This window comes from Anaerobacillus sp. QJM3NY_17 (assembly GCF_056173665.1).
Genome location: NZ_CM149685.1, coordinates 1,554,228 through 1,668,718 on the forward strand (window position 1 = coordinate 1,554,228; position 114,491 = coordinate 1,668,718).

General features: G+C 40.0%; 119 protein-coding genes, 1 pseudogene, 1 riboswitch and 1 other annotated feature (2 of these 122 cut by a window edge). Of the genes and pseudogenes, 77 read left to right on the forward strand and 43 right to left on the reverse strand.

Features of this window, described 5'->3' with window-relative positions; translation table 11 throughout:
• The 6 genes from AC0VYV_RS08360 to AC0VYV_RS08385 form a co-directional block, all read left to right on the forward strand.
• On the forward strand, positions 1-72 hold the end of the coding sequence (locus tag AC0VYV_RS08360; protein ID WP_475367147.1) for an exonuclease SbcCD subunit D. Its footprint begins 1,089 nt before the window's first position; the window shows 72 of its 1,161 coding nt (coding positions 1,090-1,161); its start codon lies beyond the left edge, outside the window; the stop codon is at positions 70-72.
• A 14-nt stretch (positions 73-86) separates the two neighbouring features.
• Positions 87-3,437, forward strand: coding sequence for an SbcC/MukB-like Walker B domain-containing protein (locus AC0VYV_RS08365; protein WP_475374738.1), 3,351 nt, complete (start codon positions 87-89; stop codon positions 3,435-3,437).
• A gap of 122 nt (positions 3,438-3,559) precedes the next feature.
• Complete coding sequence (locus AC0VYV_RS08370) at positions 3,560-4,210, forward strand: hypothetical protein (protein ID WP_430242151.1); 651 nt, start codon at positions 3,560-3,562, stop codon at positions 4,208-4,210.
• Between the two features lie 23 nt (positions 4,211-4,233).
• Positions 4,234-5,382, forward strand: coding sequence for an efflux RND transporter periplasmic adaptor subunit (locus tag AC0VYV_RS08375; RefSeq protein WP_475374739.1), 1,149 nt, complete (start codon positions 4,234-4,236; stop codon positions 5,380-5,382).
• Positions 5,383-5,596: 214 nt separating this feature from the next.
• A complete protein-coding gene (locus AC0VYV_RS08380) occupies positions 5,597-6,469 on the forward strand; it encodes a fumarylacetoacetate hydrolase family protein (RefSeq protein ID WP_475374740.1) in 873 nt (290 codons plus the stop codon).
• Positions 6,470-6,538: 69 nt separating this feature from the next.
• Positions 6,539-7,963: an NAD-dependent succinate-semialdehyde dehydrogenase gene (locus tag AC0VYV_RS08385; RefSeq protein WP_475367151.1), complete on the forward strand. Its 1,425-nt coding sequence runs from the start codon at positions 6,539-6,541 to the stop codon at positions 7,961-7,963.
• Between the two features lie 46 nt (positions 7,964-8,009).
• Here AC0VYV_RS08385 and AC0VYV_RS08390 read toward each other — a convergent pair whose 3' ends face one another.
• The gene (locus AC0VYV_RS08390; RefSeq protein WP_430242143.1) at positions 8,010-9,206 is read right to left on the reverse strand and encodes an ornithine--oxo-acid transaminase; all 1,197 of its coding nucleotides are present in this window, start codon (positions 9,204-9,206) and stop codon (positions 8,010-8,012) included.
• Positions 9,207-9,378: 172 nt separating this feature from the next.
• Here AC0VYV_RS08390 and AC0VYV_RS08395 point away from each other — a divergent pair, with 172 nt between their 5' ends.
• The 5 genes from AC0VYV_RS08395 (at position 9,379) to asnB (ending at position 17,194) form a co-directional block, all read left to right on the forward strand.
• A complete protein-coding gene (locus AC0VYV_RS08395) occupies positions 9,379-9,729 on the forward strand; it encodes a DUF1516 family protein (protein WP_430242141.1) in 351 nt (116 codons plus the stop codon).
• Between the two features lie 190 nt (positions 9,730-9,919).
• On the forward strand, positions 9,920-12,781 hold the full coding sequence (locus tag AC0VYV_RS08400; protein ID WP_475368845.1) for an EAL domain-containing protein: 2,862 nt from the start codon (positions 9,920-9,922) through the stop codon (positions 12,779-12,781).
• Positions 12,782-12,904: 123 nt separating this feature from the next.
• Positions 12,905-14,236 carry an FAD-dependent oxidoreductase gene (locus AC0VYV_RS08405; RefSeq protein WP_475367153.1) on the forward strand — a complete coding sequence of 444 codons (1,332 nt, stop codon included), beginning with the start codon at positions 12,905-12,907 and terminating at the stop codon, positions 14,234-14,236.
• A gap of 16 nt (positions 14,237-14,252) precedes the next feature.
• Positions 14,253-15,248: a class I SAM-dependent methyltransferase gene (locus tag AC0VYV_RS08410; RefSeq protein ID WP_475367154.1), complete on the forward strand. Its 996-nt coding sequence runs from the start codon at positions 14,253-14,255 to the stop codon at positions 15,246-15,248.
• A 104-nt stretch (positions 15,249-15,352) separates the two neighbouring features.
• Positions 15,353-17,194 (forward strand): asparagine synthase (glutamine-hydrolyzing), encoded by a 1,842-nt coding sequence (asnB, locus tag AC0VYV_RS08415; protein ID WP_475368846.1) that lies wholly within the window; start codon positions 15,353-15,355, stop codon positions 17,192-17,194.
• 419 nt (positions 17,195-17,613) lie between these two features.
• Here asnB and AC0VYV_RS08420 read toward each other — a convergent pair whose 3' ends face one another.
• From AC0VYV_RS08420 to AC0VYV_RS08430, 3 genes are all read right to left on the reverse strand, one after another.
• The gene (locus tag AC0VYV_RS08420) at positions 17,614-19,014 is read right to left on the reverse strand and encodes an ammonium transporter (protein ID WP_475374741.1); all 1,401 of its coding nucleotides are present in this window, start codon (positions 19,012-19,014) and stop codon (positions 17,614-17,616) included.
• Positions 19,015-19,036: 22 nt separating this feature from the next.
• Positions 19,037-19,378 (reverse strand): P-II family nitrogen regulator, encoded by a 342-nt coding sequence (locus AC0VYV_RS08425; RefSeq protein WP_194221146.1) that lies wholly within the window; start codon positions 19,376-19,378, stop codon positions 19,037-19,039.
• A gap of 243 nt (positions 19,379-19,621) precedes the next feature.
• Positions 19,622-21,355, reverse strand: coding sequence for an alpha-glycosidase (locus tag AC0VYV_RS08430; RefSeq protein ID WP_475374742.1), 1,734 nt, complete (start codon positions 21,353-21,355; stop codon positions 19,622-19,624).
• A gap of 295 nt (positions 21,356-21,650) precedes the next feature.
• Between AC0VYV_RS08430 and AC0VYV_RS08435 the strand changes: the two genes are divergently transcribed.
• From AC0VYV_RS08435 to AC0VYV_RS08455, 5 genes are all read left to right on the forward strand, one after another.
• The gene (locus AC0VYV_RS08435; RefSeq protein WP_475367158.1) at positions 21,651-22,934 is read left to right on the forward strand and encodes an extracellular solute-binding protein; all 1,284 of its coding nucleotides are present in this window, start codon (positions 21,651-21,653) and stop codon (positions 22,932-22,934) included.
• Positions 22,935-23,029: 95 nt separating this feature from the next.
• The gene (locus AC0VYV_RS08440; protein ID WP_194222272.1) at positions 23,030-24,313 is read left to right on the forward strand and encodes a carbohydrate ABC transporter permease; all 1,284 of its coding nucleotides are present in this window, start codon (positions 23,030-23,032) and stop codon (positions 24,311-24,313) included.
• Between the two features lies 1 nt (position 24,314).
• Positions 24,315-25,157 carry a sugar ABC transporter permease gene (locus tag AC0VYV_RS08445; RefSeq protein WP_226612558.1) on the forward strand — a complete coding sequence of 281 codons (843 nt, stop codon included), beginning with the start codon at positions 24,315-24,317 and terminating at the stop codon, positions 25,155-25,157.
• 228 nt (positions 25,158-25,385) lie between these two features.
• On the forward strand, positions 25,386-26,426 hold the full coding sequence (locus AC0VYV_RS08450) for a LacI family DNA-binding transcriptional regulator (RefSeq protein ID WP_475374743.1): 1,041 nt from the start codon (positions 25,386-25,388) through the stop codon (positions 26,424-26,426).
• Positions 26,427-26,593: 167 nt separating this feature from the next.
• Positions 26,594-27,124 (forward strand): BclA C-terminal domain-containing protein, encoded by a 531-nt coding sequence (locus AC0VYV_RS08455; RefSeq protein ID WP_475373646.1) that lies wholly within the window; start codon positions 26,594-26,596, stop codon positions 27,122-27,124.
• Positions 27,125-27,278: 154 nt separating this feature from the next.
• On the opposite strand, the gene AC0VYV_RS08460 is transcribed toward AC0VYV_RS08455, so the two are convergent.
• The 3 genes and pseudogenes from AC0VYV_RS08460 to AC0VYV_RS08470 all read right to left on the reverse strand — a co-directional run bounded on the left by AC0VYV_RS08460 (position 27,279) and on the right by AC0VYV_RS08470 (position 29,730).
• Positions 27,279-28,031 (reverse strand): DUF11 domain-containing protein, encoded by a 753-nt coding sequence (locus AC0VYV_RS08460; RefSeq protein WP_475374883.1) that lies wholly within the window; start codon positions 28,029-28,031, stop codon positions 27,279-27,281.
• 210 nt (positions 28,032-28,241) lie between these two features.
• Positions 28,242-28,697, reverse strand: a pseudogene (locus tag AC0VYV_RS08465) (hypothetical protein); the annotation flags it as partial.
• 163 nt (positions 28,698-28,860) lie between these two features.
• On the reverse strand, positions 28,861-29,730 hold the full coding sequence (locus AC0VYV_RS08470; RefSeq protein ID WP_475374744.1) for an SDR family oxidoreductase: 870 nt from the start codon (positions 29,728-29,730) through the stop codon (positions 28,861-28,863).
• A gap of 143 nt (positions 29,731-29,873) precedes the next feature.
• Here AC0VYV_RS08470 and AC0VYV_RS08475 point away from each other — a divergent pair, with 143 nt between their 5' ends.
• The 5 genes from AC0VYV_RS08475 (at position 29,874) to AC0VYV_RS08495 (ending at position 34,850) form a co-directional block, all read left to right on the forward strand.
• A complete protein-coding gene (locus tag AC0VYV_RS08475) occupies positions 29,874-31,037 on the forward strand; it encodes a histidine kinase N-terminal domain-containing protein (protein WP_430246617.1) in 1,164 nt (387 codons plus the stop codon).
• A gap of 39 nt (positions 31,038-31,076) precedes the next feature.
• Positions 31,077-31,179: riboswitch (TPP riboswitch) on the forward strand.
• A 168-nt stretch (positions 31,180-31,347) separates the two neighbouring features.
• A complete protein-coding gene (gene tenA, locus AC0VYV_RS08480; RefSeq protein WP_283152375.1) occupies positions 31,348-32,040 on the forward strand; it encodes a thiaminase II in 693 nt (230 codons plus the stop codon).
• Positions 32,037-32,615, forward strand: coding sequence for an ECF transporter S component (locus AC0VYV_RS08485; protein ID WP_194221156.1), 579 nt, complete (start codon positions 32,037-32,039; stop codon positions 32,613-32,615). The genes tenA and AC0VYV_RS08485 overlap by 4 nt, the downstream gene beginning before the upstream one ends.
• Before the next feature lie 11 nt (positions 32,616-32,626).
• Complete coding sequence (locus tag AC0VYV_RS08490; RefSeq protein WP_475373647.1) at positions 32,627-34,078, forward strand: ABC transporter ATP-binding protein; 1,452 nt, start codon at positions 32,627-32,629, stop codon at positions 34,076-34,078.
• Positions 34,056-34,850 (forward strand): energy-coupling factor transporter transmembrane component T family protein, encoded by a 795-nt coding sequence (locus AC0VYV_RS08495; protein ID WP_475373648.1) that lies wholly within the window; start codon positions 34,056-34,058, stop codon positions 34,848-34,850. Before AC0VYV_RS08490 ends, AC0VYV_RS08495 begins: the two co-directional genes overlap by 23 nt.
• A gap of 41 nt (positions 34,851-34,891) precedes the next feature.
• On the opposite strand, the gene AC0VYV_RS08500 is transcribed toward AC0VYV_RS08495, so the two are convergent.
• Both AC0VYV_RS08500 and AC0VYV_RS08505 read right to left on the reverse strand, forming a co-directional pair.
• On the reverse strand, positions 34,892-35,023 hold the full coding sequence (locus AC0VYV_RS08500; RefSeq protein WP_226612574.1) for a DUF3941 domain-containing protein: 132 nt from the start codon (positions 35,021-35,023) through the stop codon (positions 34,892-34,894).
• An 80-nt stretch (positions 35,024-35,103) separates the two neighbouring features.
• Entirely contained in the window at positions 35,104-35,958 is an 855-nt protein-coding gene (locus AC0VYV_RS08505; protein ID WP_430246622.1) for a DegV family protein, read from the reverse strand.
• A gap of 281 nt (positions 35,959-36,239) precedes the next feature.
• Between AC0VYV_RS08505 and AC0VYV_RS08510 the strand changes: the two genes are divergently transcribed.
• Entirely contained in the window at positions 36,240-37,088 is an 849-nt protein-coding gene (locus AC0VYV_RS08510; protein ID WP_194221161.1) for a YitT family protein, read from the forward strand.
• A 386-nt stretch (positions 37,089-37,474) separates the two neighbouring features.
• Here AC0VYV_RS08510 and AC0VYV_RS08515 read toward each other — a convergent pair whose 3' ends face one another.
• A complete protein-coding gene (locus tag AC0VYV_RS08515) occupies positions 37,475-37,735 on the reverse strand; it encodes a NifU N-terminal domain-containing protein (protein WP_430246623.1) in 261 nt (86 codons plus the stop codon).
• A 67-nt stretch (positions 37,736-37,802) separates the two neighbouring features.
• A complete protein-coding gene (locus AC0VYV_RS08520; RefSeq protein ID WP_475368850.1) occupies positions 37,803-38,261 on the reverse strand; it encodes an N-acetyltransferase family protein in 459 nt (152 codons plus the stop codon).
• 150 nt (positions 38,262-38,411) lie between these two features.
• On the opposite strand from AC0VYV_RS08520, the gene AC0VYV_RS08525 reads away from it, so the two are divergent.
• Entirely contained in the window at positions 38,412-39,071 is a 660-nt protein-coding gene (locus AC0VYV_RS08525; protein ID WP_475368851.1) for a Dph6-related ATP pyrophosphatase, read from the forward strand.
• Between the two features lie 27 nt (positions 39,072-39,098).
• Complete coding sequence (locus tag AC0VYV_RS08530) at positions 39,099-39,680, forward strand: SGNH/GDSL hydrolase family protein (RefSeq protein ID WP_194221165.1); 582 nt, start codon at positions 39,099-39,101, stop codon at positions 39,678-39,680.
• A 78-nt stretch (positions 39,681-39,758) separates the two neighbouring features.
• On the opposite strand, the gene AC0VYV_RS08535 is transcribed toward AC0VYV_RS08530, so the two are convergent.
• The 3 genes from AC0VYV_RS08535 to AC0VYV_RS08545 all read right to left on the reverse strand — a co-directional run bounded on the left by AC0VYV_RS08535 (position 39,759) and on the right by AC0VYV_RS08545 (position 41,051).
• Positions 39,759-39,974: a DUF3813 domain-containing protein gene (locus AC0VYV_RS08535; protein WP_194221166.1), complete on the reverse strand. Its 216-nt coding sequence runs from the start codon at positions 39,972-39,974 to the stop codon at positions 39,759-39,761.
• A gap of 2 nt (positions 39,975-39,976) precedes the next feature.
• Positions 39,977-40,120, reverse strand: a complete 144-nt coding sequence (locus AC0VYV_RS08540; protein WP_194221167.1) for a hypothetical protein — start codon at positions 40,118-40,120, stop codon at positions 39,977-39,979.
• 91 nt (positions 40,121-40,211) lie between these two features.
• Positions 40,212-41,051: a Cof-type HAD-IIB family hydrolase gene (locus AC0VYV_RS08545; protein ID WP_475367169.1), complete on the reverse strand. Its 840-nt coding sequence runs from the start codon at positions 41,049-41,051 to the stop codon at positions 40,212-40,214.
• Positions 41,052-41,233: 182 nt separating this feature from the next.
• Between AC0VYV_RS08545 and AC0VYV_RS08550 the strand changes: the two genes are divergently transcribed.
• From AC0VYV_RS08550 to AC0VYV_RS08560, 3 genes are all read left to right on the forward strand, one after another.
• Positions 41,234-41,551: a hypothetical protein gene (locus AC0VYV_RS08550; protein ID WP_475374745.1), complete on the forward strand. Its 318-nt coding sequence runs from the start codon at positions 41,234-41,236 to the stop codon at positions 41,549-41,551.
• A gap of 129 nt (positions 41,552-41,680) precedes the next feature.
• Positions 41,681-42,448 (forward strand): prolyl oligopeptidase family serine peptidase, encoded by a 768-nt coding sequence (locus AC0VYV_RS08555; protein ID WP_475374746.1) that lies wholly within the window; start codon positions 41,681-41,683, stop codon positions 42,446-42,448.
• 81 nt (positions 42,449-42,529) lie between these two features.
• The gene (locus tag AC0VYV_RS08560; RefSeq protein WP_194221171.1) at positions 42,530-42,850 is read left to right on the forward strand and encodes a metal-sulfur cluster assembly factor; all 321 of its coding nucleotides are present in this window, start codon (positions 42,530-42,532) and stop codon (positions 42,848-42,850) included.
• Between the two features lie 94 nt (positions 42,851-42,944).
• On the opposite strand, the gene AC0VYV_RS08565 is transcribed toward AC0VYV_RS08560, so the two are convergent.
• Positions 42,945-44,618: a LysM peptidoglycan-binding domain-containing protein gene (locus AC0VYV_RS08565; protein WP_475367171.1), complete on the reverse strand. Its 1,674-nt coding sequence runs from the start codon at positions 44,616-44,618 to the stop codon at positions 42,945-42,947.
• A 136-nt stretch (positions 44,619-44,754) separates the two neighbouring features.
• Here AC0VYV_RS08565 and AC0VYV_RS08570 point away from each other — a divergent pair, with 136 nt between their 5' ends.
• From AC0VYV_RS08570 to moaD, 4 genes are read left to right on the forward strand one after another with little or no spacing between them, the layout of a single operon-like run.
• Complete coding sequence (locus AC0VYV_RS08570) at positions 44,755-46,011, forward strand: molybdopterin molybdotransferase MoeA (RefSeq protein WP_475369052.1); 1,257 nt, start codon at positions 44,755-44,757, stop codon at positions 46,009-46,011.
• Positions 46,011-46,511: a molybdopterin-guanine dinucleotide biosynthesis protein B gene (gene mobB, locus AC0VYV_RS08575; RefSeq protein WP_475374747.1), complete on the forward strand. Its 501-nt coding sequence runs from the start codon at positions 46,011-46,013 to the stop codon at positions 46,509-46,511. The genes AC0VYV_RS08570 and mobB overlap by 1 nt, the downstream gene beginning before the upstream one ends.
• A gap of 2 nt (positions 46,512-46,513) precedes the next feature.
• Positions 46,514-46,954, forward strand: coding sequence for a molybdenum cofactor biosynthesis protein MoaE (locus tag AC0VYV_RS08580; RefSeq protein WP_430246926.1), 441 nt, complete (start codon positions 46,514-46,516; stop codon positions 46,952-46,954).
• Positions 46,955-46,971: 17 nt separating this feature from the next.
• The gene (gene moaD, locus AC0VYV_RS08585) at positions 46,972-47,205 is read left to right on the forward strand and encodes a molybdopterin converting factor subunit 1 (RefSeq protein WP_475373651.1); all 234 of its coding nucleotides are present in this window, start codon (positions 46,972-46,974) and stop codon (positions 47,203-47,205) included.
• 758 nt (positions 47,206-47,963) lie between these two features.
• Here moaD and AC0VYV_RS08590 read toward each other — a convergent pair.
• Positions 47,964-48,653 (reverse strand): Crp/Fnr family transcriptional regulator, encoded by a 690-nt coding sequence (locus AC0VYV_RS08590; RefSeq protein WP_475374748.1) that lies wholly within the window; start codon positions 48,651-48,653, stop codon positions 47,964-47,966.
• 121 nt (positions 48,654-48,774) lie between these two features.
• Positions 48,775-49,569 carry an undecaprenyl-diphosphate phosphatase gene (locus AC0VYV_RS08595; RefSeq protein WP_430242131.1) on the reverse strand — a complete coding sequence of 265 codons (795 nt, stop codon included), beginning with the start codon at positions 49,567-49,569 and terminating at the stop codon, positions 48,775-48,777.
• Between the two features lie 172 nt (positions 49,570-49,741).
• Here AC0VYV_RS08595 and AC0VYV_RS08600 point away from each other — a divergent pair, with 172 nt between their 5' ends.
• Positions 49,742-49,930: a YjzC family protein gene (locus AC0VYV_RS08600; protein ID WP_194221177.1), complete on the forward strand. Its 189-nt coding sequence runs from the start codon at positions 49,742-49,744 to the stop codon at positions 49,928-49,930.
• Between the two features lie 59 nt (positions 49,931-49,989).
• On the opposite strand, the gene AC0VYV_RS08605 is transcribed toward AC0VYV_RS08600, so the two are convergent.
• Positions 49,990-50,169 (reverse strand): YjzD family protein, encoded by a 180-nt coding sequence (locus AC0VYV_RS08605; protein ID WP_430242129.1) that lies wholly within the window; start codon positions 50,167-50,169, stop codon positions 49,990-49,992.
• Between the two features lie 75 nt (positions 50,170-50,244).
• A complete protein-coding gene (locus tag AC0VYV_RS08610; protein ID WP_430242127.1) occupies positions 50,245-50,706 on the reverse strand; it encodes a TspO/MBR family protein in 462 nt (153 codons plus the stop codon).
• Between the two features lie 212 nt (positions 50,707-50,918).
• On the opposite strand from AC0VYV_RS08610, the gene AC0VYV_RS08615 reads away from it, so the two are divergent.
• On the forward strand, positions 50,919-51,641 hold the full coding sequence (locus AC0VYV_RS08615) for a hypothetical protein (RefSeq protein WP_430242124.1): 723 nt from the start codon (positions 50,919-50,921) through the stop codon (positions 51,639-51,641).
• Between the two features lies 1 nt (position 51,642).
• Here AC0VYV_RS08615 and AC0VYV_RS08620 read toward each other — a convergent pair whose 3' ends face one another.
• Positions 51,643-52,833, reverse strand: a complete 1,191-nt coding sequence (locus tag AC0VYV_RS08620) for an NAD(P)/FAD-dependent oxidoreductase (RefSeq protein ID WP_475368856.1) — start codon at positions 52,831-52,833, stop codon at positions 51,643-51,645.
• Between the two features lie 109 nt (positions 52,834-52,942).
• Between AC0VYV_RS08620 and AC0VYV_RS08625 the strand changes: the two genes are divergently transcribed.
• From AC0VYV_RS08625 to AC0VYV_RS08640, 4 genes are read left to right on the forward strand one after another with little or no spacing between them, the layout of a single operon-like run.
• Entirely contained in the window at positions 52,943-53,860 is a 918-nt protein-coding gene (locus tag AC0VYV_RS08625; protein ID WP_475374749.1) for an NAD-dependent epimerase/dehydratase family protein, read from the forward strand.
• A 16-nt stretch (positions 53,861-53,876) separates the two neighbouring features.
• The gene (locus AC0VYV_RS08630; protein WP_194221183.1) at positions 53,877-54,431 is read left to right on the forward strand and encodes a DinB family protein; all 555 of its coding nucleotides are present in this window, start codon (positions 53,877-53,879) and stop codon (positions 54,429-54,431) included.
• A gap of 44 nt (positions 54,432-54,475) precedes the next feature.
• Positions 54,476-54,652, forward strand: coding sequence for a ComZ family protein (locus AC0VYV_RS08635; protein ID WP_194221184.1), 177 nt, complete (start codon positions 54,476-54,478; stop codon positions 54,650-54,652).
• A 12-nt stretch (positions 54,653-54,664) separates the two neighbouring features.
• Positions 54,665-54,808 carry a hypothetical protein gene (locus tag AC0VYV_RS08640; RefSeq protein ID WP_159782169.1) on the forward strand — a complete coding sequence of 48 codons (144 nt, stop codon included), beginning with the start codon at positions 54,665-54,667 and terminating at the stop codon, positions 54,806-54,808.
• Positions 54,809-54,839: 31 nt separating this feature from the next.
• Here AC0VYV_RS08640 and AC0VYV_RS08645 read toward each other — a convergent pair whose 3' ends face one another.
• Positions 54,840-55,202, reverse strand: a complete 363-nt coding sequence (locus AC0VYV_RS08645) for a YppG family protein (protein ID WP_194221185.1) — start codon at positions 55,200-55,202, stop codon at positions 54,840-54,842.
• A 178-nt stretch (positions 55,203-55,380) separates the two neighbouring features.
• Between AC0VYV_RS08645 and AC0VYV_RS08650 the strand changes: the two genes are divergently transcribed.
• The 3 genes from AC0VYV_RS08650 to AC0VYV_RS08660 all read left to right on the forward strand — a co-directional run bounded on the left by AC0VYV_RS08650 (position 55,381) and on the right by AC0VYV_RS08660 (position 58,721).
• Complete coding sequence (locus tag AC0VYV_RS08650; protein WP_283152355.1) at positions 55,381-56,319, forward strand: beta-ketoacyl-ACP synthase III; 939 nt, start codon at positions 55,381-55,383, stop codon at positions 56,317-56,319.
• A gap of 31 nt (positions 56,320-56,350) precedes the next feature.
• The gene (gene fabF / locus AC0VYV_RS08655) at positions 56,351-57,589 is read left to right on the forward strand and encodes a beta-ketoacyl-ACP synthase II (protein ID WP_226612602.1); all 1,239 of its coding nucleotides are present in this window, start codon (positions 56,351-56,353) and stop codon (positions 57,587-57,589) included.
• 385 nt (positions 57,590-57,974) lie between these two features.
• Positions 57,975-58,721 carry a YjbA family protein gene (locus AC0VYV_RS08660; protein WP_194221188.1) on the forward strand — a complete coding sequence of 249 codons (747 nt, stop codon included), beginning with the start codon at positions 57,975-57,977 and terminating at the stop codon, positions 58,719-58,721.
• 95 nt (positions 58,722-58,816) lie between these two features.
• Here the strand turns inward: AC0VYV_RS08660 and trpS are convergent, their stop codons facing one another.
• Entirely contained in the window at positions 58,817-59,806 is a 990-nt protein-coding gene (gene trpS, locus AC0VYV_RS08665; protein ID WP_430242113.1) for a tryptophan--tRNA ligase, read from the reverse strand.
• A gap of 60 nt (positions 59,807-59,866) precedes the next feature.
• Positions 59,867-60,093, reverse strand: a binding site (T-box leader).
• 53 nt (positions 60,094-60,146) lie between these two features.
• On the reverse strand, positions 60,147-60,518 hold the full coding sequence (locus AC0VYV_RS08670) for a DUF3899 domain-containing protein (RefSeq protein ID WP_475368860.1): 372 nt from the start codon (positions 60,516-60,518) through the stop codon (positions 60,147-60,149).
• A 462-nt stretch (positions 60,519-60,980) separates the two neighbouring features.
• On the opposite strand from AC0VYV_RS08670, the gene AC0VYV_RS08675 reads away from it, so the two are divergent.
• The 6 genes from AC0VYV_RS08675 to AC0VYV_RS08700 all read left to right on the forward strand — a co-directional run bounded on the left by AC0VYV_RS08675 (position 60,981) and on the right by AC0VYV_RS08700 (position 67,511).
• Complete coding sequence (locus AC0VYV_RS08675) at positions 60,981-62,666, forward strand: peptide ABC transporter substrate-binding protein (protein ID WP_475368861.1); 1,686 nt, start codon at positions 60,981-60,983, stop codon at positions 62,664-62,666.
• Positions 62,667-62,842: 176 nt separating this feature from the next.
• Entirely contained in the window at positions 62,843-63,772 is a 930-nt protein-coding gene (gene opp3b / locus AC0VYV_RS08680) for an oligopeptide ABC transporter permease (RefSeq protein ID WP_430242108.1), read from the forward strand.
• Positions 63,773-63,777: 5 nt separating this feature from the next.
• Positions 63,778-64,800: an oligopeptide ABC transporter permease gene (gene opp3C / locus AC0VYV_RS08685; RefSeq protein ID WP_226613129.1), complete on the forward strand. Its 1,023-nt coding sequence runs from the start codon at positions 63,778-63,780 to the stop codon at positions 64,798-64,800.
• Between the two features lie 11 nt (positions 64,801-64,811).
• Positions 64,812-65,882 (forward strand): ABC transporter ATP-binding protein, encoded by a 1,071-nt coding sequence (locus AC0VYV_RS08690; protein WP_194221193.1) that lies wholly within the window; start codon positions 64,812-64,814, stop codon positions 65,880-65,882.
• On the forward strand, positions 65,875-66,807 hold the full coding sequence (locus AC0VYV_RS08695; protein ID WP_475374750.1) for an ABC transporter ATP-binding protein: 933 nt from the start codon (positions 65,875-65,877) through the stop codon (positions 66,805-66,807). Before AC0VYV_RS08690 ends, AC0VYV_RS08695 begins: the two co-directional genes overlap by 8 nt.
• Before the next feature lie 305 nt (positions 66,808-67,112).
• Positions 67,113-67,511 (forward strand): hypothetical protein, encoded by a 399-nt coding sequence (locus AC0VYV_RS08700; RefSeq protein ID WP_475374751.1) that lies wholly within the window; start codon positions 67,113-67,115, stop codon positions 67,509-67,511.
• Here the strand turns inward: AC0VYV_RS08700 and AC0VYV_RS08705 are convergent.
• Positions 67,508-68,044 (reverse strand): HD domain-containing protein, encoded by a 537-nt coding sequence (locus tag AC0VYV_RS08705; protein WP_430242103.1) that lies wholly within the window; start codon positions 68,042-68,044, stop codon positions 67,508-67,510. The two genes, AC0VYV_RS08700 and AC0VYV_RS08705, sit on opposite strands and share 4 nt — an antisense overlap.
• A gap of 178 nt (positions 68,045-68,222) precedes the next feature.
• Between AC0VYV_RS08705 and AC0VYV_RS08710 the strand changes: the two genes are divergently transcribed.
• Positions 68,223-69,431, forward strand: coding sequence for a putative glycoside hydrolase (locus AC0VYV_RS08710; RefSeq protein ID WP_430242101.1), 1,209 nt, complete (start codon positions 68,223-68,225; stop codon positions 69,429-69,431).
• A gap of 83 nt (positions 69,432-69,514) precedes the next feature.
• Here the strand turns inward: AC0VYV_RS08710 and AC0VYV_RS08715 are convergent, their stop codons facing one another.
• Positions 69,515-69,694, reverse strand: coding sequence for a hypothetical protein (locus AC0VYV_RS08715; protein WP_226612615.1), 180 nt, complete (start codon positions 69,692-69,694; stop codon positions 69,515-69,517).
• A gap of 156 nt (positions 69,695-69,850) precedes the next feature.
• Here AC0VYV_RS08715 and AC0VYV_RS08720 point away from each other — a divergent pair, with 156 nt between their 5' ends.
• Both AC0VYV_RS08720 and AC0VYV_RS08725 read left to right on the forward strand, forming a co-directional pair.
• Positions 69,851-70,414 carry a GNAT family N-acetyltransferase gene (locus AC0VYV_RS08720; protein ID WP_194221199.1) on the forward strand — a complete coding sequence of 188 codons (564 nt, stop codon included), beginning with the start codon at positions 69,851-69,853 and terminating at the stop codon, positions 70,412-70,414.
• A gap of 33 nt (positions 70,415-70,447) precedes the next feature.
• The gene (locus AC0VYV_RS08725) at positions 70,448-70,576 is read left to right on the forward strand and encodes a hypothetical protein (protein WP_255462008.1); all 129 of its coding nucleotides are present in this window, start codon (positions 70,448-70,450) and stop codon (positions 70,574-70,576) included.
• 49 nt (positions 70,577-70,625) lie between these two features.
• Here the strand turns inward: AC0VYV_RS08725 and AC0VYV_RS08730 are convergent, their stop codons facing one another.
• Together AC0VYV_RS08730 and AC0VYV_RS08735 are read right to left on the reverse strand one after the other, a co-directional pair.
• A complete protein-coding gene (locus tag AC0VYV_RS08730; protein WP_475368863.1) occupies positions 70,626-73,691 on the reverse strand; it encodes an efflux RND transporter permease subunit in 3,066 nt (1,021 codons plus the stop codon).
• A gap of 11 nt (positions 73,692-73,702) precedes the next feature.
• Entirely contained in the window at positions 73,703-74,905 is a 1,203-nt protein-coding gene (locus AC0VYV_RS08735; RefSeq protein ID WP_475374752.1) for an efflux RND transporter periplasmic adaptor subunit, read from the reverse strand.
• 287 nt (positions 74,906-75,192) lie between these two features.
• Here AC0VYV_RS08735 and spxA point away from each other — a divergent pair, with 287 nt between their 5' ends.
• Positions 75,193-75,588: a transcriptional regulator SpxA gene (gene spxA, locus AC0VYV_RS08740; protein WP_098443134.1), complete on the forward strand. Its 396-nt coding sequence runs from the start codon at positions 75,193-75,195 to the stop codon at positions 75,586-75,588.
• Between the two features lie 112 nt (positions 75,589-75,700).
• Here spxA and AC0VYV_RS08745 read toward each other — a convergent pair whose 3' ends face one another.
• Positions 75,701-76,360, reverse strand: coding sequence for a TerC family protein (locus AC0VYV_RS08745; RefSeq protein ID WP_430242415.1), 660 nt, complete (start codon positions 76,358-76,360; stop codon positions 75,701-75,703).
• A gap of 287 nt (positions 76,361-76,647) precedes the next feature.
• Between AC0VYV_RS08745 and mecA the strand changes: the two genes are divergently transcribed.
• From mecA to pepF, 3 genes are all read left to right on the forward strand, one after another.
• Positions 76,648-77,331, forward strand: coding sequence for an adaptor protein MecA (gene mecA, locus AC0VYV_RS08750; RefSeq protein ID WP_194222276.1), 684 nt, complete (start codon positions 76,648-76,650; stop codon positions 77,329-77,331).
• Between the two features lie 176 nt (positions 77,332-77,507).
• Entirely contained in the window at positions 77,508-78,689 is a 1,182-nt protein-coding gene (locus AC0VYV_RS08755; RefSeq protein WP_475373656.1) for a competence protein CoiA, read from the forward strand.
• Positions 78,690-78,781: 92 nt separating this feature from the next.
• Entirely contained in the window at positions 78,782-80,605 is a 1,824-nt protein-coding gene (gene pepF / locus AC0VYV_RS08760) for an oligoendopeptidase F (RefSeq protein ID WP_475374753.1), read from the forward strand.
• Positions 80,606-80,659: 54 nt separating this feature from the next.
• Here pepF and AC0VYV_RS08765 read toward each other — a convergent pair whose 3' ends face one another.
• The 4 genes from AC0VYV_RS08765 to AC0VYV_RS08780 all read right to left on the reverse strand — a co-directional run bounded on the left by AC0VYV_RS08765 (position 80,660) and on the right by AC0VYV_RS08780 (position 82,977).
• Positions 80,660-80,839 carry a hypothetical protein gene (locus AC0VYV_RS08765; RefSeq protein WP_194221205.1) on the reverse strand — a complete coding sequence of 60 codons (180 nt, stop codon included), beginning with the start codon at positions 80,837-80,839 and terminating at the stop codon, positions 80,660-80,662.
• A gap of 133 nt (positions 80,840-80,972) precedes the next feature.
• Entirely contained in the window at positions 80,973-81,797 is an 825-nt protein-coding gene (locus tag AC0VYV_RS08770) for a ClpXP adapter SpxH family protein (RefSeq protein WP_475374884.1), read from the reverse strand.
• A 92-nt stretch (positions 81,798-81,889) separates the two neighbouring features.
• Positions 81,890-82,285, reverse strand: coding sequence for a globin domain-containing protein (locus AC0VYV_RS08775; protein WP_404682403.1), 396 nt, complete (start codon positions 82,283-82,285; stop codon positions 81,890-81,892).
• Between the two features lie 116 nt (positions 82,286-82,401).
• Positions 82,402-82,977 (reverse strand): CYTH domain-containing protein, encoded by a 576-nt coding sequence (locus AC0VYV_RS08780; protein ID WP_475374754.1) that lies wholly within the window; start codon positions 82,975-82,977, stop codon positions 82,402-82,404.
• Positions 82,978-83,090: 113 nt separating this feature from the next.
• Here AC0VYV_RS08780 and AC0VYV_RS08785 point away from each other — a divergent pair, with 113 nt between their 5' ends.
• From AC0VYV_RS08785 to AC0VYV_RS08800, 4 genes are all read left to right on the forward strand, one after another.
• Positions 83,091-83,498 carry a UPF0738 family protein gene (locus AC0VYV_RS08785; protein ID WP_475367190.1) on the forward strand — a complete coding sequence of 136 codons (408 nt, stop codon included), beginning with the start codon at positions 83,091-83,093 and terminating at the stop codon, positions 83,496-83,498.
• A 26-nt stretch (positions 83,499-83,524) separates the two neighbouring features.
• Positions 83,525-84,160 (forward strand): GTP diphosphokinase, encoded by a 636-nt coding sequence (yjbM, locus tag AC0VYV_RS08790; RefSeq protein WP_194221210.1) that lies wholly within the window; start codon positions 83,525-83,527, stop codon positions 84,158-84,160.
• A gap of 26 nt (positions 84,161-84,186) precedes the next feature.
• Positions 84,187-84,987 carry an NAD kinase gene (locus AC0VYV_RS08795; RefSeq protein ID WP_194222277.1) on the forward strand — a complete coding sequence of 267 codons (801 nt, stop codon included), beginning with the start codon at positions 84,187-84,189 and terminating at the stop codon, positions 84,985-84,987.
• 115 nt (positions 84,988-85,102) lie between these two features.
• Positions 85,103-85,978 (forward strand): RluA family pseudouridine synthase, encoded by an 876-nt coding sequence (locus AC0VYV_RS08800; protein ID WP_475367477.1) that lies wholly within the window; start codon positions 85,103-85,105, stop codon positions 85,976-85,978.
• On the opposite strand, the gene prpE is transcribed toward AC0VYV_RS08800, so the two are convergent.
• Both prpE and AC0VYV_RS08810 read right to left on the reverse strand, forming a co-directional pair.
• Positions 85,962-86,696, reverse strand: a complete 735-nt coding sequence (gene prpE / locus AC0VYV_RS08805; RefSeq protein ID WP_475367191.1) for a bis(5'-nucleosyl)-tetraphosphatase PrpE — start codon at positions 86,694-86,696, stop codon at positions 85,962-85,964. The two genes, AC0VYV_RS08800 and prpE, sit on opposite strands and share 17 nt — an antisense overlap.
• Before the next feature lie 96 nt (positions 86,697-86,792).
• A complete protein-coding gene (locus AC0VYV_RS08810) occupies positions 86,793-87,977 on the reverse strand; it encodes an FtsW/RodA/SpoVE family cell cycle protein (protein ID WP_283152336.1) in 1,185 nt (394 codons plus the stop codon).
• A 272-nt stretch (positions 87,978-88,249) separates the two neighbouring features.
• Here AC0VYV_RS08810 and mgtE point away from each other — a divergent pair, with 272 nt between their 5' ends.
• From mgtE to fabI, 4 genes are all read left to right on the forward strand, one after another.
• Complete coding sequence (mgtE, locus tag AC0VYV_RS08815) at positions 88,250-89,611, forward strand: magnesium transporter (protein WP_226612629.1); 1,362 nt, start codon at positions 88,250-88,252, stop codon at positions 89,609-89,611.
• A gap of 39 nt (positions 89,612-89,650) precedes the next feature.
• The gene (locus AC0VYV_RS08820; protein WP_194221214.1) at positions 89,651-91,498 is read left to right on the forward strand and encodes a monovalent cation:proton antiporter family protein; all 1,848 of its coding nucleotides are present in this window, start codon (positions 89,651-89,653) and stop codon (positions 91,496-91,498) included.
• A gap of 117 nt (positions 91,499-91,615) precedes the next feature.
• On the forward strand, positions 91,616-91,768 hold the full coding sequence (locus tag AC0VYV_RS08825; protein WP_283152335.1) for a hypothetical protein: 153 nt from the start codon (positions 91,616-91,618) through the stop codon (positions 91,766-91,768).
• Positions 91,769-91,858: 90 nt separating this feature from the next.
• Positions 91,859-92,635: an enoyl-ACP reductase FabI gene (gene fabI, locus AC0VYV_RS08830; protein WP_194221216.1), complete on the forward strand. Its 777-nt coding sequence runs from the start codon at positions 91,859-91,861 to the stop codon at positions 92,633-92,635.
• Positions 92,636-92,668: 33 nt separating this feature from the next.
• Here the strand turns inward: fabI and AC0VYV_RS08835 are convergent, their stop codons facing one another.
• Entirely contained in the window at positions 92,669-93,202 is a 534-nt protein-coding gene (locus tag AC0VYV_RS08835) for a hypothetical protein (RefSeq protein ID WP_430242082.1), read from the reverse strand.
• A 246-nt stretch (positions 93,203-93,448) separates the two neighbouring features.
• On the opposite strand from AC0VYV_RS08835, the gene AC0VYV_RS08840 reads away from it, so the two are divergent.
• Positions 93,449-93,670, forward strand: a complete 222-nt coding sequence (locus AC0VYV_RS08840) for a hypothetical protein (RefSeq protein WP_303534855.1) — start codon at positions 93,449-93,451, stop codon at positions 93,668-93,670.
• Positions 93,671-93,729: 59 nt separating this feature from the next.
• Positions 93,730-94,641 carry a glycosyltransferase gene (locus AC0VYV_RS08845; RefSeq protein WP_475367193.1) on the forward strand — a complete coding sequence of 304 codons (912 nt, stop codon included), beginning with the start codon at positions 93,730-93,732 and terminating at the stop codon, positions 94,639-94,641.
• 12 nt (positions 94,642-94,653) lie between these two features.
• On the opposite strand, the gene AC0VYV_RS08850 is transcribed toward AC0VYV_RS08845, so the two are convergent.
• Together AC0VYV_RS08850 and AC0VYV_RS08855 are read right to left on the reverse strand one after the other, a co-directional pair.
• On the reverse strand, positions 94,654-95,718 hold the full coding sequence (locus AC0VYV_RS08850) for a glycosyltransferase family 4 protein (protein WP_430242076.1): 1,065 nt from the start codon (positions 95,716-95,718) through the stop codon (positions 94,654-94,656).
• A gap of 90 nt (positions 95,719-95,808) precedes the next feature.
• A complete protein-coding gene (locus tag AC0VYV_RS08855) occupies positions 95,809-96,225 on the reverse strand; it encodes a hypothetical protein (protein ID WP_475374755.1) in 417 nt (138 codons plus the stop codon).
• A 193-nt stretch (positions 96,226-96,418) separates the two neighbouring features.
• Between AC0VYV_RS08855 and wecB the strand changes: the two genes are divergently transcribed.
• From wecB to AC0VYV_RS08885, 6 genes are read left to right on the forward strand one after another with little or no spacing between them, the layout of a single operon-like run.
• Positions 96,419-97,513: a non-hydrolyzing UDP-N-acetylglucosamine 2-epimerase gene (gene wecB / locus AC0VYV_RS08860; RefSeq protein ID WP_475367194.1), complete on the forward strand. Its 1,095-nt coding sequence runs from the start codon at positions 96,419-96,421 to the stop codon at positions 97,511-97,513.
• On the forward strand, positions 97,503-98,489 hold the full coding sequence (locus AC0VYV_RS08865; RefSeq protein ID WP_475367195.1) for a polysaccharide biosynthesis protein: 987 nt from the start codon (positions 97,503-97,505) through the stop codon (positions 98,487-98,489). The genes wecB and AC0VYV_RS08865 overlap by 11 nt, the downstream gene beginning before the upstream one ends.
• Positions 98,489-99,316 (forward strand): dTDP-4-dehydrorhamnose reductase family protein, encoded by an 828-nt coding sequence (locus tag AC0VYV_RS08870; RefSeq protein ID WP_475374756.1) that lies wholly within the window; start codon positions 98,489-98,491, stop codon positions 99,314-99,316. Before AC0VYV_RS08865 ends, AC0VYV_RS08870 begins: the two co-directional genes overlap by 1 nt.
• Positions 99,309-100,169: an NAD-dependent epimerase/dehydratase family protein gene (locus AC0VYV_RS08875; RefSeq protein WP_475367197.1), complete on the forward strand. Its 861-nt coding sequence runs from the start codon at positions 99,309-99,311 to the stop codon at positions 100,167-100,169. The genes AC0VYV_RS08870 and AC0VYV_RS08875 overlap by 8 nt, the downstream gene beginning before the upstream one ends.
• Positions 100,170-100,186: 17 nt before the next feature.
• The gene (locus tag AC0VYV_RS08880) at positions 100,187-100,903 is read left to right on the forward strand and encodes a glycosyltransferase family 2 protein (protein ID WP_475374757.1); all 717 of its coding nucleotides are present in this window, start codon (positions 100,187-100,189) and stop codon (positions 100,901-100,903) included.
• A 47-nt stretch (positions 100,904-100,950) separates the two neighbouring features.
• Positions 100,951-101,940: a glycosyltransferase family 4 protein gene (locus AC0VYV_RS08885; RefSeq protein ID WP_475374758.1), complete on the forward strand. Its 990-nt coding sequence runs from the start codon at positions 100,951-100,953 to the stop codon at positions 101,938-101,940.
• 9 nt (positions 101,941-101,949) lie between these two features.
• On the opposite strand, the gene AC0VYV_RS08890 is transcribed toward AC0VYV_RS08885, so the two are convergent.
• Both AC0VYV_RS08890 and AC0VYV_RS08895 read right to left on the reverse strand, forming a co-directional pair.
• Positions 101,950-102,081 carry a hypothetical protein gene (locus AC0VYV_RS08890; protein WP_430242061.1) on the reverse strand — a complete coding sequence of 44 codons (132 nt, stop codon included), beginning with the start codon at positions 102,079-102,081 and terminating at the stop codon, positions 101,950-101,952.
• Positions 102,082-102,155: 74 nt separating this feature from the next.
• Positions 102,156-102,950 (reverse strand): hypothetical protein, encoded by a 795-nt coding sequence (locus AC0VYV_RS08895; RefSeq protein ID WP_430242059.1) that lies wholly within the window; start codon positions 102,948-102,950, stop codon positions 102,156-102,158.
• Between the two features lie 129 nt (positions 102,951-103,079).
• Here AC0VYV_RS08895 and AC0VYV_RS08900 point away from each other — a divergent pair, with 129 nt between their 5' ends.
• The 8 genes from AC0VYV_RS08900 (at position 103,080) to AC0VYV_RS08935 (ending at position 112,436) form a co-directional block, all read left to right on the forward strand.
• Positions 103,080-104,255 (forward strand): BMQ_0737 family morphogenetic spore coat protein, encoded by a 1,176-nt coding sequence (locus AC0VYV_RS08900; RefSeq protein WP_475374759.1) that lies wholly within the window; start codon positions 103,080-103,082, stop codon positions 104,253-104,255.
• A gap of 102 nt (positions 104,256-104,357) precedes the next feature.
• A complete protein-coding gene (locus tag AC0VYV_RS08905) occupies positions 104,358-105,257 on the forward strand; it encodes a hypothetical protein (protein WP_475374760.1) in 900 nt (299 codons plus the stop codon).
• 80 nt (positions 105,258-105,337) lie between these two features.
• Positions 105,338-105,559: a hypothetical protein gene (locus AC0VYV_RS08910; RefSeq protein ID WP_475367199.1), complete on the forward strand. Its 222-nt coding sequence runs from the start codon at positions 105,338-105,340 to the stop codon at positions 105,557-105,559.
• Positions 105,560-105,840: 281 nt separating this feature from the next.
• Positions 105,841-106,191 carry a hypothetical protein gene (locus tag AC0VYV_RS08915; protein WP_430242053.1) on the forward strand — a complete coding sequence of 117 codons (351 nt, stop codon included), beginning with the start codon at positions 105,841-105,843 and terminating at the stop codon, positions 106,189-106,191.
• 67 nt (positions 106,192-106,258) lie between these two features.
• Positions 106,259-106,543: a hypothetical protein gene (locus AC0VYV_RS08920; RefSeq protein ID WP_475374761.1), complete on the forward strand. Its 285-nt coding sequence runs from the start codon at positions 106,259-106,261 to the stop codon at positions 106,541-106,543.
• 69 nt (positions 106,544-106,612) lie between these two features.
• Positions 106,613-108,415, forward strand: coding sequence for a hypothetical protein (locus AC0VYV_RS08925; RefSeq protein ID WP_475374762.1), 1,803 nt, complete (start codon positions 106,613-106,615; stop codon positions 108,413-108,415).
• Between the two features lie 27 nt (positions 108,416-108,442).
• A complete protein-coding gene (locus tag AC0VYV_RS08930; protein WP_475374763.1) occupies positions 108,443-109,648 on the forward strand; it encodes a hypothetical protein in 1,206 nt (401 codons plus the stop codon).
• Positions 109,649-109,826: 178 nt separating this feature from the next.
• Positions 109,827-112,436, forward strand: a complete 2,610-nt coding sequence (locus AC0VYV_RS08935; protein WP_475374764.1) for a glycosyltransferase — start codon at positions 109,827-109,829, stop codon at positions 112,434-112,436.
• A 128-nt stretch (positions 112,437-112,564) separates the two neighbouring features.
• On the opposite strand, the gene AC0VYV_RS08940 is transcribed toward AC0VYV_RS08935, so the two are convergent.
• The 4 genes from AC0VYV_RS08940 to AC0VYV_RS08955 all read right to left on the reverse strand — a co-directional run.
• Positions 112,565-113,248 carry a DUF421 domain-containing protein gene (locus AC0VYV_RS08940; protein ID WP_475367202.1) on the reverse strand — a complete coding sequence of 228 codons (684 nt, stop codon included), beginning with the start codon at positions 113,246-113,248 and terminating at the stop codon, positions 112,565-112,567.
• Positions 113,249-113,430: 182 nt separating this feature from the next.
• Positions 113,431-113,853, reverse strand: coding sequence for a GNAT family N-acetyltransferase (locus AC0VYV_RS08945; protein ID WP_475367203.1), 423 nt, complete (start codon positions 113,851-113,853; stop codon positions 113,431-113,433).
• Complete coding sequence (locus AC0VYV_RS08950) at positions 113,853-114,368, reverse strand: YjcG family protein (RefSeq protein ID WP_430242043.1); 516 nt, start codon at positions 114,366-114,368, stop codon at positions 113,853-113,855. The genes AC0VYV_RS08945 and AC0VYV_RS08950 overlap by 1 nt, the downstream gene beginning before the upstream one ends.
• A 108-nt stretch (positions 114,369-114,476) precedes the next feature.
• On the reverse strand, positions 114,477-114,491 hold the 3' portion of the coding sequence (locus AC0VYV_RS08955; RefSeq protein WP_475367204.1) for an alpha/beta hydrolase. It continues 708 nt past the right edge of the window; only the last 15 of its 723 coding nucleotides appear in the window; the start codon falls outside the window, past its right edge — the gene reads right to left on this strand; it ends in the stop codon at positions 114,477-114,479.

A 114,491-nucleotide genomic window follows, 5' to 3' on the forward strand; every position in this document is an offset into this window, starting at 1 on the left:
GATGGAGCTGAACCAGAAGAAGATCTTGTCCAGCTTTTTCTAGAGCTAACACAGTCAGATGATGAGGAGTAAGGGGGACTGAAGACATGAGACCGATACACCTGTCCGTTTCAGGACTACATAGTTTTCGAGAGAAACAAGAAATTGATTTTGAATCACTTTGTCAGGGAGGAATTTTTGGGATATTTGGTCCTACTGGCAGTGGGAAATCTTCTTTGCTTGATGCTATGACTCTTGCCCTTTATGGGAAAGTTGAACGAGCAACGAATAATACCCAGGGCATTATGAATCATGCAGAAGACACGTTGTATGTTTCGTTTACATTCGCCCTTGGAAACAAATTGCGCTATCGGGTGGAGCGAAGTTATAAACGTTCTGGAGATGTTTCCATTCGTTCGGCCAATTCAAGATTAATAGAACTTGGTGAAGAAAATACGGTTCTGGCGGATAAAGACCGTGATGTTTCACAGCAGATTCAAGAAATTCTAGGGCTTACGATTGATGATTTCACGCGTGCTGTTGTATTGCCGCAGGGTAAATTTGCAGAATTCCTTTCTTTAAAAGGCACTGAGAGAAGACAAATGTTACAACGTTTGTTCCAGCTTGAGAAATACGGTGATCAATTTAATCGTCGATTAAGAGCAAGAGTGGATGAGAAAAAATATAAGTTGAATGAAATTACGGCTGAACAAACGGGACTAGGTGAAGCTTCTAAAGAATCTCTTAAAGAGGCAAAGGAAGCTTTCTTTGAGGCTGAAAAAGCTGCTCAGAAAGCAAAGGACGATCTTCTTGCAGCTGAGAAACAAAAAGAAAATGTCACAGAGATTTGGAACCTTCAAAACCAGCTTGATGAACTTCGCAGTAGGAAAAAGGCGATAGCTGAACAAAGAGCTGAGATCGAAACGCTTGAAATAAAGATCAATGAAGCAAATGCGGCGGGGCAAATAAAGCCTTATTTAGATGCGGTTGAAGCAACAGAAAAAGAAGTACAAGAAGCAAAGAATCGTTATGAAGAAACAAAGCGCCGACTAGAAGAAGCTACAAAGCTGTATCAAGAAAGAAAGAGTGAGCATAAAAGCAAGCAACAAAATCGGCAAGAGCAGGAGCCTCTATTATTAAAAAAACTGAATGAATTTGAGCGTGGATTAGAGCTTGAAAAAGAAATATCTCAACTGAAAACTAAGCGTGCTGGTGTCGAAAATCAATCAGTCACGCTAGAAAAAGAGTCAAAGGTAAAAGCGGAAGAGACGAAAAAAGCACAAGAGGATTTAAAGAAAGCGCGCACGCTTCAATCTGACCTTAATAAAGATTTGACAAGTCGGCAGGTCGCCCCTGAAGAACGTAAGCGAATTCTAAGAGCTCAGAGCTTGAAGCAGGAGTTCCAATCTCTACAAAAGCAGCTAGATGAAGCACATCGTGAAGAAGAAAAACAAGTGAATGCTCAAAAGCAACTTCAGCCTCTATATGATGACGCGATGCAAAACTTGAAGGTGTTAAAGGAGAGTTATGCAGGTTATTATAACTTGGTTCTTTCAACATATCATGCCATATCATCTCATAAGCTTACGCTTGAGAATCACATCCGTAACGTTCAGGATGAAATCGATCAAACGAGTCAAAGACTTGAACAAAATCGCACACACGTCATTGCAATACGTCTTGCGAGAGAACTAGAAGAAGGGCAGGCATGCCCTGTTTGCGGTGCGAAAGAACACGTTCAGCTTGCAGAAGGTAATGATAACACACCTGATTTGAAGGAAGATCTAAAGGAAAAAGAACAAAGGCGTGAACGGTTAAAAGATCAACTTCAACATGCTAAACAGCTTCAATATCAGCTAGAGCAAACGTCTGACCTGATGTCAGATCATGACGAGCAACTAGTTAAGGCGCAAGATATAAGCGATGTCGATCGTAACCTTACAGAAGCTGCTGTTATAACAGAAATGAAATCGCTCGCTCAGGATGTTCGAGAAATAGAAGAAAAAGTTAAAAATGCTCGAAAGAATCTTCAGGAGCAGCAGTCAAAAGTGACCGAATATGCTTATCGTCTAGAACAAGTTCAGAAAGATCTAGAAGGTAGAAAAGAAAAGCGGATTAATTTAAGTAAAGAAACAGAAGAAATAACGAAAACCATTCAAGAGGAATTGTCTCTTTCTGTTCATGAGATTGAAGCAGAAATGAAAAAAATTGAAGAGATGGATAAAGAAGCAACCACCATAAGGGAGCGTCTCGAAAAAAGCGTTCCTTATATTGAGAAAAAAGAACAACATCTTTTAGAGCTTCAGGAACAGGTGCAACAACATACTGTGCGTAGAGCTGAATTAACAAGCTCATTACAACAGCTTAAAGAACAAATCAATAAGATGATAGCTGATCACATTAGTATCGTAGGTAACACAACAGCAGAAGAAGGTTACAAAGCAACGAATGAGCAATTACAAGTCCTTCGAAAAGAAGAAAAAACGGCACATGAGCGATTGCAGCTAGCGGAGGAAAGCTATCAGCAAAATGAACGACGTTCCGCTGCCGATCAAAATTACAATGACGATGCTCAGCTACGTTTGAAAAAATCACTTGAAACATATCAAGCAGTTCAAAAAGACTCTATTTTTGAGAACCGTATGCAGGTTAGAGATGCTGAAGTAGATAAAGAAGAGAAACAGAAATGGGAAGAGCAAGTACAAGCCTATCGAAAAGAACGAGATCAAACGGAGCATTCGATGGTAGAGCTTGAGAAGAAGCTTTCGGGGAGAGCAATCACTGAAGGAGAGTATCATGAAACGATTGAGAGAGCAGAAAGTGCAAAAGCTAATCGAGAGGAAGCCTTATCACATTATGCAGCATGCCGACATCATGTAGAAGATATAACAAAAAGGCATCAACGCTATAAGGAGCTTGAAGGGGACCGTCAGTCTTTGAGTGAGGAGCTTGAAAAGCTTAATAAGCTTCAAACCGTTTTCCGGGGAAATAGTTTTGTGGAATTTATTGCTTCTGAACAGCTAGAGCAAGTTAGTTTTGACGCGTCACAGAAGTTAGGCGATCTAACCTCTCAGCGATACGCTATTGAAGTAGACTCAGGAGGAGGATTTTTAATTCGGGACGATGCAAACGGAGGAGTAAAGCGACCAGTCTCAACATTATCCGGAGGAGAAACCTTCCTTACATCGCTTGCTCTTGCCCTTGCACTGTCAGGACAAATTCAATTGAGGGGTGCTCATCCGCTCCAGTTTTTCTTCCTTGATGAAGGATTTGGTACCCTAGATGAATCACTTCTAGATACCGTTATTACAGCACTTGAAAAGCTACAAAATGAGAGCTTATCTGTCGGTGTCATTAGTCACGTGCCAGAGCTTCGCGCAAGACTGCCTCGAAAAGTCATTGTGACCCCATCAGAACCATCGGGGCGTGGAAGTCGTATTGAAATGGAGACACTCTAGACATAGGAAACATATCCAAATGGGTATGTTTTCTTTTTTTTCTTGAAAGATACTGTCAAAATACGAGAGTTTATGTAAAAATATGAATAGTAGTTGAGGGAATTTACATAGGAGGAACATGGATGTCGCATTCTATGAGACTAGTTTTAGGAAGCTTTAAACCTTTTTCACACTTTCGTCCGCTTCAATCAGCCTACAGATTAAAAGGATCCTGGTGGCGCATATTCTTATTAACGATCGCAGCCTTTTTAGTAGTTGGAATAACATCGTTTATGAACATCAAATACGCTGGGGAGATGCCTGAATATGCTGGCATTGCAGCAGATGATCGATTGCTTTTCGTTCTAAGTGAAGTGATTACAGATGGTTTACTTGGACTCATCACGTTTGTTCTCCTTGTTTTAGGAGGAGCATTATTATATTGGCCATTCTTTCAGGAAGTTGGATTTAAAAGACTTGCTTACATACATAGCTATGTCGTGTTTATTTTGTTAATCGGTATGGTGCTTCAATTGCCGTTTATTCCATTTCTCCATGAGCCTTCACTCGTATCTCCTTACAGTTTAGGTGTCTACGTAGACTTGATAACAAATAGCCCATTCTGGCTTTATTTTAGCTACAGTCTTTCCATATTTTTAGCATGGGGAACTTTTGTTCAGTACGCTGCGCTTAAGCAAAGTACAACTCATGCGAAAAGATACGTTATCTTTTGGACAATCGGCTTAAATCTAGTCATCGTTGCAATCATCGCTTATATGAGAACGGCATTTTAATGAAAAAGTTGGAGGGTCCATCTGTGAATCGTAAGTCACTTTTGATTAGCATTAGTGTAACTCTTGTTGTCCTTCTTTTCATTACTGTTAACACATTGATTATCCAGAGTGTGATCGCAGGTGAGAAGAAGCTGGAGACGGTTACTGTAAAGGGGAAAACTTATCAAGAACTTGCTTCTTTCGAAGGAGTTCTTATTCCAGAATTAGAAGAGTCATATTATTATCAAGCCTCACGCGGTAACATAGCAGATGTGCTTGTAGGTGGAGGCGATCTTGTTTCAACTGGTACAGCCCTTTTTGAATATGAAGAAGAGATCACTGTGAATACTTCAGATTTAAAGGCGCAATTAAATAAAGCTGAAACAGCCGTTTCTGTGCTCGATGATCAGCTCAGCGACGTGACTATGCAGTCGTCACGTATTGATTCTAATGAAGATCTTGAGGATGAGCAGAAACTACAACTGCAACTAGATGTGGAAGAGCAAATGCGAGAAACAGAATATAAGAAAAGACTTGCTGAGCTTGATGTAAAAGAGTTAGAACGTCAAATTGCTGAGGCAGATACAGAACAAGTAGATCTTAAGGTGGAGTCGACACTGGACGGTACAGTTGAAGAAGTGAATCGTACTCCTGAAGACGGTGAGCCGGTTGTCAAGGTGTTATCTAATAAGATCACTGTTCAAGGTTCCGTCAATGAATTAGATTACCCAACTCTTGCTGTCGATCAGGAAGTGCTGATTCGGGCGAGTGCTTATCCTGGTCAACCAGTCACAGGAAGAGTGACAATCTTAGAGGATCGTCCATATGAGGTAGATGAAGAGACGGGACTGAGCTTGTATCATTTTAATGTCATGATTGATGAGGAAACAGAGATGAAGTCGGGTACACACGTAACCATTGATGTTCCTCTTCATCAAAATAAAAATGCTCCATCTGTCCCTGAGGAAAGCATTATAATAAAAGATTCTACTAGTTATGTTGTCGTGTTTGAAGAAGAACAACTTTACTTAAGAGAAGTAGAACAAGGACGAGAAGAAAATGGAAGAGTAGAAATCCTATCAGGTCTCGAAGTTAAGGAAAAAGTCTTAACTGAGCCAAGAGAGGCTTTTACTGAACTGCTTTCAGAGAAAAAGGAAAAAGAACAGAGTCAAGAAACAGAAAGCAAAGGATAAAACGAGAGGACCTGTAGAGATACAGGTCCTTTTTATTGTTAGAGAAATTCTTATTCGTTTAAAGTGTGATTATCGCAATATTCATGAAAATGAATAGTGTTTCATGTCATAATAGGAGTAATAAAGTAGAGGATGTTCCTCTTAAAATGTAACGAGCTTAAAGATAATTGAATGGCTTGCCTTATAGGGGACAAGAAAAGGAGAGAGTGTTGAGATGAAGTTTGTTTCTTTTAGAAACCACGGTGTGTGTTCTTTCGGTATATGGAAAGCAGATAATCGAATTGTTAATTTAAGCGCTTATTATCAAGATCAAGGAAACCACATCTCTGATTTACGATCATTTATTCAATCAGTAAATTTCGATTTAGCTGAACTGATGGAAGTACCGTCTCAGTATGAAGTAGATGTTGAAGATGTTCAGTTAGAAGCACCCATTCCGAGGCCATCTAAAAATGTGTTCTGTGTAGGGAAAAACTATCGCGATCATGCTATTGAAATGGGAAGTGAAAAGGATATACCAGCGCATCCTATGATTTTCACAAAAGCTCCAACGACAGTTAGCGCTCCAAATAGCGTCTTAGCATTTGAAAATGAGCTATGTAATGCACTCGACTATGAAGGTGAGCTGGCGGTTGTCATTGGCAAGCAGGGAAAAGGAATCAAAAGCGATGAGGCCATGAACTATGTTTTTGGATATACGATCATCAATGATATTACAGAGCGCGACATTCAAAAAAAGCATGGACAATTTTTTGTTGGGAAAAGCCTTGATGCATCATGTCCAATGGGGCCAGTTATTTTACATACATCTGCTGTACTAGATCCGCATCAACTGCCTATTAAGACAATGGTAAACGGAGAGCTAAGACAGAGCGGAAATACGTCTGACTTTATCTTCAATATTCCAGAGCTTATTCACGTTCTTTCTAAGGGGATGACGTTGGAGGCAGGAGACATTATTGCAACAGGAACTCCGGCAGGTGTAGGAAAAGGATTTAAGCCTCCCAAATTTCTTCGTGATGGTGATGTGGTCGAGATTCAAATTGAAGGAATTGGTACTTTACGTAATGAAATAAGAAAGAGATAACGTTCTCGTGTTTAATTCTTGCTAAAAAAAGGAATTGTTATCCAGTAAATCTACTAGGAGGGTAAGCGTATGGAAAAGTTTCATTACATTAATGGTGAATGGACAGGTCAGGATCTTGAAAAGCTTGAAGTGAACAACCCAGCAACTGGTGAACTCGTCGGTACTGTACCGGTTGGGGGGAAGTCGGAAACGAAGAAGGCAATTGACGCTGCGCATCAGGCTTTCCCCGCATGGTCAAGCCTCACCGCATATGAGCGGTCGTCATACTTAAAGAAACTCCATAGTTTGATGATGGAACACGAAGATGAACTAGCTGAGCTCATGACGCTTGAAATGGGAAAACCTCTTCACGAATCAAAAGGAGAAGTGGCTTATTCTGCCTCATTTGTGGAATGGTTTGCTGAAGAAGGAAAACGCGTTTATGGTCGTACCATCCCGCCTCATAAAGAAGAGCGAATGATGGAAGTTCGCAAACAGCCAGTAGGAGTTGTTGGTGCCATTACGCCATGGAATTTCCCGGCTGCCATGATCGCAAGAAAGCTTGCTCCTGCTCTTGCTGCAGGGTGTACCTTTGTTGTTAAGCCACCTTCTGCAACGCCACTAACAGCAGTGCGTTTAGTGGAACTTTGTGAAGAGGCAGGTATCCCTAAAGGTGTTGTAAATCTCGTCACTGGGAAATCATCAGAAGTTGCAGGCGAGCTAATGAGTAACCCACACGTTCGGAAAATAACGTTCACAGGTTCAACAGAAGTTGGTAAGAAACTAATGGAACAGGCTGCCGAAACAGTGAAAAACATTTCTCTTGAGCTTGGTGGACATGCACCAATTATCGTTCTTGATGATGCAGACATCGACAAAGCCGTTGACGGCGTCGTTGCTTCTAAGTTTAGAAATGGCGGTCAAACGTGCATATGCGGTAATCGTGTCTATGTACAAGAGAAGATTTATGATGAGTTCATTTCTAAATTCGCTGCTAAGACGAAAGAACTTAAGGTTGGAAATGGATTAGAAAAAGGGACTGACATTGGGCCGATGATTGACAAAGATGGCTATGATAAAGTAGAAAAGCACGTTCAAAATGCGCTTACTCAGGGAGCTGAATGCGTTGTTGGAGGAGAAGGATATGAAGAGAATGGATCCTACTTCTACCGTCCAACGGTTTTAAAGGATGTAACACCTGGCATGTTAATAATGAATGAAGAAACGTTTGGACCAGTTGCTCCAATCCAAAAGGTTAAAACAGATGATGAAGCGATTAAGTTTGCAAACCAAACGCCATTCGGGCTTGCTGCTTACGTATTTAGTGAAAGCGTTCGAAGAGGAAATCACGTCGTAAATGGTCTGGACTACGGGATTGTAGGCTGGAATGATGGTGTCCCTTCAGCTGCTCAGGCGCCGTTCGGTGGTATGAAGCAAAGTGGTATTGGTCGAGAAGGTGGCCACGAAGGACTTGAAGCTTATTTAGAAACAAAATACGTTTCGATCGGATTATAGAAAATAAGAAAGCCTCGCTATAGCTAGCGAGGCTTTCTTCGTTTCCTTATTGTACAGACAAAACATCTGTAATTTGTTCAATGGCCCAGTTTAAATCCTCTTCACTAATAATAAGAGGAGGCGCAAAACGAATCACCGTTTCGTGAGTCTCTTTACATAGTAATCCTTTTTCTTTCAGCTTCTCGCAATACGGACGAGCAGCTTCATGAAGCTCAACACCTATGAAAAGACCGCGACCACGAACTTCTTTAATCATTGGATTCTTGATTTCTTTTAATTTATTTTGAAAGTAGTTTCCTAGTTCAAGAGAGCGATCTGCAAGCTTCTCATCCTCAAGAACTTCTAAAGATGCCACCGAGACTGCACATGCTAGAGGGTTTCCTCCAAATGTTGAACCGTGAGATCCTGGGGTAAATACGCCAAGAACTTCTTCATTAGCGGCAACACAAGAGATCGGGAATACACCTCCACCTAGTGCTTTTCCAAGAATGTACATATCAGGCTCTACATTATCCCAATCGCAAGCAAATCGTTTACCAGAGCGGCAAAGCCCTGCTTGGATTTCATCAGCTACGAAAAGCACGCGCTGCTCCTTACAATACTCATAAGCCTCTTTAAGAAAACCTTCTGGAGGGATATTGATCCCAGCTTCACCTTGAATTGGCTCAAATAAAAAGCCTGCTGTATTTGGCGTAATGGCTTTTTTCAATGCATCAAGATCACCATAAGGAATGAGTTTAATGCCTGGAAGCATTGGTCCAAATCCTCTTTGGTATTCTTGTTCAGATGAGAGGGAGACAGCTGTCATTGTACGACCGTGAAAGTTACCCTCACAAGCAATGATTTCTGCTTTATCTTTCTCAACACCCTTCACTTCATAAGCCCAGCGGCGCATCGCTTTAACAGCTGTTTCAACTGCCTCTGCACCTGTGTTCATTGGAAGAATCATATCTTTGTTTGTAAATTCAGAAACTTTTCGATAAAAAGGTCCGAGTTGATCATTGTGAAATGCACGAGAAGTTAATGTGACACGATCTGCCTGGTCCTTTAGAGCTTGAATAATCTTAGGGTGTCTGTGCCCCTGGTTGACAGCTGAATAAGCACTTAGCATATCCATGTAACGATTTCCTTCGGGATCTTTCACCCAAACACCCTCTGCTTCTGCAATGACTATAGGCAGTGGATGATAATTGTGTGCGCCGTATTGCTCCGTCATTTGAATAATATCCTGTGTTTGTACCATGTTACGGTTCACTCCCATCTTTTAGTTGAAGCTTCTTTTATAGTATAACAATGAAATCGTTTACTTCCTATCATTTGAAAGAAATTGGGAGGAATGTTTCATTAACTTCTCTTATAACCTTTCATGATATGATAGAGAAGAATCTTTACATAGAAAGAGGGAGAGATCGTTTATGCTGCACGCCCATTATTCTGCTTGGGGATTAACTTTGATTCTTTTTCTTGTTAGCTATTTTTTAATGAGAGCTGGGAAAGGGAAATCGCTAGAAATGATCCATACGGTTCTTCGAATATTTTATATTCTCACTGTCATTTCAGGAATGTTTCTTGTAATAGGTTATGAGTTTTGGGGACCTTCTATTGTGAAAGGGGTCGTCGCCCTTTGGCTTATTTTCTCGATGGAAATGATACTAGTAAGAGGAAAAAAGGAGAAAAAAATTTGGCCGTTTTGGATTCAGTTTATGTTCGCTTTTCTTCTTGTCATCTTTTATGGGTATTCTATACTGCATCTTTATCAGCTATAAGTCCTAAAAATCACCTTTGATAAGGTGATTTTTTTGAATTAAACGTTTGGTTTATAGATGCCGATATAAGAAGTAGGGTAGATTGGCATATTTCTGGGATAAGTGTATTCGCGCTTTCTACTTTTTGATATCATATACATAAATATAAAAGTTTCGAATTAAAGGGATTAAAGGATGAGGTGTGTATAGCTTGAGGACATTTTCAGTCATGGTTTATCATGATCAAGATTTGCTGGAGTGCATTAATAATCAACCGGAACTGTTTCAGGCACATGCCGTACTCATTCAACTATTTTCTTTGTCAGGTGACAGCAAGCGGGCTAAAGCAGTCGCGCAACAAACATTGACATTCCTTCCTCACGCCGTTCTTATAGGGGCCACAGCAAGTGGCGCTTATTATCAAAAGGACTACGTGAAAGAAGGGATACTCGTTTCCTTTACGACTTTTCAACACGCCGAGATTAAGCTGTTTGATTTGGAAGAGAATGCTTCCACCCTTATGAATGAGAGGACTACACATGATGAACTTGTCATTCTTTTTAATAGTAATGTGGAAGATCGTACTTTGTTTGAAGATATGAAACCGAACCGATTGATCGGAGGTAGAGCCCATACTATTAATGAGGATTCCTTTGTGATCAAAGGTAATCAACTGCTAACGACAGGCGTCGCTGCAGCTAAAATTATCGGAAGTGAGCTTGAAGTTAAGATTTTCGAAGAAACGTTCTGGAAACCAGCCGGACGAACGTATGAGGTGACAAAAGCGCTCGGGACGCGTATTTTTGAAATTGAAGGCCTGACGCCAGTGCAGTTTTATGAGAAGTATTTAGGATATGATGTTGCGAATAAACTCCCGCAATCAGCAGCTCACGTCCCGTTACTTCAGCGGGATAATGGGAATGTGAAGCCGATTACCATTATGGAGAAACATCGAGATGGATCGGTTACGTCGAATCATGTACTAACAAAGGGGTCGAAGCTACAGTTCTCATATGGAGACGCCGCACAAATTCAAACGTCCTATGAGCGCATTGACCAAATGGCTAGTGATTCTTGGAGCCAAAGTCTATTTACTTATTCATCTGCTTCGCTTCGTGCTCTATTTTCAAACGGCATTATTACTTATTTAGAGAATCTTGAAAAGGGATGTGATCTCACATCTGTTTTCCTTGCAACGGAATATTATTCAGATAGCCAAGAAGTACAAATTGGAAATAACAGCATGGTTTTTGCGCATTTCAATGAAAAAAATGCTCGAATGAAAGCCAACGGGCATCAACCATTACACAATCAGGAGATGAAGGACTTGGATGGTTTAATGGCATTATCACATTTAATTAAAGCTTCAACAGAGGAATTAGAGACGTTAAATTTAAACTTACAGCAATCAGAACAGCGCTTTAAATCTCTGTTTGAACAAAATCCGAATCTTGTTTACTCTGTGGATGTATACGGTAAAATTACGAGCGTAAACCCTGCATTAAAATCATTGTTAGGTTACTCGTCTGAAGAAGTTATGAGTAAGCATTCTCTTCAGTTTGTTTCATCAGAGGATGCAGAAATGACTAGGAAGAAATTCTATCAAACGTTTCAGGGGGTAGCTCAAACATATGATGCTCACCTTGTACACAAGTCTGGAATGAGCGTTCTCTTTACAATTACCAATATCCCAATCATTGTTAATGGCGAAATTACCGGGGCGTATGGAATAGCCAAAAGCATCATGAATCAACGGAAAGCGGAGGAGAAAATCGCTCATCTCGCTTATTATGATGTGTTAACCGAGCTTCCTAATCGTTTGTTATTTGAGAACTTACTAAATGAATCAATTAAGAATCCCGATGAGAAGCTAGCTGTCATGTTCATTGATTTAGATCGGTTTAAATTGATTAATGATAGTTTGGGCCACCAAAGAGGGGATCAGATCCTCAAACAAGTGACAACTCGAATCAAGGAAGCTATAAAGGATGATGCTGTCCTTGCTAGATTTGGTGGTGATGAATTTACTGTTCTCTTACCTGGACTGAAGTGCGAAAAAGATGCCCTTATGCTTGCGAGACGCGTCATTGAACATTTGAAGCAGCCTATCGTCTTTGACGAGGTTGAGTACTTTATGACAGTAGGCATCGGTATCAGTCTTTTCCCTCATGATGGATTAGAACTTGATACTGTTATGAAAAATGCTTATATCGCATTAGATCGCGCCAAGCAACAAGGTGCTAATTATATTGAATTCTATACCGATGAAATGACCGATCAGGCTTTTGAGAGATTAGAGCTTGAAAGTTATTTGCGTCGAGCCCTTGAGAAAGAAGAACTGACTCTTTTCTATCAGCCACAAGTTAATCTAGATGAACAGAAAATTTATGCTTGTGAAGCGTTGATTAGGTGGAATCATCCGAAATTGGGACTAGTGTCTCCAGCGCAGTTTATACCGCTTGCAGAAGAAACGGGACTAATCGAAGAAATTGGTATTTGGGTATTGAACGAAGCATGCATGCAAACGAGCAAATGGCAAGAGCTTGGATATGATGACTTGTCGATTAGTGTGAACGTGTCTGGAAGACAGTTTCAAAGTGAGAAATTCGTTGATTCCGTTAGAGAAGCATTAGTGGCTTCTGGTCTCGATCCTCAATCTCTACACCTTGAAGTAACGGAGAGCACAACGCTCGTCAATACGGATTATAGTATTTCGATGCTAAATGAATTAAGAGAAATGGGTATTAAAGTGTCCATTGATGATTTTGGAACTGGTTATTCTTCGCTTAGTTATCTGAAGGATTTCCCATTAGATATTTTGAAAATCGATCAGTCCTTTATTCGAAACCTTCAGGAAAACAACGCAGATGCAGCGATTGTTAAAGCGGTCATTACGATGTGCGAAGGTTTGAATTTATCAATTGTTGCGGAAGGAATTGAGACGAAAGAACAGGGTGATATTATTAGAAGCTTCGGGTGTAACTTTGCGCAAGGATTTTTCTATAGTAAACCATTGAATAAGGATCGTTTCGAGAAACTGCTTCTATCAAAGCAATTTCCTTTGGCAACCTAACGAAGATCGACCCAATGTGGTCGATCTTTTTTATTTTGCAGAGCGTCCTGCCTCCAATGTGCTCCAGCTGTTTCAACCGATAGTTGGAAGGGAATAGGACCATAGCAAAGAGGTGATAAAGAGATGGATTACGACGTCATGATTATTGGAGGAGGCATATCGGGCCTCACACTTGCTGTCAAATTAGGACAAAGTAATGTGAAAACGCTATTAATTGAAAAAGATAAAAGAAGCGGGTTGATTTATAAAGGTGAACTTCTTCAGCCAAAAAGTCTTCAAGTCCTTGACCGAATTAATGTTTTAGATGTAGTAAAAGAAAATGGTTTTCACTTACCTTCGATTGAATTCCATGAGTATAACCAAAAAGACGATGGCACGATGGAGCACCTTAGTTCAAATGAATTTCGCTACGATGTGATTCCATCTCTCTATAATACATCGCTTATGATTCCACATGAGAGGCTAAAAGAGCTTCTTTTCGAAGAGGCTTCAAAATATGAATCTGTTGATTATATACAGCCTGCTAAATTTACGGGCTTTACTGAAGATGAGCCTGAGAATAAGAAAGCGATCATTCAAACTAAAGAAGGAGAACGTGAAATTCACGCAGGTTTTTATGTTGGTGCTGAAGGAAGAGCTTCTCCAACAAGAACAGCTATGGAAGTGGAGATGAAGAATACAAAATATAATCATCATTTCTTGACGGTATCGTTTCCCCGACCAGAGACACTAAATCAGTCAACTATCATCACAACTCAAAATAAATTTGTCGGATTATTCCCACTTCCGAACAATGAAGTAAGAAGTGTACTGTTGATTAAGCCGGGAGAGTTCAAATCGATGCGTGAAGAAGGATTAGAGTCCTTTTACCGTGCTTATTGTGAGCTAATGCCGGAGCTTGAGGGCTATGTTCATCAAATTGATACGTGGAAAAAGATTCAACTCATGATTCCTGTTAGGCACAATGTCTCCAATTACGTCAAAAATAATTTGATCTTAACAGGGGATGCCGCTCATAGCGTACATCCTATGGCAGGGGAAGGAATGAACCTGGCAATTCAAGATTCTGATGTATTGGGAGAACTTCTTTGCTGGATGTATAAAACGAATCAGACGGAATGGAAGCAGCTTAAGTGGTATGAGAAAGTGAGAAAACCGCGAGCGGAATATGTGTCTACGCTTAGTCATCAAGCTGCACTGCTCTACTCTTTTCCTTATCGTCCGTGGCAGAGACTTCGAATTAAAGGGGTCAATCAAACAGAGCATTCACCTCTTCTGCACTATAAACAGATGTTAAATACGTCGGGACTTGGCATTTGGAAGTTTAACCTGTTGGATCGATTGAAGCAAGCAGGAGTAATTCCAGCTGCAATAGGGAATGGGAAATTAAGTAAGCATCCAAATGAGAAAGTAATGTTCACGAAAGAGGATGATTATCCGTGGTATTGCAAATGAGACGGGAGGAAACGAGATGAAGGAAATAAAGAAAATCTGGCGTGCTAGAAAGTGGATGAAAAGCAATGAACCTTTTTTATACGCCTGGCATGCCCATGTAGGCTATGTACATGACTTATTTGATGAGTTCGAATTAGGAACAACCGTCTCTGCTGTTGCAACCAAACGAGACATGAATGAACTGCTATTAACAAGATGGGCTGAAGTGGGGGTGGCAATTGGTCACCTAAAAAAAGAGAAGGATGGAAAGGTTCGTTCTAAGAAACATATGGTTGAATCGATCTCAAAAAGCAGTGAGCACTCTGTTGGTATCTTACTAAAAGAAATGATGGAGTTACATATTCCGATCTTGCTGTCCTACCCTGATTTATTAAGCAAAGATCAACCCGCACGATATGAGGACGAAGACTATGGTGGAACGGTTGCAGCAACATCAAGCTTTATTGAACGTTTTGCTTTTCCGAAGATTTATCAAGCGATTAAGACGACGAATGCACAATCCGTTATTGATTTTGGGGCAGGTTACGCAGGGTATTTATCGCGTATTGGAGCAAAGCTAGAGGACATGAAGCTTGTTGGAATTGAAAAAAATCGATCCGTCTGTTTAGATGCAGAAGCTAATATCCATTTTCCGCTAAAATCACCGCTACACCTTTATCCTGATGATATGATGACATGGAAATGGGATGGTGCCCCCTTTGATATGGCGATGATGAATAATTTACTTTATTATTTTGCTCCAGAAGATCGATTGAAACTGTTCCAAAAGGCAAATGAGGTAACAGGTGAAGGTGGTCAGCTGATTATCATCACTCCTATGCATGAATCAAAACACGGGCAGGCTTTCTCGGCTGCGTTTAACAGCTTCATGAGTGCTCATGATAACCTTTATCCATTGCCAAGTCGTGATGAAATGGACGACTTAGCAACAAAAACAGGATTTAAGCTTAAACAAATAAAACCAGTTGTAAAAGAAGGCGCATGGTACTTTTTGCGTTTTCAGAAAGTGTGAGACCTATCAAAAGGTCTCTTTTTTCGTTCCCTGAAAGACATTTTGCACAAAAATTGGGCGTATGCATAATGTGAACAGAGAGGAATGAGAGGAGGGAGATCTTTTTGTGTGGGATAACAGGATGGGTGGATTGGAAGCAGAATCTGACAGGAGAAGAGAACGTTCTTAGGCGAATGGCGAATACGCTATCACGACGGGGGCCAGATGCTTCAAACAGCTGGGTTAGCTCGCATTGTGGATTTGGGCATACTCGTTTGATTGTCGTTGACCCAGCTGGTGGAAGTCAGCCAATGACTAGAACACACAGCGACAAGAAATATACGATTTGTTATAACGGTGAGCTATATAATACGGAGGATTTGCGTAAAGTTCTCCTTGCAAAGGGTTATACATTTCAATCTCATTCGGATACAGAAGTTCTTTTAACGTGCTATGTTGAATGGGGAGAGCAATGCGTTGATCATTTGAATGGTATTTTTGCCTTTGGCATTTGGGATGGAGAGAAATTATTCCTTGCAAGAGACCGCCTTGGTGTTAAGCCGTTATTCTATCGACAAAGTGGCAGCTCGCTTCAATTCGGCTCAGAACTTAAAGCCATTCTTGCTCATCCCGATGTGAAGACGGAGGTCGATCGAGCGGGGCTTCAAGAAATTTTTGGTTTAGGTCCTTCGAGAACACCAGGACATGGGGTTTTTCGAGGGATAAATGAACTGCGACCTGGATTTGCGATGAAGTTTGAGCAGAGTGGTCTTCGTAAATGGCGCTATTGGAATGTCAAAAGTAGTGAACATACTGATGATCTTGATACAACTGTAGGTAAAGTAGGGGACCTTTTAAAAGATTCCATTAAACGACAGCTTGTTGCCGATGTACCAGTTTGTACGTTTTTGTCTGGTGGAGTTGATTCAAGTGCCATTACGTCCGTTGCTCAAACGGCATTCCTTGATGACAATAAGGGCACATTACGGTCTTTTTCGGTTGATTATGTGGATAATGATAAATACTTCAAGAGTAGTGAATTTCAGCCAAATTCAGATGCTCCGTGGATCAAAAAAGTTTCAGCAGAGCTTGCAACTGATCATACGAACTGTGTGATTGATACACCTCAGCTTGTGCATCATTTAAAGGAAGCGATTGAATGTCGAGACCTGCCTGGTATGGCGGATGTAGACTCTTCATTATTGTGGTTTTCAAAGGAAATTAAGAAACATGCGACTGTTGCTCTTTCTGGTGAATGTGCAGATGAAATATTTGGTGGGTATCCATGGTTTCATAAGCCGGAGCTTTTAGATCAGGAGCAGTTTCCGTGGATGAGATCGACACTTGAAAGACAGGCGATGTTAAAAGAAGATGTTCGTAATAAATTGAAGCTAGAAGATTACGTCACGGAAAGATATCGTGAGTCAATTAAGGAAACGCCAGTACTTGATGGTGAGAGTGAGATTGAAGCAAAAAGAAGAGCTCTCTTTTACTTGAATTTAAATTGGTTTATGACAACACTTCTTGAACGAAAAGACCGTATGAGCATGGGAGCTAGTCTAGAAGTAAGGGTGCCATTTTCTGATCACCGCATTATCGAATATGTGTGGAATGTCCCGTGGGATATGAAAATGCTTGATGGTCGAGAGAAGGGACTTTTGCGAAAAGCGATGACAGGAACGCTTTCACATGATGTTCTTTATCGAAAAAAGAGTCCATATCCAAAAACCTATAATCCTGCTTATACGAAAGCCGTTTCTTCATGGCTTCAAGATACGCTCGATAACAAGCAGTCGCCGCTTCTTGAATTGATCGATAGAAAAGTTGTGCAAAATATCATAGATTCAGAAGGAAAGGCGTTTAAAGTACCCTGGTTCGGTCAGCTTATGGCAGGACCTCAATTGATTGCACACCTTGCTCAAATTAATTATTGGATGGAGCATCATAACGTAAATTTAGTCGACTAAAAAAAGGATCGAAGCTGATGGCTTCGATCCTTTTCTTTAAAAGATTGTATTATTGCTCGTTCCGACTTTAGTGGGCAGACACTCGGTCACTTCACCTTTTCATCCGAACACAAAGACCGTGTTCAAATGAAAAGGCTCCAGTGCCTGCCGTGTCTAACCGCCCACTTCCGCTTTTCGTGTCTAGCTGCAGTGGGCAGGGTCTCGATCGCTTCACCCCATAAAATGAACACAAAAACCGTGTTCTTTTTATGGGCCTCCAGCGCTTGTCGAGGCTAAGCGGGCGCTTCCGCTTTTCGTGATCTAGCTGCAGTGGGCAGACCCTCGGTCACTTCACCTTTTCATCCGAACACAAAGAGCGTGTTCAAATGAAAAGGCTCCAGTGCCTGCCGTGTCTAACCGCCCACTTCCGCTTTTCGTGTCTAAACGCTCCCTTCTGCTTTTCGTTTTTCAACTGGTGGCTGTTCGAGTCCGTTGAGGCGTTCGACTAGGCCGTGGCCGAATGGTGTTCCGGCAGAAGGGCTTTCATTGTTGTTGAGAAGGCCTCCTCTAAGCTCGTAAGCTGTTGAGCCGTGCTCTGCGAAATCAAGTCCCTGAATTTCTTCTTCACGAGAAACGCGAATGGAAGAGAAGCGAGTATAGATGAATAAGAAAATACCTACTGTGCCAATCGTCCACGCCATAACTGCAAGAATTCCGATTGCTTGAACGAGGATTAGGGATGCACCGCCTCCGTAGAATAAACCACCATCGATTGCGAAAAGTCCAACGGCTAGCGTGCCCCACGCCCCACACACTCCGTGAACAGCAATCGCTCCAACTGGGTCATCCAATTTTACGCGTCGGTCAATCAGTTGAACGGCTTCAATCAAGATAACTCCAGCGATAAGACCGATGAACATAGCGCCAATTGGAGATACGCTTGCTGTTCCAGCTGTAATTCCGACAAGTCCAGCTAATGCGCCGTTTAGAGTTAAAGAAGCATCAATTTGCTTATAGCGAATATAAGAATAAAGGGCACTTCCGATGACACCACTTGAAGCAGAAAGAAGTGTTGTCGCTACGATTGTAGGGATAAGTGCGTCGCTTGCTGACAGTGTACTACCTGCATTGAATCCAAACCAGCCGAACCAAAGAATGAATACCCCTAGTGCGCCAAGTGGAATGTTATGACCTTGAATAACGTTCACTTTTCCATTTGAGTATTTACCAAGACGTCCTCCAAGAAAGGCGACTGCTACTACCGCACCAAGTGCACCTGTCATATGAACAACCGTTGAGCCAGCGAAGTCAACAAACCCTAGTTCTGAAAGCCATCCGCCACCCCAAATCCAGTGACCAACAACAGGATAAACAAATCCAATCATCGCAACCGTTACAGCAATATAGCTAATTAATTTCATTCTCTCAGCTACTGCACCAGAAATGATTGTCGCACAAGTTGCCGCAAAGACGGCCTGGAAAACAAAGAAGCCGATGTTTTCAGATTGTCCTAGAAGAAGGAAACCATCACTACCAATAAAACCGCCTGCTGAAGAACCGAACATCAATCCGTAACCAATTATAAAGTAAAGCACTGCACCAATTGACATTGTTAGGAGATTCTTCATTAAAATATTTAAGGCGTTTTTAGAACGGGTAAATCCAGTTTCAACCATTGCAAATCCAGCGTGCATGAAGAATACTAGAAAAGCAGCAATCATAATCCATACGGTATCCATTGAAGCACTCAAGGCGGTTACAGCAGAGGTATCGCCTGCTGCGAAGACATGTCCTCCTGAGAGAAGAAAGAGAAGCGCGAACAAACCAGTGATTTTTTTCATAGCTTTTATCATCCTTTTTGATTTATTTAAATGCAGTTAGTCCGTGTTCACCAGATCGTATACGAATAACATCTTCGACAGGATAGACGAAGATTTTGCCGTCGCCAACTTCCCCGGTTGCACATATATCGCGAATATGCTTAACAACATGATCAAGCAGGTCATCATCAAAAACGAGCTCTACTTTAATTTTCGCCTGAAGCGAGACTTCAAAATGACTTCCTCTGAAAACGCCAGTTTGTTTTTTTTGTAATCCACATCCAGCTACTTCGGATACTGTCATGCCTGTGATACCTTCATCTCTTAACCGATCTCTTAGGTCCTGAAATGCCTCAGGACGAATAATGGCTTCTACTTTTTTCATGTAAGACCCTCCATGTCAGTTTTTCTAACATTGCCTTTTTTCTATATCCTAATATTATGCGGTGAAAACAAGAAATTCAAGGTTATTTTTTGAAAATTTAAAATAGTATGTCATATAATCTAACCTTAATAAATGTAAGTAATCAGAATATTCCAAGTGGGGTAAGTGTGGTTGCGCTTTCAGTTGATTTCGAATTCTGAGGCATAAAAAGAAGCTCCTGGATGATGACCAGGAGCTTCTTGCTTATGAAATGTCTAAAATAGTGAAGCCAAATGGTTCAAGATGAAGTAGGCTAGAGTCGTGCTGACTCCCTAAAAGAGTTTTTGCATTCAAATAATTGAGTGAGAGATCAGTAGTTATGGCCTTTTCTGAGTTGTTTAATAGAAAGAGGAGCGTTTCATTATTCGTCTGCCTCTTATATTGAATAAGCGTTTCATCTGTATACACCACTTCGAAAGTTCCATCGTTCCGAAACGCAGGGTGTTGATTACGTAGGGCGATCAGTTCTTTTAAAAACTGAAATAATTCAGTGTCCTGGTCTTTTTCATCCCAAATCATACATTCTCGACAACCAGGATCAGCGCCACCTTTCATCCCAATTTCGTCACCATAATAAATACAAGGTGTTCCTGGGAAAGAGAATTGAAGGATATACATGAGCTTCACGACCTCCTTTTTCCCGTTTGCTAGTGTGAGGAGTCGCGGTGTATCGTGACTTCCTAATAAATTAAAGGCGACTTCATTCACATTTGCAGGATAAGAGTGAAGGAGTGCGGTTAGGCGGTTCCCCATTGTTTCGGCAGAGATTTTTCCATTTGCATAATGATCAAGTAGGGCAGCAGTTAAAGGATAGTTCATTACAGCATCAAACTGATCGCCCTGTAACCACGGCATTGAGTCGTGCCAGATTTCACCAAGAATATAAAGCTCAGGCTTAACACGCTTTACCTCTTTTCTAAATTCACGCCAGAAGCGGTGATCAATTTCATTTGCAACATCAAGTCGCCACCCGTCAATATCAAATTCTTCTACCCAGTAGCGACCAACTTGTAGTAAATACTCTCTCACTTCTGGGTTTTCAGTATTGAGCTTAGGCATTGTCGCTTCAAAGGCGAAAGTATCATAGGAGGGAAGAGGTTTTGTTTCAATTGGATAGGACCTCACGTGAAACCAGTCTCGATAGCGTGATGCTTCTCCGTTTTTTAATAAGTCCTGAAACGGTTCGAAGTAATAACCGCTATGATTGAAAACAGCATCAAGCATAACTTTAATGCCTCTTTCATGACAGGCTTTGACGAGCTCTTTAAATGTTTCTTTATCGCCAAATTGTGGATCAATCTCCATGTAATCGATTGTGTCGTACTTATGATTTGAGGCCGCTTTAAAAATAGGTGTGAAGTAAATGCCGTTAATTCCAAGGTCTGTTAAGTGATCAAGATGATTTATTACCCCCTGGAAGTCTCCGCCGAAAAAGTTGTTACGCTCCGGAGGGTATTCTCCCCATGGAAGCGTACCTTTTGGATCTAAGGAAGTATCCCCGTTAGCAAATCGTTCGGGAAAGATCTGATACCATACTGTGTCTTTCACCCATTCAGGAGCTGTAAAGATATCAGCTTCATTTAGGAAAGGAAAACTATAATAGTCGTTGGTATCTGATGGCTGTTCCGTATAGAAGCCTTTTTCAGTATGATAATACGCTTCATTTTTATCTTCTAGAAAAAAGCCATATCTCAATCTACGATAAGGAGGTTGGATCGCTATACTCCAATAATCGAATAGAGAGTCAGAGCCAGTTACTTTCATTGTTTTAGAAGTGAACTGCCATTTGTTGTCTTTCCAATCATACGGATCTCCATAAATAAGGGAGATGGATGTCACATCATCTTTCTTTGTTCGAATCATCAGGTGTAGTGTTTTCTTATCATATGCGTAAGCATAGTTGTTCTTTGGGCGGTGATAAATGGCTTCTTTAAACATAAATAGATACCTCCATGTGCAATCGCTTGCATTTTAATAAAAGAAAACTCATTTCAAGCACTAATCGAAATGGAACGTTGCTTCTATATAAATGTAGAAGATCAAAGTACGATAGTCAAATGTAAAAAACAAGGAGAAATTCTGTTTCGAAAAAATTTTGAAAAAACTTTGTGCAAACGGTTGCGAAAATTTTATAGCCATGTATAATAAGTTATAGAAAGACAGTGCAATCGTTTTCACTGAGTTGTATGAAAGCGCTTGTACTCCTATCGTAAAATTAAGAGGGGGTTAACACATGAAACGCTTTTTCGCTTTGTTTCTTACACTAGTTCTTGCAATCGGCGTTCTTGCAGCATGCGGACCGCAAAACAATGAAAACGCTTCTAGTAACAACGGAGGCAGTGATTCTGAGGGAGAAGATGCAAATAAACCTGAGAAGCTAGTTGTTTGGGAAGATACAGATAAAGGGATTGCACTTGAACCGGCTATTGCTAGCTTCGAGGAAGAGTACGGCATTAAAGTTGAATTTAAAGAACTAGGTATGGCTGACGAAATTAGAGAGCAAATTCGTCTTGATGGTCCAGCAGGTACTGGTCCTGACGTTATTACACTTCCACATGATCAAATTGGACAAGCAGCGGTTGAAGGACTTATTTCCCCAATCGAAGTTGAACAGTCTGTGATTGATACATTTACAGAATCTTCTATTCAAGCTGAAAACTTTGACGGTAACCTTTATGGACTACCAAAAGCAACGGAAACACCAGTCTTCATTTACAACAAAGATCTAATGGAAAAAGCTCCGGAATCAATGGATGAAGTCTATGATTTCGCAAAAGACTTCACGAAAGACAAGCAGTATGGCTTCCTTGCGCTATGGGATAACTTCTATTTTGCAAACGCTGTCCTTTCAGGATATGGCGGCTACGTGTTTGATCGCACTGATGAGGGATTAAACCCAGATGACATCGGTCTTAATAATGATGGTGCTATTGAAGGAACGGAATATATTCAGAAATGGTATCAGGAAGATCTTTTCCCTAAAGGCCTAATTGGTGAAAACGGTGGATCTACAATGGATGGTCTATTTAATGAAGGGAAAGCAGCTTCCGTTATGAACGGACCATGGTCTTTCCAGGGTTATAAAGATGCTGGAATTGACATTGGTGTTTCGCCAATGCCTACACTTCCAAACGGAGAGAATTTCAAAACATTTATCGGTGTTAAAGGCTGGCACGTAAGTAATTTCTCTGAGAACAAAGAATGGGCTACGAAGCTCGTTGAATGGTTAACAAATGAGGAGAATGCAAAGATTCGTTACGAAAAAACAGCAGAAATTCCTCCTGTTAAATCACTAATTGAAGATCCAGTTATTGCTGATAATGAAGGTGCAAGTGCCGTAGCACTTCAATCTCAATATGGCGTTCCAATGCCTAACATTCCAGAAATGGCTGAAGTATGGGAGCCAGCAGCGTCTGCTCTACAATTAGTAGCAACAGATAAGCAAGAACCAAAAGCGGCCCTTGATGAGGCTACGAAAACAATTAAGTCTCAAATCGAGCAGAATCACAGCAACTAAAGTTTTGAAAATTTAAAGCGGTACTCCGGAAACGGGGTACTGCTTCTCACTTTAAAGCTAGAAAAGTGGGGAGAAGAAAGGGGATTGCCATCACGATGGAGGCAACTGAGCGTCAAACAAAGCATCGAAAAACAGCACTTGCTTTATCACTAATACCTGGATTCGGTCAGTTTTATAACAAGCAGATCCTCAAAGGACTTATGTTCTTCATCTTAACGGTTTCATTTGCCGTTGCTTTTGCTGACTTAATCAACATTGGATTATGGGGGATCGTTACCCTGGGGGAAAAGCTACCACGAGATCACTCCATCTTCTTGTTAACACAGGGAATTATCGCTGTCCTTGTTATCCTGATTGGATTGGTTATTTATTTCTTAAACCTAAGGGATGCATATTTGAATGGAAGAAATCGTGATCTAGGCATTCCCTTAAATTCTGTTAGAGAGCAATACCGTAATGTTTCTGAACAAGGGTTTCCTTACTTAATGCTATCACCAGGATTTTTCTTATTAATCTTTGTTGTTATTTTCCCGATATTGTTTGTTATTTTACTTTCGTTTACAAACTACGATCTCTACCATTCTCCACCAGCTAACTTAGTAGATTGGATTGGGATTCAAAACTATATTGATATATTTAAGCTAGACATCTGGCGCGATACTTTCATTGATGTATTCTCATGGACAATCGTATGGACATTTGTTGCAACAACAGGACAAATTGCCATTGGTATTTTTCTAGCCGTTTTGATGAACCAGAAAGACCTTAAATTTAAAGGCATCTTTAGAACAATCTTTATCTTGCCTTGGGCCGTACCAGCTTTCGTATCAATCCTTGTGTTTGCGGGGATGTTTAATGAGACGTTTGGTGCGATAAATAACGACATCTTAGCAGCGTTCGGTATCGATGCGATACCATGGCTTACAGAGCCATTTTGGACAAAAGTTGCTTTAATTCTTATACAGTTCTGGCTTGGATTCCCGTTTATTTTCGCTATGGTAACGGGTGTGCTTCAATCGATTCCAGATGAATTATATGAAGCTGCCACAGTAGATGGTGCGAATATCTGGCAGAAGTTTAGAGGAATCACGCTTCCAATGGTTCTTTTTGCAATCGCGCCAATTTTAATCACACAATATACATTTAACTTTAATAACTTTAACGTTATTTACCTGTTTAACGGTGGTGGTCCTGCCGTATCAGGTCAAACAGCAGGCTCTACTGACATTTTGATTTCGTGGATCTATAAGCTCACGTTTACGTCTGCGCAATATGGCAAAGCTGCTGCTATTACCATGATTCTATCAGCCATTGTTATAGGTGTAGCACTATGGCAGTTTAGAAGAACGAAATCATTCCAAGAAGAGGATATGATGTAATATGAGTCCAAAAATGCAGAATACCTTACGTTTAACACTGTCCTACATTGCCATCGCTATTGCTTGTGTCATCATCTTGTATCCAGTTCTATGGATTGTGGGGTCTTCCTTTAATCCCGGTGACAGTCTATCTGGATCATCCATTATCCCGAAGGATGCAACATTGGAGCATTACAAATCGTTATTTAATACGGCTGAAAGTGATTACTTGCTTTGGTATTGGAACACATTGAAGATTTGTATCATCACAATGATTCTAGCCGTAGCGATGATCTCCTGTATGGCTTATGCCTTCTCACGCTACCGTTTCGTCGGTCGTAAAAATGGATTAATGACTTTCTTAATTCTTCAAATGATCCCGAACTTTGCCGCACTTATTGCGATCTATGTATTAGCTTATACAACGGGTTTGTTAGATACGCACTTTGCGCTGATTCTCGTTTATACAGGTGGTTTACTGCCAATGAATACCTGGCTTGCTAAAGGATACTTTGATACAATTCCAAAAGAGCTTGATGAGTCAGCTCGAATCGATGGAGCGGGTCACTTTCGTATCTTCTGGCAAATCATATTACCACTTGCAAAACCGATTCTTGCTGTTGTAGCATTATTTAGTTTCATTACACCGTTTACGGATTTTATTCTTGCTCAAGTTATTCTTCGTAGTGAGGATAAATATACGTTAGCGGTTGGTCTTTACAAAATGATTTCTGATCAGTTCGGTAATGAGTTTACAACGTTCGCTGCAGGATCAGTATTGATTGCGATCCCAATTTCAATTTTATTCTTATCGCTGCAACGTTACTTTATATCTGGACTTACTGCTGGTGGAACGAAAGGATAGAGCAAGACGTGAGAAAGAAGAGGAAGAGGAGAGCTACTCTTGCAGCTTCTTTCTCTTTTTTTATCCTAATTCTTCGTTTAGAGAACTTTAATAGGTAGGATTGTTTCTCTATAGTAGATGTCATTTTCAATAGAAATCGTTTAAAATGAATCATTAGATAGTTAAGATAGATCAATTACTTATCATATGAAATGAACAAGCGAAAGCTTTGTATAGGAGGAAATCCCAATGGCAGTAACGATTAAAGATGTAGCGAAGCTTGCCAATGTTGCGCCATCGACGGTATCACGTGTGATCGCAAATAATCCACGAATTAGTGAGCAAACGAAACGTCGTGTAAGAGAGGCGATGGAAGAGCTTGGCTACCATCCTAACTATAATGCAAGAAGTCTAGCGAACCGGAGTACACAAACGATTGGCCTTGTCATGCCTAGTTCAGCAGATAAAGTATTACAGAACCCATTCTTTCCAGAGGTTCTTCGGGGGATTAGTACGAAGGCTCATGAAAAAGAATATACCTTATATATGTCCACTGGGGCAACAGAAGAAGAAATGCTAGAAGGCGTAATGGGGATGGTTCACGGGCGTAGAGTGGACGGTATAGTAATGCTTTATTCAAGAATCGACGATAAAATCATGACGTTTTTACAGGAACAAAATTTTCCGTTTACCGTTATTGGGAAGCCGCTAGTGAATCCAGATTCAATCACTCATGTCGATAATGATAACTATAGCGCGGCAAAAGATGTAACCGAGCATTTTATCGGCAAAGGTCATGAACGGATCGCATTTGTTGGAGGGAATTTAGATCTAGTCGTAACCGTGGAGCGGTTACACGGTTATGAAAAAGCCCTACAGGAAGCGGAAATCCCACTCCAAGACGATTATGTTGTTCATGTGGAGTTTCTAAAAGAAGGCGGACAGGAAGCGGTAATGGCATTATTTTCGTTAGAAAATCCTCCAACCGCGCTTGTTGTTGCAGATGATCTTATGGCCCTTGGTATCATGAGCAAGCTAGATGAGATGGGTCTTTCTGTTCCTGAAGATGTTTCCGTCATTAGTTTCAATAATGTGATGCTCGCTGAATATGCTAGTCCGCCGCTTACTTCTGTTGATATTAATATTTTTCAACTAGGTTATCAGGCTGTGAACTGTTTGCTAGAGAAAATTAGTGATCCTGAGTCAGGAAACAAACGTGTTTGTGTACCACACCAGGTTGTGGAGCGCTGGACAGTTAGGACAATTAACCAGAATGAGAGTATGAAATAGCCACGAAGGTGGCTATTTATTTTGGAGATTTTTTGAGAAGGGTGTTAAAAGGTTGAATTTAAGTAATGAAAAAATAAAACTTTGAACAAGCAGTCACTTGCCGTTCCAATTTACATTACTCCAACGTTTACTATTAGTAAGTGAATTTATTTAAATGGGGTGAGAATATGGGATGTTCAGGATGTGGTGGAAGTTATGCAGGAGGTGCATTTCCTAGACAAGGAGCACAGGGAATTCCAGGGCCTCCAGGTCCAGAAGGTCCAGAAGGCCCAGTAGGACCAGAGGGACCGTCAGTGACTTCAACGTCCGGATTTGCCGCTAATACTTCGAATGCTAATATAAATACCGATATTTTAGGGACGGATTTAAGTTTGCCGGATTCACAAAGTTTGCCACTAACGATAACTGTCGATGGCACTAATACTTTCTTTACAGTCCAAGAAGATGGAAGATATCGTCTTTCGTATCATATTAATCCAGAAGCTGCTTCTATCATTAATTCTAGAATAGTCGTAAATGGAGTGGAGTTACCACAAACTGTTATTTCTCCGACGGTAGCATCTACTAAATTTAGCGCAGAAGCCATAGTTTCTTTATTAGCTGGAGATGTTATTTCACTGCAACTATTTGGAGTGGCTACCTTAATTATACTAGATTCTGGCGTAGGGGCTTCTCTAACAATTATGAGAGTAGAATAATCGACTATATTTAATAAGAAACTTGCTAGATCATATTATTTTTGGCTCAATGCAATTGGTCATCACAGATCATAAATTAGCCCAAAGGCGGTCAATAGCTAATAGAAAAAGGATCGCGTGATTAGCACGGGATCCTTTTTAATATAGGATTAAATTAACATACAGTAGATATGGCCTGGTTACTAGTAGCGATTTTCCCACAGCTAAACTCGACTTCGGCTACATTAAGAACAAAACAGTTACACCGTTTCACAACAATCTGGAAGAAAATTGTAACGGTATCACCAACATCAATATCATCGAGGTCAATACCATATTGGGGATTACTACCCGGATATTGCACACCATCAATATACAAACTGTTCTCAATAAATTGGGTGCAAGCTGGAAGGTAATCAGTAAAGATTACGTTAATAGCGGGAACAACGCCATTATTTGTAATGGTGATCGTATACGAAAGCACGTCACGATAGGTGGAAAATGGCTTATCAACGGTTTTCACGATATCTAAAATGGCATCCCCCTCATCAATTTGAACGCCTAGTGCATTTGGCATATAAGCATCACCTGATGACGTGAAGCGGAAAACAGCCGTGGATTGGTTGTTCGGTAATAGGCCAGACCCACTGACGTTTGTAATATCCCATCCCTGTCTTCCAGCAACAATATTCGTTAATGTAAAAGGATCCTGGTTCCGGTTACCAAATGTACCACTCGTATCAAGATTTCCCGAATCATCATTAATTTGAGAGCCAAAAAAGTTTCCTACTGGGTTATTTGGTCCTGAGAGAAGGGTTAATGTACCTGCATCAGGCCCAAAAAGAGCTTGATCTCCTCCTATATTTGCGTCCCCTTCTTGAGCTGAGATGAGTAAACGGGCATCTACAGTACCTGAGGGAGGCGTCATAAACCCTGAAATCCCGATATCAATTGCAGGATTTAAAGGGTTAATAACAATCCCATCCGCACCGACAAATAAATTCAAAGATCGGTTTGGTAATGTACTATTCGCATAAACAACGGCGAGTGTCCATCCTGCATGGTTCGTATCAGCTGTGGAAGCTTGAAGAGGATCGACTAGTCCTGGTACCCCGCCTACGGTGTATGTACCAGCGCCAGCTGCTTGAACGATTGATGTAACATCATTGGAGCGCATGTAAAATCCTCGAGTATTTCCTCCGATGGTAAATGTTGGCTCATTACTAGTAGTTGGGTCGGGACTAATTGTGAAATCAGTCCCGCTTGGGTTCGTGAACGTAACAGAATTATCAATATCAGATGTAATGTCTTCGTTTACTGAAAGATAATTTCCTCCCCAGATTAATTCAGCATATAAAACGGAGCTTCCAGCTGGTAATACTAGATTAGCCTCTGAGTTATTTAAAGTATAATCCAGAGTGGTTCCTGGTGGAAAAGTTGGCACTTGAAGTGATGTATCGGTTGTAATAAATGCTCCGATACTTCCTTGAGTTCCAGCCTGGTTAGCATTTAGTAACTGACTTAATCCTAAAGTATTTCCTGTAAATGTCATGGCTCCACACGTTCGGGTGGAGTATCGATTGGTAAAAGCCATAATGACAACCCCTATTGAACATACGTGTTCAAATATAGTCTAAAATTGTATTCACTATACTATATGAATACAGTAAAAAGACGTATAAACTCTTGTCCAATTGAATCTTAAAAATCATTTTTTTATAGAGTGAATAATATAAAAAAACCTCCCAAAGGAGGTTTTAAGATGTTAAAAACTGTCCACCATTTATATGAATCGTTTGACCGGTCATATAAGAAGATCCATCAGAACCAAGAAGGACGTACGCCGCAGCTAATTCTTCTGGCTGACCCGGTCTTCCCATTGGTGTATTCGTTCCAAAGTTTTTCACTTTTTCTGCTGAGAAGGTGGAAGGGATAAGCGGTGTCCAAATAGGACCAGGTGCAACGCTGTTGACACGAATACCTTTTCCAACGAGCGACTTTGCGAGACTCCTTGTGAACGTTGTGATTGCACCTTTTGTACTAGAGTAATCGATCAGCTGATCATTGCCTTCATATGCGGTTACAGAGGATGTGTTAATGATTGCACTTCCTTTTTTAAGATGGGGAAGAGCGGCTTTCGTTAGGTGAAACATGGCAAAAACGTTGGTTCGGAATGTTTTTTCGAGCTGTTCTGCACTAATTTCTTCTATTCCCTGTTGGGGGTGCTGTTCTGCTGCATTATTAATTAAAATATCGAGCTGTCCGAAATGATCAATCACCTGTTTAATCACATCGTAAGCAAAGCTTTTACTCCCAATGTCTCCCGGCAACAATAAACATTCGCTTCCGATCTCTTCGATTTTTTGTTTCGTATGTTCCGCATCTTCATGTTCGTCAAGATAAACAATGGCGATTTTTGCTCCTTCTTTTGCATAAGCAATCGCAACGGCTTCGCCTATCCCACTATCTCCTCCAGTGATGAGTGCGACTTTATTCGTTAATTTTCCTGATCCTTTATAATCTTGGTCATCCATTATGGGCTTTGGATCCATTTCTTGCTGAGATCCTGGCTGATGATTTTGATGTTGTGCTGGTTGTCCATCCGTCTGTCTAAAATCTGGTCGCATGGGATAACTCCTTTCAAATTATATATGTAAGGAATTGCCAATCGGGAGAATTTCTAAACCTAAAGTCTGAGAATATAATGATGACATTTGCATTACATGATAAAATGAAACAAACCTATAATGTAGTTTGTGAGGCGAGAGGTATGAATTTTGATTTAAGAGAATCTGAATTTGAAGAACGGTTTGCGTCGTTTTTGGAACAAAGTCAGCCCGAAATTGTAGAAAAGTGGCTGCTTGGCGCAAAAATTTCTCAAGAGGATCCTTATTATGAAGAAATCATTAAGAATGGGAAACGAACGGTTGAACTTATCTCTCGTTATATTCGCCTTCAGGATGAAAGTTGGATTATGACATTAACTAAGAAAATTGCCAATGAGCGAATTGAAGCAAATGTTAATATTGGAGAGTTTATTGCGAATATTAATTTTGGGAGATCGGTTGTGATCTCTGTCTTAAACGAATCATCATTTGATAGAGACGAACTTTCGAAAGGTCTTCAAATCATTAATAATTACTTTAATGCCTATTCGTATCATTCAGTAACGGAATACACGAAGGTGAAAGATAATATCATTCATGATAAAAATAAGTTTATACAGGAAATGCATAGTGATCGTTTAACCATTCTTGGTCAGCTAGGTGCGAGCTTTGCTCATGAATTTCGCAATCCTCTTACCTCCATTAAAGGATTTTTGAAATTATTAGAAGATGATAGTGATGCTAATAACTCGATCGAGAAACACTATTTCGAAATCCTCAATAGCGAAATGAAAAGTCTAGAAGAGAAGGTAAGTCAATTTCTTTTCTTATCAAAAATGCGTGGGAGCGACGATCGTCCTCTATCATTAAATTTAAGTGGATTATTAAGATATACCATTGAAATTCTTTATCCAAGACTACTAGAATCAAATATAGAAGTGGAAACAGCCATTACTCCAGACATTCCACTGTTCGGTGTAGAAGAACAAATTAAACAAGTCATTCTTAATATTATGATTAACTCGATTGAAGAGTTAAATGAAAATAAAATCGATCATCGAAAAATTGAGCTGAGAGCAAAAGAAAACCATGGACGGATTACGATTGAAATCTCCAATAATGGCCGGCAAATTTCATCGCATCTTGTTGAAAGTATCTTTCAACCGTTCATTAGTACAAAAAAACTCGGAACAGGTCTTGGATTGTCTGTTTGCAAGCAAATTATTGAAAAGCACGAAGGTGTGATTTCAGTGCGATCAAATCCAGAACAAACAACTTTTGTAATTGAACTTCCAGTAATGGTTGACAAAGGTGTGAAAGAAGAGTAGCTTAATAGTTATCAAACTAACATTCAAAAAAGCTTTTTATATATCCACTAGGGGAGTCATTTATATGACTGAGACAGGATGTCCTGGACCCTTTGAACCTGATCTGGTTAGCGCCAGCGGAGGAAAGTGGAGACGGATGCCACCGCAGCCGCTCCATTTTTGGAGCGGCTTTTATACGTTTTGATTTCCTAAACGTGTAGAAGTAAGGAATGCTTACAAGTATTTCTAAATCTCCAAAAATGACGGAACAACGGCATTCAAGCTCCTTTCCTCTTCATCAGTTGGATGAAAAGCGGAGAGGAGTTTTTTTATGTCATTTACTGAACAGTTAAGAGAGGAAGCAGCACCAATTTTTGAAGCGATTTTTAACCATCCATTTGTGAGAGGAATTGCGGAGGGAAAGTTAGAGAAGGAACAGCTTGTTCACTATGTAAAGCAGGACTTTGAATATTTGAATACATTTGTTCGAATCTATGGCATTGCGCTATCAAAATGTGAAAACCGAGAAGAGATGGCACTTTTCACTGAACAAATATCATTTGTACTCCATAGTGAGGTTCATCCTCATAATAATTTGTGTCGAGCTGCAGGCGTCACTTATGAAGAGCTGCAAGGCTATCCCCTCGCCCCGACGGCACATCATTATACGAGGCATATGCTTGACGCTGCTCATTCAGGTACGCTCGGAGAAATCGTTGCAGCCCTTCTGCCATGCCCATGGACATACCTGGAGATTGGTCAGCGTTTAATGGAAGAGGTTAATCCTAAAGAAGATCATCCTTTTTATGATTGGATTACGTTTTACGGAGAGAAGTCAATGGAACCAGTGACGGATCAACTAAGAAAAATCCTCGATCAGTGGGCTGAGACGGCACCTGAAAGAGAATTAAAGCGAATCAAGGACTATTTCATTCTTAGCTGTCAGTTGGAATATGGTTTCTGGGAAATGGCTTATCAAGTAGAAGAGTGGCCTGTCTCCCTCCAAAAAGGTGAGCGAGTATGAAACGACTAAAGCTTTCGGACATTTTGATTACGATCGTGATTGCCCTTGTTTTTGGGATTATTTATAAACTGTGGGGACCGGTCTATAACATCTTTAAACCATTTGGTCTCCATATTGGTGATGTGATTTACGGGATGTGGTTTATTGCGGGTACAGTAGCAGTGCTTCTTCTTCGTAAGCCCGGTGTGGCACTACTTGCAGAAACGGCTGCAGCTTCTGGTGAATTTCTTGTTGGTTCTGAATATGGATTATCTGTTCTTCTATATGGAATTGTTCAAGGATTAGGAACGGAATTAATGTTTGCCTTATTTGGCTATAAACGATACACCGCATTTGTTGCGGCGCTTGGAGGGATTGCTGCTGCAGTAGGTTCCATTGTCATGGATGCTGCCTATGGGTATGTGATGGATCTTGCTCTATGGAATTTACTTCTTCTCATTGGTGCTAGGTTAATAGGTGGTTTTCTATTAGCTGGACTACTTGCTTATTTCCTTGTAGAGGCTCTAGAGAAAACGGGTGTTACTAGCTTAGTTAGACCAGCAAGTGATGAGGATTATAAGGCGTTAGATCAGTAAGGAGTGGTTATATGAAAGTAGGTGTATCAAACCTTCGTGTAAAATATGCGGGAGCGGACACACTGCTATTTAATCGGTTATCTCTTGAGATTGCAGAAGGGGAAAAGGTCTTATTTCTTGGTCCGAGCGGTTGTGGTAAATCAACTCTTCTTCAGATATTATCTGGTTTAATTCCAAATGCCGTTCCAGTGCCTATGAAGGCAGACGCCAAAAGTATACCAGCATCTTCAGGCGTTGTATTTCAAGATCCTGATTCTCAGTTTTGCATGCCATATGTGGATGAAGAGATGGCATTCGTATTGGAAAATCGTGCTGTCCCGCAACCTGAAATGGAAGGGTTAATTCGTCATTATCTTGAAAAGGTAGGTCTTTCCTTTAAGGATCCGCATATTGAGATTAGTTCACTTTCACAAGGGATGAAACAGCGACTAGCCATTGCCTCCATGCTTGCACTTGAGCCAGATGTAATCTTTTTGGATGAACCGACCGCGTTACTTGATCCTGCAGGTACCTCTGACGTATGGAAAACAATTAAACAACTTAATGCTACACAAACAATGATTATCGTTGAGCATAAGATTGATGAAGTAATTGATTTTGTTGATCGCATCGTCCTTTTTGATTCAGAGGGAAGGATTATTGCAGATGCTGACCCACAAAGTGTCTTCTCCTTTTATAAACATAAGATGAAGGAATATGGGATCTGGTATCCGGGCGTATGGGAAGAACATACAAATGAAAAAAAACTTCCTGCACCGTATGTTAAAGGGGAAGAAATTCTTGAGATTAAACAGTTAAAAGGGTATCGAGGCAAAATCCCAAAAATTGAAGTGCATAATGGATCAGCTCATGAAGGAGAATGGATTGTGGTTACCGGAAAGAATGGAGCAGGTAAAAGCTCCTTTCTTTTAAGTTTAATGAACGTGATGAAAACGACTGGGAAAAAGAGAGTAAAGAATCAGGAATTAAAATCGATCAAAGCTTCCCGTGAGCAGCTAGCTTTTGTTTTTCAAAATCCAGAATTTCAATTTGTCACGAATTCTGTCTATGATGAACTTGCTTATTCCCTTGAAATGATGGAAGACGCGGAAGTAGATCAAAAAGTAGGGCAGTGGCTTGAAGCATATGATCTTAAGCAAGTGCGAACTCTTCATCCGTACCAGCTTTCTACGGGTCAAAAAAGAAGGTTAAGCGTAGGAACGGCCATGTTTGGTACTCAACCGATCCTTTTGTTAGACGAACCAACATTTGGTCAGGATGCAAGTAATACGTTTAAGTTGCTAGCTTTATTTGAACAGTTAAGGTCAAAGGGAATGCTCATTATCATGGTGACGCATGATGAGAAGATTGTTCAAAATTATGGGACGAGAGAGTGGATCATTGAAGAGGGTAAGCTAACCGCTGATCGAGATCTTCTGAGAAGGGAAGAGAGGGAGCATCATGCAGTGGACTCTACAATATAAAGAAACATGGCTTCATCGTTTAAATCCTGCTTTAAAATTGGTGTTCATTTTAGCATTATTTATCCTTCTTTTGTTCGTTCACAATCCAAATTTGATTAGCAATGTAACAGTGGTTCCGCTCATTCTTGTCTTGTTTGCAACAGGACATCAGAAGAAAATACTAGCGATCTTAATGATTCCATTTTTGTTATTATTTTTCTCTAGTGCTTCTAGTATGATGTTCTTTGGTCAAGGGACAACAACTTGGTGGAAGTGGGGAATCGTTCATATTACAGAAGAGAGCTTCTTCCGAGGTCTTCACATCGGGTTTCGAGCTTTAAATTTCGCCTTGCTCGGACTTCTATTCGCTTTGACAACGAGGCCAGTATTTCTCTTCTATTCCCTCGTTCAACAGCTTAAAGTACCGCCTCGGTTTGCCTATAGCTTTATGGCGGCTGTTCGTATTCTTCCTGTTATGATGGAGGAATTCCAACAGTTAAGAGCCGCATTACTTATTAGAGGTATAAAAAAGAAAAAAGGGTTCGCTCGAATCATGCAGTCTGTGACACTTTATGCGGTGCCATTGCTTTCTCAAAGTATTCGTAGAGCTCATCGCATTGCAGTTGCCATGGAAGCGAAGCAGTTTAATAATAAGGAACGAACTTATTATTATAAACAGACCTTCTCTAGAGTTGATGCATATTTTATACTCTACATTATGGTAGGTTTTTCGGTTGCATTTTGGGTAGGCGCAACATTTCCTTACTTTAATATAACAGATGTTAGAAATTAAGAAACCGGCTGTTTAGCCGGTTTCTTTTCAATGCTTGATTTCTACAAGTGGTCAGTATCCTTAGAATACTGGTGTTTCCCGCCTTCACGGTTTTCTTCTTTTAACTTGTTTTTCAACATTCGTTTAGCATTATGATCAACTGCTTTTTTATTATTATCTTTTGTTGATGACACGTTATGTCCTCCCTTGGTGTCAGGATTTCCATGCACAATAATAGAGTACGCGATTACGCGACATCCTATGTAAAAGGAAGTTATTTATTTAAGAAAAACAAAGCAAGTGTTCCTGGTCCTGAGTGAGACCCAATCGTAGCGCCTACTTCATGAATGACAAAGTGCTCACTTCCATATGTCTCTTGAATCGCACTTTTTAATTTTTCAGCGCTTTCCAGGTCATCTCCATGTGAAATGCCGATTAATTGGGACTGAAGATTAACGCCGCGTTCCTGCATGATCTCAACCATACGCTTTGTGACTTTGTTTTTCCCACGAATTTTTTCAATCGGAACAAGTTTCCCGTCTTCAACGTGGAGCACTGGTTTGATTTTTAACATTCCACCAAAGAAGGCCGAGGCTTTGCTGACGCGACCGCCGCGCTGAAGGAACTCCAGGTCGTCTACTGTGAAAATGTGTTCCATGTGCGTTAAGTACTTGCTGTTTAAGCTTTCTAATATTCGCTCAAATCCTTCACCTTTTTCAGCAAGCTCAGCAGCGTGGATCGCCATGAGTCCGTAGCCGAGAGAAGCGGCTTTGGAATCAATGACCTCCATTTGTACGTCAGGGTATTCTTCCTGTACTTCATTTTTAATGATGGCAGCTGATTGGTATGTACCTGAAATACCAGATGATAGCGCAATATAAATAAAAGGCTGACCCATTTTAGCGTATTTCGCAAATGTCTCTCGTATCCGTGCTGGAGGAATTTGCGACGTTTTGGCCATTGTACCTTCTCGCAAGGTCTTGTATAACTCTTTTGCTTGGATCTCTTCACGATCATAATACTCCTGATCTCCGATAATGACCATTAGTGGCATGATGTCGATGTCGTGCTTTCGTACGAGATCCTCTGGCAAATCCGAGGCGCTATCTGTAATGATTTTAACTGTCATGGACGATCGTCCCTTCTTCATTTTTAAGTCGGTATGTAAATGAATGTTTGTTATAATCAAGTTTATCCCATTAGCAAAGAGGAAATCAATCCTATTGATGGGGTTGAATAGAAAACAGTTGACGTAGATTAGATAGTTTGATTAGATATACATGGCTTAGTAGATGTGGCTTTACCTAATCGTCACTTATAAAGATCGGATCCTGAAAGTGAATATTGTCAATTGGATCAGTCTCTACTTATATTCTGCAAACGAGTTAAATCTCTGTTTCAAAAAAGAAGGTGTTCTTATTGGAAGAAGTAAAAAAAATTATTGTGATTCTCTTAGGTGCGATCCTTGGTGCAGTTTCTCTGAACTTATTTCTTATCCCTGCCAATGTATATGCTAGTGGTTTTACTGGTATCGCACAGCTGATTTCTAGCGTACTAAGTGATTATACGCCAATTTCAATCTCAACGGGTATTTTACTTATGTTACTAAATATCCCTGTAGCTATACTGGGATGGAAGAAAGTGGGTAAGTCTTTTACATTGTATAGTATTATCAGTGTTGGAGCTACTACCTTTTTCCTTGAAATCATTCCAGTACAGGCTCTTTCAGAAGATATCCTGCTAAATGCAGTGTTTGGCGGAGTCATTGCAGCAATTGGTATCGGTTTTACATTAAAATGGGGGGCTTCCACCGGAGGAATGGACATCGTAGCCATGATTCTATCCCGCATGAAAGACCGTCCAATCGGTACGTATTTCTTCAGCATGAACGCGTTGATTATCCTCACTGCAGGGATGCTTTATGGCTGGGAAAAAGCTCTTTATACGCTCGTTACCTTATACGTATCATCTCGAGTAATCGACGTCATTCATACACGTCACGAAAAACTAACAGCAATGATCGTAACTTCCAAAGGAAATGAAATGCAAAAAGCTATTCATGACCGACTTGTTAGAGGAATCACAAAGCTCCCTGCAAAAGGTGCCTACAGAGGAGAAGACAAAGAAATGCTCATGATCGTCGTCACACGCTATGAACTATACGACCTCGAGCACATCATCCAAGACATCGACCCAACCGCCTTCACCAACATAGTCAACACCACAGGCATCTTCGGATTCTTTAGAACGGATGGTTAAGAAAAGCGGAAGTGAGCGTTTAGGGACGACAAGCGCTGGAGGCCCTTCATTTGAACACGGTTTTTGTGTTCGGATGAAGGGCTGAAGCGATCGAGTCCCTGCTCACTGCAGCTAGACAAGAAAAGCGGAGCGGGCCTGCCTAAATCCGCAGGATGTTGGAGCCCAAGAGATTGAGACGATCTTTGTCTCATTCGATTGGGCGAAACAGCCGAAGGATTTGGCCCGCGCAGCTAGACAAGAAAAGCGGAGACGAGCGTTTAGAAACGGAGATATTGGAGCTCTTGAACTAGAACACGCCCTTTGTGTTCCCCAGTAAATGATTGAAATATCTCCCTACTACTTAACAGCAAGAAAAAAAGTTCCTCGGATATCCGAGGAACTTTTTTCTATGCGTTATTAGAGATTGTTTCTTTTACTTCGGGAAGTAATGTATCCCAATCTGCCTCTGGCATCTTATTAATTGTAATAAAATCCTGGTATCCAAATACATTATCAACACCTTCTAATTTTAGAAGTGCAGCAGCCATTTGGTGATCGGGATTGTCATTCTTCTTGAAAGAATGGCTTGAAGTTCCTTCGAAAAGCTGTTGGTCTGCCGTGATTTTAATAGCATTTGGGTTTGGTGTACGATCTACGCGTAATTCCATTTTATAAACGCCTCCTTTCTCTACCATCTCTTAGTGTATCAGAAACAACTCTTGCAGCAAATAACCTTTAAGAAGAGAAGGTAAACCCGTATCTTTTTGAAATAATGTCATGGAAACCGAGAGAATTGTAAAGGTGTTTTGTAACAGCGTTATGAATTCCTGTCTCAAGTTCTATGCCCTTAATCCCTTCATTCTCAGCCCAATAAATCACATGAAGTAGTAATTTCCTACCAATACCTCTATTTCGTGCATCTGGATCAACAAATAATTCATTTAACCAAATATATGGACCACCACTAGAGAGGCTGACGCCGATATTAAAAAACGCGACCCCAAGGACTTCGTCATCAGACTCTGCGACAACGATTCGTGATGCTGTCTGTTCATCAAGAGCAAGCTTTACTCCTTTAACGAGTTTATCGTAGCTTCCATCTTGCTCAGAACGAGTAATTTGCTTCATTAATAACTTTGAAACCTTTTCAATCATGTCTTCATCTGTCTGGCTGGATAATTGATACACATTCATTACCGTTCCACCTCCGTCATACTGTTTCGACTTCAAACACTTCAATCCCTTTTTAAGGAGGTTTGAATAAAGTTTTTAATTAATTTCAAGATATTTGAAACATTCAGCCTTTTCTATTCGTCTATATAGAGTAAGAAAGGAGCTAATACATTGAATTTAATTTTTTCATGGAGCTCTGGGAAGGACAGCGCCATAGCTTTATTCGATTGTTTAAAGCAATCACATCTTCAAGTGAAAGGATTATGGACAACCATCAACGAAACAAATGGTGCCATTCCTTTTCATGGCGTACATACAGCGTTGCTTGAAAAGCAGGTAGCTGCTATTGGTCTGCCTCTAACGATAACCAATTTACCAGATAACTGTACGAATAAGCAATACGAGAAGCTTGTTAGCAATCAATATAAGGTGTTTAAAGAAGCAGAAATAGAAGGGGTCGTATTCGCTGATTTATTTCTAGATGATATTCGTCATTATCGGGAAACGCTTTTACAGGAATGCAAACTGAAGGGCATATACCCATTGTGGCAACATTCCACTCTACATACGGCAAAAAGATTCATCGCGACAGGTTTTAAAGCAGTGATTACAACAGTTGATCAGTCAAAAATATCTCCTGATTGGGTAGGGAAACCATTTGATGATAACTTTCTTCAATCCCTTCCAAATGACGTGGATCCGTGCGGTGAAAATGGAGAATTTCATACGTTTGTATGGAACGGCCCAATTTTTGAAAAAGAAGTGATAGTTGAAATTAAAGAGATAGTAGAGCAAGGCAATTTTCGAACAGCCATTTTGAAGAACTGGTAACAACGGAACGAAAGGGGGAGGAAAGATATGCCTGTACTTGTTTGTTTTGGCGACTGCCTGACAGCGAGGGAAGTAGATGATAAAGGGAACGAACGTCTTACATCAAGGATAAGAGGGGCTCTTGATGAATGGATCGTGATTAATGCAGGTTCAACCCCAACTTCTAGAGAAGGGGTATCGCGTTTTCAGTCTGATGTTCTCAGCTACAAACCGGATTATGTAACCATTTTCTTTGGAACGCAAGAAGCTTGTTTAGGACAAAGTTCAGATTTGAGTGAGTTTGAAAGAAATATTGAGTACATGGTTAATAATCTCCCTTCAGAACGGGTTATTCTTATTTCACCATCACCAGTGATGAATGAAGGAAATGTCTCAATGACGAATCAAAAAATAGAGGGTTATGCTGATCGAATTAAACATTTAGCAAATAAGCTTGGAACAAGACATATTGATCTCTGGCAATTGATTCGAGAAAATAAGAAAAGTAAAATGCTTTATGAAAAAGACGGTCTCCAGCTAAATGCAAAAGGATATAAGCTGATAACGAAAGAAGTACTGAATTCGCTTGGCAGGCGAACAAAATTTAAACCGGTCATAAAACTTTTTTAAATGTATAATAACGTTAGATGAATGCATTTCCACGAAGAAGAAACCCGTCGCACATGACGGGTTTCTTCTTCGTGGAAACTAAAAGGGTTTATTGGATGATTCATGGCTAAGTTCTTGTATAACTGCCTGGTAAGATGTGAGCTGTTCTTTTTCTGCGCTTGTAGATTGGTGAAAAGCTGCAGAAAGATTATTTTGGGCCACATCGATTTGGTTTTGCAACTCTGGATGACCTGCAGCCATTTGCTCCGCTTTTGCAACGGCTTCTCGAGCAAGCTGAAAATGACGATTACCCATCGTTATTCACCACCTGACAAATTTTCTTGTTGTTGTTTCTTACGTTGTTCATTGCTTAAGCTTGTCAGGTCGTGTTGGTCCATGTTTTGGACAACTCGATCCGCACCTTCTTTTACCATTCTCTTTGTTTTACTATTCTTTGCCATGATTAATCCCTCCCTTTCTTTTATAGGATGAGTTCATCGATCAGTAATTATTCGATCTTCATCCTGATTTCATTAAACAAAAAAAGACAGCTTAGGATAGCTGTCTTTTATCAGGTAGGATAATGTTTAGCCTTTCTTCAAGGAAGGAAGCAACACCATCTTCTTCATTAGTCATCGTGATTTCGTTAGATATATTTTTTAATTCAGTAATCGCATTGCCCATCGCCACGCCAGTTCCAGCATATTCGATCATTTCAAGATCGTTATCTTCATCCCCGAAGGCAATAATTCTTTCTTGAGGGACATTGAAATGCTCGGCTAACCGTTTAAGCCCTACTGATTTGTTTAATCCTGCTCGAACAATCTCAATAATGTTTAAAGGAGCAGCCCAAACGCGATGCTCGATCATCTCTGCGTGATGCTCTTTTAACATTGAGCGAAGATCAGCGAGCTGCTGTTCATGTGGATGAATGAGAAGAGATGTAGGATCATCTTTAAGGTTTTTGTGAATCTCACCTGTATAGATAGAGGATTCGTTCATAATCATATTTTGCATAATCAGCTCATCATGCTGATGCAAATAAACATCATCCAACACTTCGGCCATGATGTTTTTTACGTTAATTTCACTACAAGAAGAGACGATCGATCTAGCCGTATTTAATTCCATTGGTGAATGATACGTCCCGAAAGAGCGATCAAGAGGGTGATGAACAAAAGCTCCATTGAAATTAACAATTGGAGAATCAAGTGCCAATTCATTGTAATAGCGCACGCTTGCTCGATAAGGCCTTCCTGTTGCGATGGCAACATGGTGTCCCTGTCTTCTAGCTTCGGCAATAACGGATTTAGTGCGTTCAGAAATATTCTTTTCGCTGTTTAACAACGTGCCATCAAGATCAATTGCGATTAGATGCGGTTTAGTTGTCATAGAAGCTCCTTTGAAAAGTGTCATTTGGTGTTTACATACTAATTGTACATGGCATCCATATATGTGTCTATTTAGGAATATTAAAATTTTGACAAGAATGTTAAAAGGATATGATAGCCGTTTGAGGAATTGTTAAGAAGGGTACACTTTAACTATCATTCCATTGGAGGTGGCAGTCGATTATGACTAAGAAACAGACATTGCTAATATCAAGTATTGCGGCAGGGACAATCGGCATTTCATCCTATTTACTTAAGGATGAAGAGAAGAGAACGAAATTAAAATCAAAAGCTAACGGTTTTCGTAAGCAAGTGACTAAGAAGTTTAACGATACCTTACCAATTGAGAAGGCGGGTAATCCAACAACACCGGATCAGTCAGATGACAGTGGAGATAGCAAGATGGTGTATGAGGGATCACAGTTTCCAACTCAATACTACAATAAGCTTGAAAATATGAAATCAGTAGAAAAAAGTCACGAACAGCAAATCAAAAATTAACAAACGGAACATGCAAGCGACTGCTTGCATGTTTTTTATGTTTCCTAGGCTCTTCTTAAATTTCTCAATCAACTATATGAGTGGTACGATAGAGGAGAATAATGGTTGCTAAAGGAAAGGAGCAAGATGATGATAACAATTGTTAATGAATACATAGAGAATATACCTGTCTTACACATAGTGGACGCTAACCTTGCTGAAGATAAGTTGCCATTAGTTATGTTCCAACATGGATTTACTAGTGCAAAAGAACATAATCTTCACATCGCTTATCTTCTAGCAGGCGAAGGATATCGCGTTCTTCTGCCTGATGCTGTGCATCATGGTGAACGTGAAGACGACCTATCAGGGAAAAAGAGGCAATATGTGTTTTGGGAAATTGTGATACAAAGCTTAACCGAACTTGATCAACTAAGGCAGCATTTTGTGGATCGGAACCTCGTTCAAGAAGACCGAATCGGTATGTCTGGTACATCCATGGGCGGAATCCTTACATTTGGTGCCCTTACACAGTATCCGTGGATTAAAGCCGCCGTCTCTTTAATGGGCTCACCTTCTTATTTCAAATTAGCGAATGCACAAATACGTTATTTAAAGGAAGAAGGGTTTAGTCTCCCTATCTCTGAAGAAGAGATGATAATACAAATTGAAGGATTGCAGTCCTATGATCTTTCTCTTCAAGAAGATAAACTTGATGGTCGTCCACTAATGATGTGGCATAGTACAGTCGATAAAGTTGTTCCTTATACCCTTACCTACGATTTCTATAACCAGATTAAACCGCTCTATGAAGGGGCAGAAGACCGCCTGAAGTTTATTAAAGATGAGACTTCTGGCCATAAAGTTTCACGTGAAGCTGTCCTTGCTTTAGTGGATTGGTTTAAAACTCATTTATAGAATTAAGGCTTTTCGGTTTAAGTTAAACCTCAATTTGTTATAATGAAGGTTGGAAGTACATGTATGAAAGGAGAGAATGCTATGTCTGAACAAACAGATCAAGAAATGAGAGATAAATTATTTGAAGCTCTTGAGAATGTTATTGACCCTGAGCTTGGGATAGACATCGTGAATCTTGGCCTCGTATACGAAGCCGATCTAAATGATGAAGGTGTTGCACAAGTCGTTATGACATTAACAGCAATGGGTTGCCCATTAGCTGGTACAATTGTTAACGATGTAAAGCGCGCGCTATCTGACGTGGAAGAAGTGAACGATGCGGATGTTAACATCGTTTGGAACCCACCATGGTCAAAAGATAACATGTCACGCTATGCAAAAATTGCGTTAGGCATTAGATAATGAAAGTAGGAAAGGAAGAGGGGCTCCTCTTCCTTTTTTTAATTTTGGGTATGAGTAATCGCTAAAGTAAGCGAGGATGAGAGAATGACGTTTTCTATTCCGTTCGTTCCACAATGATCTTGTCATTAATCATATTCCAAATAGCAGGGTCTTCCATACCCAATCTCCATAGCGCTACGCCCTGGACACCAAGTTCATTAGCTAAGCGGATTTTTGCTTCAATGCTTTGTTCATTTTCAAACCAAACTTCGTGCTGATTTCCTTCTTCATCTTTATATCTGAAAAATGGCGTTTGACGCTCTTCGTCAAATTGAACTTCTGCATTGTGTTTCTTTTTCAATTTCATTGCCATGTCATAAGTGACATAAGTGCTTTTATCCGTATCAAGATTGAAATCAAACCCAAATACAGAGATAGCGGATACTAATTTCTCAGGGGGGATTCTCGTTTTAGCATAAGTCATTACTTTTTTCATCCACCCGGCCGTTACTGCAGGACCAGCTGGACTGCCAGGCCAGCCAAATTCGTTATAGAGCATCACGATAAATTGATCAACAGCTTTACCAATTTCAGCATAGTTAAATGGGTCTGAAAATGGATTCACTAATTCATCTGATGCTCTCGATGGAACGCTTGCTGAAAAGAAATATCCTTTCTTATGAAGCTCTTCCCCGATCGTCTGATAGAGAAGCGTCAGTTTATCCGCATCTTCGATATAAACATCCTCTATGTCGATGTCAACTCCATCAAAATTATACTTCTCAATTAATTTAACTAAGTTTAAAGCAAATCCGCGACGATTTTCTTCACTTGAAACGAGTGTTTGAACAACCTTTTTACTCGGTTCGGTATCGCCTTTTTTGTATAGCAGATTATGAACAACCGGCATAATTTTGATGTTTTGATCATGAGCCAGTTGAACGAGTTTCTCGATCTCTCTATCGCTAAACTTCCCAAACTTCTCAATCGTTGTTGGATTTGACTCGCTAATTCGAAACAGAAATAAAGCAAGTTGAGATAGGGCAGAACGGTTTGACACGAACGACTTATACGAAGAAGGAAGGGATGGACCTTCTTCAAGCGTATAGTATCCGATAATTCTTGATACTGGCAACTCATCACCATATGCATTAAAGGTAACGAGACTATCGGAGATCCATCCGTTCGTGCCATCATATAGCTGCACTTTGTACCAGTTACCTTGAATGCCTTCGACAGCGAGCTTAGCCCCCGTTCTCATCTGAGCAATGATGTTATACCCTTTACCAGGACCAGTTCTGACATTCGCCCGATCTGCCTTTACGACAACTTCTGTATATACTGGAATTTTAAGCGTTTGGCCAATGGAAAGGTCATCTGTCGTTAAGTCGTTTAATACTTTGATACTCTTCGGTGTTGTATTGTTGTTCACTGCAATTTGATAAAGGCTATCTCCAGCTTTTACTGTATAGTTGATTCGCATTGAGCGGTTTGCCGGAATATCAAGGTGCTGACCAACGTAGATGAGGTTAGATGGCAGTTGATTTAATTCTTTTACTTCTTCAACAGGAATTTGAAAGCGATCGGATATGCTTAACAATGTATCTCCGGGTTGAACTGTGTAAGATGGATAATCAGTTGCAGAAGGAATCCGTAGCATTTGACCTACATAGATAATATTTGAGTTCAGCTGATTGATTTGTTTGAGTTCATTGACAGATTGGTTATGAGAATCCGCAATTCTAAGCAGTGTATCGCCTGGCTTTACCCGATATTGATTTTGAGGCATGATCATCACTCCTTTCCATATAAGATGCATCACTAACAATCTATTCAGTGCAGTGTCTATTCATTCGAATTTTACTTCTAGAGTCTTGATCTTTGTTACAATGAAGAGGAAAATCATAACAGATGGAGATGAGATGATGGTAGAGAGAAGGAAGCCAATCACTGTAGAAGAAGCTGTTCAAAAAGTGATGAACCTCTCTTATGAAGGGGAAATCGAAACGGTTCCGCTAGAAGAAAGCGACGGACGTCATCTCGGTGTTGCTTTGAAAGCCGATCATGATGTTCCACCGTTTGATCGTTCCCCATATGATGGGTTCGCTATAAGAGCAGAAGATACATACGAAGCAGGAAGAGACAACCCAATTCAATTAAAAGTAATTGAAGAAATAGGAGCAGGAACGGTTGCATCAAAAGTTCCAGAAAGAAATGAAGCGATCCGGATTATGACAGGAGCAGCAATACCAGAAGGAACGAATGCTGTGATCATGCTTGAGCTTGTTCAAGAAGTGGAGGAGGATGGTCAGTCATTTATCCAGTTGAAACGAAAAGTAGCGAAAGGCGACAACCTTTCCTTACAAGGAGAAGATACAAAAGCAGGTACAGTATTGATTGAGAAAGGTTCACGGATTACACCTGGAGTGAAAGCGCTTCTTGCCACATTTGGCTATGCGAATGTGCCCGTTGCTCGTAAACCACAAGTTGGGATATACGCTACTGGTACAGAGCTATTGAACCCTGAAGAAGCTCTTCAACCAGGAAAAATTCGTAATAGCAACTCCCCAATGATTGAAGGTCAAGTTAAAGCCGCTGGAGGCGTACCGCTTTATTTTGGAAAGCTCGATGATGACTTTGAGACGTGTTTTACTTCTGTAAAAGAAGCGTTAAGTAAAGTCGATTTTCTCATTACAACAGGAGGCGTTTCTGTAGGGGATTATGATTATCTTCCTGCTATTTATGAAAAATTAGGGGCAACCGTCTTATTTAATAAAGTAGGCATGAGACCAGGAAGTGTAACGACTGTAGCAGAATGGAATGGTAAACTCTTGTTCGGTCTTTCTGGTAATCCTTCCGCTTGTTTTGTAGGATTTGAATTATTCGCAAGACCAATCATCAAGCGTGCCCTTTTCTCGGAATTCCCTTATCGTATGAGAAGTAAAGGAACGTTACTAACTGATTTTCCTAAACCGAATCCGTTTACCAGGTTTGTACGAAGTAAGACAGAGGAAAGGGAAGGGCGTATTTATGTGAAGCCAACGGGTCTTGATAAATCCGGAAGCGTGACGTCACTTGCTGAAGCCAATGCTTTCACGGTACTACCCGGTGGAACGCGAGGATTTAAAGCGGGTGATATCGTTGATCTCCTTCTTTTACGCGAGGAAGGATCTGAGTCCTAATGAGAATACCAATCTTACAAGTAATCGGTTATCAAAATAGCGGAAAAACGCTTTTTGCGGAGAAATTTATAGAAATGGCTACCTCAGCTGGTAAGAAGGTTGGCGTTATTAAGCATCACGGACATGGTGCTCCTGACGTCTGTGATCAGAATAAAGACACGGGGCGTCATCGCGAGGCTGGTGCTACAGTGACCGGAGTTAGCGGTGGCGGAATGGTATCCGTTCAAGTAACGCAAGAAAATGAGTGGAATCTTAATCAGTTAATACGATTATATGAAATGTTTGATGTTGACCTTATTCTTATAGAAGGCTATAAAGAGGAAAGCTATCCTAAGGTTGCTATTATAAGAGATGCTGAAGATCTTGATCTTTTAGAAAAAAGCCATATTATTGGAACAATTGTAAAAGAGCAGCTCGATGTGGTTGTGAAGAATAGCTATCAATATGATGAAATGGATCGTTGTATAAATGATGTATTGAAGGGTTTAAGGAGAGATTGAAAATGGAATATTACTTAATTACTTCTGAAGAAATAGATGTAAATAAGGTGATTAGTAGTGTAATCCGTCCTGAGGCTGGGGCGATCAACACGTTTATTGGAACAGTAAGAGAATTTACTGGTGAGAAGCAAACGGTCTCGCTACAGTATGAAGCTTATCCTTCTATGGCAGAAAAACAGTTGAAACGAATCGGTGTAGAAATTCGTGAGAAGTGGCCAACAGTCCAAACTTCTATTGTGCATCGAATCGGTAAATTAGCAATTAGTGACATTGCCGTTGTGATTGCTGTCGCTTCCCCACATCGCGCTGAAAGTTATGAAGCCAGTCGCTATGCGATTGAGCGTATAAAGGAAATCGTGCCAATTTGGAAAAAAGAGTACTGGACCGACGGGGAAGAGTGGATTGGTGATCAGCTTGAAAAGACCTCATACAAAAATAAATGACCAAAGGAGGAAAAGAAATGATTACTGTTCTTTTCTTTGCCAAACAGCAGGAGCAAATCGGGAAGGAAAAGCTAGAACGATCGGAATCACAGCTTGTTGTTTTTGAGCTGAAACAAATTCTGATGAACGATTATCCAGATCTTTCTCTTGATCATACGATGACGGCGATTAATGAAGAATACGCGGCAGAAGATCAGGTTGTAAACGATCAGGACGTTGTTGCGTTTATTCCTCCGGTTAGTGGAGGGTGAGTGAAGAACACCCGACTGGGTGTTTTTTTATTTTGAGATTTTATTGGTGAGAGGGGATGTGACAGCTGGGAAGGTGATGTTTTGGGCTTTTAGATGAACACAAAAAGCGTGTTCTAGTTCAAGAGCTCCAATATCTCCGTTTCTAAACGCTCGTCTCCGCTTTTCATGTCTAACTACGACTCGCAGAAACTGCGATATTTCACTCTTTCACCAGAACACAAAGGGCGTGTTCTAGTTCAAGAGCTCCAATATCTCCGTTTCTAAACGCTCGTCTCCGCTTTTCATGTCTAGCTGCGCGGGCCAAATCCTTCGGCTGTTTCGCCCAATCGAATGAGACAAAAAGCGTCTCAATCTCATGGGCTCCAACATCCTGCGGATTTAGGCAGGCCTGCTCCGCTTTTCATGTCTAGCTGCAGTGGGCAGGGTCTCGATCGCTTCACCCCATAAAATGAACACAAAAACCGTGTTCTTTTTATGGGCTTCCAGCGCTTGTCGACCCTAAACGCCCACTTCCGCTTTTCGTGTCTAGCTACGACTCGCAGAAACTGCGATATTTCACTCTTTCACCAGAACACAAAGGGCGTGTTCTAGTTCAAGAGCTCCAATATCTCCGTTTCTAAACGCTCGTCTCCGCTTTTCATGTCTAGCTGCAGCGCCCAGCCTCTCGATCGCTTCACCCCATAAAATGAACACAAAGAACGTGTTCTTTTTATGGGGCTCCAGCGCTTGTCGAGGCTAAACGGGCGCTTTCGCTTTTCTTATAACCTACATATCGTTATTGGGCAGTCTTCGCAGTGGATGGCGCAGCGGAGGAATTCTAGGTTGTGGATGGTGATTTTGCTGTGGGTGACGGAGACGATGTCGGCTTTTTTGAGTTCACTTAGGATGCGGTTGACGCTTTCTCTTGTTAGGCCGCAGAAGTTGCCTAGCTCCTGATTTGTGAGAGGGAGGTCGATGAGTATGTCATCTTTTTGTTGAACGCCATATGTATTGGATAGTCGAATGAGAGTGGAGTAGAGTGCTCCTTTTTTTCCGTGTAGGAGTAGATCTCGGAATTTTGATTGGTTTTTCCTGAAGTTTTCTCCCATGAATTTCATGAATTCTGTGGCGAGCAGGGCGTTTGTTGTTAGAGTCTTTTCAAGGTGAGCTTGTTTCACAAAGGTTGCTTGTACGTCATCTACAGCCCATGCGTTGGAGGAGAAGTTTAATTGGCCAGTGTAGAGCGCAAGTTCGCCAATAAGATCACCTGGTTGACAGATTTGTAGCGTTAATTCTCTACCTTCAGATGTGAGCTTATTTAAACGTACGTTTCCAGATCTTATAAGAAGAAGACGGTCCGCTTTCATTCCATCCATATAAAGGGGCTCGTCTTTTTGAAACGAAATGGATTCGCCTTCTTCAGCAATCCACTTTTTTAGTGGGTCTGATGTAATCGTAACTTCTTTCATTTTCATCCTCCTTTGATCATTTTTTTCTATTATCCCATGTAATCCTTTCTTATCACAACCAACATTTCCTTTTATCCGAAGGGAATTTGTTAGGGCAAATAAAAAAACCGGCGATAGCCGGTTAGAAAATAAGGACAAGTGCGCCCACGATAAAGCAATAGATAGAGAAATAAATTAAGTTTCCTCGCGCCATAATATTCATAAACCATTTCAATGAATAGTAAGAAGCTGTAAGAGATAGAAGGAAGGCGACGATATATGGTATAAGCATGTCACCAAATTGGAGATCCCCAATGCTAAGGATCATTGAACCTACGCTTACAGGTATGAATAATAGGAACGAAAACCTTAGAGCTGTTTCTTGTTTCATTCCAAGTCCCATGGCCGCTACGATTGTTGCACCAGAGCGACTAATACCAGGGATTAAAGCGACAGCTTGTGCCAAACCTACAATAAGGGCATCTTTGATACTAAGTCCAGCTTCGCCTTTGGAGCCACGAAGGTTACGAATGAGCCAAAGTGCGATACCTGTAATAATGAGAGTAGCTCCAACAACTTTAATGCCCTTCAGTTCTTCTCCAATAAAGTCATCGAACAAAATACCAAGAACAGCGGCAGGAATAGTTGCAACAACAAGATAGACGATAAACATAAATTCGCTTTTTGACTCTTCTTCCCGAGAGACAACGTATCGTATTCCATGAGAAGTGAGGCGAATAAGGTCATTGCGATAAATAAGAAGAACCGCAAGTAAGGAGGCAAAATTCATTAAGATTTCAAAACTAAGTCCTTCAATGTCTAAATTAAAAAATTTTTGCGCTATGACAAGGTGTCCACTTGATGAGATTGGAATGGGTTCAGTGAAGCCTTGAAGTAAACCAAGAAATGCATACTTAAGTAGTTCCAACAGTTCCATGAGTAATGTTCCTCCAGTAATGGTTACAAGATAAATTGACACATGTAACCATTAAACACCAGTCCTTCCATTTTTGTAAAGGGAATTTTGTATGTCAGGTTACATAAAACATTATTCGATGATGAATGCTGATAAAGGGGGCAAAAGTTGATGAGTGGAAGGAGGCAGTAATATGGGCGGAGAAAATCGTCAGTTTACACCTGGACAAAAAGCGCCGAACAATGGTGTATATATTGAAATCGGAGAGACAGGTGGTATGGTGAAAGATCCACAACAAATTGAACTTCGTGCAGGTGAAGCGTTCCCTGAATGTTCAAATCAAAATCGAAAGTGGTCAAGGGAACCGAAGCCTCATCATTAATAAGAATCGGGCATAGGTACAGGCAATAAAAAAACAAGCGCCGTAAATGGCGCTTGTTTCTATTGTTCGGCTGGATCGGAAATTAAACCTTCTCCAAGAAGCGTTGCCGCAACAGCTAGGATAACTCCAAATAGTGATGCGGGGCCAAACTCGTAATGACCACCTTGCATAGAAGCAAGTACGTAGAATATCATATTGCTAAGTAGAACTCCCCAGATAATTGCCCAAAGATAACGCAATAAATTCACCTCATTTGTAAACGTATTCTATCGATTATCATACCACAAAATATTTAAGTGCAACATCTATCAATTTTAATTCATGTAATAAAATAGCCATGATAAATAGGTAGCAAACGCCGTCCAAAGAAAATAAGGAAGTAATAGCCAACCTGCTAACTGATTTTGTCTACCTGCAAGAAAAATAAGAATCAATGAAGTGATTGCAATAAAGAGGGCGTCCATGAACGTTGCAAACAGAGCATGCTGATCAAATTGCAAATAACTAAATGCTTGATTCAGTATGTAGTTTATCCCGAGTAGTGAGAGGTACTCACTATTATGACGACCGAAGCTACGCTTTTGGTAGACAATGGCGGTTGATAAAGCGATTAACCCAAACAGAAATGCCCAAATGGTCCCTATAACGGAACCGTTTGGTGTCCAATCAGGTTTAGCAAGCGACGTATACCAATCAGCATCATAGGGGAATAGAAATCCAGAAATACTAAATAGAAGGTAAACAATAATAAATACGAGTACAGTTGTTTTTTTCATTTTTCTCACCACCTTCTTTCCCATACCCAATCATATCCAATTTCATGCAAGGACATATATAGAAACAATAGTGCATATCATGACTAAGGGCGCTTTCTAATGACGTGGGATGAAGAAGATATGAAATTCCCTCAAAATAGGCACTTCACCCTTTCTTCCATATGTAACTTGCATAGGTTATACAGAAAGTGATAAAAGGGCGAGGGGAGAGTATGTGTATTCGTAAACGAGCCTATCAATTAGACGGGGAGTGGACGATCGTTCTTGTCCCTGAACGGCCTAACGGGTTTGGCATATTTATTATAGGTGGCTTAACACATTTCGTTGATGCTGATACAAGTTTCTGGTTGCAGAATCATACGCGTGAAGGGATGATTGCCGATTTTCTAGAGGCTGGTTATACAGTCTATACAAGCAATCTATATGGAAGGCACTGGGGATCACCAAAAGCAGCGAAATTAACTGAACGAATTTATCATCTTGTTCACAAACAGGAAATTCTGAATCCGAGGATACATGTTGTTGCGGAAGGTATGGGAGTGTTAGCAGCAAATGCTTTTTTAAACAATCGTCATACCTTAGTTAGATCAGCGGCATTATTAAACCCTTGTTTTGATTTGAAGCGTCTTGTCAGACAAGAACAAGTGAACCGTCTTTTCTATAAACGGTTACTACGAGAGATGGCACAAGCTTATGAAATTGAGAATGACGAGGTTTTAACGAGAATTGACAACAAAGAAACGGAAGCGTGTCCTTGTCCGGTTAAGATTTGGCACCATTCCATGAAAAGTCCCTATTCGTTAGAACAAATTAGAGAATACGAGCGTCTTCAACAGGAGTTAGGATACTCCATTGACCTTGCTCTGTTGAGTGATAGTTATCAATTCCTTGGTAAGAAGATGATTCGTTTTTTTCAACAGCATGAGGAACTATGATTTACGATCGATTCAATCGTGTTATTTCCATGGCTGGGTGATGATCATACAAAATAAGATCTTTTAGTATTTCGGCACCAAGCATGCTATAAACCGTCCCGTTTCCACCATATCCTAACATGAAATAGACACCCTCGTACTTTGGGTGTTTTCCTATGTAAGGTAGCCCATCTTTTGTGGAACCAAATATGGCGCTCCATTCATATGCGATTGACGTTTGGATAGAAGGAAACATTTCATGCAGTTTAGCTAGCAATAGCTGTCCTTGTTGTTCGAGTTTTTCTTCTTTTTTGAGATTAGAATCAAGTCCACCAATGAGGATGCGATGATCAGCAGTCGTCCTTAAATAGTAATAAGGACGATCGGTTTCCCAGATAAGGGCTTGATTGTGCCAACCAGGAAACTTCGGTATGGGTTCAGTCGCAATGGTATAGGTGCGCTCGAGTAGTGCGCCTTTTGTTTTGGCAAACTCCTGCGTACCGTAACCCGTTGCGTAAATCACATGTTTTGCCCGAATTTCTCCTTTTTCAGTCTCGAAGATTAAATCATTTTTATTAAATTGATGAGAGAGGATCTCGGTATGCTCAAACACTCTTAATCCTAGTTCTCTGGCGCCACTTGTAAGGGCAAGTGCGAATTTATACGGATTTACTTCCGCTTCACCTTTCGTATAGATCCCTGCAGGAGCTGTGAAGGAGAAGAGACTTTCGATGGCGTGACGATCAATATAATCTGCTTCAAACCCATGATGTGTTAAAGCTTCGTATTCTTTCTTGAGTTTCTTTACATGATGATCGTTGCTTGCGAAATAAAGGCTTTCTGCTCGTTTAAATTCAGCTGATTCACTTAAAGAGCCTGCAACCTTTTCTAGTTCGTCTATTGCCTTTAAGCAAAGTTTATAAAAATAAACAGCCTTCTCTTTCCCGAATCGATCGATCAAATCTACAAGCATAGCATCATTAGAAAATTGAAGAAGGCCAGTATTCGCCGAAGTACTTCCAGAGCCGATCGTATCTTTTTCTATTAAAACAGTGTCAACATGATAGTCAGCAAGCGTCTTTGCCAGAATACTTCCCGACATACCACCGCCAATGATTAGGACATCACAGTTGATGGATGAAGTGAGTTCAGGAAATGTAGGGGGCTCTGCTACAGTTGTTGGCCAGAATAAATTTCCGTGGTGAAGCTGCATGAAAGTATCCTCCTTAAAGGGTTTGGTAACTTAAGTTAGACAAATGATATCCTTCTTAGAATGGTCAGATGGGATGAAAAGTATTCGATCTAAACAGAGGTGAAAACTAGTGAAGAAAGCATTTATAACAGGGGCATTGGGATTCATTGGCTTTCATTTAACAGAATTTCTACTAGGCAAAGGGATTGAAGTAGTAGCAATTGATAATAAATTAAATACCCTAAGAAATGCTGAATATGAAATGAAGGAAATGATGTTACTTCGAAACGCTAATTACAAACAAATCAACAGCTCTTTAAGTGAAGCTTCTCTTACCCAGATTTCCGAAGAATGTGACACGATTTTTCATCTTAGTCATCCAGGGTTTGAACATGTTCGCGGCTCTAAGATGATCGAGGAAGGATTACAGAACACAAGCAAGGTCTTACAAGCATCCAATGGAAAAGTACTCGTCTACTTATCGAGCACGGAAGTTTTCGGAACACGTTACGGACAAATTACAGAAAAAACACCTCTTCACCCTACAACAATGTCGGGCAAGTTAAACGCTAAAGATGAACAAGTTTTATTGAAGTCTGATCAACGAGATTGTGTTGTAAAAGTACTTCGAGCCCCGCTTGTTTATGGACCTTGGCAACCTACTCAGTATGTTTATCAACATTACTTTCTAACTAAAAAGCTACCGTCATCGTATGAAAATGAGGGGAAGAAATTTCATCATGATGCGGTTTATGTAAGAGATGTGTGTTGGGCTTTGTATCAAGCAGGATGTCGAATCGATCAATCAGAATCGTTCAATCTAACAAGTGGAAGAGAAGGAGAATGGCAAACCGGAGTCGAATGGTGTATAGAAGATCCAAAGGAAATGCGTTATCAGAGTAATTTGAAGTGCAGGGTTTCTAGCAAAGAATGTGCCAATAAGCTTGGGTTTAAGAATTTGACACCTATTGATGAAGGATTGCATCTGCAACGATTGCATACGGAGAAAATGATGGGGATTGATCCTTCGATTTATTTGACTGATTGAGAAGGGAAGATGATGAATGATCGAAAAGACGCTTGGTAATTATGATGTCCACGATTCCTCTCATGGGCTTCAAGCTTTAAAAGAAACGAGAGAAAAACTCCTTTCGATGGTAAGTGACATTGAATTTCAGGAACTTCACTATGGGTATTCAAGTTTTCCTACAGTTGGAGCTTATATACTACACATTGCACAAATTGAGCTTTGGTGGGTGAAAAATGCCCTTATGGGAGAAAGCGTGACAGAGGATGAAAAAGAGCGATATTACTTTCAAGAGGAGCAAGTGATCTCTGCTCCTGATGATAAAGATCTTTCCTGGTTTTTAGCTCGCCTTGCAGAGGCGCGCGACTTGATAAAATCTTATTTCAATCATCTATCTGATGTAGAGTATCGAAAACCAGGACCTGAAGTTACGATTAATGGAGAGGTGCACCGTTACTCTCCTGAATGGATCATAAGCCATTTAATCGACCATGAAGCTTACCATAGAGGACAGGCTGCGATGGTATTAAAGATGGTTTCTGGACAGCGGGAAGATTGGGAGCATTTCAATACACCGTATTTGTCGTTATAATAGAAGGGAGCCGTACTGGCGAAAGTAAATTAGGAGTGAATGAAATGGATCAAAACATGAAGTTTATGCAAATTGCAATGAAGTATTTACCTGAAGCGAAGCAGTCGCTTGGAGAACAAGAAATCGAATTAGATCTTGAAAAGATGCAGCCATTGCTTCAGCTCTTTCTTAAGGCTATGGAAGATGCTTATGAGCTCGGGAAGCAGGATGCACAGGAGTAAGGAGAGAGTACTATGGGCCGTAAAGCTTTCTGGATCTGGTTTGTCCCACTAGGTGGTTTGTTAATAGGAATATTGATTGGTAGTTTTAGCTTAATGGTCATATCCGGAATTTTACTATTTATAAGTGCAGGAAGCATGTTGTTTCTTTCTAAATGAATAGAAGAGACGTGGAAACACGTCTTTTCTATTATTTAACGAATAAATTTAGCAATGAGCCCATTTGCTTCACCATCGGCGTAATTTGTTGAACGGTATTCATCATTTTAGGAAAATCATACTGCCCATTTTGCTTTTTAAATTGATTCATAAATGGCTGTCCGCCCTGGTATCCTTGCTGAGGATAGTATGGATGATAGGCTTGCTGGTAGTAAGGGTGTGGATAGTAGGGCTGTGGCTGTTGGATAGGTTGCTGAATAGGCTGCTGATAATGCTGTGACTGATAGGGGTCATATGACTGATATGACGGATAAGGTGTGAAAGGCTGTTGCTGATAGTGATGATATCCAGGCTGTTGGTGAAAATAAGGCTGTTGTTGATTATACGGATACATCTATCTATCCCCCTTCGTTCAAGTTTACTTATGTTTAGTTTATGAATGTCACGCAAGAATGGTGAGTGCCACCAAGAAGCAGTTAGGTAGACAAACGCACACTTATGAATTAAAATTAGTACCAGCTACTAAAGATTGGTTTTAAGTTAGAAAATATCCTATAAAGGGGAAATTCATGATGAACGCTGGTTTAGTAGGTGTAGGACATTATGTACCTGAACGTGTATTAACCAACCAAGATTTAGAAAAAATGGTTGATACATCTGACGAATGGATCCGCACTAGAACAGGAATAGAAGAAAGAAGAATTGCAGACGATGATATGAATACATCTGATATGGCTTATTTAGCTTCAAAAAAGGCCCTTGAAGATGCTAATATAAAAGCGGAAGACTTGGATCTTATTCTAGTTGCCACAGTTACTCCGGATTATCCATTCCCATCAGTAGGCTGTTTGCTTCAAGATAAACTTGGTGCAACGAATGCAGCAGCGATGGATTTAAGTGCGGCTTGTGCTGGATTTATGTATGGCATGATTACAGCTGGTCAGTACATTAATAATGATACTTATAAAAACATCCTAGTAGTTGGTGTAGAGAAACTTTCGAAAATTACTGACTGGGAAGATCGCAACACAGCCGTGCTATTTGGAGATGGAGCAGGAGCAGCAGTAATTGCGCCAGTTACAGAAGGAAGAGGTATTCTCTCATTTGAACTAGGTTCAGATGGAGCTGGAGCTAAACATCTTTATCAAGAGCCAAATGGTTTTATGGCTATGAATGGTAGAGAAGTATTTAAGTTTGCCGTTAGACAAATGGGGCAATCAGCGATTAACGTAATCGATAAAGCTGGTTTAACGAAAGAAGATGTGGATTTCCTTATTCCTCACCAAGCAAATATCCGCATCATGGAAGCGTCAAGACAGAGACTTGAACTTCCGATTGAGAAAATGGCGACAACTGTTAAGAAATACGGTAATACGTCTTCATCCACGATTCCAATCGCACTTTCAGAGGCGATGGAGGAAGGCCGCGTTAAGGAAGACGATGTGGTTATTCTTGTTGGCTTTGGTGGCGGTTTAACATGGGGAGCAGTTGCCCTAAAATTAGGACGTTAATGAGTAGTAGAGAAAAAGGAGCGCTGGTAAAATGAAAAGAAGAGTAGTTATTACTGGGTTGGGAACTGTTTCTCCACTCGGAAATTCGGTAGATGAAACGTGGACAAATATAGTCAACGGTGTTTCTGGGATTAATCCACTAACACGATTAGATAAAGATCAATTTGCAGCAAAAGTATCAGGTGAAGCTCTAGAATTTGATCCTGAAAATTTCATGGATCGTAAAGATGTTCGGAAAATGGACCGTTTCACTCAATTTGCCGTTGCAGCTTCTCAAATGGCAGTTGAAGATGCTGGATTGAAAATTACTGATGAGAATGCTGAAAGAGTCGGTGTTTGGATCGGTTCTGGTATTGGTGGTATGGAAACTTATGAATCACAATTCCGCACATTTATGGACAAAGGCGCTCGTCGTGTAAGTCCATTCTTCGTGCCAATGATGATTCCTGATATGGCTTCTGGCCAGGTTTCGATCATGCTTGGTGCAAAAGGAATTAACTCATGTACAGTGACAGCATGTGCTTCAGGAACAAACTCCATTGGTGATTCTTTCAAGGTGATTCAGCGTGGAGATGCTGATGTTATGATTACTGGTGGTTCAGAAGCACCTATCACAAGCATGAGCGTAGCTGGATTTGGCTCAATGAAGGCTTTATCTACTAATCCAGATCCTGCATCAGCAAGTCGTCCATTTGATGCGAATCGTGATGGGTTTGTTATTGGTGAGGGTGCAGGTATCCTTGTCATTGAAAGTCTTGAATCTGCTGAAAAACGCGGCGCTAAAATTTATGGAGAAATTGTAGGGTACGGTTCAACAGGTGATGCATATCACGTTACGCAACCGGCTCCTGAAGGGGAAGGCGGCGCACGTGCAATGCAACAGGCAATCGATGATGCTGGCCTTACTCCTGCTGACATTGGGTACATCAATGCCCATGGGACAAGCACGGATTATAATGATAGGTATGAAACAGCAGGGATTAAGTCGGTCTTTGGAGAGCATGCTTATAAGCTTGCGGTTAGTTCAACAAAGTCAATGACTGGTCATTTGCTTGGCGCTGCAGGCGCGGTTGAAGGGATTTTCTGTGCGAAGGTGTTAGAAGAAGGAATTCTCCCACCTACAATCAATTATGAAACGGCTGATCCAAACTGTGATCTCGATTATGTACCAAACAAAGCACGTAAGGCTGAAGTGAATGCTGTCATGAACAATTCACTTGGTTTTGGTGGTCATAATGCGACATTGGTGTTTAAGAAATTTGTAAAGTAGATAGGTTGTAGCCCCCTGGGAGATTTCCCAGGGGGTTTTTGTGTTTAGGTGGAGGGGGCAGGGTCTTGGCCACTTCACCTTTTAATTCGTACACGAAGGGCGTGTTCTTTTGATAAGGGTCAAGTGCCTGTCGAGACTAAACGGGCGCTTTCGCTTTTCATAGATCCAGCTGCAGCCTCCAGACCCTCGGTCACTTCACCTTTTCATCCGAACACAAAGACCGTGTTCAAATGAAAAGGCTCCAGTGCCTGCCGGGTCTAAACGGAGGCTTCCGCTTTTCAGTGTTCTATTAATCTTTTCTTAATAATATACTTATCATGGAATAATTTGACTTGGTCCTGACTATACTGTTTTTACAAACAGTAGCGAAGTGAGGGGTAGCCAGATGTTGTATTTGCGAGATGTTTGGGTGAATTGGTTTGAAGGTGAAGAGAATGGGTACAATGTTTGCAATTTTCATGAATGGCGAAAAGATGATTTTATTGAGTTGCTGGATCAGGTGCCTGTTATTAAGGTGGAGTCACTCCTGTATCATTACATTGAAAATGATTTGACGGAGCTTCCGGAGAGTTTACTTAGTGATGTTTTTCAACAGAGCTATATACGTAAAAATAATGAACGATCACCTTTAGAGTATTGCTTCTTGGCTACGGACGGCAGAGGGGTTATTGTCATTGATACATTAGGGTATAAGATTCCGATTCGCAAAAGTCGAGTGATACCTAGACAAGAAAAAGCAGTTTATGAAATGGTGGCAGATGTTGAAGCTATCAGTTATCCATTTGAATCAGATCAACCTTTGAAAGAACATCATATTCTTTCTCCAGGACCAGACATTATGATGGGACTTACTAGAAAAGAAAGACAGTTGAAACAGCTTTTGTTTATGGCACTAGATCAACTGTATTCGAGTGGTAACTCGGCTGAAATACGCTATTGGTTCACAGAATGTCAGCCGAAACAGTATGTGCAAATCCAAAGTATGGAAATGGACGAGGCATGGGAAGGGCTATATAGAGAAGTGAAGGCAGGTTGGTCAGCTAAGCATGAGCAAATCTGTGAGCGAATCATCAAAGGGCAGCCGTATTTTGAAAAAATATGGGAACTTGAAAAAGGAACACACGTGAATTAACGAAAAGGCTTAGATCTATCGTCTCTCAATTAATGACTATTATTGATTTGGATAAAGCAAAAGGAAGGTTGCCCAGTGCAACCTTCCTTTTTTCTTTATCTTCTTTTTCTTTCAAGCCCCATAGCACGTTCTGCTTTTGTAAGCATTTTAGATGCTTTACGGTTCGCTTTCTCCGCCCCAAGATCAAGGATGTCATCTAGTTCAGAAGAAGAAACGAGATCATTATAGCGATCTTGAATAGGTTTTAACATCTCAGCGATTACTTCACCAAGCTCCGCCTTAAAGTCACCATATCCTCGACCTTCATATAGGGATTCAATTTCTTCAACGCTTTTACCTGAGCAAAGAGAGTAAATCGTAAGCAGGTTAGAGATCGCTGGTTTGTTTTCTTTGTCGTAACGGACAACTCCATCTGAATCAGTAACCGCACGCTTCACTTTTTTAATAATAGTAGATGGCTCATCAAGCATTGAAATAAATGCATTTTGATTGGAGTCAGACTTACTCATTTTTTTAGAAGGATCTTGTAGTGACATGATTCGTGCCCCGACCTTAGGAATGCGCGCATCTGGCATAACGAAAATGTCATTAAATTTACGGTTAAAACGCTCAGCAAGATTACGAGTTAACTCAATGTGCTGTTTCTGGTCATCTCCAACAGGGACAATCTCTGTACCGTAAAGAAGAATATCAGCAGCCATAAGTGGGGGATACGTAAGTAAACCTGCGCTTACAGCTTCTTTTCCAGTTGATTTATCCTTAAATTGGGTCATGCGCTCTAATTCACCTATATAAGAAACGCATTGTAACATCCATGCTAGCTGAGCATGAGCTGGTACTTCAGATTGAATGAAAAGTGTTGATTTTTCAGGATCAATTCCTGAAGCAAGGTATAATGCAGCAAGACTCCTTGAATTCTGTTTTAAAGCCTGTTTTTCTTGAGGTACTGTAATTGCGTGCTGGTTTACAACGCAGAAATAACATTCATTCTCATCCTGAAGATCAGTAAAATGCTTCATTGCTCCAAGATAGTTCCCTATTGTTAATGTTCCACTCGGTTGAATACCCGAAAAAATAACGCTCATTGTGTGTTGCTCCTCTCATTTTCTATAAAAGCATACAAAAAGGCCCATTCATCCCTTAATGCTAGGGACGAATGGACCGTGGTGCCACCCTGCTTATCCAGTAAGTCTGGATCACTTATGGTATTAAATACCGCTAGTGATAACGTGAATGCTCACGCCAATGCCTACTAAAGTCTTCAGCAAAGGGGCTCAGAAGTCCATTCCAAAAAGTGTGATACCTATTTCCACCAACCATAGGCTCTCTATAAATCACATCAGTTTGTACTACTCTTCATCTTAGCCGTTCTGTATCCTTCTTCTTTAACTAGTATAGCGCAACTAAATCATCGCATGCAACAAGTTAGCTACTTACAAGAATGATGGAAATGATAATAGTGAGTATGACACAAAACCCGCCTGCCATTAAGAGTGGATAAGTGATTGGGTTATCATAATCAAGCCTGTAATGGATTTCGGAAGTATCCTCCTCAATCATTTGTCGCTTAGCCGTATTTCTAAAATACCGCTTAAATGAATAGACAATCCCGTCAAAAAACCCCGTTTGAACAACGTGAAGAGCAGCACCAATAAGTACCATAGCAAGTGCAATCATAAAGAGAATATCTGATATGGATTGGATGCCAAGGCCTCCGTCAGAAGTAAATGAGATGATCATTGACGCGGTAATCGCAAGCACGATTAAGATACCTGATTTTAAAGTAAGTGATTTCATAATAGCCCCCATTTTCTTTCTACTATCAAGTATAAAAAAATAAATAGTCTAGAACAATATAAACGAGGTAGAAATGTGTAACGGTTTAACACATCGTGTACATTTCAGAATATTTCGCGATATGAATACAGTATACACCAAAGTATACTATATACTTTTAGGTAAGGGGGGCTAAGTAGATTTTCATACATTTCACTGTAAAATATCAAATGTTACCCAGAAACCAGAGAATTTATACCAGGACTAAAGAACTATTTTTTGTTATGCAAACGTAATTGTGGCGCGGTTTTTGTAAATGAGTGTAAAAATAACGTATGCAAAATAATTAGAAAACTTGTATAATACGAGTTGTGGGCGAAACGAATCAGATTATTCTCGAGTGAATAGTTAGATAATTTGATGAATTCCGTCATGCGGATCACTAGCTTTTATAGCTACATATTTTAAGGGAGGTCACACAGCATGAAGAAATCAAGATGGACTCTTGTCCTATCTCTTGTGCTTGTATTGAGCGTATTCCTGTCGGCTTGCGGCGGCGGCTCAAACAACGGGGGGAACAGTGGTGGAGAAGGCGACGGAGAAGGCGGTTCTGCTGAACAAGTACTTAACTTAGTAGAAACAGCTGAAATTCCTTCAATGGATACTACACAAGCTACTGATAACACATCTTTTAAAGCAATGAACCAGGTTTTCGAAGGACTATATCGTCTTGACGAAAATAACGAGCCTACACTTGGTATGGCTGCTGAAGAACCAACAGAAGAAGAAAAAGACGGTGAAACTGTTTATACATTTACAATTCGTGACGATGCTAAATGGTCTGACGGATCAGATGTAGTAGCAGATGACTTCATCTATGCATGGCATAAAGCGCTAAACCCAGATACAATTTCTCCTTACGCTTCTATGTTTGGTACTGCTGGAATCAAAAACGGTAATGCAATCATTACTGAAGGCGATCCACTTTACGGTAAAGTAGAAGAGCTTGGAGCTAAAGCAGTAGATGAGAAAACACTAGAGATTACTGTTGAAAACCAAGTGCCTTATTTTAAAGCACTACTTACTTTTGCGACATTCTATCCACAGCCTAAAGCATTTGCTGAAGAGCAGGGTGAAAAATTCGCACTAGAATCTGATACAATGCTTTACAATGGACCATTCGTATTTGCTGAGTGGAACCACGGTGAAGGCTGGACTTACGAAAAGAACGCTGAATATTGGGATGCTGAAACTGTAAGTCTTGAAAAGATTACGACTAAAGTAGTGCAAGATACAGCTACTACTGTAAACCTTTATGAAACTGGTAAGATTGATCGCGCTGGTCTTTCTGCAGATTTCGTAGATCAATTCAAAGATAATGAAGAATTTTCTACACTAGTAGATCCAACAATGTACTTCATGCGTATGAACCAAGAAAATGAAGCACTAGCTAACAAAGATATTCGTAAAGCATTGTACCTTGCATATGACCGTGAAGGACTTGTAAATGTACTTCTTAATAACGGATCAATTGCTGCAAAGTATTTCGTACCTAAAGACTTTGTAAAAGGTCCTGAAGGTGATGACTTCCGTGAATTTGCTCCAGACGGCTTCTATGCTGACCAAGGAGAAGATGAAGCGAAAGAAGCTTGGGAAGCTGGACTTAAAGCACTTGGTACAGACTCTGTAGAACTAGAATTCCTAACTACTGATAACGAGCTTGCTGCTAAAATCGCAGAATATGCAAAAGATCAGTTTGAAACAAAGCTTGATGGTCTTACATTAACAATCAACAAACAGCCTTGGAAGCAGTTCCTTGAGCTTGAAGATTCTGGCGACTTTGATATCTCAACTGGCGGTTGGGGACCTGACTATCCAGATCCAATGACGTTCCTTTATATGTTTGAAACTGACGGCGCTTATAACCGCATGGGCTACTCTAGCGAGAAGTATGACGAGCTAGTTTCAGGAGCTAAGAAAGAAACAGATGAAGCGAAGCGTTGGAAAATGATGCAAGACGCTGAGAAAGTTCTAATGGAAGAGGATATTGCGATTATCCCAACTTACCAAAAAGGTAACGCAATTCTACAAAAAGATTACGTTAAAAACTTCTATGTACACTCATTTGGAGCTGATTCTTCATATAAGTGGGTTAAGATTGAAAAGTAATTTTGGATTTTCAGGAGAGTATATGTCATCCTGACATATACTCTCTTTTTTACCTGTAATAAGAAATATGTCGAAACGATAGCTAGAAGTGAAATAGATAGAAAATTTTTTCTAGTGAAATTCCATTTTTCGACTTATACTATATAAGCAGGTATCTTTTGAGGAGGTTGGTTGTAGTGGGACGTTATATTGGCGGAAGGATCATTTCAATGTTGATTACCTTCCTAATTATTGCTTCGCTAACATTTTTTCTAATGAAGCTTCTCCCTGGTACACCGTTTAATAACCAGGATAAGCTTACAGAAACACAAATTGTGCAGTTGAACGATAAATATGGTTTAAACGATCCAGTTCCTGTACAGTACTTTAATTATATGAAAAACTTATTATCAGGTGATCTCGGTGTTTCCTTCCAGCAGGATGGCCGTGAAGTGTCAACAATTATCGGTGAACGTATTGGACCTTCAGCTTATTTAGGACTTCAATCACTAGTAGTTGGAACTATCATTGGTCTCTTTCTTGGAATTATTGCAGCATTAAGACACAATTCGTTCTTAGATTATGGAACGATGGTTATCGCAGTTCTTGGTATTTCAATTCCGAACTTCGTTATCGCTGGCCTTATGCAATACTGGTTGGGTGTTAAGTGGCAGTTGTTACCAGTAGCTTACTGGGATGGCTTTGCTTATACAATCATGCCAACCATTGCAATTGCTTCGATTGTTGTCGCAACAATAGCTCGTTTTATGAGAACAGAAATGCTAGAAGTTCTCGGTCAGGACTATATTACAACAGCGAAAGCAAAAGGCTTAAGTAGCACAGCGGTTGTTATTAGACATACAATCCGTAATGCTTCTATACCTATCATTACTATTATGGGACCACTGGTTGTAGGTCTAATGACAGGTACTCTAGTAATTGAGCAAATCTTTGTCATACCAGGACTTGGTGAGAAATTTGTTAACTCGATTTTAACAAACGATTTCCCAATTATTATGGGTACAACGCTTTTCTTTAGTTTGCTATTTATAGTTGTGATTTTAATAGTAGACATTATGTATGGGATTATTGATCCACGAATTCGTCTAGCGGGAGGTAAGAGTTAATGAGTATGAAACAAGAAAAGCTACATGATATCTCAGACGACATGTTTCAACCCGCTAAAATTGATTCTTCTGAAAACGAACAAATAGCACGTGAAAGTACAGGATTTTGGAAAGATGCGTGGAGAAGATTAAAAAAGAATCCAGGGGCTATTACCGGACTTGTTATCATTATTGCCATTATTTTATTGGCGATTTTCGGACCTGGAATGAATGAACACTCATATTCGCAGCAAGAATTAACGAGAGCGAAGCTTCCTGCTAAAGTTCCAGTCCTTGAAAATATTGATTTTCTAGGAGTTAACGGAGTTGATATTCGCGGAACTGATCAGTATGAAGCTAAAGGCTATGAAGACGAATACTTCTGGTTCGGTACGGATGAATTCGGCCGAGATCAGTGGACACGAGTATGGCAGGGGACGCGAATTTCGCTATTCATCGCTGCAGCAGCAGCCTTTATTGATTTTGTAATTGGTGTCGCATATGGTGGTATTTCTGCCTATTATGGTGGGCGAGTTGATAACATTCTTCAGCGTATTATTGAAGTTTTAGTAGGTATTCCAAATCTAATATTAATTATTCTATTTATTTTAATATTTGAGCCTGGAATATTCTCAATTATTCTCGCACTTTCGGTAACAGGGTGGATAGGAATGTCGCGTATTGTTCGAGGACAGGTTTTAAAACTTAAAACTCAAGAGTTTGTTCTCGCTTCTCGTACTTTAGGAGCTACAAGTGGACGAGTAATTGGGAAACATTTAATTCCAAACGTACTCGGACAAATTATTATTACAACAATGTTTACAATTCCAAGTGCGATTTTCTTCGAGGCATTCCTAAGCTTTATCGGCCTTGGACTACGACCTCCTGAAGCTTCACTTGGTTCCATCATTAACAATGGATTTAAGAGTCTACAAATTTATCCGCATCTTGTGCTATGGCCATCAATTATCATTTCATTGATTATGATTGCCTTTAACCTTCTTGGTGACGGCCTTCGAGATGCATTTGATCCAAAGCTACGTAAATAGGGGGGATTAGAATGGAAAAGATTCTAGAAGTGAATGATTTGCACGTCTCCTTTGATACGTTTGCTGGAGAAGTACAAGCCGTTCGTGGAGTAAACTTCCATTTAAATAAAGGTGAAACATTAGCAATTGTAGGAGAGTCTGGATCAGGGAAATCTGTAACATCGAAAGCCGTTATGCGCTTGATTCCAAATCCTCCTGGACGTATTAAAGAAGGTGAGATTAAGTTCGGTGATCGTGATCTTGCTCAACTGTCCGAAAAGGAAATGCAAAAAATTCGTGGGTCTGAAATCTCAATGATTTTCCAAGATCCAATGACTTCACTTAACCCGACCATGACTATTGGGAAGCAAATCATGGAAGGTCTAGTGAAGCACCAAAATATGAGTAAATCAGAAGCGAAGGAACGTGCGATTGAGCTTTTGAAACTTGTTGGTATTCCGAATGCAGAGGGAAGAGTAAATGAATTCCCACACCAATTTTCAGGTGGTATGAGACAGCGTGTGGTTATTGCCATTGCTCTTGCATGTAACCCTCGTGTTCTTATTGCAGATGAGCCGACAACAGCTCTAGATGTTACAATCCAGGCTCAGATTCTTGAGCTACTAAATGATCTTCAAGAAAAAATGGGCACGTCGATTATCTTTATTACTCACGACCTTGGGGTTGTAGCTAATATCGCAGATCGCGTAGCGGTTATGTATGCAGGTAAAATTGTTGAAACTGGAACTGTAGATGAAATTTTCTACAACCCTCAGCATCCTTACACTTGGGGACTTCTTGGTTCAATGCCAAGCCTAGACTCAACGGATGAAGAGCTTATTGCTATTCCAGGATCACCGCCAGATTTACTTGATCCACCTAAAGGTGACGCATTTGCTCCGCGTAATCCATACGCAATGAAGATTGATACAGAAATGGAGCCGCCGTTGTTTAAGATCTCAGATACGCATTATGCAGCAACGTGGCTATTGCACGAGAAAGCACCTAAAGTAGAACCGCCTGCAGCAATTAAAAAACGTATGCAGGGAATGGCTCCAAGTGAGCCGATCATTGGCGCGAAAGATGGTGGTAAGAATGTCTAGTCAAGAAAAACTCCTAGAAATTAAAAATTTAAAGCAGCATTTTAAAGTAGGTAAAAGCACAGTAAAAGCTGTTGATGGCTTAACATTTGATATTTATAAAGGTGAGACGTTCGGTCTAGTTGGAGAGTCTGGTTGTGGGAAATCCACAACTGGACGTACCATTATTCGCCTATACGATGCAACTGACGGTGAAGTTCGATTTAATGGAGAAGATGTCCATGGAAAGAAATCTGCGAAAGAACTTAAGAAATTTAATCAAAAAATGCAGATGATCTTCCAGGATCCATACGCTTCTTTAAATCCGAGAATGACCGTTTCTGATATTATTGCTGAAGGCATTGATATTCACGGTCTCTCAACGTCTAAGAAAGCTCGTATGGACAAAGTGGTTGAACTTCTTGAAACAGTAGGATTGAACAAAGAACATGCGAACCGCTACCCTCACGAATTTAGTGGTGGGCAAAGACAGCGTATCGGAATCGCTCGTGCTCTTGCGGTTGATCCAGAATTTATTATTGCGGATGAGCCTATTTCTGCTCTAGACGTTTCGATTCAAGCACAGGTTGTTAACTTGATGAAGAAACTTCAAAGAGAAAAAGGCTTAACGTATTTGTTTATTGCGCATGACCTTTCTATGGTGAAATACATTAGTGATCGTATTGGTGTTATGTATCGTGGCCAAATCGTTGAGCTTGCTGAAAGTGAAGAGCTTTATCGAAACCCACTACATCCTTATACGCAGTCTCTTCTTTCTGCGATTCCACTTCCGGATCCGGAGTATGAGCGTTCTAGAAAACGTAAAATTTATGACCCAGATAAGCACCTTCCTGAAAACGGAGAAGAACGAGTTCTTCGTGAAGTAGTGGAAGGACACTGGATCGCTTGTACTGAAGAAGAGTACCAAAAGTATCAAGTAACAGTTTAAAAGGTAAGGACCTCATTTCAACTGAAATGAGGTCCTTTTTTAGTGCTTTTTATTACGAAATTTTATGACTAGATAACCTATGTAGAGTAGAATTGGGACAATCAGAAATCCTTTTACATAAAGGGATAAGTCAACGGAAAGCGAATAGTCTACTAAAATAAGTCCGCACAGAATAAAAGTAGAAATAAGTAAACTAAGTTTTAATTTGTTCATAAACTCTCCTTTCAGAAAAGCTATAGTTACTTTGTTCGTTTTACTGAGATACCTTTTTGAAAGTATACAAAGCAAAATAGAGGAGGATCCATATGATTTTTTACACTTACAATTCAGAGTTTGATGAAGAAACGCTCGAGTCGATTAGATCAGAAAATATAGCAAAGTTACAGTTACAGCCTTCTTCTCATTCTATCGTATACTTATTTGAAGAAAAAGAACAAACCGTAGGATATGTTTGGATTGAAACATATGAAGAATACGTTGAAGTTGTAGAATTTTTTAATAAAGGCAATGAAAAGAAGAGGTGGGGTTTGTACGAATTTATCGTTCAATTGGCTTATAAGCAGAGAAAGCAGAGGATTATTATGAGTGTTCCTAATAGTGAGTATGGAAAGACTTTTGTAAAGAAGTGGGAAGGGGAGATAAGGGAAAGGGATGGAAAGGATTTACACATTGAGATCCCTTTCCTGAGCTATAGTGGATCTTAAACACTTTGCTGCCACTCATTTTGATTGTTCAAGCTTTGTTCAATCAATTGATCGAGTGCAGCGAGCTCATTTCTCGCTTCTTCTTCAGAGATGACTTTATAATGGTGGTTACCACCAGGTTCTTCGTCCGCTTCATCAGCCATTGCAACTACTTCTTGAAGCGCGTTACGGTTTACCGTTCCCATGAAGTAGGAATCCGTGTGGAATAGGATTGCGACGGCAATTTCCTTTGCTGAAACTGGATTTTCACCAAGTCGTATCAGCATTTTGTGAGCTCGCTCAGCCCCTTTGATTGCATGAATGTCATTCTGTTTATATAAGTTATAATCCCATTTTCCATTTCGGTACCATGTATAGTGACCAATATCATGAAGTAATGCTGCTTTTGCAGCAAGATCAGGATTGACATCGTGTTCACTTGCGAAATGATAAGCGTGTTTGGCCACAGTAATCGCATGAGCCAATCCAGCGCGTTTTAAATACTTTCGTGCAAATGGTAGTTGATAAATATCAGTTAGTGTTACGTTTCTCATGGTTATGGCCTCCTCACCAATCTAAATTTATTTTTCTAAATATCATACCATTTGATAAAAAATAAAGCAATTTATATTGTTCACGAAAAAGACATGAGAAATTTTACTGGAAGTTCTTTCAAAGAGCGTATATTCATCTTATAATAGAGGAGGCAAACTAATAAAGGGGAGAGAAGCTGTGCGTATTTTTAATGTGGGGTTGAAAGGCCTGCTCGCGTCAGTTTTGCTTTTTTCTGTTTTCGGGCAATCGGTACAAGCAGATGAAGCATTATCAGCGACAAATCTTAAAGGGATTGAGACAGAAAAAAAGGAACTAACGTTACCAGATCGACTACCAAGATTCGTTTATGATTCTGGTCTAGATTTCGAATATCCCGATGCAGTTCGAGGTATTTATGTAACAGGGAATTCAGCAGGTGGAAGTCGATTCAGTAAGCTCACAGAATTTGTGAACTCTACAGATTTAAATGCAATGGTCATCGATCTTAAAGATGATTTTGGAAATCTTACATATGAACCAAAGAAGGATTCTCCATTAGCAGAGTATGAGATTGGCAAACCTTATATGAAAGATCCTCGCAAGGTTTTAGAAGAGATGGAGAAAAACGAGATCTATCCAATTGCGAGAGTAGTTGTATTTAAGGATACAGTGCTTGCAGAAGCAAGACCAGAGCTTTCATATAAAGAAGGTGGTTCGGTTTGGAAAAATGGACGTGGAGAAGCATTTGTTAACCCATTTAAGGAAGAGGTATGGGATTACAATGTTGAAATTGCAATTGAAGCAGCTAAAATGGGCTTCAAAGAAATTCAATTTGATTACGTCCGTTTCCCAGAAGGGTTTGAAACACGTGAAGACACATTAGAATATTCGATGGGCAAATATGCTGATATGGATATGGATAATGTTCAAAAACGTGTGCAGGCTGTAACGGACTTTGTAGCATATGCGAATTCGAAGCTTGAGCAGTATGATGTTGATGTATCGGTTGATATTTTTGGTTACTCAGCAACGATTCCTGAAGCGCCTGGTATCGGGCAGAATTTCTCTAAAATTTCTAGTAACGTTGATGTTATTTCATCTATGATTTATCCAAGTCACTGGGGATCCTATTTTGGAATTTCAAAGCCTGATTTGGAACCGTATAACTTAATAAATGAGTATGCAAAAGTAGAGAATGAAGTATTAGGTAAATTGGATGATGCTCCTACAAGTCGTCCATGGATTCAGGATTTCACTGCAAGTTATCTTGGTAGTGGGAATTACTTGAATTACGGAAAGGCGGAAGTAGAAGCCCAAATTAAAGCCTTGAAAGACAATGGTATTAATGAATATCTACTTTGGGACGCAAGCAATAGTTATACAAAGAATGTCGACTATACACCGTGATACGTAAAGAAAAGGATTGCCTCTGAAGGCAATCCTTTTTCTCTATATACGATTCCCTTCCCGCTAACGCTCAATGCGCTGGTTTAGAATGAATCTTTCGTTAATTTCCTCCAGTTTTTCTGACTATCCTCTAAAGGGTGTTGGAAGGAGGTTTTTTCTTTAGAAAAAATGAAGCGTCCTGAAGCATTTAAGAAGATAGCAATAAATGCTGTGAAGCTAATGAGTAGAATAGCGAGCATGATAAACTCAGCAAAAAAGTTCATTTCATTCCTCCTTAGCATGTTTGATATTAGTGTACAGTATGTTTACATAACTGAGAAGAGGGGAAAATAACTACTGCCTTATCTAGCTTAGCACTATTTTACTGGATAAATGTGTTATACTATTAGTGACGAATTAATTTAAAAGGGAGTAGATCAATGAACTGGTATGAGAAGCTGAAGCAATATTTCCCCATTGAAGAGATGAAATCAAAAGAGCATATGGACTTACTGCTTGAAGAAAAAGGTGACATTTACAATAAGGACGAGGGACCGCACCATGTTCTAATGTATGCCGATCTTCCTGATTTCATATTCGTGGATTATATTTTCGTTTCCAAGGATGCCAGAGGTCAGGGGCTAGGAAAGAAATTAATTGAAGAACTTAAAGGAAAGAATAAGCCAATTATCCTCGAGGTAGAGCCTGTTGATTACGATGAAACGGATACTGAAAAAAGACAGCGCTTTTATTTGAGAGAAGGATTTAAACACGCGAAGTCAATTGGCTACCGAAGAAGATCTCTTGCTACAAACGAGATTAATGAAATGGAAATTCTTTTCTGGTCTCCAAACGAAGCTGGTGAGAAAGAAATTTACGAAGCGATGAAGCATACGTATCAGGAGATTCATACTTACAAAGATATGCAGTTGTATGGTGAGTCTTATCAGCCTGTCGAAGAAGTGCTGAGTCTTAAAGAAGATAAGGAACTCATTGAAGAGTAAGAGTATTGTTTTCGATCAGGAGGGAACCTTCTTATGAAGAATCGTGAGAAGAAAAAGCAAAAGAAGCGCGAATGGTTGAAGGATTTATTGAAACGACGATGGAAAACCTGGAAACCGCAGTCTTCGAAAGAGCCCGCCTCAAATACGAGAACATCTGCATAAAAAATGTAACAAAAAACCGAAAGCCTTAAAACTGGCTTTCGGTTTTTTTCTATTCATTTGTTTCTAATTTTTTATCCAATCGTTTCTGACGACGTAGATCAATCAAGTAATAAACAACAGGAATAAATACTAATGTTATAAACGTTGCTACACTCAATCCGAATACGATGACGATGGCCATCGGTTGCTGAATTTCTGTACCTTCACCAAACCCGAATGATAAAGGAACTAGACCTAGAATCGTCGTTAAAGCTGTCATTAAAATCGGTCTTAAGCGAATGGGGCCTGCTTCTAAAATCGCTTCACGAGTTCCCATCCCTGTTTCACGAAGCTTATTAATATAATCAACGAGTACAATCGCATTATTGACCACGATCCCCGTTAAAATAAGCATACCAACGAGTGAACCAACTCCAAGAGGCTGGAAGGAGATAAGGAGGCCGAAAATAATCCCAATAGCTGTGAGTGGAACAGAAAACATAATGATAAACGGATAGAGAAATGATTCAAACTGTCCTGCCATAACCATATAAACAAGAACAATGGCAAGAGCAAGAGCACCGGACAATTTAAAGAAAGCATCATTCATTTGTTCATCTTGTCCACCAAAAGTGATTTTATATGAATTACCAGGGAGCGGAACGTCTTTGACTAGTTTTTCGCGAATTTCATCTGTAACCGTTCCAAGATCTCGACCCAATAGACTCGCCGTTATTTCCACTTGTCTTAATCGATCCGAACGTGTAATTTCCGATGGACCAAGCCCCCGTTTAATTTCGGCAACAGCAGAAAGGGGGATTTTTTCCCCAGTTTGAGTCTCGATTAATAGGCTAGATAGAGAATCAAGGGAATCTGTATATTTATCTTCAACTGCTAAGCGGATATCTAATTGATTGCCATCTCTTGCAAGATTGCTCGCTACAAGTCCTTTTGTGGCATTAGAAATCGTTGTTGAAATTTGTGAGCTGCCTATTCCATAGCTCGCAGCCTTCTCACGATCGATTAGAATTTGAACTTCTGGATTATTGGATTCGATACTCGAAGTTGGTTCTCTTACGCCATCGACTTCTGATAAGCTCTCCATCACATCATCCGAAAGTTCTTTCAAAACATCAAGCTCAGGTCCGATGATGTTAATTGAAATAGGATCAGCGCTAAATCCAGAATCACTGGCAGATACAGAAATATCGGCGTTCGGTATACCTTTAAGCTTCTTTCGGATATCTTCGGCAACTTCTAAGTCAGATTGATCTCGCTCATTGATTGGAACGAGCAGAACGCTGTAGCTAGCCCGGTTCGTTTGACTGCCAGCTCCAACACTAAAGTTGTCAGTTCCTCCAGCTGTTAAATAGGATAGATCAACTTCAGGAATCGACTTTAAGACGTTATCAATTTCCTCTGTGACGGTTTCAGTGGCGTCAAGAGAGCTTCCTGCAGGAAGATTCGCTGATATATTCACAAAGCTCTGATCCTGTGCAGGAAGGAATTCTGTCCCAATAAAAGGCGTTCCAGCTGCTGAAATAGCAAGGAGCAGAACGGTAAAGCCGATTGTTTTTTTAGGATGAGACAGTGTTTTATCTAATACTCGACGATACCAATTATTAACCCGATCAAATTTAAGTTGAAAAATCGATTTCGATTCGTTTCGGTTCATCAGAAGAGATGATAACAATGGCACAATAATAAGTGCTGTAAATAGTGACGCTAATAGTGAGAAGGTAACAGCAAGCGCTAATGGTTTAAAGAGCTGGGCAGCGAGCCCAGTAACAAACACAATTGGTAAGAAAACGACAACTGTAGTGAGTGTAGATGCAATGATTGCACTACCAACTTCTTTCGTACCATCTACTGCCGCTTCTTTAAGTGATTTACCTTCCTGCCTTAGTCGGTAAATGTTTTCTAGAATAACAATAGAGTTGTCTACCATCATTCCAACTCCGAGCGCGAGGCCGCCTAGTGTTAGGAGGTTGATGGTTTGACCTGAGAAATACATTAAAATAAATGCACCTACGATAGAAATAGGTATGGATAAACCAATAATTAACGTGCTGCGAATATTGCGTAAGAACAGATATAGAACGGCAGCAGCTAAAAGACTTCCAATAATAATATTCCATACAACAGCACGGATTGACTGATTAATAAATTTCGCCTGGTCGAATACGGTTTTAATTTCCATGCTTTCTGGTAGGGAAGGCTGAATTTCTTCAAGCTTCTCATTAATTTGCTTCACTACTTGAACGGTGTTTGCTCCAGATTGTTTTTGGATTGAAAAACCAATCGCCGGCTCACCATTTAAGAAACTTTCTTGAACAGCAGGTTTCATCATTTCTTCGATTTCAACGAGCTGATTAAGCTTGACGGTACCATTCTGTGTTGGAACGGATAAGTTTTTCAAATCATCAACGGATTTAAACTCTCCTGTTACGCGAAGAGGGAGGTTTTTATTCTCTGTTTCAATAGATCCGCTTGGTAAGTTAAGGTTTTCTGATCCAATGAGCTGCTGTAAGTTTGTAAGGGTGACGCCATATTGACTTAATTTATCTGGATCAGCAGTTAATCTAATTTCCTTCTCTAACTGACCTTCAATCGTAACAGCTGCAACCCCTGGTACTGAATCAAGTGAAGGTTTAATTTGATCTTCAATTACTTTCTTTACTGCAGTAAGATCTTCCTCCGATCCAGCCACTCCAAGTTGCATGATAGGAATATCACTTGGATTAAAACGCAATACTTTAGGAATTGGTACTTCAGAAGGTAGAGAGTCTCTAACTGCATCAATTTGTTCCCTCATATTTAACGTGGCAAAATCCATATCTGTTCCCCATTCGAATGAAACGAGGATCAGTGCACCACCATTTTGTGAGACGGACGATATACTTTCGACATTCGGTAGGGTTCCCATCACGTTCTCAAGAGGGGAGGCTAGTAAGTTCTCAACTTCTTCAGGACCAGCACCATCATATGTAACCGTTACGGCTGCAACAGGGAAAGTAAGATCGGGAAACAGATCAACTGGCATGTTACGTAGTGATACTGTTCCGATAATGAGGATGAAAATAATCACCATCCCCATAGCAATTGGACGAAAGACGGAAAGCTTAGCAATATTCATGTGTGTTCAACTCACTTCTGTACCTGGATTTCAGATGCTTCGTTTAAACGATCTTTACCTTTAGTGATGACTTTATCACCTTTTGAGAGACCGTTTGTAATTTGGATGCTTTCATCAGTCTCTGCTCCAAGCTCGACGTTAACTTGTTTCAGTTTCTTTCCTTGTGGTGCGTAAACATACGTTTCATCATCACCATAGATAATTGAATCCTTAGGGACAGTTACAGCGTTCTCTATGACGTCTGTTTGTATGGTCGCAGTTGCTTTCATACCACCTTTAATTTTTAAATCTTTGTTTTCAATTGGAATCTCAATTAGAAATGAACCCGTTTGTTCATTTGCTGTAGGTGGGATCGCTTTTAATTTCCCATCAAAAGATCCATCGACACCGTCAAAAGTGATCTTCACTTCCTGATCTTTTTGTAACTGTGTAATTTGAAAGCTATTTACTTGAAAGGCAGCGTTAATCGGATTTAAATTCACGACGACCGCAAGCGGGGTGCTTGGCACGGCTGCAGCATTTTCTTCAGCATTGATTTGAGAAACAATCCCATTTATAGGTGATTCAATGGTAGTTGCATTTAGGACGTCCCTTGCCTGGTTAAGGCTTGCTTTCGTTTCGGACAACTGTGTTTCAAGCTGTGTCACATTACCTGCTGACATTGAAGGAACCTGGGCTGCAGCTTGGGATAATTGTGCCTGCTTTATGGTTACTTCAAGACTTTCCTTTAAAACATCAGCAGCTGTCACTTCTTCTGAATCAAGTTCATTAAGTAGCTGCTTAGATCGTTCGAGTGAAGCATTTAATTCATCTTGAAGATTTTTTAACTCTTGAGCACTTTTTTCTGCTTGTCCAGACAATTCTTGAGCCTGGCTAACGGCTTTTTCAAGCTCATTGACCGCATTCGTTAGCTGGTTGACATTTTCTCTCGCTGTAGAATCATCGAGAGAAGCAATGAGATCTCCTTTTTCCACAGAGCTTCCAACAGTCACGTTTATTTCTTTTACCTCGAGTGGAGAAGGGGCAGCGAGCGGGATCGTCACTCCAGGAGTAGCTTGTCCGGCTAATTCAAGTTCATTCGAAATGTTTTTTTGTTGAGCAGTAGCGACTTCAACTGGAATCGGTTCATTTGAAGTTTCTTCATTTGTAATTTCCTGTGTTGTACAAGCGCTTGCAAAGACGAGCATACTTACAAGAAACAGAGCCTTTTTCATATTATTCACCTCAGAATTAGTGTATCTCTTATGAATCGTATCATGTGAAGGAAACTTTTTTCAGATAAAAATCAAACATTTTTAAACAATAAAGGTTTGGGAGCGTGAAGAAGGGGTATATAGGAGTTAGACTTAACATAAATCATTTGTATAGTTATTGTATAGCTTTTATGTAATTTTTGTCATCCTCTATTTATTTGATAAGAATTGTAGTATAATACAAATTGTGAAAAGATAATTTTTCTAATGTAGATTTGACGTTTACTTATAGAAAGGAGCAATTCCTTATGGTAACACTCTATACATCACCAAGCTGCACATCTTGTCGAAAAGCGAAGGCGTGGTTGCAGGAGCACGATATTCCGTTTACAGAACGTAACATTTTTTCTGAACCTCTTACTATTGAAGAAGTGAAAGAAATTCTACGTATGACTGAAGACGGAACAGATGAAATTATATCAACTCGCTCAAAAACTTTCCAGGAATTGAACTTAAATCTTGATACGGTTTCTTTACAGGAATTGTTTGAGCTAATTAGCGAGCATCCAGGATTGCTTCGCCGTCCAATCATTTTGGATGAAAAAAGACTACAGGTTGGTTATAACGAAGATGAAATTCGTCGTTTCCTACCTCGCAAGGTTCGTACTTTTCAACTTCAAGAGGCACAGCGTCTCGTTAATTAATTAGCTTATAATAATGAAGCTCGGTTTTAATTCATTCGAGTTAAAGGTTCATTAACAGAGCTACCTAATAAAAACTTCTACAGGAGATCCTGTAGAAGTTTTTTTGTAGCTCTTAATAAATGTAAAGAATGTTCCCTTTCACCTTCTTTACTAACCATCCTCCAACAATCACAACGAGAAGAAAAATAATCTCGATGGCCACTTCCATGGAAGGGTATGTATAAAAGAAGGTTTTTAATTCTGCTGCGCTTGTTAACATCCTTGCAGAAGTAAAAGCTAAAATGCCTGCGCCAATATAAATTAAAACAGGAAAATGATCAAGGGCATGCATGATCATTCTACTACCCCATACGATAATAGGGATAGAGATGAATAATCCAAAAACGACAAGCGGCAGTTTCCCCTCGGATGCACCAGCGATCGCTAGTACATTATCGAGCCCCATAATGAGATCTGCTATGACGATGGTTCGAATGGCTCCCCAAAACGAAAAGGTGGATTGGACCGATTCATTACTTTCACTATCGATTACCAATTTGAAGGAAATGTAGAGAAGAAAGAGGCTACCAACAATTAATAAGAAAGGGAGCATCAATAAATAGACAGCGACAATGGTTAGTGCTATTCTAAGTCCAACAGCAATGGCTGTTCCCATCATGATGGCTTTGTTGCGATGAGAATCGGGGAGATTACGACACGCGAGGGCGATTACAACTGCGTTGTCACCACCTAGGACGATATCAATACCGATAATAAACAGAATCTGTGTCATGGTTTCTAAGGTAAGCAAGGAATCCACTCCCGAATAGCGAATTTTTAATCATATGACAGGAGCACTTTAGGGCAAGCTATACACATAAATAAATATATCGTGTATATGGTTTAATATGAGTGAAAAAATCAAACGATTTTTTATTTCCATTCTTTGATGGTTTATCATAGAATGGTATTACAAGAGAAAAAGTGGTTAAACTCAAGCCACTTAAGGGAAAGAGAAAATTAGGAGTATCCCAGAGGGAATAGCCTTCCGGTTAACTAAACAGGAGGGAGAGAGTGCACATGGAAATCGAACGCGTCAATGCGAATACTTTAAAATTCTTTATTACGTATAGAGATATTGAAAATAGAGGGTTCGATCGAGAAGAAATTTGGTACGACAGAGAAAGAGGAGAAGAATTGTTCTGGGAAATGATGGACGAAGCGCATCAAAGGGAACAGTTTTCACTTGAGGGTCCACTCTGGATACAAGTTCAAGCACTTGAAAAGGGTCTTGAAATCATTGTGACACGTGCACAAATGTCAAATGACGGGTCCAAACTTGAACTTCCGATGTCAGAGGATAAGCAGCTTGATCTTCCGCTCGATGAAAATATGGATAAAATTCTTGATGATAAATTTGCGCTTCAGAATAATTTAGATCCAGAAGACGAGCCTGAACCGTTAGAAGGTGAAGAGCTTTCCTTTATGATCGGATTTAGAGACTTTGAAGATGTGATTTCATTGTCACACGGATTTGATTCAACTGGAGTTGAAAATGGATTGTATCATTATGAGGACCGTTATTATCTCCATGTTGTCTTCGACGAAACATTGATAGAAGAAGATCAGGACAACCGATTGAGTCAGCTGTTAGAATACGGATATGAAACAGACCTGACCATTCACCGCATTCATGAATACGGTAAGGAGATTCTCTCTGAGCAGGCTCTTGAACAACTCCGCGGACACTTCCCACTCTTATAAGGTGAGGCCGATTTCTATGGAAATCGGCTTTTTTTTATTTCTTCATTTCTTTAAGGGGACGAATCATCCTTTGTGGTTAAACCGGTTATCTTATTCAAATAAATATAGAAAGTGTAGAGGGATGTTTCTCTAGGAAGAGAATTATTGTTAGGAACGAATAAAAGAGAGGTGTTGTGATGTTAACTGCTTCAACTATAAATGGATCATTACTCAATCTTGCCGACCGTTGCTTCAGCCTTGATGAGCTACGGAAATTAAGGCGTTCCACACCCTATTATTGTCCTGGGTGCCGTGAGCGGGTTGTGATGAAGCTAGGTGAAAAAAAGATATGGCATTTTGCCCATCAAGGGTCCCCGCCTTGTGAAATGGAATGGGAACGGGAATCTAATTATCACTTAACCGGTAAACAACAGCTTTATAATTGGCTAAGAGAAGATCATCAGGATGTGCAATTAGAACATGTGTTAATTGCCTCTAATCAGCGCCCCGATTTATTTCTCCCCTCATCTCGTACGGCGGTTGAATTTCAATGTGCCTCAATAGAAGCGAGACTGCTTACGAAACGATCACATGATTATAACGCTACAAACATTCATGTGACATGGATTCTTGGAGCAAAGCGCCTCAAGCGAATATATTCCCTCATCCACAACCTTTCAGCTATGGACTGGGCAGCAGCATCCCACCATAGAGGTTCTCCGTCCATTTACTATTATTGCCCAGAAGAACGTACCTTCGCGAATCTAACCATCCACTATAGCTTAACCCCTACAAAATTCATCTGTACAACCACTTATCACAGCGCTTCAACTAATTCTTATTTCGATTTATTTAAGTCTCATTCTCCTTTTACTATTCATGAATCCGTGCCCATATGGTTTAAGCAAAAACAAATTTGGCGTCAAAATCCCCATGGTGAAAAATCATTCATTTATTACTTCTTGCGTAAACGACTCTATCTTAGCGGAAAGTCTATTCGATTTTTCCCTTCCGAAGCTGGAATTCCATCTTCGCAAAACTACTGGATTGAAACCCCCTCTTATTTATGGCAAACGTGGATTATTATTTGCTTTCTTTCTTTAACCCCTCAAAATAAATCATTCTCTATGCAGTCATTAATAAATGCCTTCCAACAAGTAATCGATGCTACTCTTATTAAAGTAAGATATAGTCCGCACATGGTTCAGGGGGAAGGGGTATCAGCGGCACTAAAAGGGTATGTTGATCAATTAATTCGGTTAAAAGTTTTGAAAGAATGGGATAATGAACGATATGAAAAGCTTTATCAACCTGAGGTTCATCAGCAAGTTGAGCAATGCACTAAAAAAGATCATGAAATTCTCGGGAAACTTGTGTGAAACTGCAACGTTTGTCGAGCGAAATTGTAAGCATCCTTTGAGGAATATGGTACGATAATGTATGTGAGGTAATTATTTGATGGAGGTGTCTAATGATGGAAGAGAAAAAAGTAAACGCTCTACCTAAACGAGACGAAATTCCAGTAGAAGATACTTGGGATCTTGAAGCCATTTACGAAAACGATCAAAAATGGGATGAGGAATTTAAAGAAATAAAAGCACTTCTCCCGGAGATGGAAGAATACAAAGGGAAGTTAGCCGATTCTGCAGATACGCTTTATGCGGCCCTTCAAAAACAAGATGAAATTACAATTAAGCTTGGCAAGCTGTATACATATGCCCATATGCGCTATGATCAAGATACGACAAACTCCCATTACCAGGGTCTTAATGATCGTGCAGCTAATCTTGCGACGCAGGTGAGTAGTGAGCTCGCTTTTGTTGTACCAGAAATTCTAAGCGTACCCGAAGAAACCATCAAGCAGTATTTGAACGAAAAGAAAGAACTGAAACTTTATGAGCAAGCATTAGACGAAATCAATCGAGAGCGTCCGCACGTTTTATCTAAGGAAGAAGAAGCCATTCTGGCTGGTGTTAGCGACGTAACGAATAGTTCAAGCAACACGTTTGGTATGTTAAATAATGCAGATATGAAGTTTCCAACGATTAAGGATGAGAATGGGGACGAAGTGGAAGTTACACACGGACGCTACATTCGTTTTCTTGAGAGTAGCGACCGACGTGTAAGAAAAGATGCGTTCAAGGCAGTCTATGAAACGTATGGGAAATTCAAGAATACTTTCGCTTCGACACTAAGTGGAACAGTTAAGAAAGACAATTATTATGCTAGCGTGCGTAATTATGATTCGGCAAGACAAGCTGCACTTGATAGTAATAACATTCCAGAAGACGTCTATGACAACCTTGTGGAAACAGTGCACAATCGACTTGATCTATTGCATCGCTATGTAAACCTTCGAAAGAAAGCACTTGGTCTTGAGGAAATTCATATGTATGATCTCTATACACCACTTGTACCAGAAGTAAAGATGGAGGTTTCATATAAAGAAGCGAAAGATTATATTCTCAAAGGATTAGCTCCGCTCGGAGAAGAGTACAAAGAGATCTTAGAGGAAGGCTTCTCAAACCGATGGGTAGATGTGCAAGAAAACGTAGGTAAAAGAAGTGGGGCTTACTCTTCAGGTACGTATGGAACACGTCCATATATTCTAATGAACTGGCAAGATAACGTGAATAATTTATTTACGCTCGCTCACGAGTTCGGCCATTCGGTTCATAGTTATTACACAAGAGAAAACCAACCTTATCCTTACGCAAATTATTCCATTTTTGTAGCTGAAGTTGCTTCAACAACAAATGAATCGTTACTCAATCATTATTTGCTCGAAAACACTTCAGACAAAAAGGAAAAGCTTTATTTATTAAACCACTATCTAGAAGGATTCAGAGGAACCGTATTTAGACAAACGATGTTTGCTGAGTTTGAGCATGCGATTCACAAAAGAGCGCAAGATGGTGAGCCGTTAACGCCAGATCTTCTTTCTTCGATCTACTATGATCTTAACAAAACGTATTTTGGTGACGATCTTGTGATCGATGATGAAATTGCACTTGAGTGGGCGCGTATTCCTCATTTCTATTACAATTACTATGTATTCCAATATGCGACTGGATTTAGCGCAGCTGCATCCCTCTCAAATCAAATTCTTGAAGAAGGCGATGAAGCCGTCTCAAGATACATTGATTTCTTAAAAGCAGGAAGCTCAGATTATCCGATTGAGGTCTTGAAAAAGGCCGGAGTAGATATGACTTCTTCTAAACCAATCAGTGACGCACTAGATGTATTTGAATCCATTCTTAACGAAATGGAGAATCTGTTATTCGAAGACGAATAGGTTGCATAAACTAAGCCGCTAAAAAGCCTTCTCTACTACTAGAGAAGGCTTTTTTTAGCGGTTAAATCCTTTGAATTGGTTTCTGGAATTGTACATGCTAACGGTAAAAAGAATAGAAAGAAACAAAAGAGCTCCACCAATAGGCACAGGAATAAATCTTAATAATCCCATGATAAACATGACAAAGCTAACGATGATGAGTGCCGCACCTAGTAAGATGAAAAAACGCGTCATGAATTTCCCTCCTCGTATTATAGTTATGAGAAATGATGCAGCATATACTTACTTGGAAGGGGAGAGGTAAATGAATGGTAAGAACAAAAAAGGAATGAACCATGCTGGTTCATTCCTTTTTTGAAGCCCGATCTCAATTTTTTACAGTGCGCCAGAAACATCCATGTTTCGCGGGCACTTTCTCTACCTTTTGCTTCAAGGCGAGCTTCTTCATAGCGGCATCTGCCTCGTCGCAACTCATATCGTAAACGACCGCCACTTCTTTTGTTGCGACAAAGTTATAGCGTTCCATGAATTCATCTAGCGACGGAAGAGGCTCTGGCGTTGGTGTTGTTTTAAGCATTTCTGTCAGAATTCTGACATACACATCATATTCATAAAGTCCTGTAATTTTAAGACCTTCTTCTTCAATATTTTCATTGAAGAAAACAAGGGTAGGCAGCTCATTAACTTCCATTTCTGAAGAGATCTTTAAGTCACATTGAAATGCTTTTACAGCAGCTTGTGAGTGAAGATCTTTCTGGAATTCTTCCACATCAAGTCCGGTTTCTTTTGCTGCTTGAACTAGATTTTCTTCTTTTGTCATGTTTTGCTTTTGGATAAAAAGAAGTTCTCTCATTTTCCTTAGGAAACGAAATCCTGGAAGCTTTCCCTGAAGCTCTGCAGCCTTGATAGCAATTGATGCGATATAAGGGGTATCCATAGGGTCCTCATACCACAAATCACCGTCACAGGACATCCCAGAGCGACTGGCTGTACGTTCCCAACGCTCAGCGACATCAGCGTGTGTTGTGATGCCTTCATTTTTTCGTTTAAACGAGTTAAATGATTTTATATTACCGCCAACTAGATGTCTAATGCGGAAGGTATGTCCATATTCTAGGTGTAATTTCTTAATGATAGGTTCGAGACCCCAGCAGTCAGGACAAAGCGGATCAATAAATGAATAGATCTCGATAGGTTTACCTTTTTGAGATGTAGTCGTGCAAGCTGTATCGGATTGTCCATTTGGATTGTAAGAATCGCAATAGGAACCAGTAGCATTCGGTGTCAATTCGATTCTCCTTTCTCTTCCTGATCACCCGAGTTAACCATATGATGAGCAGTGAACGTTAACCTTGTTAGGAGATGTTCTCGTAAATCTTCGTCTAGTTCAACCTCATCCATTGCTAACTCCATGCAAGAAAGCCATGCTGTCGCACGTTTGGGTGTTATCTCGAATGGGAGATGCCTCGCTCTTAACATAGGGTGCCCATGTTCTTCGGAATATAGAGGCGGCCCTCCGAGAAATTGAGTTAGGAATTGAGTTTGTTTTCTAGCTGTTTCAGTTAAATCATCTGGAAAGATAGGTTTTAATTCGGGATGCTGTGAAACCCGATTATAAAAAGCAGTCACTAGCCGTTCAAGCTGCGCACCGCCGATATGATCATACATGTTTTGTTTCATATTCATTTTCCCCTTTGGAAGGTAGAACTTAATTACAATTTCATTTTAGCAACCTCCCTACGTAACAGCAAATAATCCGATTTGAAATCATTGCCAAACAAAAAGAACAGGACCGTTTAGGCCTGTTCTTGGGATGCTAGGAAGAATCGAAGAATCTTATTATTTGTCTTTCTCTTTGGAATTTGATGCTGATGAAGAAGGGACGTGAAGGCACGCTCTCCTGTCGTGAAATCAGAGACTTCAAACTCAAGTTCGAAATCTTCTCTCCCTAGGTATTCACTATGGTCGAGGACGAGCAGTCCGTGAGTCGTTTGGTATTCAGCTCTATGTGTCGTTAATCGTCCTAAGTGGTGGAGCGGAGATAGAATTCCTAGTTCGTTTAGCTGCGATGCTACTTCTCCATCAGGAAGTGTGCCGTCCTTATTGATCTCTTCAAAGGTTTCTTGCGATACGGCTTGATGTGTCTCAAGCAGTCCTTCCTCGGCAGGCTGCTTTAATGTTAATACGAATTTGTCATTCTTGTTTCTAATGCGTAACGCAGCTCCTTTTTCACGAATCATAAAATTCTTTGTATCAAAATAATCATTCGTTTGTGTTTTAATGTTCTCTCCTAATTTATAAGAATCAAGCAAAGAGGCATACTCTTCTTTTGTGAGCATATTTTTAAATTCGATTTCTACTTCCTGTGCCATAAGTAAACCCTCCATTTAGATGAATATAAAAGAATTATGGCATATGTCTTTATTCAGAACAACAACGGTGAAATCTCCCACTGCATTGTGATAAACTATTAGGTGATACATACTTGGAAATAACGAAAGGAGAGGTATTTGTGCCAGAACAATACTACATCATTACAGGGGAATTATCAGATCACACACTTACCTTTGGTCTGAATGAAAAAGTGGACCTTACTTCCTATACAGCTACTGGAAATATGTTAGTGGATTCCGACTCCTTGTCATTTGTGTATTTACTCGATGGGGGAGAAGGGTATACATATATTCGTTTCCAAGAGGAAGTATGGCCAATGTTAGCAAACGTGCTCAATCAGGACGTGAACGTGGTTGTTACTTCCGAGGATGACACATCTATAGAACTTACTCACCTAAAAGAGGAACTTTCCTATCTTGTTGAGAATATTAAAGATAATTCGAATTATGGAGAAGTGATGAATCAAGCTGTTGAGAAAGTATTCCTAACAGCGTCATAATAGATATCGTCGTTGGTGGTGGTTGGATGAAAAATTGGGAAGAATTTTTAGCACCGTATAAACAAGCAGTAAATGAATTGAAAGTGAAATTGAAAGGCATTCGAGAGCAATTTGAAAAGGCGGATGATCATTCACCTGTTGAATTTGTTACTGGGAGAGTAAAGCCGATTTCAAGTATTCTTGATAAAGCCAAAACGAAACACATACCGCTCAATAGACTGCAGGAAGAAATGCATGATATTGCAGGTGTTCGTGTGATGTGTCAGTTCGTAGAAGATATTAATAAAGTCATTCATCACCTTCGTGGTAGAAAAGATTTTGATATCGTTGAGGAACGAGATTATGTGACGAATCAGAAAGTAAGCGGCTATCGATCATACCATGTGGTCGTTCAGTATCCAGTTCAAACGATTCAAGGAGAACAAATGCTGCTCGTTGAAATACAAATTCGAACACTTGCTATGAATTTCTGGGCGACAATTGAGCATTCTTTGAATTATAAATACAATAAGAAAATACCTGATGATGTCAAAAAGCGCCTCCAACGAGCCGCTGAAGCAGCTTCCAAACTTGATGATGAAATGTCTGAAATTCGCGGTGAGATTAAGGAAGCTCAGAAAATATTTATGCAAAAGAAAGAAAATGAACAAAAAGAAAGCTGAAAACTAAACTAGACGAGGTGCCTAAATTGAAATTTGCGGTAAAGTCAAAAGGGGATCAAACCTCCAATCAACTTCAGCAGCGCATCAAAAATTATTTACGTGATTTCGATCTGGACTATGATGAAGCAGAACCGGATATTGTCATTTCGGTTGGCGGTGATGGGACACTACTACACGCTTTTCATCATTATCAAGATCGCCTGGATCAAACAGCCTTTGTAGGTGTTCATACTGGACACTTAGGTTTTTATGCGGACTGGACCCCTGAAGAAGTCGAAAAGCTCGTCATCCATATTGCAAGGACTCCTTTTCAAATTGTAGAATATCCATTGCTTGAAGTAACGGTTCGCTATTTAAATAGTTCCAAAGAGAACCGCTATCTTGCGCTAAATGAATGTACAGTCAAAAGTGTAGAGGGATCTTTAGTGATGAATGTTGAAATAAAAGGTGATCTGTTTGAAACGTTTAGAGGAGACGGTCTCTGTATTTCAACGCCATCTGGTAGTACAGCCTATAATAAAGCGTTGGGCGGGGCGATCATTCATCCTGCACTTCCTTCCATTCAACTTTCAGAAATGGCATCTATCAACAATCGCGTCTTTCGTACTGTAGGATCTCCACTTGTGCTTCCGCAGCATCATACGTGTCTTCTGCGACCGGTGAACGATGCTGACTTTCAAATTACGATTGACCATCTGTTCTTATTGCAACAAGATGTAAAGTCCATTCAATATCGAGTAGCAGAAGAGAAGGTAAGATTCGCGCGTTTTAGACCGTTTCCTTTCTGGAAAAGAGTAAAGGAATCATTTGTCGATGAAGTATATTAAAGCGAGGCAGTACTGTTCATGAGTTGAACGGTGCTGTTTTTTTCGCTCTATTACAAAAGAATGCCTATCATGAAAAATTTTATAATACACGAGGTGAGTTTGCTTGAGCGTTAGAATGACGTGGAACGTAGAAGAGAAGGATGAAGGGATGCTGCTAAGGGAATTCCTTCTTACGGAAAAGAATTTATCAAGAAGTATGTTAACAGATATTAAATTCAATGGAGGACAACTTACGGTTAATAACATCAATCAAACCGTTAGAGCTGTCTTAAGGAAAGACGATACGGTGGAAGTCTTATTTCCAAAAGAAACTGTGAGCGAAACGATGGTAGCTAAAGAGATGGAACTTCGTATTTGTTATGAGGATGAGCACTTTTTACTTATCAATAAGCCAGCAAGCCTACCGACGATTCCATCTCGTCATTCAAAAGAATCACTCGCAGAGGGTGTTCTCTACTATTATCATTCGCATAAGCTAGATCGAACGATCCACGCTGTTAATCGTTTGGATCGAGATACATCTGGACTCGTTTTATTTGCGAAGCACCGCTATGCACATGACCTTCTTTCAAGACAGCAGAAAAACAAAGAGATGAAACGACAATACGTTGCACTTGTTCATGGAGAAGTTAAAGGAGAAGGTGAAATCGATGCGCCAATAGGGAGGAAAGAGGGGAGTATCATTGAAAGGGCCGTTCGTCCTGATGGACAACACGCATTAACGAGTTATCGCACAATAAATCATTATAAAGGATTCTCCCTTCTTGAATTATCGCTAAAAACGGGGAGAACCCATCAAATTAGAGTTCATATGTCTTATCTTGGTCATCCGCTCTTAGGGGATGATCTCTATGGTGGAACGCATGCATTAATAAATAGACAAGCGTTACATAGTGCGAAGCTTGAGTTCTATCATCCTTTCCTAGAAAAAAAACTCCGGTTTGTTTCAGAGCTTGAAGAGGATATGTTATGTCTCATTCGAAAGAAGTGAATTTCTCAGGAGCATAAGGCATTGATGATTGAACAGAAGTTGTTTTCAATTCCGGATAGCTAAGCGAAGTCAGTTTGCCTCCAAACACGCATCCTGTGTCAATGTTTATTGTATGATTCACCCATCTTGGTTCTTTCACTGGAGTGTGCCCATAAACAATAAGAGATTCTCCGTTATAATGCTTAGCCCAGTCTCTTCGAATAGGCATGCCGTTCGGATGAGACTCTCCTGAAATGTCGCCGTAGAGGACAAATGTTTTTACTTTTTTCCCAACTTGTCCGATATAATGTTCAGGTATTCCCGCATGTGCAGCAATTATTTCCCCGTCATCGAGGGATAAATAGAGTGGTGCATGTTCATAAAGAGAGATAAATTGACTTTTCACAGCCTCTTTCTCATCATTTGGGAGAGCATTTAGTTCAGCAACTGTTGTCTCCAGTCCATGTGTTTGCTGAACGTTTCGGCCGATAAAATACCGATAAAGCTTATTACAATGGTTCCCAGGGCAATAGTAAGCCTGTCCGGTGCTAACGAGTTGTGAGACTACGTCAATCACAGCAAGAGATTCTTTTCCACGATCGGTGATATCACCAGGAAAGACGAGTTTTCTGCTGTCAGGATGGACGGGAATTCCCCTTTCCCATGAATATCCGATTCGTTTGGTTAGTTCTTTCAGTTCTTTATAACATCCGTGTATATCGCTGATAATGTCTAACAATTGGCACCCTCCTATCTCATCTCTTTATCATTACCCTATTGGACGAGTATGTATCAAGGTTAAAGGCCAAATAAAAAAACCTGCCATATTGGCAGGTTATTCAAACATATACGTTTTCGTTCGAGATCGGACGTTTAATACGAGCCCGACTGCAATCATGTAGGTTAAAAGTGCACTTCCTCCATAGCTTACGAATGGTAATGGAATACCAGTTATCGGCAATATTCGAATAGTCATTCCAATGTTTTGGAATACCTGGAATGTTAGCATCCCGATAACGCCTGCGCACAAATAGCTTCCGAAGGACTCATTGCTTTCAAGGGCTGTATGAATCATTCGGTAAATTAGCATGAAGAAAATGGAGATCGTAATACTTGCTCCGATGAATCCGAATTCTTCTCCAATCACAGCAAAAATAAAGTCAGTGTGCGCTTCAGGGAAGTAAACAGTACCGTCAGCGTATCCTTTCCCTTCTAATTTACCAGAGCCGATGGCAAGGATCGCTTTCGTCGCTTGATAGCCTGCATCTGTATACTCTTCAGGAGCAAGCCAGCCATAGAAGCGAGCGAGCTGGTATTCATCAAGTAAGTAGGCTTTAAAGAAGGCCGGAAACTTAAAGAAAATAAAGACAAGAGCAGATATTCCTGCAACCCCTAGTAAACTTAAAAGAGAGAGAAGTCGCCAGCGTACGCCTGATACTAATGTAATACTAACAACAATAGCGGTAAAAACCATCGCTGTTCCGAGGTCAGGCTGGGCCATAACGATAAGAAGAGGTGCAGCTGCCACACCGAAAATTTTGGCTAATAACAAAAGGTCTGTTTGAATGGTTTTTGTTGGATTTTTTTCATGATGATTCACCGCTGTAGAAGCGATCGTAATAATTAAGAAAATTTTCATAAACTCTGATGGCTGTACACTTCCTAAACCAGGAAGCACAAACCAGCTTTTTGCCCCATTTCGAATCGGAGCAATTTGATAACTTCCAATATACTCAGGACTAACCGCAAGCAAGATTAGAAGAAGAATTCCAAATCCATAGAGATACCAGGATAATTGTTTAAAGCGATCAAAATCAATGACCAGTGTGAGCGAGAGGACAAACGCACCAACGAAATACCACGTTAGCTGTCTTCCTGCGAAGTTGAAGTTTTTTAATTCTCCAGGTAGTGACGCCTGGGCACTATAAATAGCGACAGTACTAATGCACATCAGGAGAAAGACAAAGAATAAAAGTGTGAAATCTATTTGTTGCCATGGTGTTTGATTGTCATTGTTCATGATATAATCCTTTCTAAAGAAAAGCGTTCCTTCTTTTAATCACAATTCCTATCTTATCTGAAATCCTTCCATTTGCAAATCGGTTCCTGTATTTATTTTTGACAAAATAACTACACACCGACTAAGATAGGAAGGTAATTTTACTTTATGACACTGATAAGTAGAAAAAACGTTCATCCTTAGAAAAGCTTATCGGAAATAAACGATAAATGATATAGCCATATTTGAGTATTTACGCACTTTGTTACTAAAACATCAAGGAGGTGTGCAGAGTGGCTTACCAGGAGCAAGAAACGCAAGCTTTGTACGAAGCACTTATTCATCATTTAGAACAAGAAAGAATCGATGCCTTTCGAGAATTGTTTCTAGATATTCACCCTTATGAACAGTCTCAATTCTTCTTAACCGTATCAGAACAAATCAGGCTGCTTGTGTACACCTATTTATCACCAAGAGAAATGGCCGAAATCTTTCAGAATTTTGATATTGAAGAGCAAGAAGAATACATTTCGGAGATGGAGCCAGCTTATGCAGCTAAAATGCTTGCAGAAATGTATGCCGATGACGCAGTAGACGTATTAAATGAACTAAATCCTGAACAGATTGCAAGTTACTTAACCATTATGGATGATGATGCAGCTGACGAAATTAAAGAACTTCTTCATTATGAAGAAAAAACAGCTGGTAGTATCATGACAACAGAATTTGTATCGATTCGAGCACACCAAACGGTGAAGCGAGCGATGCAAATACTGAGACGTGAAGCACCTGAAGCAGAGACGATCTACTATATATTCGTATTAGATGAACAGAAAAGGCTCGTCGGGGTTATTTCTCTTAGAGATTTAATTATTGCAGAAGAAGATACGTTAATAGAAGAGATTATGAATGAGCGGGTTGTTTCCATTTCGGTCGGTGAAGATCAGGAAGAAGCCGCTAGAATTATGAGAGATTATGATTTTCTAGCACTTCCGGTTCTCGACTTCCAAAACCATTTGCTCGGTATTATCACACACGATGATATTGTTGACGTTATTGAGGAAGAAGCTTCAGAGGACTATTCAAAGCTTGCGGCTATTTCAGATGACGGTTCGTTTGATCGTAATCCATTCTCATCAGCGAAAAAAAGGTTGCCATGGCTTATTATTCTCCTGTTTCTTGGAATGATGACAGCAAGCTTAATTGGACAGTTTGAGGTAACCCTTGATAAAGTCCCATTGCTAGCGGTATTTATTCCACTTATTGCAGGAATGGCAGGTAACACAGGAACACAAGCGCTTGCTGTTGTTGTAAGAGGTCTTGCTACTGGAGATTTTGAAGAGAATAGTAAGTGGGCGTTAATAGTAAGAGAAGCAGGAACTGGACTAATTACCGGTGCAACGTCAGGTATTCTCGTTACCATTATTATTTTCTTGTGGAAAGGAACCTTTTTACTTGGCTTATTAGTTGGTTTTTCGTTATTATTTACGTTGATTGTTGCCACTCTTGCTGGTGCGCTAGTCCCACTCTTAATGCACAAACTTAACATAGACCCTGCGGTTGCTTCAGGGCCGTTCATTACAACTATTAATGATATTATCAGTATACTTATTTATTTTGGAATGGCGACTGCATTTATGAGTCAATTAGTCTAAAGATTAATTGACAATGCAGACGTTTGAAGGAGGAAAGAAATGGAACACGGTGCATCCGTATCATCACTTGTTATCGTAGTCGTAATCGCATTTTTAATACCGTTTATCTTACACCGCTTCAGACTGAACTTTTTGCCAGTCGTAGTTGCCGAGATTATCGCCGGAATTTTCATTGGACAAAGTGGATTTAACCTTGTTCAAGGAGATACTTGGCTTGATACGCTATCAACTCTTGGTTTTATCTTCTTGATGTTCCTAAGTGGTCTTGAGATCGATTTCTCGGTTTTTGCGAGTAAAAAGAAAAAAGTAAAGCTACCAAGCGGTAAACTCGAACCGAATCGTGTTCTCGTCTCGTTTATCGTCTTTATTTTTGTATTTCTTGTATCGTACCTATTGTCTCTTCTATTCGTTGTACTTGGGTATACGGATAATGCCTTCTTTATGACGTTAATCATTTCAACCATATCGCTTGGTGTAGTGGTTCCTACGTTAAAAGACGCAAACATAATGAAGAGTAGTATCGGTCAAACGATTCTATTAATCGCCGTTATAGCTGACTTGGCTACAATGATTTTACTGGCGATCTTTGTTTCCCTGAATTCAGGGGGAGAAGGGAACATGTGGCTGCTTCTCATACTCTTTGGAGCAGGAATTTTGCTTTATTTCCTTGGGGCTTACTTCCGACATCTTTCCTTTATCGAGACGATGTCCAAGGGGACCATTCAAATTGGTACGAGAGCCGTCTTTACGTTAATTATTGTATTAGTCGGTATCTCTGAAACGGTTGGAGCGGAAAATATCTTAGGTGCCTTTCTTGCCGGTGCACTCGTTTCCTTGCTCTCACCAAATACGGAACTCGTGCAAAAGCTCGATTCATTTGGATATGGCTTTCTCATTCCTATTTTCTTCGTAATGGTTGGGGTAGAGCTAGATATCTGGTCACTTTTCCAGGATCCTAAAGTGTTAATTCTTATTCCATTACTGTTGATTGCGCTCTTTGCTTCAAAATTAGTGCCCGTTGTTGTATTGAAAAAATGGTATGATACGAAAACGGTTCTCGGTTCTGGCATGTTGCTAACATCAACGCTTTCTCTCGTTATTGCAGCAGCTGAAATCGGAGAACGAATTGATATCATTGATGATCAGCTGTCATCTGCTTTAATCTTAGTGGCGATTATGAGCTGTATTCTAGCACCAATTCTTTTCAAGAAACTAATGCCGAAGCCAGAAGAAAGCTCTCATGCGAAGAAGCTGGCGATCATCGGAGCAAACCAAATCACTTTGCCTATCTCGCTGGAACTTAATCCTGCTAATTATGAAACATCGATTTATCATACGAAGCAGGAGAAAGTGGACTCTGAGAAACAAAGCAGTCATTTTAAAGTAATTGAGCTTTCGGATTATAGCATTGATACACTAAAGAAAAGCTCTGTCTTCGATGCCGATATCCTCCTCATTTCTTCTGGAGATGATGAAACGAACTCGGATATTGCGGTATTCGCGAAAGAATATGGAACAGATCGCGTCATTGCTCGAATTGAATTAACAGAAATAGCCGATCAGCTAAGAGAGCTTAATATTGATGTATTCTCTGTTTTCTTCTCAACAAAAGCCTTGTTAAAAGCGCTCATCGAGTCTCCTGGAGTCGTTAATATCTTCACTCGTGAAGAAAATGCGCTATATCAAATTAACATGAACAATGTGGAATACAACGGTGTGCCACTGCGTAGCTTCCCATATCTCGGTGATACGATCATAGTACGTATTTTCCGAGGTAAGGATTCGATTGTCCCTCATGGTGACACTGAGCTCCGAATTGGTGATCGCTTAATTGTGACAGGAAGTAGCGATAGTGTAGAAGAAGTTCGAACGTTGCTAAGTTATTAATTTTCAGCCCCTTCTCTTAGAGAGAGGGGGTTTTTTACGTTTATATGAAGGGAGCATAAATGCGACGAACAAGGTGATACTTTTTACCATACGGTTATGAATGGAGGGTGAAGGTAAATGGATGTTGAAAGTCCGAAAGTGGTTTGTCCTGTATGTAAAGGAAGTTGTGATATGGAAGAATCTCTTACAGCTCAGTCAAATCAAAACGTCATATTTGAGTGTCCAATATGCGGTTATGAGAGACGAAATATTCAAACAAGTAAAGGTTGAAGAAATCCACATGGTGCATGTTCACTAAAGCATGTTATACTTAGGACGTGGTGCTAATAACTAATAATAAATTCGAGGAGGAGCATGGATATGAACCTGTCTCTTGAGAACCGTACATATGTTGTCATGGGCGTTGCAAACAAACGAAGCATTGCCTGGGGAATTGCGCAGGCGCTAAGCAGTGCCGGTGCTAGATTGATTTTTACTTACGCAGGTGAGCGTCTTGAGAAGAATGTTCGCGACCTTGCTGGAACGCTAGATCGTGATGATTCTATTATTTTACCGTGTGATATTACGAATGATGAAGAAATCGAAGCGACATTCGCTCAGATTAAAGAAGAAGTTGGTGTTATTCACGGACTTGCTCACTGTATCGCCTTCGCGAAAACAGAAGAATTAAAGGGCGAGTATCTTGAAACGACGCGCGAAGGTTTCTTGCTAGCGCATAACATTAGCTCATATTCACTCACAGCTGTTTCAAAAGCAGCTCGTCCACTTATGACTGAAGGAGGAAGCATCCTTACGATGACTTACCTTGGTGGCGAACGTGTTGTGAACAACTACAACGTCATGGGCGTAGCAAAAGCCTCGCTTGACGCAAGTGTGAAATACCTTGCGAACGATCTTGGAAAAGACAACATCCGTGTAAACGCGATTTCGGCTGGGCCAATCCGTACACTTGCTGCAAAAGGAATTAATGATTTCAACTCTGTAATTAAAGAGATTGAAGAGAAATCTCCGATGCGTCGTACTGTAACGAAAGAAGACGTCGGAAACACAGCGCTATTCTTAATGAGTGATCTTTCTGGTGGAATTACTGGTGAGATGATTCATGTGGATAGTGGATATAATATTATCGCGACATGATTGAAAAAACCACGACATTTGTCGTGGTTTTTTTTATGCTTGATCAGCGATTGAGATGCCACTTAATGAATTTGTATCAACAATATAAACCTGTGGAGATACGTCATTACAAGATTCATAAGTGAATTTTGCACAGTTAGTTTTATGATTATAGCTAACGAGTGTAAAAGGTGTTGGCCCTTTTATTCCTGTTTCAAGCATAACAAACCCTGCTGTACCTTTCATTTGAAGATAAACCTGTGGTCTTCTAGGAAGTAGCAATTCATGATGGTGGTGCGCTAGTTCTTTCAAGAGAGAAGAGATGCAATCGTGTTCTTTCTTATCATGCTTTTCCTCACACTTTGAATGGTGTTCCTCTTTTTCACACTTGCAATTACAGTGTACTTCTAATTTCCATTCTCCATCATGCTTCGTCCATTTTGAATGATGGTCGTCCTTATCGCATTTGCATTTACGCTGCTTATCTTCGTCTTTCTTATCGCACTTTGAATCATGCTTACGATCCCACTTAGAATCGTAATATTTTTTACTCTTTGGACAGAATTCATCTGAGAATAAAGTACTCAATTAATCGACATCCTTTCTAAACATATTTACCCGATACTGAAAAGGTCAGGTCTACTATAATGTATTAAAGAAGGTACAAGTTGCACCGGATATTCAACCATTTATTAGAAATTAGGTGCAACGCTAGATAGAATTCGTCCAATTTTCTTTAGATTGAGCATATTGTCCATACAAGCTTGTATTGCTTTCATATGATTAATAGAACGGGAGTGGTACTACCGAAATAATAAAAAAAGGATGGATGATATGTTACGACTTAAAGGACTTTTGTGCCAGATGAAGGCAAGCAATACTACAATTGACTACGTTTATACATTTAACACTCAAGAAGAATTAGGGGATCCTTATCTTAGTGGGGTTACAGTACAAGAAGTAGGGCATGACTTCGTTATTTTTAATCAAGTGGGATCAGGCGGATTTGGAACACTTGTAATGCCAATTGATAAAATAGTATGTATCGAATACTAATAGGTATTTAAAAAAGGTTTCAGATTTTGAAACCTTTTTTTGAATAGGAGTGGGACTAGTTGAAGAGAATATCGATTCTTTTTATAACAAATGATGTTTCACATTATATAGAAAAAAGTACTTCGTATTTAATTGCAGAATTACAAAAACAATCTGCTCTCACGATTTGGCATAGTCATGGCGACATTCAATCGATTCTTTCCATGTTAAGAGTGAAGCCAGATTTTATTTTAATGAATGATTTTCATCCTACTTATGGCCGTTACATTACAGGATTAGAGAATACCGATATTCCGATCGGTATCATGATGCATGATTTGCATTACAAAGTTGCCTCACGTAAAAGAATGATGAAACGTGTTCAACCATCAGTTATCTTTACTCATTACCGAGACGCATTCATGGAATCATTTCAAGAGTTTCAAAGCGAAATGGTTTGGTTTCCACACCATGTACCAGAGGTTATTTATCATGACTATCAACTTAACAAAGATATTAATATTTTGATGATGGGATCGATGATATCGAAGCTATACCCATTTCGAAATCAAATGTACGACCACTTAAATAAAAAGAAGGGGTTTAAGTACCATTCTCATCCTGGCTATGACAAGGAGATCGATTCTGGAGTAGTAGGAGAAGTATATGCCCGCGAATTAAACCGTGCTAAACTGTTTCTGACTTGCAATTCCATTTATCACTATCCATTACTTAAATATGTTGAAACGCTCGCTTGCAATACGCTACTTCTTGCTCCAGTAACTAAAGAACTAGAAGATTTAGGATTCAAGAATGAAGAAACCTTTGTGGCAATTGATAACAGCAATTTCTCTGAGAAAGTAAATTATTATTTAGTGAACGAGACAGAAAGACGGCACATCTCTCAGAAAGGCTTTGAAATGGTGAGAGAACGGCACCTAACCTCGATAAGGGTCGAAGAAATGATTAAGCACATTCATAACGTTATATGAATGTGCTATTTTTTATGAGTTTTTCATCATATCAATAAATCGAGAAGCGTATTTTTTTGGATCCAAGTTGTAAGCGATGTGATTCTTAGCTTGAAGTATAAGGGCGTTTCTTAACGTTTTATTTGTCAAAAGGTCTATACCTTCATTGACAGCATCACTCATATCGGAGAGGTCAATAAGTTTACCTGATTGATTATGAAGGACAAAGCTTCTTACACCATCTGAATCTGTCGTTACGACTGGACAGTGACAACTGATCGCTTCAACTAATGCATAACCAAAGCCTTCCACTAACGAAGTAGAGCATAAAAATCCACCTGAATCACCGATCATGGAAAAATACTTGGCCATTTCTACATTAGGCACATTGGAGTAACAAGTGATAATTTCATTCAGTCCAAGTTCACAGCATAAAGTTTCAAATGCTTCCTTTTCGCTCGTAAATGCCAATGTAGGATCATGAAACATCCATATGACTAAATTAGGTTGTCGTTTTCGCAGTTCAAATACGTATTCCAGGAACCCACGCCAATTTTTATTGGACTCCAGCCGACCCACCCATCCGATAATGGGGGCAGAAGAAATCGATGGCGAGTTAATATATTTAAACCGATCTGTATCAAAACAATTATGGAAAGAATAAACAGGGAAATTCGGAATATATTTTTCCACTAATGAAGCAAGGTGAGGCGTGCGAGGATAAAAGATTGCGTCAGCATAAGTCGTCACATGACGATGGGCTCGCTGCATCCACCATTCAGCTTCTGGCATGGTTCCGAGGCCCTGTATTTCATAAATCAACTTCCCCTCATATCCGAGAGTTCGAATACGCTTAAGAAATAAATGATCGGAGCATACCATAATGAGCGTATAATTATTTTTTTCGATTAATGCTTGGATCTCTTGATCATTATTCGTCACATAAACAGGTATATCACGAATATTGGCATAGCCGCTTCCTTGTTGCATATACAGAAGTTCGCATGAGACGCCTGCCTCTTTAAGGGCAAGACATCTTTCTCGATTTAATGTTTCAACACCACCACTCGGTAAATAATAGACAAAAAGAACTTTCATCGTTAGCCTCCCATCCTGCTTTTATTACATTATGCATGAAGGAAAAAATATCGAATAAAAAACGAGACCAATTTCGGTCTCGTTTTCTCATTACCCAAACGAAATTCCAGTAAGGGTTATGGGTCCAACTGCATTGGCGCTATCAAGAATAATAAGGTTTTGATCTAACTCTGCTCGTAGAGAGTAGTTATAATAACCGCCTGGGGGATTATTGTCGACGGCAGTGAAAGATATCGTTTGATAGTCTGCTACGCTTACATCAATGGAAATACGTGTACTGAAAATAACCATTGAGTTTCTGTAGATTGTAACAAGTATTGTTGGATTTAAAGCAGTCGCTCTAACCCCGATAGTCGCATTAAGTTCAACTTCACTCACTTGATTCGGAACGTATAGTCCGAAACTAGCTAGCGTTACACGAGAAGGGGAGTGTGGAATGTTTCGAACAATTGAATTGCTAAAAGCTGTTGGAACGCTTTTGTTATAATCAAAAATTTGCTTAGGCATAAGTGACCTCCTCCCTTATCAGGATAGCTTATCCTATGCGGACTAACGAGGGAGGGAATAGACAGGCCTCCCCCTTTTAGAAAAAAAGGGCATTATAAAGTAGTTTTTCAAAATTAGGAGATTGTCCATTGCGGGTTACCGTTTCATACATAAGTTAATTAGTGTAAAAAAAGTGTAAGAAATGAGGGCCGACATGAAGGTTGCGACAATACTGGGCACACGACCAGAAATTATTAGATTAAGTTTGATCATCGATAAACTCGATCAATTAGCTGATGAACACATCCTCATCCATACAGGACAGAATTCAGCACCTTCTCTCCGAGATGTGTTTTTTAAAGAAATGGGCATTCGATCACCAGATTACATGCTTTCAAATACAGCTTCTTCATTAGGAGAGCAGCTATCTTTCATGTTCATGAAGGTAGAGCAAATTCTCCTCACACATCAACCAGATCGTATTTTAATTCTGGGAGACACGAATTCAGCTTTATGTGCTGTGCTTGCGGAGCGTTTAAACATTCCTGTCACACATATGGAAGCTGGAAATCGCTGTTTTGATCTTGAAGTACCTGAAGAGAAAAATCGTAAAGTGATCGATGCTGTATCTAGCTATAATTTGCCCTACACTCCTCAAAGTAGAGAAAATCTATTAAGAGAAGGGTTTCCATCAAACAGAATTTACGTTACTGGTAATCCTATTCTTGAGGTACTAACGCACTACGAATCATCGATTCAACAAAGTGACATTTTACGTTCGCTGAAGTTAGAAGAAAAAGACTATTTTCTAGTGACGATTCATCGAGCTGAGAATGTAGATCATCCGAAGAAATTGAAAGAAATCTTCGATGGGTTAACCCTCATTGCGATGGAATATAAGAAGAGAATTATTTGCAGTATTCATCCAAGAACCAAATCAAAGTTAACGGCAGAATATGCTGATAGCTTGGACTCGCTTATTGAACTGCACGAGCCGTTTGGATTTATAGACTTTGTGAGACTTGAGAAGTCAGCGTTCTGCGTTCTAACAGATAGCGGAACAGTGCAAGAGGAATGTTGTTTGTTCCGGGTACCAGCTGTTACAGTTCGATCCACAACTGAACGTCCTGAGACGATCGCATGTGGAAGCAATATGATCTCAGGCATAGATGCTGCGAGTATAAAACGAGCTGTTGATGTGATGCTTTATCATCAACCAAATTGGATGATTCCAACTGGTTATGAGGATTTAAATGTGTCAGACCGCGTAGTGAAATTTATTTTAGGAGGAATACAAATTGTTCCGTGACCAAACGATACTGGTAACAGGAGGAACAGGATCCTGGGGCCATGAGTTAATTAAACAGCTGTTGCAAAAATCGCCAAAAGAAATTCGTGTTTTATCGAGAAATGAAACGAGCCAGGTTGAAATGAAGAGGGAATTTCATCAAGACCCACGACTAACATTTCTAATCGGAGATATTAAAGAAAGAGAAGGTTTATTAGAAGCTGGAAAGGGCGTTGATTATTTATTCCATCTAGCTGCATTGAAGCACGTGCCTGTCTGTGAAGACCAACCGATTGAGGCTTTAAATACAAATGTTATCGGCACACAAAATGTGATTAAAACGGCGATCGAGAATAATGTGAAGAAAGTTGTTTACATTTCGACAGACAAAGCTGCAAATCCATCTAATTTCTACGGGTTTTCAAAGGCAATGGGTGAGCGGTTGATCATTCATGCGAACACGCTCAAGTCGAATACTACCTTTGTATGCGTGAGAGGTGGAAACGTCCTTGGAACAAACGGAAGCGTCATTCATGTTTTTAAAAATCAAATTCAAAACAAAGCTGAAATCGGCATTACTCATCCAGAAATGACGCGTTTTTTCTTAACGATTGAAGACGCCATTAAACTACTATTCAAAGCCACGTATGAAAGTAGAGGCGGCGAGATTTTTGTTATGAAGATGCCAACTTGTAAAATCATAGATCTTGCGGAAGTTCTCATCGAGGCATCGGGCGTCCAGAACGTAAAAATACGTGAACAGGGGATAAGACCAGGAGAGAAGCTTCATGAAATTCTTTTCTCGGAATATGAAAGTCAATCAACAGTATACTACGACAAAGAGTACTTCGTTATTTTGCCTGCAATCAAAATTACTGGTCTGAATGAGAGATATGCGAACTTCCAGCCTGTTACTCTAAAAAACTATAACTCTGGTGAAGACGTTATGACGAAAGCAGAAATCAAAGCCATGCTTATTAAAGGTGGGTTCATCTAATGAAGCTGCTAGTACTTGGAGGAAAAGGAATGGCAGGTCATGTTCTGACTGCCTATTTCAAAAAAAAGTATAAAGACGTTTATTTCACTTCAAGAGATGCTAGTGATCCAAACGGATATGTGTTAGATGTTCTTGATACCGTGCAATTAGAGTCGGTCATCGATGAGGTCCAGCCGGATGTTGTGATAAATGCGATTGGCGTGTTGAATGAGTCTGCAGAACAAAATGAGCAACTTGCTTTTCAGGTTAATGCATTACTGCCACATCAACTTGTGAAATTAATGAACCGTAGAAAAGGTAAAGTTGTTCATATAAGTTCAGATTGTGTCTTTAAAGGAGATAAAGGCAACTATACAGAATCAGATCAGCCTGATGGAATCACGGTTTATGCCAAATCGAAGGCGCTCGGAGAAGTAACGGAATTCCCTCATTTGACAGTCCGAACTTCCATTGTAGGACCTGAACTAAAGGGAAATGGGATTGGTCTCTTACAATGGTTTCTCAAACAGAAAGGTGAAATAAAAGGGTTTGATCAGGCGTTCTGGAATGGGGTTACGACATTAGAGCTTGCGAAAGCGATCGACTCTTTAATCCAACAAGAAACGACAGGGCTATACCATCTGCATGCACCTGAGACAGTTTCGAAATTTGAGCTACTTACTCTTTTTAAAGAAGTATTTCAAAAGGAAGATGTAACAATTGTCCCTTCTAGCGAATTAAAGTTAGATCGAACGATTGTTCATACTCGTACTGATGCTTTTTACGACGTACAACCTTACCGAGCTATGCTTCAGGAGTTAAAAGCATGGATGAAGGATTATGCCTAAACAAACGGTTCTTGTTACAGGGGCAACTGGTTTTACAGGGGCTCATGCCATTAAGAAATTAAAGCAGGACTATCATGTTATTGGAATATCCCGCAGTGCAAATCCTAAAATGCTTCGTGTAGATCTTAGCGATCAGTATGCTGTAAATGAAATGATGGCCAAAACAATGCCCGATATGATTCTTCACTTAGCAGGACAAAACCATGTCCAACAGTCCTGGGAAGAACCAGTCTCTACTTTTGAAACGAACGTGCTCGCTACGCTTTATCTTTTGGAGGCAGCTAGAAAACACGTGCCAAACTGTCGGATTGTCATTGTTGGATCTGCTCTTCAAGCAGAAAAAGCGTATCCTCACCCATATAGTTTTAGTAAATCACTCCAGGCCAACTTAGCGAAAGCCTGGGGAGATTTATATGGGATGCAAACAATCTTAGCTGTTCCATGTAACTTAATCGGTCCCGGTCCATCTACTGGTGTTTGTTCAGCGATTGCAAGACAGCTAATTAACGAAGAGAATCGGGATAAAGATAAAGAAATACAATTATCTAATGCCTTTGCTACGCGAGATTACCTTGATGTGAGAGACGCAGTGAGAGCATATCAAGTGCTTCTAGAGTATGGTGAAGTAGGCATAGCTTACGAGATTGGAAGTGGGTGTTATCGAACCCTTGAAGAAGTTATCGCTGAATTTCAAAAGCTAATACCATACCCTATAAACGCCTCATATCTAGAACGCAAGAAGGAACAGGCATCATTGAACTCATCTAACAAGATGAACAAACTTGGTTGGAAGCCAACTATCTCATTTGAGAAATCTCTTAGGGATATGATGGAGTATGTCAAAAAATCTTAAAAGAAAAGAGGGAGAGTATGAAGAAAGTATCAATCATTATCCCCTTTTATAACTGTGAATATATTGATGCAGCGATTGAAAGTGCGTTGGCCCAGACGTATAAGAACATTGAAGTGATCGTGATTAATGATGGTTCAACGCTCTATACAGAGAAAATTAAACCTTACTACGGACGAATTCGCTATATTGAACAGGGAAATAAAGGGACAGCAGGGGCGTTAAATACGGGAATTGCTAATGCAACAGGTGATTATTTTACATGGCTCAGTGCTGACGATTTCTATTTACCACATAAAGTAGAACGGCAAGTAAATGATTTAGAAGCATCCGATCGCGTGATAGGTTATTCATCCTATGTTTTGATGAATGAATATGGAGAAGTAACAAGCGGATCAGTGGGGGTTTCTTTCCGGGATCGATTTGCATTTTTGCATCATTTAAGAAAAGGTTGTGCCATTAACGGCTGTACAGTTATGGTCCAAATGGATGTGTTGCGAAAGTTAAATGGATTTGATGAAACATTACGTTTTACACATGACTATGATTTATGGGCGCGTATTGCAAAGGATCATGCCTTTTCTTATATAGACGAATGTCTTGTTCAATACCGGGTGCATAGTGAGATGGGAACAAAACGACACAGTGAAGCCATTCGAACAGAACTTCGTCATGTGAAAAAGAAAGTTAGAATGCTCCTTCAAGAAGCGTATCTGAAAGAGCGTATGCAATTATGAAATTCACCTTCCCAATCATTACTCTATGTAAAGGCGGCGCACAAAGAATGCTGGCTGAAATAACGAATGGTCTCGTAGACCGTGGCCATGAAGTCATCATTCTGATGCCAAAAACCGGTGTGATTGAATATCCAATAAAATCAACTGTCAAACGAACGACAGAGCTATACGGGATACCAGAATCTTCTTATCCGAAAGCAGATGTTATTGTATCGAACTATTATACGCTTATTGAGGACGCCGAAAACGCTAGTAGGAACAAGAAAGGTATTCACATAAGAATAAGTCTGTGTTATGAACCAACCTTTTTACCTGAACAAGAATTATCCTTCCCAAGTTATCATGTAACGCCAAACCTCATTGTATTATCGAAATGGCAGCAAGACCTGATTCGATTAAATCATGGCATTACTGGCTCAATCGTACCTGTAGGAATTAGTGACCAATTTTATAATATGGGTACACGGTTATTAAATAAAGTCCCTAATCTTACAGCGATACTAAGAAGGCCTGAAGGAGGTCATTCCTGGCATCGTGAGCAAAATTACCTATTGGAGCAACTGGCTATTGTTCAAAAGTCATACCCCAACGCCAAATACACATTGATTAGTCCACCTAATGAGTTGGCTGCTTCTAAAGCGCTTCAAATGATTAAAGCATCAGGGAAATATCGCTATCTCACACCGGCTGATGATCGAGAGTTGGCTTATCATTACAATGAAGCAGACATATTTGTCAATTCTTCTACGTATGATACGGCTTCACTTCCTGGACTTGAAGCCATGAAGTGTGGAGCTGCACTCGTCACAACGTATAACGGAGGTAATTTAGATTATTGCAAACACGGCGTGAATTCCCTGCTTTCTTACCGCTATGAAAATCGACTAGCAGAAGACGTTATGACACTACTAAGCCAACCAAATCTAAGAAAAGAGATCGCATTAAATGGAGAGAAAGAAACAGAGAAATGGACGTGGAAGCGAAGCGTCGACGCCTTTTTGAATGCTGTTCACTCCATAATAAAAACGACCGGATAATCCGGTCGTTTACTGTGTATTTGGCTTCCAATTCGTTTTGCCACATGTGCGGCATCCTTTTATTTGAGTAGGCCGCGACTTTCTTGTTCTTCTTGTACGCTTCACTTTTTTATATAATTCTTGAATATCTGCTTTCTTCATCTTTCTCCTCCTGACAGGCTTTTCTATACCTTTGTACATCTTATTCTGTTAGGAAGAGTAAGGTGTGAAGTTGATTACTTCTTCTGATGAAATGGGTTAATGACTGATGTTTTCCGCTGTTTATGATTAAACTTAAATGGATCAAAAGGAGATGGTTCAAAAAGTGTACTGGACTGAGAAAAAGGGTTGATTGGCTGATGATTTTGATTTAGAGAAGTCGTTTGCTGCTCTGTTTTTTGTTGAGGAACGATCGCATCAGGAACATCTGGCCACTCAGACGGAGGGTGATCCGTTTTTTGATGTGATGCAAGCGTTGGATTCACTTCTTCTAAAACGTTTGTAACTAATCTTTCATACATACCGATTGAAATGTGATGGACCGGCTTGAAATAGGGTTTCATAAAATACTGAATGATCATATAGGAAATCCATTCAATTGCAGTATAATGATCATCTTCTTTAATAAAGCAAGTCATTGTGGATCCATTGAAAGGAAGCCAGGCATTTTTGTGAATTCTTTTTTGTAAATCAAGGCTCTTATAGTCGAGTGCTTTCGGGCGTACTTTTTTGTTCCCGATCAAAATGGATAGTGGAGAAGCGAGGTGTGAGGCTACATCCATTGTGATCGATAGGTCACTGTTTTCTTCCATATGTGTAGCATCGATTCCCGTATGCCTTACTAACTCCATAAGGGAATAAGCATAGTGGCTCCACTCGGAAGTGAGATGCAGCTTCTTCCCTTCTAAAGGCATCGTAAGAACATTGTCGTTCATCTGCAGCCCCCAGTATGGGAGAAGTAATAATAGCGCATTTAATTCTTCGCTTGAGAGCTTACAAATCACTTTATCTTTCCAGATGAGATTTATCAAAAAATCTTCTCCTTTCTTCTCCATGAGAAACGCATATGAAATTTGGGCAGCTCCTTCTGTTGCATTTCTGTGCTAATTCCATAGTATGTAGTGAATCAACCTATCATGTGAAAGAAAGGAAGGAACGATATGGGTCACAAACAACATAAGCAACGCACCGTTCCTACAGCTACAAATAGCCTACAGGATGAGTGCATTCGCGTTCAAAAAGTATACGATTGGGTAACCGATCAGCTTTCTGTAAAGAAGAAAATCAAATTTACAGATCATGAGCTTAAAAAGATCGAATGTGCTATGGAAGATCCAAGCCGCCGTCCCCTTCGTATTGTATGTAAAACACCAGAAGCACCTCCTTTGTTCCCACTCTCAGGCAGCGAGCATACAGAAGATGACTTTTTCTGTGAACAAATTGGAGAAAAACGGGATGTTAGCGTAGCAATTCCTGGTGGGGGATTTGCAGATGCTCAACTCGTTGACCTTTTATTTACAACTGATGTAAAGGTGAAGGTTGTCGACCGACATGGCGATTTAGTAACAGAGGTCGATTGCAACGCATCTGTTCTTGAATCATTTGTGCTATGCTTCCCGAATGGAACAGATCTCTTCTGTCGAATCACTAAAATTGTATGCCGCATTCCTTCAGGAACTGTATTATTAAACTGTCCTGCACCATCTTCATTTGATCTAGAAGTTATTTTCTGTGTAGACATTCAAGTAGAAGCTGAAGTGAAACTAGAGGTTCTTGCGAAGTTCTGTTCACCTCGTGATAATGATCTAATTGCACCTGACTTGATCGATGAGTGTCCTCCAATTGAATTCCCGGAACAGTGTCCAGACATCTTCCCTCGTCCAAATTGTGATTGCTCACTAAGTGGGGAAGCGAGTGGAGAAATAGACTGTGATGATGATTCTGGTAAAGCAACATTGCTTGTAAACATTTGTGATAATTGTAGTCTTACTGGAAGCTCTATGAAACTTAATTTCCATGACACAGACTCAAGCGATGGAAAGAACGATTTTACATTCACTGCAACGAGTTTTGATCAAGATACTCTTAAGTGCGAAGAATGTGGAGATGGTTTGAAGTTCATCGTTGAAGGTAGCGGTGTAACGGATCGCGGTCGTACGTTTGACTTTAAACTTGCTGTAGTTGACGCAGACGATGATCAGTGGTTTGAAGTGCATTTATTAAACCGTAGAGGAAAAGTTGTCTTTAATACAGGAACTGTGGAAGTTGACGAAGGCGATCTTACCGTTGATGATTGCATCACATTTGATGATATTAAATACAAGAAACAGTCATAAATCAGTAGTGCAGGAGATCATATCCTGCACTTTTTTGTTATGAAAAGAGACCTATCACTCATACATATAGAATGTAGCACTGGTTAGAGAGGGGGAGGTTCCATGCAGGGTGAAAAATTGAGTTATTCTCGTCTCATTTCACGTACGAAATATTTTCAAGAAAAATCGCTGGAACTTGAGAAAGAACTTATTTTTGCGAACGATCAATTAGCTTCGCTTGAGAAGCAAATCGAGTTAAGCAAGGAGCAGGAGAAAACGATTGCTCATTTGCAGGAAGAGTTAAATTTATTAGAAAAAGAGCTTGAAAATCAGGCAAAAGAGCATGTGCTGATTAAGGAAGAAGTAGAAGAGAAGAAAAGTGTTGCGCAAGATGATGTAAGGATACAAGGATATGAAAATCTTCTTGCCGAGATGCAAATAGAGATCAATGAAAAAGACAAGCGGCTTCAGCATTATCAAGGAAAAGTGAAAAACCTTGAGAAGCGGGCGCAGTATCAAAAGAACGAAGAAGTATCAGAGTCAGTCAAGGAAACAGATGAAATAGCTGCGACTTACGCTGTGAGCTACTTCAATACTTCTATAATTATTAGCGATAAGCAGACGGTTATAATTCGTGGAGATTTACAAATTGAAAATTGCGGAACAACGAAATTGCGTAATCCTTTTGTTTGCTTTCGCTTTTTGCCGAGAGAGGCCGCTACCTTAAAAGGGCGTATTTATTCCATTGATGATGTGGAGACAAAAGGCGTTGATGCAAGCGATCGAATTCAGTGGGTATTTCCTGATCATGATTGGTTAGAGAAATCAAAAGAGAAGGGAGAAATTTGGATTTCTCCGTTACACCCAGTGATATTGAAGCCTGGAGATAAGATCGGGATCGAAAGTTTTCAAATTCCAATTAAATCTGAATTTAAAGAGCCTGTTATTATTGAAGGATTTGTTTATTTTCAAAAAGAGAATTATAAAATAAAAGTTTCAAATCAAATAGCCTTGAGCTACTAATATAGATGGCGCCCATACCCACTATCCTCCTCCTGCATAGGATAATGTGAAGTAAGAGGATAAGAGGGGGAGGATTTAGAATGTCTGAGAAGAAGAGAAAACCGCAAGTCATTCACGTTGATAAACTGATCGTTAAAGCTAATGAAGTTATTATCCGCAATGACCGTGAACATAAACGATATGAAGATATAGAAGAAAATAGAGAAAACAAGCGAGACCCATGGGGGTTTTTTGGATCGAATGATGAGGAGAAAAGGGAAGAAGCAGAAGATACGAACAAAGGTGGCTTTAATTGGTTCTAAGAGCAGAATATTCTGCTCTTTTTTTGTTGTGAAATCATTCAATATTTTATTACATAATATGGTCGATGGTTTAAGTGTGATATGTGTATGTATTAGAAGTAAAGGGGTGTTCCGCTAATTTTTCTCATATTAGAAAGAGATCATCATATATTGTTTGAGATGCAACTTAGTAATGACAGACCTTCCAAAAATGACGCGGGGATTTTCACTTCAGATAGGGTCATCTGGATCAAGTGAGGTGATTAAGTCGCTTGAAGTGAATAGGGTAAGGAGGAGAGAAGTTGCTTATTTTGACGACTGGGCCAATTGAAAATAAACCTACTAATGGTATCAGGACAACGCAACAGGTGACAATCAAGATTTCGAATCGTAGTCCTATCAATACCTCTACAGTAGAAATAGTGGGGAAGCAACTAAACGGAACTCAGACGGTGTATGTCTTAGAACTAATAACTATTCCTGTGAATGGTGTCGTTTCAAAGACTTATTTTGCAGATCTTGATGGTTATCAATTTTCGTTTAATATCACTGGCCTTGCAATGGCGCAAACAGGAATATCTGTTTGGGGAAAGTCGAACGGCACATTGCAACCTGCACATAGACTTGTTCTATCTGAATTGAAAGTAGATTAAATAGCGGAATTTTACTTTCCTTAACAAACGGTTGAAGTGAAGCTTTTAATGGGAAAAGGGGGGTAAAATGCCAATATTATACACTGGGCCAATCGAAAACGCTCCAGTAAATGGTGTCAGAGCAACACAACAGTTTTCAGCGAAAATAACAAATCGAAGTTCAACGTTGAACGGAACTGTCTATATCGAAGGATATATATTAAGTAACACCAGAACTTTATATGTTCAAGAATTGTTCAGTATTGCACCGAATCAAGTTATAACTAAGACTTTTGCGGCTAATTTTGATGCATTTGAGTTTAATTTCACTACGGGTGGGGCCGCTGAAAAAAATATTGAAGTATCTGCCTGAGGTAAAAACGCTGCAGGTCAATTGGTCACGGCCCATCGTTTGGTTTCTTCTGAATTGATAGGTGCCCAATTGAGTGGAGCCACTGGAGCGACCGGGGCAACCGGAGCAACCGGGGCAACCGGAGCAACCGGAGCAACTGGGGTAACGGGAGCAACTGGAGAAACGGGAGCGACTGGAGCAACCGGAGCAACCGGAGAAACGGGAGCAACCGGAGAAACAGGTGCAACCGGTGAAACAGGAGCAACGGGAGCAACCGGTGAAACTGGGATAACCGGAGCAACCGGAGAAACGGGAGAAACCGGAGCAACAGGTGCCACGGGAGCAACCGGAGAAACGGGTGCATCCGGACCCACCGGGGCAACGGGAGCAACCGGAGTCACGGGAGAAACAGGAGCAACCGGAGCAACCGGAGCAACCGGAGCAACCGGAGCAACGGGTGCAACCGGAGTCACGGGAGCAACGGGAGCAACGGGAGCAACGGGAGCAACGGGAGAAACAGGAGCCACGGGAGAAACGGGAGCAACCGGTGAAACCGGAGCCACGGGAGAAACAGGTGCAACCGGAGCAACGGGTGCAACCGGAGTCACGGGAGAAACGGGAGCAACCGGAGCAACCGGAGCAACGGGTGCAACAGGTGCAACAGGTGCAACCGGTCCTACTGGAACTATAGATCCAGATGTAACAATTGCAAATGTAGGTCCAAATGTCAGTTCACAATTTAGTGAATTAAGAACGGCTGCCAAAACGCCTATTATTGAATTGACTTCCGTCTACGGTCTATCTGATTTACGAGATATTGTTTCAACTACTGGTAGTGCAACCGTTTCAAGCAATGATACTGAGTTTGTTTTAACGACTACAGCCAGCGGAGTTGATTCAGCAATATTGTCTAGTGCGGAAAAAGGTAGGTATCAATCTGGCTACTCTGGAGAGGCAGGTATTGGTGTCCGTCTTCCTGATCTGCCAACAGGCACTCAAGTTGTAAGGTGGGGATTGTTTGATGATGAAAATGGTGTTTTCTTCGGAGTGGATGATACTTCATCGTTTGTAGGAATTAGGAGAGGCGGTGTAGATACGGTTATTCCGCAAGCTTCTTGGAATGTTGATTCGCTTGACGGAAGTGGTCCAAGTGGAGCTACATTAGGTTTATCTAATGGTAATATATTCCAATTAGATTTCACATGGTATGGCTATGGTGTCATTGAGTTTCGAGTTGTCATTCCGAACCCTACTACTCTTGCACAAGAAGTTATAACCGTTAATCGTTATGCTCCAAGTGGAGAAACGAGTCTTGCTGATCCTAACTTACCTTTACGAGCCGAGATTAATAATGATGGAACTGCAAGTGCGCTTCAGGTATTTGTAGGAGGAAGGCAGTATTCAATTATAGGGAACTACAACCCAACATTTAGAATCACATCTGAACGACGTACGATCACAGCAACCACAACATTAACACCCGTTATTTCATTTCAACGTAAGACTGAATTTCCCGCAGGGTCAGGTAGGCCTAACTCAGTAAGTGTAACACTAGAGGGGATTGACCTAGTAACAAGTGATGATATTTATTATCAAGTCTTACTCGGTGGAACGCTGAATGGGTCCTTTGTCACCTTTCCAACTGTAACGACGAATATTCCAAACTCTGAAACGGCATTACTTGTAAATACTACATCCACTACATTAACAGGCGGGCAGGTACTCTTACAGGGTCTTGCAGCAGCTTCTACCCAGGGGAACAATCGAGTGCTGGCATCTGCATCCTTGTTGGATTTCGAACTCCCTGATACCGCATTTGTGACACTAGCCGTTGCAACATTTACAGGAAGTGGTTCCGTAGTTGCCACGTTCAGAGTAACTGAAGAATGGTGAGGACTTGCAGAGAATGGAGGGTTGATTTTGGCGGATATAAACATTACTAATATTGGCCCAAATGTTAGTTCACAATTTGATGAGCTTCGAACTGCTGAAAGGACTCCAATCGTAGAATTGACATCCGTTTATGGTGTTTCTTCTATAAGAGATATTGTGACTACGACTGGCGGAGGAACCGTTACAAATGATGCAACTGAATATAGCGTTAGTACTTCTACAGGCGGCACTGACGTTGCTACACTGGATAGTGCATTAAGGGGAAGGTATGAACCCGGGTATGCTGGTGAGGCGGGGATAGGAATCCGTCTTCCCAGTCTTCCAACAGGTACACAAGTTACAAGGTGGGGTTTGTTTGATGATCACAACGGGGGTTACTTTGGTCGGAATGCAACAGATACCTTTGTAGCTGTTAGAAGAGGTGGTGTCGATACGGTTATTAATCAATCTTCCTGGAATGTGGATCCGTTAGATGGAAGCGGTCCTAGTGGAGCAACTCTTTCGCTAAGTAAAGGGAACATCTTTCAAATTCTTTTTACATGGTATGGATATGGAGTTATTGAATTTAGAGTCGTATTGCCAAATCCCACTACTCTTGCACAAGAAGTTATTACGGTTCACAGATACTCTCCAACCGGAGAAACAAGTTTTGTTGATCCCAATCTTCCACTAAGAGCGCAGGTCGATAACGATGGTACTGCATCAGCACTTTCCGTTTTTGTAGGTGGGAGACAATACGGGATTGTGGGGAGATATAATCCAATATACAGGGTTACATCTGAGAGAAGGACGGTTAGTGGAATTGGAGCAACGTTAACACCTCTCATTTCATTTAGGAGAAAATCAGTGTTTCCAGCAGGATCAGGAAGAGCTAATTCTGTTCAAATTAGTCTGGAAGGAATTCAGGTTATTTCTTCTTTAGATGTTGCTTATCAGGTCTTAATAGGCGGCACAATTAACGGTTCATTTGGGAATTTCCCTACGGCTAATACGAATATACCAAATACCGAGACGGCTTTAGAGGTGAATAATTCGGCCACAACATATACACCGGGGGAAGTAGTGTTTCAAGGAGCAACTTCAGGTGGTTCTAGAGTTAGCAGAGTAGTAGGTATGGATGAATTAATAGATTTCACTCTCCCAACGAATGAAATTGTTACGCTAGCGGCAGTGAATTTGGAGGGAGGTACAGCGACAGTAACGGCTACATTTTTACTAACTGAAAGTTGGTGAAGCTAAAAATAACAGCTCTCTAATACTTGAATAAACTTTCTAAAACGGGTACTCCCCTGATTATGTTTAAATCATTATAGCATCCTCTTGTAACCATGGGAGTCCCGTTATTTATAAAAGACCAACTATACCACCATTGAAATAAGTGAATAGATCTATTTATTAGGAGGAATGAGATTTGGTTTCAATCAGTTTATGCTTAATTGTAAAAAATGAAGAAGCTGTATTAGGGACATGTCTTCATTCCATTCATGACATTGTTGATGAGATTAATATTATCGATACAGGATCCGATGACAAGACAAAGGAGATTGCTGAAAGTTATCAAGCAAACATTTTTGATTTTAAATGGGTAAATGATTTTGCGAAGGCTCGTAATTTTGCTTTTTCTAAAGCGACAATGGATTATATTCTATGGCTTGATGCGGACGATGTCTTTCTAGAAGAAGACCGTCAAAAGCTGAAGAAGTTGAAGAACGATCTCGATCCCTCTGTCGATTCAGTAAGGATGCACTACAACCTTTCCTTAGATGAATTTGGGAATGTGACTTCGAGTTTGATGCGAAATCGTCTAGTAAGGCGAGAGCGTCATTTCAAGTGGATCGGGGCAGTTCATGAGTATTTAGAAGTTGGTGGTAATATAATCAACAGTGAGATTTCTGTTCTTCATAATCCCATCCATCATGATGCAACTAGAAATATAACGATCTATAAAGAAAGGCTAGAACGTGGAGAACAATTTACTCCTAGAGATATGTATTATTTTGCTAATGAGCTTAAAGACCATAGCGAATTCGAAACGGCAATTGAGTATTATGAGAAATTTTTGGAAGGACAAAAAGGCTGGATCGAAGACAATGTGGCAACGTGTGCAAAGCTTGCTGACTGTTATGCTGCCCTTGGTAAGAAGGCAGACAGTTTGCGCTTTATCCTTCATTCTTTTTCTTATACTACACCAAGACCTGAATTTTGCTGTAAGGTAGCCAATTATTTCTTTGAAAAGAAGGATTATCAACCTGCTATATTTTGGTATAAATTAGCTACGAAAACAACCATTCAAGAAGATAATTTAGGTACCCAAAAGCGTTTCTATTCAAATTGGATTCCGTATATTCAACTTTGTGTTTGCTATGATGTTCTAGGAGATTATGAAACTGCTTATTACTATAATGAAATGGCGGGAGTTACTCGACCAGGTGACTCTAAATATGTGCAGAATAAACAGTATCTTGAAAAAAGGCTTCTTTCAGTTAAAAAGAAGGTTTTAATAGCAAGCCCGATTCGGCAAGATCCTGAGATTCTAAGGTATTTTCTGAAGTCATTGAAACGGCTAAATCAAGAAGGGTTATCATTTTATTATTATTTTATTAACGACAATAAGGATAAGAAATCAACGTTATTGTTAAAGGATTTTCAAAAGGAAATGCAGGAAGTGATGATTAAGGATATTGATTCTGAAGAAGAGTACCGAAAAAATCAGATGACACATTATTGGAATGAAAGCCTCGTATGGAAGGTCGCTCAATTTAAGGATGCAATGATTGAACATGCAAAAGAACATAAATTTGATTATATCTTTCTAGTGGATTCAGACCTTGTCTTACAAAAGGAAACGATTCAACATTTAGTTGCACAACAGAAAGATATTATATCCGAGGTATTCTGGACAAGATGGCAGCCTGAAGCGATGGAACAACCTCAAGTATGGCTTACTGACGAGTATACTCAATTTGAAAAAAAACCTGGTGAAGAACTAAACGATTCAGAAGAAGCACAGCGATATCGTGATTTCATCAATCAATTAAGGCAACCAGGTGTCTATGAAGTAGGCGGGCTTGGTGCATGTACATTACTTTCAAGGAATGCGCTTGAAAAAGGGGTATGCTTCAAAAAGATCCCGAATTTAACATTTTGGGGAGAGGATCGTCATTTTTGTATTCGAGCGGGTGCCCTTGGTGTTTCTTTATGGGCGGACACTCATTACCCTCCTTATCATCTTTATCGGCAATCGGACCTTGAAGGTGTAAATGATTACTTGGAGGAAGACGTGATTGAAATGCCTGTAGCGGATAAGAAACTGAAAACTTCTCAAAAACCACGAATTACGTTGTCTATGGTTATTAAAAATGAAGAGGGAAAATACTTAGAAAATGTATTAAGAAAGCACCTGGATTATATTGATGCGGCTGTGATCATAGACGATGGAAGCACGGACAATTCAGTTAGAATTTGCAAAAAAATACTAGAGGATATTCCGTTAACTCTTATTCATAATAGCGAATCCAAATTTTCAAATGAAATCACTCTCCGTAAACAGCAATGGGAGAAAACAATTGAAACAAATCCTGATTGGATTCTGAACATGGATGCTGATGAGATGTTTGAGGACGGCGTCGCTCAACAACTTAGAGCGCTAACAAACCAAGAAGAGTTTGATCTGTTTTCTTTCCGGATTTATGATATGTGGGACGGAAAGAACTATCGAGAAGATGAACAATGGAATGCTCACCATCTTTATCGTCCCTTTTTATTAAGATACAAAAACGATTTCATTTATAAATGGAAAGAACAGAAACAGCATTGTGGAAGATATCCTGAGAATATTTTTCAGCTTCCCAATAGCTTATCTTGTTTAAGAATTAAGCATTTAGGATGGTCTACCGAAGAACTGCGAGCAGAGAAATACAACCGGTATCTTAAACTAGATCCGGAAGCTGTATATGGAAAAAGAGGGCAGTATGAAAGTATTCTTGATCCTAATCCAAAATTGATCCAATGGCAAGAATAATAATTATACAGTTTAGGTAGATGATTGTGGTTCTTTCCATAAACATCTCATTTACCTATCACAATGATCCATATGATTAAGGATGTACGTTATTTAAAATTGGGATAAGGATTGGTAGTATAGATCGCCTAATCCTTATCTATTTTTTGTAGAAAAACACCTGTATCCTGTTGCCACTCCAATATTAATAAATCTTCAGCATGATCGATGTTATGCTCCTTAAGAACTTTATTCAACCATTCCTCATTGAAACCAGCATCATGAAGGTTTTCCCAGTCGATTTTCCCATCCGAAATAATATCAACTGATAAATAACCCTGTTTTGGTTTAAGATCAAAATCTTGTTTTGTCGGCTGCTGATAATCTGACTTCTTTAATACACTAATGCTTCCATTTGTTTCAAGAATGGCGAATTCAACTTCTCGAAGTGAGAAAACATCCTTTTGTCGAAGTAGATTTTGTAATTGATTGATATCTAACTTGTTTTTTTGAAGTTGACGCCGATTAATTTTTCCGTGACTGATCACAATAGAAGGATTTCCTTCAAGAATGCTTCTCGTACCTCTGAATTTCTGTGTAATCCATTCCACAATATAAATTAATATACCCCATAGTAAGACTGCATAGATAATTGAAAAAATATTGACTTCTTTGTCGTAAATCGCATTTCCTACAAGTTCTCCAAGTACGAGTGATGAGATAAAGTCAAAAGGTGTGATTTGAGTAATCTGTGTTTTACCAAGTGCCTTTGTTAGTACGAGTAAAGCTAGAAAGCCAACGAGTAGCTCTAACGTAATTGATCCAATACCCACAGATCACCATCTCCAATTCAATTTGCATCAATTTTAGCATGCACGAAAAAGGATGATTTAATTGGTTTTTTAGAATTTTTTGTTGATACGATTATATTTAAGAAAAAATATTCAGGTTGGAGAGAGGATACATTATTAATCGAAGGAGCTACAAATAAAAAGACACTGGTTAGAAACCAGTGTCATAGTGCTTTTATCATTGTGACGTGAGGTATCCCAGCGTCCATAAATTCTTCAGAAACTGTTGTGTACCCGAGTTTCTCATAAAACCCCACAGCCGTCATTTGTGCATTAAGCTTCATTTCTTTAAGGTTTAATTCTTTCGCATGTTTTTCAATTGAATTCATTAGAATCTGTCCGAGGCCTGTTTTACGATAGTCCCTTAGCACACAGATTCGTTCAACTTTAGCTATATGATCTAATACTCTAAAACGACCAGCAGCTGTAGGTTGGTGATCATCATAAGCTACAAAGTGATAAGCGTGTTTCTCGTGCTCATCAATTTCTAATTCAGCGGGTACTTTTTGCTCTTCAACGAAAACAGTCTGTCTTACTTGAAAAGCATCATCCAACTCTTTCTTCGATTGAACGACTTTCACTTCCATTAGCGAACTTTGCCAAGATGGAACGTTTCATAAACGGTCCACATACCATTTTCTAATTGATAAAGAAGCTGGAAGCGATCGATCGTTTCTTCGTGATTAACATCTTTCATCTGCAAGCTACCATATACATCAGAATGTTCATCATCCGAAAGGTTCTGTGCGATCGTAATGTGAGGAACAAAGTTGTAGTCACGTTCCGAAAGTGCCTCTTCAGGATTTAACTTTCTATGCAAATCATCAAGAACTTCATTGTCTTTCACTTTAAAATAAAGCACGTTGTTAACAGGGTTAAAAGATCCTACTTTATAAACATGCATTGAAAAAGGTTTAGACTCATCAGAGATTTTGTGTAGCACAGGTGTTAATTTCTGAATCTCTTCTTCCGTTGCATCAAAGCCCTCGCGTAAAGTCAAATGTGGTGGAATGAGCGCATAGTGCGGATCATAACGTTTTCGAAAGGAGTTAGCAACGTCTGCTAGTTTTTTCGATGGGAAAATTGCAATGCCGTATTTCATATTCCATTCCCTCCTGGTTAATATACTCGATTGCCATTAATGACAAGTCATATAATGTTCCATTTATAATTATACCAAAAATTCAAAAATAAGAAACGATTGACTCACTTAGAGTTTAAACAT

Bases quoted from the DNA above. Each gene is read 5' to 3' on its own strand.
- AC0VYV_RS08820 (WP_194221214.1), top strand. From the start codon at position 89,651: ATGGAACACGGTGCATCCGTATCATCACTTGTTATCGTAGTCGTAATC.
- AC0VYV_RS08615 (WP_430242124.1), top strand. From the start codon at position 50,919: ATGTGTATTCGTAAACGAGCCTATCAATTAGACGGGGAGTGGACGATC.
- AC0VYV_RS08755 (WP_475373656.1), top strand. From the start codon at position 77,508: ATGTTAACTGCTTCAACTATAAATGGATCATTACTCAATCTTGCCGAC.
- AC0VYV_RS08460 (WP_475374883.1), bottom strand. From the start codon at position 28,031: ATGACGCCTCCCTCAGGTACTGTAGATGCCCGTTTACTCATCTCAGCT.
- AC0VYV_RS08380 (WP_475374740.1), top strand. From the start codon at position 5,597: ATGAAGTTTGTTTCTTTTAGAAACCACGGTGTGTGTTCTTTCGGTATA.
- AC0VYV_RS08590 (WP_475374748.1), bottom strand. From the start codon at position 48,653: ATGAAAGAAGTTACGATTACATCAGACCCACTAAAAAAGTGGATTGCT.
- AC0VYV_RS08890 (WP_430242061.1), bottom strand. From the start codon at position 102,081: ATGAAGAAAGCAGATATTCAAGAATTATATAAAAAAGTGAAGCGTACA.
- trpS (WP_430242113.1), bottom strand. From the start codon at position 59,806: ATGAGCGTTATTTTTTCGGGTATTCAACCGAGTGGAACATTAACAATA.
- AC0VYV_RS08780 (WP_475374754.1), bottom strand. From the start codon at position 82,977: ATGGCACAGGAAGTAGAAATCGAATTTAAAAATATGCTCACAAAAGAA.
- AC0VYV_RS08660 (WP_194221188.1), top strand. From the start codon at position 57,975: ATGTTGTATTTGCGAGATGTTTGGGTGAATTGGTTTGAAGGTGAAGAG.
- pepF (WP_475374753.1), top strand. From the start codon at position 78,782: ATGATGGAAGAGAAAAAAGTAAACGCTCTACCTAAACGAGACGAAATT.
- AC0VYV_RS08855 (WP_475374755.1), bottom strand. From the start codon at position 96,225: ATGCCTAAGCAAATTTTTGATTATAACAAAAGCGTTCCAACAGCTTTT.
- AC0VYV_RS08485 (WP_194221156.1), top strand. From the start codon at position 32,037: ATGAAACGACTAAAGCTTTCGGACATTTTGATTACGATCGTGATTGCC.
- AC0VYV_RS08810 (WP_283152336.1), bottom strand. From the start codon at position 87,977: ATGAACAATGACAATCAAACACCATGGCAACAAATAGATTTCACACTT.
- mobB (WP_475374747.1), top strand. From the start codon at position 46,011: ATGAGAATACCAATCTTACAAGTAATCGGTTATCAAAATAGCGGAAAA.
- AC0VYV_RS08840 (WP_303534855.1), top strand. From the start codon at position 93,449: ATGTTACGACTTAAAGGACTTTTGTGCCAGATGAAGGCAAGCAATACT.
- AC0VYV_RS08545 (WP_475367169.1), bottom strand. From the start codon at position 41,051: ATGACAACTAAACCGCATCTAATCGCAATTGATCTTGATGGCACGTTG.
- AC0VYV_RS08700 (WP_475374751.1), top strand. From the start codon at position 67,113: ATGATTTTTTACACTTACAATTCAGAGTTTGATGAAGAAACGCTCGAG.
- AC0VYV_RS08630 (WP_194221183.1), top strand. From the start codon at position 53,877: ATGATCGAAAAGACGCTTGGTAATTATGATGTCCACGATTCCTCTCAT.
- yjbM (WP_194221210.1), top strand. From the start codon at position 83,525: ATGAAAAATTGGGAAGAATTTTTAGCACCGTATAAACAAGCAGTAAAT.
- AC0VYV_RS08720 (WP_194221199.1), top strand. From the start codon at position 69,851: ATGAACTGGTATGAGAAGCTGAAGCAATATTTCCCCATTGAAGAGATG.
- AC0VYV_RS08745 (WP_430242415.1), bottom strand. From the start codon at position 76,360: ATGACACAGATTCTGTTTATTATCGGTATTGATATCGTCCTAGGTGGT.
- AC0VYV_RS08695 (WP_475374750.1), top strand. From the start codon at position 65,875: ATGTCTAGTCAAGAAAAACTCCTAGAAATTAAAAATTTAAAGCAGCAT.
- AC0VYV_RS08430 (WP_475374742.1), bottom strand. From the start codon at position 21,355: ATGTTTAAAGAAGCCATTTATCACCGCCCAAAGAACAACTATGCTTAC.
- AC0VYV_RS08555 (WP_475374746.1), top strand. From the start codon at position 41,681: ATGATAACAATTGTTAATGAATACATAGAGAATATACCTGTCTTACAC.
- AC0VYV_RS08705 (WP_430242103.1), bottom strand. From the start codon at position 68,044: ATGAGAAACGTAACACTAACTGATATTTATCAACTACCATTTGCACGA.
- AC0VYV_RS08505 (WP_430246622.1), bottom strand. From the start codon at position 35,958: ATGACAGTTAAAATCATTACAGATAGCGCCTCGGATTTGCCAGAGGAT.
- AC0VYV_RS08640 (WP_159782169.1), top strand. From the start codon at position 54,665: ATGGGCCGTAAAGCTTTCTGGATCTGGTTTGTCCCACTAGGTGGTTTG.
- AC0VYV_RS08515 (WP_430246623.1), bottom strand. From the start codon at position 37,735: ATGGAATTACGCGTAGATCGTACACCAAACCCAAATGCTATTAAAATC.
- AC0VYV_RS08775 (WP_404682403.1), bottom strand. From the start codon at position 82,285: ATGAAACAAAACATGTATGATCATATCGGCGGTGCGCAGCTTGAACGG.
- AC0VYV_RS08735 (WP_475374752.1), bottom strand. From the start codon at position 74,905: ATGAAAAAGGCTCTGTTTCTTGTAAGTATGCTCGTCTTTGCAAGCGCT.
- AC0VYV_RS08395 (WP_430242141.1), top strand. From the start codon at position 9,379: ATGCTGCACGCCCATTATTCTGCTTGGGGATTAACTTTGATTCTTTTT.
- AC0VYV_RS08765 (WP_194221205.1), bottom strand. From the start codon at position 80,839: ATGACGCGTTTTTTCATCTTACTAGGTGCGGCACTCATCATCGTTAGC.
- moaD (WP_475373651.1), top strand. From the start codon at position 46,972: ATGATTACTGTTCTTTTCTTTGCCAAACAGCAGGAGCAAATCGGGAAG.
- AC0VYV_RS08530 (WP_194221165.1), top strand. From the start codon at position 39,099: ATGCCTGTACTTGTTTGTTTTGGCGACTGCCTGACAGCGAGGGAAGTA.
- AC0VYV_RS08850 (WP_430242076.1), bottom strand. From the start codon at position 95,718: ATGAAAGTTCTTTTTGTCTATTATTTACCGAGTGGTGGTGTTGAAACA.
- AC0VYV_RS08715 (WP_226612615.1), bottom strand. From the start codon at position 69,694: ATGAACTTTTTTGCTGAGTTTATCATGCTCGCTATTCTACTCATTAGC.
- AC0VYV_RS08900 (WP_475374759.1), top strand. From the start codon at position 103,080: ATGGGTCACAAACAACATAAGCAACGCACCGTTCCTACAGCTACAAAT.
- AC0VYV_RS08390 (WP_430242143.1), bottom strand. From the start codon at position 9,206: ATGGTACAAACACAGGATATTATTCAAATGACGGAGCAATACGGCGCA.
- AC0VYV_RS08580 (WP_430246926.1), top strand. From the start codon at position 46,514: ATGGAATATTACTTAATTACTTCTGAAGAAATAGATGTAAATAAGGTG.
- wecB (WP_475367194.1), top strand. From the start codon at position 96,419: ATGAAGGTTGCGACAATACTGGGCACACGACCAGAAATTATTAGATTA.
- AC0VYV_RS08885 (WP_475374758.1), top strand. From the start codon at position 100,951: ATGCTGGCTGAAATAACGAATGGTCTCGTAGACCGTGGCCATGAAGTC.
- AC0VYV_RS08610 (WP_430242127.1), bottom strand. From the start codon at position 50,706: ATGAAAAAAACAACTGTACTCGTATTTATTATTGTTTACCTTCTATTT.
- AC0VYV_RS08950 (WP_430242043.1), bottom strand. From the start codon at position 114,368: ATGAAATACGGCATTGCAATTTTCCCATCGAAAAAACTAGCAGACGTT.
- AC0VYV_RS08645 (WP_194221185.1), bottom strand. From the start codon at position 55,202: ATGTATCCGTATAATCAACAACAGCCTTATTTTCACCAACAGCCTGGA.
- AC0VYV_RS08880 (WP_475374757.1), top strand. From the start codon at position 100,187: ATGAAGAAAGTATCAATCATTATCCCCTTTTATAACTGTGAATATATT.
- AC0VYV_RS08945 (WP_475367203.1), bottom strand. From the start codon at position 113,853: ATGGAAGTGAAAGTCGTTCAATCGAAGAAAGAGTTGGATGATGCTTTT.
- AC0VYV_RS08495 (WP_475373648.1), top strand. From the start codon at position 34,056: ATGCAGTGGACTCTACAATATAAAGAAACATGGCTTCATCGTTTAAAT.
- AC0VYV_RS08405 (WP_475367153.1), top strand. From the start codon at position 12,905: ATGGATTACGACGTCATGATTATTGGAGGAGGCATATCGGGCCTCACA.
- AC0VYV_RS08410 (WP_475367154.1), top strand. From the start codon at position 14,253: ATGAAGGAAATAAAGAAAATCTGGCGTGCTAGAAAGTGGATGAAAAGC.
- AC0VYV_RS08635 (WP_194221184.1), top strand. From the start codon at position 54,476: ATGGATCAAAACATGAAGTTTATGCAAATTGCAATGAAGTATTTACCT.
- fabF (WP_226612602.1), top strand. From the start codon at position 56,351: ATGAAAAGAAGAGTAGTTATTACTGGGTTGGGAACTGTTTCTCCACTC.
- AC0VYV_RS08475 (WP_430246617.1), top strand. From the start codon at position 29,874: ATGAATTTTGATTTAAGAGAATCTGAATTTGAAGAACGGTTTGCGTCG.
- AC0VYV_RS08420 (WP_475374741.1), bottom strand. From the start codon at position 19,014: ATGAAAAAAATCACTGGTTTGTTCGCGCTTCTCTTTCTTCTCTCAGGA.
- AC0VYV_RS08540 (WP_194221167.1), bottom strand. From the start codon at position 40,120: ATGGCAAAGAATAGTAAAACAAAGAGAATGGTAAAAGAAGGTGCGGAT.
- AC0VYV_RS08385 (WP_475367151.1), top strand. From the start codon at position 6,539: ATGGAAAAGTTTCATTACATTAATGGTGAATGGACAGGTCAGGATCTT.
- AC0VYV_RS08565 (WP_475367171.1), bottom strand. From the start codon at position 44,618: ATGCCTCAAAATCAATATCGGGTAAAGCCAGGCGATACACTGCTTAGA.
- AC0VYV_RS08450 (WP_475374743.1), top strand. From the start codon at position 25,386: ATGGCAGTAACGATTAAAGATGTAGCGAAGCTTGCCAATGTTGCGCCA.
- AC0VYV_RS08620 (WP_475368856.1), bottom strand. From the start codon at position 52,833: ATGCAGCTTCACCACGGAAATTTATTCTGGCCAACAACTGTAGCAGAG.
- AC0VYV_RS08520 (WP_475368850.1), bottom strand. From the start codon at position 38,261: ATGAATGTGTATCAATTATCCAGCCAGACAGATGAAGACATGATTGAA.
- AC0VYV_RS08870 (WP_475374756.1), top strand. From the start codon at position 98,489: ATGAAGCTGCTAGTACTTGGAGGAAAAGGAATGGCAGGTCATGTTCTG.
- AC0VYV_RS08570 (WP_475369052.1), top strand. From the start codon at position 44,755: ATGGTAGAGAGAAGGAAGCCAATCACTGTAGAAGAAGCTGTTCAAAAA.
- AC0VYV_RS08905 (WP_475374760.1), top strand. From the start codon at position 104,358: ATGCAGGGTGAAAAATTGAGTTATTCTCGTCTCATTTCACGTACGAAA.
- AC0VYV_RS08690 (WP_194221193.1), top strand. From the start codon at position 64,812: ATGGAAAAGATTCTAGAAGTGAATGATTTGCACGTCTCCTTTGATACG.
- AC0VYV_RS08435 (WP_475367158.1), top strand. From the start codon at position 21,651: ATGAAACGCTTTTTCGCTTTGTTTCTTACACTAGTTCTTGCAATCGGC.
- AC0VYV_RS08440 (WP_194222272.1), top strand. From the start codon at position 23,030: ATGGAGGCAACTGAGCGTCAAACAAAGCATCGAAAAACAGCACTTGCT.
- AC0VYV_RS08490 (WP_475373647.1), top strand. From the start codon at position 32,627: ATGAAAGTAGGTGTATCAAACCTTCGTGTAAAATATGCGGGAGCGGAC.
- spxA (WP_098443134.1), top strand. From the start codon at position 75,193: ATGGTAACACTCTATACATCACCAAGCTGCACATCTTGTCGAAAAGCG.
- AC0VYV_RS08455 (WP_475373646.1), top strand. From the start codon at position 26,594: ATGGGATGTTCAGGATGTGGTGGAAGTTATGCAGGAGGTGCATTTCCT.
- AC0VYV_RS08365 (WP_475374738.1), top strand. From the start codon at position 87: ATGAGACCGATACACCTGTCCGTTTCAGGACTACATAGTTTTCGAGAG.
- AC0VYV_RS08725 (WP_255462008.1), top strand. From the start codon at position 70,448: ATGAAGAATCGTGAGAAGAAAAAGCAAAAGAAGCGCGAATGGTTGAAG.
- AC0VYV_RS08825 (WP_283152335.1), top strand. From the start codon at position 91,616: ATGGATGTTGAAAGTCCGAAAGTGGTTTGTCCTGTATGTAAAGGAAGT.
- AC0VYV_RS08600 (WP_194221177.1), top strand. From the start codon at position 49,742: ATGGGCGGAGAAAATCGTCAGTTTACACCTGGACAAAAAGCGCCGAAC.
- AC0VYV_RS08470 (WP_475374744.1), bottom strand. From the start codon at position 29,730: ATGCGACCAGATTTTAGACAGACGGATGGACAACCAGCACAACATCAA.
- AC0VYV_RS08920 (WP_475374761.1), top strand. From the start codon at position 106,259: ATGCCAATATTATACACTGGGCCAATCGAAAACGCTCCAGTAAATGGT.
- AC0VYV_RS08875 (WP_475367197.1), top strand. From the start codon at position 99,309: ATGCCTAAACAAACGGTTCTTGTTACAGGGGCAACTGGTTTTACAGGG.
- mecA (WP_194222276.1), top strand. From the start codon at position 76,648: ATGGAAATCGAACGCGTCAATGCGAATACTTTAAAATTCTTTATTACG.
- AC0VYV_RS08425 (WP_194221146.1), bottom strand. From the start codon at position 19,378: ATGAAAAAAGTAGAAGCCATTATTCGTCCTGAGGCATTTCAGGACCTA.
- AC0VYV_RS08670 (WP_475368860.1), bottom strand. From the start codon at position 60,518: ATGAAATCACTTACTTTAAAATCAGGTATCTTAATCGTGCTTGCGATT.
- opp3C (WP_226613129.1), top strand. From the start codon at position 63,778: ATGAAACAAGAAAAGCTACATGATATCTCAGACGACATGTTTCAACCC.
- AC0VYV_RS08550 (WP_475374745.1), top strand. From the start codon at position 41,234: ATGACTAAGAAACAGACATTGCTAATATCAAGTATTGCGGCAGGGACA.
- AC0VYV_RS08535 (WP_194221166.1), bottom strand. From the start codon at position 39,974: ATGGGTAATCGTCATTTTCAGCTTGCTCGAGAAGCCGTTGCAAAAGCG.
- fabI (WP_194221216.1), top strand. From the start codon at position 91,859: ATGAACCTGTCTCTTGAGAACCGTACATATGTTGTCATGGGCGTTGCA.
- AC0VYV_RS08595 (WP_430242131.1), bottom strand. From the start codon at position 49,569: ATGGAACTGTTGGAACTACTTAAGTATGCATTTCTTGGTTTACTTCAA.
- AC0VYV_RS08445 (WP_226612558.1), top strand. From the start codon at position 24,315: ATGAGTCCAAAAATGCAGAATACCTTACGTTTAACACTGTCCTACATT.
- AC0VYV_RS08560 (WP_194221171.1), top strand. From the start codon at position 42,530: ATGTCTGAACAAACAGATCAAGAAATGAGAGATAAATTATTTGAAGCT.
- AC0VYV_RS08800 (WP_475367477.1), top strand. From the start codon at position 85,103: ATGACGTGGAACGTAGAAGAGAAGGATGAAGGGATGCTGCTAAGGGAA.
- AC0VYV_RS08730 (WP_475368863.1), bottom strand. From the start codon at position 73,691: ATGAATATTGCTAAGCTTTCCGTCTTTCGTCCAATTGCTATGGGGATG.
- AC0VYV_RS08650 (WP_283152355.1), top strand. From the start codon at position 55,381: ATGAACGCTGGTTTAGTAGGTGTAGGACATTATGTACCTGAACGTGTA.
- tenA (WP_283152375.1), top strand. From the start codon at position 31,348: ATGTCATTTACTGAACAGTTAAGAGAGGAAGCAGCACCAATTTTTGAA.
- AC0VYV_RS08675 (WP_475368861.1), top strand. From the start codon at position 60,981: ATGAAGAAATCAAGATGGACTCTTGTCCTATCTCTTGTGCTTGTATTG.
- AC0VYV_RS08370 (WP_430242151.1), top strand. From the start codon at position 3,560: ATGTCGCATTCTATGAGACTAGTTTTAGGAAGCTTTAAACCTTTTTCA.
- AC0VYV_RS08910 (WP_475367199.1), top strand. From the start codon at position 105,338: ATGTCTGAGAAGAAGAGAAAACCGCAAGTCATTCACGTTGATAAACTG.